General features: G+C 51.3%; 95 protein-coding genes, 1 tRNA gene and 1 other RNA gene (1 of these 97 running past the window's edge). 65 read left to right on the forward strand and 32 right to left on the reverse strand.

Translation table 11 applies throughout. The features are described from left to right. The first annotated feature begins 4 nt into the window (after positions 1-4). The 10 genes from EA58_RS08395 (at position 5) to EA58_RS08440 (ending at position 10,897) form a co-directional block, all read left to right on the forward strand. Positions 5-81 (forward strand) — tRNA-Met (locus EA58_RS08395). Between the two features lie 263 nt (positions 82-344). Next, positions 345-800 carry a ribosome maturation factor RimP gene (gene rimP, locus EA58_RS08400; protein WP_036751589.1) on the forward strand — a complete coding sequence of 152 codons (456 nt, stop codon included), beginning with the start codon at positions 345-347 and terminating at the stop codon, positions 798-800. A gap of 22 nt (positions 801-822) precedes the next feature. Next, positions 823-2,310 carry a transcription termination factor NusA gene (gene nusA, locus EA58_RS08405; RefSeq protein ID WP_036751360.1) on the forward strand — a complete coding sequence of 496 codons (1,488 nt, stop codon included), beginning with the start codon at positions 823-825 and terminating at the stop codon, positions 2,308-2,310. 24 nt (positions 2,311-2,334) lie between these two features. Continuing rightward, on the forward strand, positions 2,335-5,082 hold the full coding sequence (gene infB, locus EA58_RS08410; RefSeq protein WP_036751362.1) for a translation initiation factor IF-2: 2,748 nt from the start codon (positions 2,335-2,337) through the stop codon (positions 5,080-5,082). Positions 5,083-5,171: 89 nt separating this feature from the next. Beyond that, positions 5,172-5,573 carry a 30S ribosome-binding factor RbfA gene (gene rbfA, locus EA58_RS08415; RefSeq protein WP_036751364.1) on the forward strand — a complete coding sequence of 134 codons (402 nt, stop codon included), beginning with the start codon at positions 5,172-5,174 and terminating at the stop codon, positions 5,571-5,573. Continuing rightward, positions 5,573-6,520: a tRNA pseudouridine(55) synthase TruB gene (gene truB, locus EA58_RS08420; protein ID WP_036751366.1), complete on the forward strand. Its 948-nt coding sequence runs from the start codon at positions 5,573-5,575 to the stop codon at positions 6,518-6,520. Before rbfA ends, truB begins: the two co-directional genes overlap by 1 nt. Positions 6,521-6,665: 145 nt before the next feature. Next, positions 6,666-6,935: a 30S ribosomal protein S15 gene (gene rpsO / locus EA58_RS08425; protein WP_036751368.1), complete on the forward strand. Its 270-nt coding sequence runs from the start codon at positions 6,666-6,668 to the stop codon at positions 6,933-6,935. Between the two features lie 332 nt (positions 6,936-7,267). Then, positions 7,268-9,379 (forward strand): polyribonucleotide nucleotidyltransferase, encoded by a 2,112-nt coding sequence (gene pnp / locus EA58_RS08430; RefSeq protein WP_036751370.1) that lies wholly within the window; start codon positions 7,268-7,270, stop codon positions 9,377-9,379. A 169-nt stretch (positions 9,380-9,548) separates the two neighbouring features. Then, the gene (gene nlpI, locus EA58_RS08435) at positions 9,549-10,463 is read left to right on the forward strand and encodes a lipoprotein NlpI (protein WP_051641960.1); all 915 of its coding nucleotides are present in this window, start codon (positions 9,549-9,551) and stop codon (positions 10,461-10,463) included. A 74-nt stretch (positions 10,464-10,537) separates the two neighbouring features. Further along, positions 10,538-10,897, forward strand: coding sequence for a hypothetical protein (locus EA58_RS08440; protein WP_152547967.1), 360 nt, complete (start codon positions 10,538-10,540; stop codon positions 10,895-10,897). A 99-nt stretch (positions 10,898-10,996) separates the two neighbouring features. Here the strand turns inward: EA58_RS08440 and EA58_RS08445 are convergent, their stop codons facing one another. Further along, a complete protein-coding gene (locus tag EA58_RS08445) occupies positions 10,997-12,352 on the reverse strand; it encodes a GntP family permease (protein WP_036751374.1) in 1,356 nt (451 codons plus the stop codon). Positions 12,353-12,665: 313 nt separating this feature from the next. Here EA58_RS08445 and EA58_RS08450 point away from each other — a divergent pair, with 313 nt between their 5' ends. Then, positions 12,666-14,273 carry an acyl CoA:acetate/3-ketoacid CoA transferase gene (locus tag EA58_RS08450; protein ID WP_036751376.1) on the forward strand — a complete coding sequence of 536 codons (1,608 nt, stop codon included), beginning with the start codon at positions 12,666-12,668 and terminating at the stop codon, positions 14,271-14,273. Between the two features lie 140 nt (positions 14,274-14,413). Continuing rightward, positions 14,414-15,376 carry a LysR family transcriptional regulator gene (locus tag EA58_RS08455; RefSeq protein ID WP_036751378.1) on the forward strand — a complete coding sequence of 321 codons (963 nt, stop codon included), beginning with the start codon at positions 14,414-14,416 and terminating at the stop codon, positions 15,374-15,376. Between the two features lie 37 nt (positions 15,377-15,413). Here the strand turns inward: EA58_RS08455 and EA58_RS08460 are convergent, their stop codons facing one another. Then, positions 15,414-17,453 (reverse strand): sensor domain-containing protein, encoded by a 2,040-nt coding sequence (locus EA58_RS08460; RefSeq protein WP_036751380.1) that lies wholly within the window; start codon positions 17,451-17,453, stop codon positions 15,414-15,416. A 521-nt stretch (positions 17,454-17,974) separates the two neighbouring features. On the opposite strand from EA58_RS08460, the gene EA58_RS08470 reads away from it, so the two are divergent. From EA58_RS08470 to rimI, 3 genes are read left to right on the forward strand one after another with little or no spacing between them, the layout of a single operon-like run. After that, a complete protein-coding gene (locus EA58_RS08470; protein ID WP_036751384.1) occupies positions 17,975-18,481 on the forward strand; it encodes a GNAT family N-acetyltransferase in 507 nt (168 codons plus the stop codon). Positions 18,482-18,504: 23 nt separating this feature from the next. Then, entirely contained in the window at positions 18,505-18,906 is a 402-nt protein-coding gene (locus tag EA58_RS08475) for a DNA polymerase III subunit psi (protein ID WP_036751386.1), read from the forward strand. Next, complete coding sequence (gene rimI, locus EA58_RS08480; RefSeq protein ID WP_036751388.1) at positions 18,899-19,354, forward strand: ribosomal protein S18-alanine N-acetyltransferase; 456 nt, start codon at positions 18,899-18,901, stop codon at positions 19,352-19,354. The genes EA58_RS08475 and rimI overlap by 8 nt, the downstream gene beginning before the upstream one ends. On the opposite strand, the gene EA58_RS08485 is transcribed toward rimI, so the two are convergent. Beyond that, entirely contained in the window at positions 19,355-20,263 is a 909-nt protein-coding gene (locus EA58_RS08485; protein WP_036751390.1) for a LysR family transcriptional regulator, read from the reverse strand. A gap of 109 nt (positions 20,264-20,372) precedes the next feature. On the opposite strand from EA58_RS08485, the gene metE reads away from it, so the two are divergent. Next, positions 20,373-22,649, forward strand: coding sequence for a 5-methyltetrahydropteroyltriglutamate--homocysteine S-methyltransferase (metE, locus tag EA58_RS08490; RefSeq protein WP_036751392.1), 2,277 nt, complete (start codon positions 20,373-20,375; stop codon positions 22,647-22,649). Positions 22,650-22,772: 123 nt separating this feature from the next. On the opposite strand, the gene EA58_RS08495 is transcribed toward metE, so the two are convergent. Together EA58_RS08495 and ubiU are read right to left on the reverse strand one after the other, a co-directional pair. After that, entirely contained in the window at positions 22,773-23,654 is an 882-nt protein-coding gene (locus tag EA58_RS08495; RefSeq protein WP_036751394.1) for a U32 family peptidase, read from the reverse strand. Positions 23,655-23,671: 17 nt separating this feature from the next. After that, complete coding sequence (ubiU, locus tag EA58_RS08500) at positions 23,672-24,679, reverse strand: ubiquinone anaerobic biosynthesis protein UbiU (RefSeq protein WP_036751397.1); 1,008 nt, start codon at positions 24,677-24,679, stop codon at positions 23,672-23,674. A gap of 237 nt (positions 24,680-24,916) precedes the next feature. Here ubiU and ubiT point away from each other — a divergent pair, with 237 nt between their 5' ends. Continuing rightward, complete coding sequence (gene ubiT, locus EA58_RS08505) at positions 24,917-25,396, forward strand: ubiquinone anaerobic biosynthesis accessory factor UbiT (RefSeq protein ID WP_161781022.1); 480 nt, start codon at positions 24,917-24,919, stop codon at positions 25,394-25,396. Between the two features lie 173 nt (positions 25,397-25,569). Here the strand turns inward: ubiT and EA58_RS21545 are convergent, their stop codons facing one another. Beyond that, positions 25,570-25,779, reverse strand: coding sequence for a hypothetical protein (locus EA58_RS21545; RefSeq protein WP_152547968.1), 210 nt, complete (start codon positions 25,777-25,779; stop codon positions 25,570-25,572). 5 nt (positions 25,780-25,784) lie between these two features. On the opposite strand from EA58_RS21545, the gene prfC reads away from it, so the two are divergent. Beyond that, positions 25,785-27,365, forward strand: coding sequence for a peptide chain release factor 3 (gene prfC, locus EA58_RS08510; RefSeq protein WP_036751399.1), 1,581 nt, complete (start codon positions 25,785-25,787; stop codon positions 27,363-27,365). Positions 27,366-27,462: 97 nt separating this feature from the next. On the opposite strand, the gene EA58_RS08515 is transcribed toward prfC, so the two are convergent. Then, entirely contained in the window at positions 27,463-30,147 is a 2,685-nt protein-coding gene (locus tag EA58_RS08515; RefSeq protein ID WP_051641962.1) for an ImpA family metalloprotease, read from the reverse strand. Positions 30,148-30,366: 219 nt separating this feature from the next. Here EA58_RS08515 and EA58_RS21810 point away from each other — a divergent pair, with 219 nt between their 5' ends. From EA58_RS21810 to deoD, 8 genes are all read left to right on the forward strand, one after another. Continuing rightward, entirely contained in the window at positions 30,367-30,609 is a 243-nt protein-coding gene (locus EA58_RS21810) for a hypothetical protein (protein WP_152547969.1), read from the forward strand. Beyond that, positions 30,596-31,399, forward strand: a complete 804-nt coding sequence (locus tag EA58_RS08525) for a TatD family hydrolase (RefSeq protein WP_235199579.1) — start codon at positions 30,596-30,598, stop codon at positions 31,397-31,399. The genes EA58_RS21810 and EA58_RS08525 overlap by 14 nt, the downstream gene beginning before the upstream one ends. 211 nt (positions 31,400-31,610) lie before the next feature. Further along, positions 31,611-32,894, forward strand: a complete 1,284-nt coding sequence (locus tag EA58_RS08530; protein WP_036751403.1) for a NupC/NupG family nucleoside CNT transporter — start codon at positions 31,611-31,613, stop codon at positions 32,892-32,894. Positions 32,895-33,211: 317 nt separating this feature from the next. Further along, positions 33,212-33,382 carry a XapX domain-containing protein gene (locus EA58_RS08535; protein WP_036751405.1) on the forward strand — a complete coding sequence of 57 codons (171 nt, stop codon included), beginning with the start codon at positions 33,212-33,214 and terminating at the stop codon, positions 33,380-33,382. 418 nt (positions 33,383-33,800) lie between these two features. Next, positions 33,801-34,574 (forward strand): deoxyribose-phosphate aldolase, encoded by a 774-nt coding sequence (gene deoC / locus EA58_RS08540; protein ID WP_036751407.1) that lies wholly within the window; start codon positions 33,801-33,803, stop codon positions 34,572-34,574. 178 nt (positions 34,575-34,752) lie between these two features. After that, complete coding sequence (gene deoA, locus EA58_RS08545; protein ID WP_036751409.1) at positions 34,753-36,084, forward strand: thymidine phosphorylase; 1,332 nt, start codon at positions 34,753-34,755, stop codon at positions 36,082-36,084. 12 nt (positions 36,085-36,096) lie between these two features. Next, a complete protein-coding gene (locus tag EA58_RS08550; protein WP_036751411.1) occupies positions 36,097-37,329 on the forward strand; it encodes a phosphopentomutase in 1,233 nt (410 codons plus the stop codon). Positions 37,330-37,411: 82 nt separating this feature from the next. Continuing rightward, positions 37,412-38,134, forward strand: a complete 723-nt coding sequence (gene deoD, locus EA58_RS08555; protein ID WP_036751413.1) for a purine-nucleoside phosphorylase — start codon at positions 37,412-37,414, stop codon at positions 38,132-38,134. Between the two features lie 219 nt (positions 38,135-38,353). Here the strand turns inward: deoD and EA58_RS08560 are convergent, their stop codons facing one another. Then, a complete protein-coding gene (locus EA58_RS08560) occupies positions 38,354-38,971 on the reverse strand; it encodes a YtjB family periplasmic protein (RefSeq protein ID WP_036751415.1) in 618 nt (205 codons plus the stop codon). Between the two features lie 113 nt (positions 38,972-39,084). Between EA58_RS08560 and serB the strand changes: the two genes are divergently transcribed. Continuing rightward, the gene (gene serB, locus EA58_RS08565; RefSeq protein WP_036751417.1) at positions 39,085-40,038 is read left to right on the forward strand and encodes a phosphoserine phosphatase; all 954 of its coding nucleotides are present in this window, start codon (positions 39,085-39,087) and stop codon (positions 40,036-40,038) included. 64 nt (positions 40,039-40,102) lie between these two features. On the opposite strand, the gene EA58_RS08570 is transcribed toward serB, so the two are convergent. After that, positions 40,103-42,487 carry a PilZ domain-containing protein gene (locus EA58_RS08570; protein WP_036751419.1) on the reverse strand — a complete coding sequence of 795 codons (2,385 nt, stop codon included), beginning with the start codon at positions 42,485-42,487 and terminating at the stop codon, positions 40,103-40,105. A gap of 216 nt (positions 42,488-42,703) precedes the next feature. Between EA58_RS08570 and radA the strand changes: the two genes are divergently transcribed. After that, positions 42,704-44,092 (forward strand): DNA repair protein RadA, encoded by a 1,389-nt coding sequence (gene radA / locus EA58_RS08575; protein ID WP_036751421.1) that lies wholly within the window; start codon positions 42,704-42,706, stop codon positions 44,090-44,092. A 3-nt stretch (positions 44,093-44,095) separates the two neighbouring features. Here the strand turns inward: radA and EA58_RS08580 are convergent, their stop codons facing one another. Then, the gene (locus EA58_RS08580) at positions 44,096-44,467 is read right to left on the reverse strand and encodes a PilZ domain-containing protein (RefSeq protein ID WP_036751423.1); all 372 of its coding nucleotides are present in this window, start codon (positions 44,465-44,467) and stop codon (positions 44,096-44,098) included. 705 nt (positions 44,468-45,172) lie between these two features. After that, complete coding sequence (ettA, locus tag EA58_RS08585) at positions 45,173-46,840, reverse strand: energy-dependent translational throttle protein EttA (protein ID WP_036751425.1); 1,668 nt, start codon at positions 46,838-46,840, stop codon at positions 45,173-45,175. 283 nt (positions 46,841-47,123) lie between these two features. Between ettA and sltY the strand changes: the two genes are divergently transcribed. After that, positions 47,124-49,061 carry a murein transglycosylase gene (sltY, locus tag EA58_RS08590; RefSeq protein ID WP_036751427.1) on the forward strand — a complete coding sequence of 646 codons (1,938 nt, stop codon included), beginning with the start codon at positions 47,124-47,126 and terminating at the stop codon, positions 49,059-49,061. A gap of 103 nt (positions 49,062-49,164) precedes the next feature. Further along, the gene (trpR, locus tag EA58_RS08595; RefSeq protein WP_036751429.1) at positions 49,165-49,491 is read left to right on the forward strand and encodes a trp operon repressor; all 327 of its coding nucleotides are present in this window, start codon (positions 49,165-49,167) and stop codon (positions 49,489-49,491) included. A gap of 105 nt (positions 49,492-49,596) precedes the next feature. Here the strand turns inward: trpR and yjjX are convergent, their stop codons facing one another. Continuing rightward, complete coding sequence (gene yjjX / locus EA58_RS08600; RefSeq protein WP_051641963.1) at positions 49,597-50,151, reverse strand: inosine/xanthosine triphosphatase; 555 nt, start codon at positions 50,149-50,151, stop codon at positions 49,597-49,599. Positions 50,152-50,273: 122 nt separating this feature from the next. Next, a complete protein-coding gene (locus EA58_RS08605) occupies positions 50,274-50,915 on the reverse strand; it encodes a helix-turn-helix domain-containing protein (RefSeq protein WP_036751601.1) in 642 nt (213 codons plus the stop codon). Positions 50,916-51,694: 779 nt separating this feature from the next. On the opposite strand from EA58_RS08605, the gene EA58_RS08610 reads away from it, so the two are divergent. The 5 genes from EA58_RS08610 (at position 51,695) to EA58_RS08630 (ending at position 59,502) form a co-directional block, all read left to right on the forward strand. Further along, positions 51,695-54,124: a DUF3772 domain-containing protein gene (locus EA58_RS08610; protein ID WP_161781023.1), complete on the forward strand. Its 2,430-nt coding sequence runs from the start codon at positions 51,695-51,697 to the stop codon at positions 54,122-54,124. Positions 54,125-55,080: 956 nt separating this feature from the next. Then, positions 55,081-55,512, forward strand: coding sequence for a hypothetical protein (locus tag EA58_RS08615; protein ID WP_036751431.1), 432 nt, complete (start codon positions 55,081-55,083; stop codon positions 55,510-55,512). Beyond that, entirely contained in the window at positions 55,499-57,040 is a 1,542-nt protein-coding gene (locus EA58_RS08620; protein ID WP_036751433.1) for an OmpA family protein, read from the forward strand. The genes EA58_RS08615 and EA58_RS08620 overlap by 14 nt, the downstream gene beginning before the upstream one ends. Before the next feature lie 2 nt (positions 57,041-57,042). Next, complete coding sequence (locus EA58_RS08625) at positions 57,043-58,656, forward strand: hypothetical protein (RefSeq protein ID WP_235199580.1); 1,614 nt, start codon at positions 57,043-57,045, stop codon at positions 58,654-58,656. A gap of 9 nt (positions 58,657-58,665) precedes the next feature. Beyond that, entirely contained in the window at positions 58,666-59,502 is an 837-nt protein-coding gene (locus EA58_RS08630; protein ID WP_051641965.1) for a hypothetical protein, read from the forward strand. A gap of 214 nt (positions 59,503-59,716) precedes the next feature. On the opposite strand, the gene EA58_RS08635 is transcribed toward EA58_RS08630, so the two are convergent. The 4 genes from EA58_RS08635 to EA58_RS08650 all read right to left on the reverse strand — a co-directional run bounded on the left by EA58_RS08635 (position 59,717) and on the right by EA58_RS08650 (position 64,072). Next, a complete protein-coding gene (locus tag EA58_RS08635) occupies positions 59,717-60,577 on the reverse strand; it encodes a GIY-YIG nuclease family protein (RefSeq protein ID WP_036751435.1) in 861 nt (286 codons plus the stop codon). A gap of 122 nt (positions 60,578-60,699) precedes the next feature. Further along, complete coding sequence (locus tag EA58_RS08640) at positions 60,700-60,936, reverse strand: hypothetical protein (RefSeq protein ID WP_036751437.1); 237 nt, start codon at positions 60,934-60,936, stop codon at positions 60,700-60,702. A gap of 42 nt (positions 60,937-60,978) precedes the next feature. Continuing rightward, on the reverse strand, positions 60,979-61,680 hold the full coding sequence (locus tag EA58_RS08645; protein WP_036751439.1) for a M48 family metallopeptidase: 702 nt from the start codon (positions 61,678-61,680) through the stop codon (positions 60,979-60,981). 31 nt (positions 61,681-61,711) lie between these two features. Beyond that, the gene (locus tag EA58_RS08650) at positions 61,712-64,072 is read right to left on the reverse strand and encodes a type I restriction enzyme subunit R domain-containing protein (RefSeq protein WP_327078541.1); all 2,361 of its coding nucleotides are present in this window, start codon (positions 64,070-64,072) and stop codon (positions 61,712-61,714) included. Between the two features lie 119 nt (positions 64,073-64,191). On the opposite strand from EA58_RS08650, the gene EA58_RS08655 reads away from it, so the two are divergent. The 6 genes from EA58_RS08655 to EA58_RS08680 all read left to right on the forward strand — a co-directional run bounded on the left by EA58_RS08655 (position 64,192) and on the right by EA58_RS08680 (position 74,402). After that, positions 64,192-64,773 (forward strand): recombinase family protein, encoded by a 582-nt coding sequence (locus EA58_RS08655; RefSeq protein WP_036751441.1) that lies wholly within the window; start codon positions 64,192-64,194, stop codon positions 64,771-64,773. A gap of 97 nt (positions 64,774-64,870) precedes the next feature. Next, positions 64,871-68,281: a DEAD/DEAH box helicase family protein gene (locus tag EA58_RS08660; RefSeq protein ID WP_036751443.1), complete on the forward strand. Its 3,411-nt coding sequence runs from the start codon at positions 64,871-64,873 to the stop codon at positions 68,279-68,281. Positions 68,282-68,426: 145 nt separating this feature from the next. Continuing rightward, complete coding sequence (locus EA58_RS08665) at positions 68,427-70,067, forward strand: type I restriction-modification system subunit M (protein WP_036751445.1); 1,641 nt, start codon at positions 68,427-68,429, stop codon at positions 70,065-70,067. Further along, complete coding sequence (locus tag EA58_RS08670) at positions 70,064-71,281, forward strand: restriction endonuclease subunit S (RefSeq protein WP_051641966.1); 1,218 nt, start codon at positions 70,064-70,066, stop codon at positions 71,279-71,281. Before EA58_RS08665 ends, EA58_RS08670 begins: the two co-directional genes overlap by 4 nt. 434 nt (positions 71,282-71,715) lie before the next feature. Beyond that, entirely contained in the window at positions 71,716-73,503 is a 1,788-nt protein-coding gene (locus EA58_RS08675; RefSeq protein ID WP_051641967.1) for an AAA family ATPase, read from the forward strand. Further along, positions 73,503-74,402 (forward strand): hypothetical protein, encoded by a 900-nt coding sequence (locus EA58_RS08680; protein ID WP_036751447.1) that lies wholly within the window; start codon positions 73,503-73,505, stop codon positions 74,400-74,402. Before EA58_RS08675 ends, EA58_RS08680 begins: the two co-directional genes overlap by 1 nt. Positions 74,403-74,526: 124 nt before the next feature. Here the strand turns inward: EA58_RS08680 and EA58_RS08685 are convergent, their stop codons facing one another. The 3 genes from EA58_RS08685 to smpB form a co-directional block, all read right to left on the reverse strand. Next, positions 74,527-75,774: an integrase domain-containing protein gene (locus EA58_RS08685; RefSeq protein WP_036751448.1), complete on the reverse strand. Its 1,248-nt coding sequence runs from the start codon at positions 75,772-75,774 to the stop codon at positions 74,527-74,529. 165 nt (positions 75,775-75,939) lie between these two features. Further along, positions 75,940-76,307, reverse strand: a transfer-messenger RNA (tmRNA) gene (gene ssrA, locus EA58_RS21330). Between the two features lie 44 nt (positions 76,308-76,351). Then, on the reverse strand, positions 76,352-76,834 hold the full coding sequence (gene smpB / locus EA58_RS08690; protein ID WP_036751449.1) for an SsrA-binding protein SmpB: 483 nt from the start codon (positions 76,832-76,834) through the stop codon (positions 76,352-76,354). 141 nt (positions 76,835-76,975) lie between these two features. Between smpB and EA58_RS08695 the strand changes: the two genes are divergently transcribed. Next, a complete protein-coding gene (locus EA58_RS08695) occupies positions 76,976-77,410 on the forward strand; it encodes an SRPBCC family protein (RefSeq protein ID WP_036751450.1) in 435 nt (144 codons plus the stop codon). Next, the gene (locus tag EA58_RS08700; RefSeq protein ID WP_081819594.1) at positions 77,400-77,789 is read left to right on the forward strand and encodes an RnfH family protein; all 390 of its coding nucleotides are present in this window, start codon (positions 77,400-77,402) and stop codon (positions 77,787-77,789) included. The genes EA58_RS08695 and EA58_RS08700 overlap by 11 nt, the downstream gene beginning before the upstream one ends. A 95-nt stretch (positions 77,790-77,884) precedes the next feature. Here EA58_RS08700 and bamE read toward each other — a convergent pair whose 3' ends face one another. The 3 genes from bamE to nadK form a co-directional block, all read right to left on the reverse strand. Then, complete coding sequence (bamE, locus tag EA58_RS08705) at positions 77,885-78,241, reverse strand: outer membrane protein assembly factor BamE (RefSeq protein ID WP_036751451.1); 357 nt, start codon at positions 78,239-78,241, stop codon at positions 77,885-77,887. A gap of 172 nt (positions 78,242-78,413) precedes the next feature. Then, positions 78,414-80,081, reverse strand: a complete 1,668-nt coding sequence (gene recN / locus EA58_RS08710; protein ID WP_036751452.1) for a DNA repair protein RecN — start codon at positions 80,079-80,081, stop codon at positions 78,414-78,416. Positions 80,082-80,254: 173 nt separating this feature from the next. Next, on the reverse strand, positions 80,255-81,133 hold the full coding sequence (gene nadK / locus EA58_RS08715; protein ID WP_036751453.1) for an NAD(+) kinase: 879 nt from the start codon (positions 81,131-81,133) through the stop codon (positions 80,255-80,257). Positions 81,134-81,337: 204 nt separating this feature from the next. On the opposite strand from nadK, the gene grpE reads away from it, so the two are divergent. From grpE to dnaJ, 3 genes are all read left to right on the forward strand, one after another. Further along, positions 81,338-81,952 (forward strand): nucleotide exchange factor GrpE, encoded by a 615-nt coding sequence (grpE, locus tag EA58_RS08720; protein ID WP_036751455.1) that lies wholly within the window; start codon positions 81,338-81,340, stop codon positions 81,950-81,952. A 214-nt stretch (positions 81,953-82,166) separates the two neighbouring features. Beyond that, positions 82,167-84,086 (forward strand): molecular chaperone DnaK, encoded by a 1,920-nt coding sequence (gene dnaK / locus EA58_RS08725; protein WP_036751457.1) that lies wholly within the window; start codon positions 82,167-82,169, stop codon positions 84,084-84,086. Between the two features lie 88 nt (positions 84,087-84,174). Next, the gene (gene dnaJ, locus EA58_RS08730) at positions 84,175-85,317 is read left to right on the forward strand and encodes a molecular chaperone DnaJ (RefSeq protein ID WP_036751459.1); all 1,143 of its coding nucleotides are present in this window, start codon (positions 84,175-84,177) and stop codon (positions 85,315-85,317) included. An 82-nt stretch (positions 85,318-85,399) separates the two neighbouring features. Here dnaJ and EA58_RS21670 read toward each other — a convergent pair whose 3' ends face one another. Next, positions 85,400-85,780 carry a type IV pilin protein gene (locus EA58_RS21670; RefSeq protein ID WP_051641968.1) on the reverse strand — a complete coding sequence of 127 codons (381 nt, stop codon included), beginning with the start codon at positions 85,778-85,780 and terminating at the stop codon, positions 85,400-85,402. Between the two features lie 123 nt (positions 85,781-85,903). Between EA58_RS21670 and EA58_RS21550 the strand changes: the two genes are divergently transcribed. From EA58_RS21550 to mepA, 7 genes are all read left to right on the forward strand, one after another. Continuing rightward, positions 85,904-86,461 (forward strand): GspH/FimT family pseudopilin, encoded by a 558-nt coding sequence (locus EA58_RS21550; protein ID WP_036751461.1) that lies wholly within the window; start codon positions 85,904-85,906, stop codon positions 86,459-86,461. Next, a complete protein-coding gene (locus tag EA58_RS08745; protein WP_036751463.1) occupies positions 86,448-87,032 on the forward strand; it encodes a hypothetical protein in 585 nt (194 codons plus the stop codon). Before EA58_RS21550 ends, EA58_RS08745 begins: the two co-directional genes overlap by 14 nt. Further along, entirely contained in the window at positions 87,032-87,583 is a 552-nt protein-coding gene (locus EA58_RS08750) for a hypothetical protein (RefSeq protein ID WP_036751465.1), read from the forward strand. The genes EA58_RS08745 and EA58_RS08750 overlap by 1 nt, the downstream gene beginning before the upstream one ends. Further along, on the forward strand, positions 87,573-87,971 hold the full coding sequence (locus EA58_RS20860) for a prepilin-type N-terminal cleavage/methylation domain-containing protein (protein WP_051641969.1): 399 nt from the start codon (positions 87,573-87,575) through the stop codon (positions 87,969-87,971). The genes EA58_RS08750 and EA58_RS20860 overlap by 11 nt, the downstream gene beginning before the upstream one ends. A gap of 74 nt (positions 87,972-88,045) precedes the next feature. Next, positions 88,046-88,336, forward strand: a complete 291-nt coding sequence (locus EA58_RS08760; RefSeq protein ID WP_036751467.1) for a DUF2218 domain-containing protein — start codon at positions 88,046-88,048, stop codon at positions 88,334-88,336. 245 nt (positions 88,337-88,581) lie between these two features. Further along, positions 88,582-89,562 (forward strand): sugar-binding transcriptional regulator, encoded by a 981-nt coding sequence (locus EA58_RS08765; protein WP_036751470.1) that lies wholly within the window; start codon positions 88,582-88,584, stop codon positions 89,560-89,562. Positions 89,563-89,734: 172 nt separating this feature from the next. Beyond that, positions 89,735-90,598, forward strand: a complete 864-nt coding sequence (gene mepA, locus EA58_RS08770) for a penicillin-insensitive murein endopeptidase (protein ID WP_152547973.1) — start codon at positions 89,735-89,737, stop codon at positions 90,596-90,598. Between the two features lie 9 nt (positions 90,599-90,607). Here the strand turns inward: mepA and EA58_RS08775 are convergent, their stop codons facing one another. Continuing rightward, the gene (locus tag EA58_RS08775; RefSeq protein ID WP_036751471.1) at positions 90,608-90,862 is read right to left on the reverse strand and encodes a YfhL family 4Fe-4S dicluster ferredoxin; all 255 of its coding nucleotides are present in this window, start codon (positions 90,860-90,862) and stop codon (positions 90,608-90,610) included. 349 nt (positions 90,863-91,211) lie between these two features. Here EA58_RS08775 and EA58_RS21675 point away from each other — a divergent pair, with 349 nt between their 5' ends. Beyond that, positions 91,212-91,385, forward strand: coding sequence for a hypothetical protein (locus EA58_RS21675; protein WP_161781024.1), 174 nt, complete (start codon positions 91,212-91,214; stop codon positions 91,383-91,385). A 45-nt stretch (positions 91,386-91,430) separates the two neighbouring features. Here the strand turns inward: EA58_RS21675 and trhP are convergent, their stop codons facing one another. Beyond that, on the reverse strand, positions 91,431-92,804 hold the full coding sequence (gene trhP, locus EA58_RS08780) for a prephenate-dependent tRNA uridine(34) hydroxylase TrhP (protein ID WP_036751473.1): 1,374 nt from the start codon (positions 92,802-92,804) through the stop codon (positions 91,431-91,433). A gap of 356 nt (positions 92,805-93,160) precedes the next feature. On the opposite strand from trhP, the gene EA58_RS08785 reads away from it, so the two are divergent. After that, positions 93,161-94,126: an SPFH domain-containing protein gene (locus EA58_RS08785; RefSeq protein ID WP_235199582.1), complete on the forward strand. Its 966-nt coding sequence runs from the start codon at positions 93,161-93,163 to the stop codon at positions 94,124-94,126. Between the two features lie 5 nt (positions 94,127-94,131). Next, a complete protein-coding gene (locus tag EA58_RS08790) occupies positions 94,132-94,623 on the forward strand; it encodes an NfeD family protein (RefSeq protein ID WP_036751476.1) in 492 nt (163 codons plus the stop codon). 112 nt (positions 94,624-94,735) lie between these two features. On the opposite strand, the gene rdgC is transcribed toward EA58_RS08790, so the two are convergent. Next, entirely contained in the window at positions 94,736-95,647 is a 912-nt protein-coding gene (gene rdgC / locus EA58_RS08795) for a recombination-associated protein RdgC (RefSeq protein ID WP_200872173.1), read from the reverse strand. 225 nt (positions 95,648-95,872) lie between these two features. Here rdgC and EA58_RS08800 point away from each other — a divergent pair, with 225 nt between their 5' ends. From EA58_RS08800 to EA58_RS08820, 5 genes are all read left to right on the forward strand, one after another. Continuing rightward, on the forward strand, positions 95,873-97,108 hold the full coding sequence (locus EA58_RS08800; protein WP_036751619.1) for an exonuclease SbcCD subunit D C-terminal domain-containing protein: 1,236 nt from the start codon (positions 95,873-95,875) through the stop codon (positions 97,106-97,108). Positions 97,109-97,124: 16 nt separating this feature from the next. Beyond that, positions 97,125-100,889 (forward strand): AAA family ATPase, encoded by a 3,765-nt coding sequence (locus EA58_RS08805; RefSeq protein WP_036751480.1) that lies wholly within the window; start codon positions 97,125-97,127, stop codon positions 100,887-100,889. 202 nt (positions 100,890-101,091) lie between these two features. Further along, a complete protein-coding gene (phoB, locus tag EA58_RS08810; protein WP_036751482.1) occupies positions 101,092-101,781 on the forward strand; it encodes a phosphate regulon transcriptional regulator PhoB in 690 nt (229 codons plus the stop codon). 75 nt (positions 101,782-101,856) lie between these two features. Beyond that, positions 101,857-103,161 carry a phosphate regulon sensor histidine kinase PhoR gene (gene phoR / locus EA58_RS08815; RefSeq protein WP_036751484.1) on the forward strand — a complete coding sequence of 435 codons (1,305 nt, stop codon included), beginning with the start codon at positions 101,857-101,859 and terminating at the stop codon, positions 103,159-103,161. Positions 103,162-103,252: 91 nt separating this feature from the next. Continuing rightward, positions 103,253-104,293, forward strand: a complete 1,041-nt coding sequence (locus tag EA58_RS08820) for a PstS family phosphate ABC transporter substrate-binding protein (protein ID WP_036751486.1) — start codon at positions 103,253-103,255, stop codon at positions 104,291-104,293. A gap of 84 nt (positions 104,294-104,377) precedes the next feature. Here the strand turns inward: EA58_RS08820 and ppx are convergent, their stop codons facing one another. From ppx to EA58_RS08835, 3 genes are read right to left on the reverse strand one after another with little or no spacing between them, the layout of a single operon-like run. Then, positions 104,378-105,886 (reverse strand): exopolyphosphatase, encoded by a 1,509-nt coding sequence (gene ppx, locus EA58_RS08825; protein ID WP_036751488.1) that lies wholly within the window; start codon positions 105,884-105,886, stop codon positions 104,378-104,380. Further along, positions 105,883-108,003 (reverse strand): polyphosphate kinase 1, encoded by a 2,121-nt coding sequence (gene ppk1 / locus EA58_RS08830; protein WP_036751490.1) that lies wholly within the window; start codon positions 108,001-108,003, stop codon positions 105,883-105,885. The genes ppx and ppk1 overlap by 4 nt, the downstream gene beginning before the upstream one ends. A gap of 20 nt (positions 108,004-108,023) precedes the next feature. After that, complete coding sequence (locus EA58_RS08835) at positions 108,024-108,545, reverse strand: glycine cleavage system transcriptional repressor (RefSeq protein WP_036751492.1); 522 nt, start codon at positions 108,543-108,545, stop codon at positions 108,024-108,026. A gap of 259 nt (positions 108,546-108,804) precedes the next feature. Here EA58_RS08835 and EA58_RS08840 point away from each other — a divergent pair, with 259 nt between their 5' ends. From EA58_RS08840 to phoU, 4 genes are read left to right on the forward strand one after another with little or no spacing between them, the layout of a single operon-like run. Beyond that, positions 108,805-111,081, forward strand: a complete 2,277-nt coding sequence (locus EA58_RS08840; RefSeq protein WP_051641970.1) for an ABC transporter permease subunit — start codon at positions 108,805-108,807, stop codon at positions 111,079-111,081. Between the two features lie 31 nt (positions 111,082-111,112). Next, positions 111,113-112,723 carry a phosphate ABC transporter permease PstA gene (pstA, locus tag EA58_RS08845; RefSeq protein WP_036751494.1) on the forward strand — a complete coding sequence of 537 codons (1,611 nt, stop codon included), beginning with the start codon at positions 111,113-111,115 and terminating at the stop codon, positions 112,721-112,723. Positions 112,724-112,737: 14 nt separating this feature from the next. Then, positions 112,738-113,556 carry a phosphate ABC transporter ATP-binding protein PstB gene (pstB, locus tag EA58_RS08850; RefSeq protein ID WP_036751496.1) on the forward strand — a complete coding sequence of 273 codons (819 nt, stop codon included), beginning with the start codon at positions 112,738-112,740 and terminating at the stop codon, positions 113,554-113,556. Between the two features lie 11 nt (positions 113,557-113,567). After that, on the forward strand, positions 113,568-114,284 hold the full coding sequence (gene phoU / locus EA58_RS08855) for a phosphate signaling complex protein PhoU (protein ID WP_036751498.1): 717 nt from the start codon (positions 113,568-113,570) through the stop codon (positions 114,282-114,284). 48 nt (positions 114,285-114,332) lie between these two features. Here phoU and ppk2 read toward each other — a convergent pair whose 3' ends face one another. Next, positions 114,333-115,142, reverse strand: a complete 810-nt coding sequence (gene ppk2, locus EA58_RS08860; protein ID WP_036751623.1) for a polyphosphate kinase 2 — start codon at positions 115,140-115,142, stop codon at positions 114,333-114,335. A gap of 130 nt (positions 115,143-115,272) precedes the next feature. Beyond that, positions 115,273-115,343, reverse strand: partial view of a copper homeostasis protein CutC gene (locus tag EA58_RS08865; RefSeq protein ID WP_036751500.1) — the 3' portion only. The gene runs 682 nt beyond the window's last position; only the last 71 of its 753 coding nucleotides appear in the window; the start codon falls outside the window, past its right edge; its stop codon occupies positions 115,273-115,275.

A 115,343-nucleotide genomic window follows, 5' to 3' on the forward strand; every position in this document is an offset into this window, starting at 1 on the left:
CGGACGCGGGGTGGAGCAGCTTGGTAGCTCGTCGGGCTCATAACCCGAAGGTCGTCGGTTCAAATCCGGCCCCCGCAACCAACTTGGACGATAATTAAGTGTATACTCTTAGTTGTCAGTAGATTTACCGAGCCGATTGGCATCGGTAACGTCTCCGAGTTTTGAAAAGCGACGATTCCTGGAACAGAATCGCTTTCGTTTTTCTGCTTAAATCTTCGTTGATTTAGGCTATCAGGGTCCAGAGATAATAAACCCCGTAATTCGGGGTTTTTTATTATCTGAAACATGACCATTCAGGTATCTACTGGGCTTCAATGCCCTTTTTTTGTTTCCAGGGGGTTGTCTTGACCGCTTTAGAAATGCAACTAACTGAACTGCTTGAGTCGCCAGTGACAGCTTTGGGCTATGAATTGGTGGGTCTGGAGTTTATCCGTGCGGGTGAACATTCGACACTACGTGTGTTCATTGACCACGAAAACGGCATCACAGTCGATGATTGTGCCGATGTGAGCCGTCAGATCAGCGCAGTGATGGACGTTGAAGATCCGATCACTGTGGCTTATAACCTGGAGGTTTCATCCCCTGGTTTGGATCGTCCGCTGTTTAAAGCGGCACATTATGAACAGTTTATTGGCCACGAGGTCAGCCTGGTCCTGAAAATGGCGATGAATAATCGTCGTAAGTGGAAAGGTGACATTGTTGCCGTTGACGGTGAGCTGGTCACGTTGAACGTGAAAGGCGATGAAGAAACCTTTGCGCTGAGCAATATTGCAAAAGCCAACCTGGTTCCAAAATTCTGACCGCTAAATTGGGGCATTAGAAATGAACAAAGAAATCTTGGCTGTCGTTGAAGCGGTATCCAACGAGAAAGCTGTTCCGCGTGAGCGTATCTTCGAAGCACTGGAGATCGCCCTGGCAACAGCAACAAAGAAAAAGTACGAAGCGGAAATTGACGTACGTGTTGCGATCGATCGTAAAACGGGCGACTTCGATACTTTCCGTCGCTGGAAAGCGGTTGAAGAAGTAACCGCTCCAACGCTGGAAATCACCCTGGAAGCGGCTCAGTATGATGACGAGAGCATCGAGCTGGGTGACTTTGTTGAAGAGCAGATTGAATCTGTGACTTTCGACCGTATCACAACGCAAACTGCGAAACAGGTGATTGTCCAGAAAGTTCGTGAAGCTGAACGTGCGCAAATTGTCGAACAGTTTATCGACAATGAAGGCGAGCTGATCACCGGTGTCGTGAAGAAAGTGAACCGTGATGCGGTCATCGTGGATCTGGGCAACAATGCTGAAGCTGTGATCCTGCGTGAAGATCAGTTGCCACGTGAAAACTTCCGCCCAGGTGACCGCGTCCGTGGTCTGTTGTATGCTGTGCGCCCTGAAGCACGTGGTTTCCAACTGTTCATGACGCGTTCTAAGCCAGAAATGCTGTCTGAATTGTTCCGCATCGAAGTGCCGGAAATCGGTGAAGAGATGATCGAACTCATGGGTGCTGCCCGTGATCCGGGTTCTCGTGCCAAGATTGCCGTGAAGACAAACGACAAGCGTATCGATCCTGTCGGCGCCTGTGTTGGGATGCGTGGTGCACGTGTCCAGGCTGTCTCCGGTGAACTGGGTGGCGAGCGTATCGATATCGTGCTGTGGGACGAAAATCCTGCGCAGTACGTCATCAATGCGATGGCGCCTGCTGAAGTCAGCTCAATCATTGTGGATGAAGACAACCACACCATGGACATCGCGGTTGAGAAAGACAACCTGGCTCAGGCCATTGGCCGTAGCGGTCAGAACGTGCGTCTGGCGTCGATGCTGACTGGCTGGGAACTGAACGTGATGACGGTTGAAGACCTGCAGAACAAGCATCAGGCTGAAGCGCAGGCATCCATTGATCTGTTTGTGAAATATCTGGACATCGATGAAGATTTCGCCGTTGTTCTGGTAGAAGAAGGCTTTACCAGCCTGGAAGAAGTGGCCTATGTGCCGGTTCAGGAACTGATGTCTATCGAAGATCTCGATGAAGATACAGTGAATGAACTGCGTAATCGTGCCAAAGAAGCCCTGACCACGATTGCCCTTGCGCAGGAAGAGTCTTTTGACGGTGTTGAGCCTGCTGAAGATCTGCTGAACCTGGACGGTATGGAACGTGAGCTGGCGTTCAAACTGGCTGCGAAGGGTATTAGTACGCTGGAAGATCTGGCTGACCAGGGGACGGATGATCTACTGGATATCGAAGCCCTGGATGAGACCAGAGCGGGTGAACTGATTATGGCTGCCCGTAATATCTGCTGGTTCAGCGACGAAGCATAATTCAATTAGCAAGGGAGGAGCAGCATGTCAGAGGTTACAGTTAAGGCACTTGCCGAAGAAATCGGTACCCCGATTGATCGGTTGCTTCAACAGTTTGCCGATGCTGGTATCAGCAAGAAAGCTGAAGACAGTGTCAACCAACAGGAAAAAGAGTCTCTGTTGACCCACCTGAAGAAAGAGCACGGTGGTAACACTGACGAGGCGCCGACCCGCCTGACTCTGCAACGGAAGACTCGAAGCACTTTGAGTGTCTCGGGTTCTGGCGGCAAGAGTAAAAACATCCAAGTTGAGGTGCGCAAAAAGCGCACCTATGTAAAACGCTCTGCCCTTGAAGAAGAGCAGCGTGCTGAAGATGCACGTCAAGCTGAAGAGGCTGCGAAACGTGCTGCGGAAGAAACCGCGAAACGTGAAGCAGAAGAGCTGGCTAAGCGCGAGGCTGAAGAAAAAGCCAAGCGTGAAGCTGAAGAGAAGCGCTTGGCAGAAGAGAAGCGCTTAGCGGAAGAGAAAGCAAAGCAGTTGGAAGAACAGTCTGAACGTGGTGCAGCAGTGGATGCAAATCAACGTGAAGCTGAAGAAAAGCGTCAAGCTGAAGAAAAAGCAAAACGCGCCGCCGCTGAGCTGGAAGCTAAGAAAGAAGCTGAGGCACTGCAACGTCGCCGGGAAGAGGAAGCCAAGCGTAAAGCCGAAGAAGCAAGTCAGCGTCAGCTAGAAGAGGCACGCAAAATGGCAGAAATGAATGAGAAAAACTGGTCTGAGAAAGGCCAGGATGCAGGTGATATGGAACGAGCAGACTACCACACGACCACTTCCACCTATGCCCGAGCGGCGGAAGATGAACAAGACCGTCGCGAGGAAGCAACTCGCCGCCGTAATAAGAAGAAAAAGGCTGCGGGTCCGAAGAGCGAAGAGCGTGAACGTCCAATGGGGCGTGGCGGTCGAAATCAACGCGGCCGCAAGCAGCAGATGAGCAAGCCAACTTCCATGCGTCACGGTTTTGATAAAACAGCAACTGTTGCCAAAGCTGACGTTGTGATTGGTGAAACCATCATTGTTTCTGAACTGGCGAACAAGATGTCAGTGAAGTCTGCTGAAGTCATCAAAGTGATGATGAAAATGGGTGCGATGGCAACCATCAACCAGGTGATTGATCAGGAAACTGCGCAATTGGTTGCGGAAGAGATGGGCCATAAAGTTATCCTGCGCAAAGAAAATGAGCTGGAAGAAGCGGTACTGTCTGATCGTGATGAGAACCTGACTGCTGTTCCTCGTGCGCCGGTTGTGACCATCATGGGTCACGTTGACCACGGTAAGACCTCAACTCTGGACTACATCCGTAAAGCACACGTTGCTGCGGGCGAAGCCGGTGGTATTACCCAGCACATTGGTGCTTACCACGTTGAAACTGACAATGGCATGATCACCTTCCTGGATACACCGGGACACGCTGCGTTTACTGCAATGCGTGCACGTGGTGCTCAGGCAACAGATATCGTGATTCTGGTGGTTGCTGCGGATGATGGCGTGATGCCACAAACGATCGAAGCGATTCAGCACGCGAAAGCTGCGGGCGTTCCATTGATCATTGCAGTGAACAAGATCGATAAAGAAGATGCGAACCCAGACAATGTGAAGAACGAGCTGGCTCAGTACGACGTTATCCCTGAAGAGTGGGGTGGCGAGAACATGTTCGTTCATATCTCTGCGAAGCAGGGAACTAACATCGATGGTCTGTTGGAAGCCATTCTGCTGCAAGCTGAAGTGCTTGAGCTGAAAGCCGTTGCTGAAGGCATGGCGAAGGGTGTGGTTGTTGAGTCGCGCCTGGATAAAGGTCGCGGTCCGGTTGCAACTGTACTGGTTCAGGAAGGTACACTGCGCAAAGGTGACATCGTTCTGTGTGGCCTTGAGCATGGTCGTGTTCGTGCAATGCGTGATGAGCTGGGTCGTGAGATCGAAGAAGCGGGTCCGTCTATTCCGGTCGAAATTCTGGGTCTGTCTGGTGTACCGTCTTCTGGTGATGAAGCGACTGTGGTTCGTGACGAGCGTAAAGCTCGTGAAGTTGCGCTGTACCGTCAGGGCAAATTCCGTGACGTGAAACTGGCTCGTCAGCAGAAAGCGAAACTGGAAAACATGTTCTCGAACATGACTGCCGGTGAAGTGGCTGAACTGAACGTCGTACTGAAAGCCGACGTACAGGGTTCTGTCGAAGCGATTGCAGACTCACTGCGTAAGCTGTCTACCGACGAAGTGAAAGTGAACATTGTTGGTTCCGGTGTAGGTGGTATCACTGAAACAGATGCCGTTCTGGCTGCAGCGTCTAACGCTATCGTTCTGGGCTTCAACGTTCGTGCCGATGCTTCCGCACGGAAGACAATTGAAACTGAGAACCTGGATCTGCGTTACTACTCCATCATCTATCAGCTGATTGATGAAGTGAAAGCTGCGATGGGCGGTATGCTGTCGCCTGAGTTCAAGCAGGAAATTATTGGTCTGGCTGAAGTTCGTGACGTGTTCAAGTCACCGAAGCTGGGTGCGATTGCCGGTTGTATGGTCACCGAAGGTGTGATCAAGCGTAACAACCCAATCCGTGTCCTGCGTGATAACGTGGTTATCTACGAAGGTGAGCTGGAATCGCTGCGTCGCTTCAAAGATGACGTCCAAGAAGTGAAGAACGGCTACGAATGTGGTATCGGCGTGAAGAACTATAATGATGTTCGCGTTGGTGACCAGATCGAAGTTTACGAAATCATCGAAATCCAGCGTACACTGGATTAATCAGGTTGCTCGTGAACCTGACACAATACAGGGGAGCTTCGGCTCCCCTTTGTGTCGAGAAAGCAGCCGACGTTTAGAGAGAGAATCAAATGGCGAAAGAATTCAGCCGTACACAACGTGTTGCTCAGCAGCTGCAAAAAGAGCTGGCTGTGATTCTGCAACGCGAAATTAAAGATCCACGCCTGGGTATGGCGACCATTTCCAGCGTGGAAGTTTCCCGGGATATGGGTTATGCCAAGGTCTATGTCACTTTCCTGACTGTGGGCGAGCAGACTCCGGAAGGAAGCCTGGAAGCCTTGCGTGAAATGGCACCTTACATTCGTTCGCTACTGGGCAAGCAAATCCGTTTGCGCGTCACACCTGAGCTGAACTTTATTTTTGATCAGTCTCTGACAGAAGGCATGCGTATTTCTAACCTGGTCAGCCAGGTTGTGCGAGATGATGAAGCTCGCCGAGGTGATGAACCCGAGGACGAAGGTGAGGGCAACTGATGGCTCGTCGTCGTAAAGGGCGTCCGGTTGACGGGGTGCTGCTGCTGGACAAGCCGGGTGGCATTACCTCCAATGATGCGCTACAGAAAGTCAAACGTATTTTCTTTGCCGAAAAAGCCGGTCATACCGGTGCGCTGGACCCATTGGCAACGGGTATGTTGCCCATTTGTCTGGGTGAAGCAACGAAGTTTTCTCAGTTCCTGCTGGATTCTGATAAGCGCTACCGTGTGGTTGCCAAGCTGGGTGAGCGAACCAATACATCTGACTCGGATGGCGAAGTTGTTGAAACCCGTGACGTGAAAGTGGATCGTGGTTTGCTTGAGCGTTGCATTGCGAAGTTCCGTGGCACAACGAAGCAAATCCCATCGATGTTTTCGGCCCTGAAATATCAGGGACGTCCGCTGTACGAATATGCCCGTGAAGGGAAAGAAGTACCGCGTGAGGCGCGCGACATCACTGTGTATGAGATCAGCCTGTTGCGCTTCAGTGACAATGAAGTTGAGATGGAAGTTCATTGCTCCAAAGGGACTTACATCCGGACGATTGTGGATGATCTGGGCGAAATGCTTGGCTGTGGCGCCCATGTCACTTACCTGCGTCGCATCGGTGTGTCTAAATATCCGCTGGAGAAAATGGTGACACTTGAGCAGCTCGAAACGCTGCTGGAACAAGCTCAAGCACAGGAGATTCAGCCAAAAGAGTTACTGGATCCACTGTTGCTGCCAACGGATACCGCGGTTCAGGATTTACCTGAAGTGAACCTGCTGCCTGGTGTTGCCAGCTATGTGCTGAATGGTCAGCCGGTGCAGGCGGGTCGAGTACCGGAAACCGGTACGCTGGTTCGGCTGACTGCGGGTGAGCAACGTGACTTTATCGGTGTCGGTGAAATTGATGCAGATAACATGGTTGCGCCGAAGCGGGTTCTGGCGAACCGTCCGAAGGACTGACACGCGTGAAGCACTTTCAGACTGGCAGACGGGAAAGATTCCGCTTGCGGCCAGTCTGGCGGGTGCGTATAATTCGCGGCTCGGGCGTCGGCTGAATCAGAGATTGGCTGACGCAAATTTAACATTTTTGTATTAGGAATGAGTTATGTCTCTGAATGCAGAAACTAAAGCAGCTATCGTTGCTGAATACGCGCAAGGCGCAAACGACACTGGTTCTCCTGAAGTTCAGGTTGCACTGCTGACTGCACAAATCAATCACCTGCAAGGTCACTTTTCTGAGCACAAAGGTGATCACCACAGCCGTCGTGGTCTGCTGCGTATGGTTTCTCGCCGTCGTAAGCTGCTGGACTACCTGAAAGGTAAAGATCTGGGTCGTTACCACACCCTGATCGAGCGCCTGGGTCTGCGTCGCTAAGATTGCTTGAGAGAAAGGAGCCAAAAGGCTCCTTTCTTTTTTGGGTGCTCTGGCCACATCGGCTGGTATGTTCTTTGTAAAATCATGGTACTTCTGTTGTTCACGAGTCGTTTTCGTCGACCTTGAGGTCGCGGCTATTGACAGAGGCTGGCAATGCCGGCTTTTGCCATTAGTCGCGATGCGTGAATTGTCAGCCCGGGAATTTTATCTTTCTGCGAATGGGAAGATAAACTGGCCTGAAAGTACCCCTCTTCACATGACGCTTTTTGCTGTGTCGGATATACTTACTGGCGCAAATAGAAAAAGCAGATCAATATTTTAAGGAAATTCACGTGAATCCTATTGTTAAAACCTTCCAGTACGGTAACCACACCGTCACACTGGAAACCGGAGTCATGGCACGTCAGGCGACAGCTGCTGTGATGGCCAGCATGGATGATACTTCTGTCTTCGTTTCAGTTGTTGGTAAGAAAGAAGCTGTTGAAGGCCAGGACTTTTTCCCTCTGACTGTAAACTATCAGGAGCGTACCTACGCAGCCGGTAAAATTCCGGGTGGTTTCTTCAAGCGTGAAGGCCGTCCTTCTGAAAATGAAACCCTGACAGCGCGTCTGGTTGACCGTCCAATCCGTCCGCTATTCCCAGACGCATTCAAAAATGAAGTTCAGGTGATTGCGACCGTGGTTTCTGTAAACCCGGATGTGAACCCTGATATCGTGACCATGATCGGTACATCTGCCGCTCTGGCTATTTCAGGTATCCCGTTCAATGGCCCAATTGGTGCAGCGCGTGTCGGTTATATCAATGACCAGCTGGTTCTGAACCCAAGCAATAAAGAACTGGCAAACAGTCGTCTGGATCTGGTGGTCGCTGGTACTGAAAGTGCAGTTCTGATGGTTGAATCTGAAGCTGACCGTCTGACTGAAGAGCAGATGCTGCAGGCTGTTGTATTCGGTCACGATCAGCAACAAACGGTGATCAACGCGATCAACGAATTTGCTGCTGAAGTTGCAACCCCTGCATGGGACTGGGTTGCGCCTGAAGTGAACACTGTGCTGAAAGCTCGTGTGGCTGAAAAAGCGGAAGCTCGTTTGACTGAAGCTTACCAAATCACTGAAAAGATGGCTCGTTACGAGAACGTAGGCGCGATCAAGTCTGACGTTGTTGCGGCACTGCTGGCCGAAGATGAAACGCTGGAAGAGCGTGAAATCCGTGACATGCTGGGTTCTTTGGAGAAGAACGTCGTTCGTAGCCGTATCATTGCGGGTAACCCACGTATCGATGGTCGTGAAAAAGACATGGTTCGTGCGCTAGACGTGCGTACGGGTGTACTGCCACGGACTCACGGTTCTTCTCTGTTTACCCGTGGTGAAACTCAGGCGCTGGTTTCTGCAACGCTGGGTACTCAGCGTGACGCACAGATTCTGGACGAGCTGACCGGTGAGCGTAAAGAGCACTTCCTGCTGCACTACAACTTCCCTCCGTACTGTGTGGGCGAAACGGGTTTTGTCGGTTCGCCGAAGCGTCGTGAAATCGGCCACGGTAAACTGGCGAAGCGTGGTATTCAGGCTGTGATGCCAAGCGTTGATGAATTCCCGTACACCGTTCGTGTGGTTTCTGAAATCACTGAATCGAATGGTTCTTCTTCCATGGCTTCTGTCTGTGGTACGTCTCTGGCACTGATGGATGCCGGTGTACCAATCAAGGCATCTGTTGCGGGTATCGCAATGGGTCTGGTGAAAGAAGGCGATGATTTCGTGGTTCTGTCTGATATTCTGGGTGATGAAGACCACCTGGGCGATATGGACTTCAAAGTTGCGGGTACAAACGATGGTATCACTGCATTGCAGATGGATATCAAGATTGAAGGTATCACCAAAGAGATCATGCAGATTGCACTGAATCAGGCGAAAGGTGCGCGTATTCACATCCTGGGCGTGATGGATCAGGCGATTAGCACGGCTCGTGATGATATTTCTCAGTTTGCACCTCGTATTCATACCATGAAGATCAACCCAGAGAAGATCAAAGATGTCATCGGTAAAGGTGGTGCGGTGATTCGTCAGCTGACTGAAGAAACCGGTACAACCATCGAAATCGAAGATGATGGTACTGTGAAGATTGCTGCAACTGAGGGGACTGCTGCGAAAGAAGCAATCCGTCGTATTGAAGAAATCACCGCTGACGTTGAAGTTGGTCGCATCTATACTGGTAAAGTAGTGCGAATCGTTGATTTTGGTGCATTTGTTTCTGTCATCGGCAGCAAAGAAGGCCTGGTTCACATTTCTCAAATCGCTCAGGAGCGTGTCGAGAAAGTGTCTGACTACCTGCAAATGGGTCAGGAAGTCCAGGTGAAAGTACTGGAAATCGATCGCCAGGGCCGTATCCGTCTGAGCATGAAAGAAGCTCAGGCTGAGTCGGCACCAGCCGCGGGTGAAGACGCGTAATCCATCAGGTTTCACGTATCTTTATCTAGATGTAAGAAGGGGCTGTATAGCCCCTTTTTTATACCAATGAATAGACAGACACTGAACAGTGACCTGAATGGTTAGCTTTGCCTCATCTGATTGCGATGAGATGAGAGGAGACAAGGTTGGCACGGTTAGGTTAGGGAGAATGGCATTGTTAGCAAAGAGGTTTAAGTACGCAGCCATTGCGATGGCTATCATGCTGGGCGGGTGTTCAACGAATACTTACTCCAGCTGGGAGCAGCCGTTGATTGCGGTACCGCTGCAGCCAACCATACAGCAACAGATTCAGCTGGCACGGATTGATCAACTGTTGGGGCGCAGTGATCTGGATGACGAGACCCGTTCACAGATTTTCTATGAGCGTGGCCTGTTGCATGACGGCATTGGTTTGCGCGATTTGGCCAGACTGGATTTCAATCAGTCTTTGTCGTTGTATCCGGCCCAGCCTGACATTTTTAATATCCTCGGCGTGTATTTTACCCAGAGCGCGCATTTTGATGCGGCTTATGAGGCCTTTGATTCAGCATTGGAGCTGGATGTCAGTCATCCGTTCGCGCAACGGAACCGGGGGATCGCACTTTATTATGGTGGCCGGTTTCAACTAGCGCGGCAGGATTTACTGGCCCATTATGAGCAAGACCCTAATGATCCCTATCGTTCGATTTGGCTCTATATGGTTGAGCTGGAAACTGAGCCTGAGAAAGCGAAACAAAATTTGAAGAACCGGTTTGATCGCGCGGAGCGAGAAGACTGGGGCTGGAACATTGCCAGTGTGTTGATGGATGGTGAGACGGAACAGCAGTTGCTCGATAATATCGTGAAAAAAAGCGAAACCAATGAGCAAATGGCAGAGCGCTTAACGGAAAGCTATTTCTATATGGCGAAGCGTTATCAGCACAAAAAGCAGTATGCGGAAGCTGTTCAATTGTACAAACTCACCCTGTCAGGGAATGTGTATGAGTTTGTTGAGCACCGCTTTGCTTCTCTGGAATTGAACCGCCTGCTGGCTTCACTGCAGGGTGAAACAGAGAATATTTCTGCTGACGACGAAGAATTGTAATCTGTCGCTGAGTTAAGAACGGTAGTCCCCTTGTAGCCACTATAGTAAGAGCAGGGTGCAATTCGGGGGCGGTTGTGAAGAGAATTACCGTTTTACTTTTGGCCAGTTTATGTGCCTGGCAAGCAGCAGCCGATCAGCAATTAGATTACGTTCATGCAGTGTCAACACCCGGTGAAGGGCGGTTGGTCACGATTGATGACTATTGGTTGCTGGCATTGAGCCATACCTTTGAGATTCGATTGCCGGAACATGTGACTCAGGGGCAGAAACTGGAAATACAGATTAAAGCAGATAATGTCTGGCAGTCGGAGCAGTTCACGGTGAATGCAATCAGCATTTATCAGGATTTATGCCGGCTCCATCGACAGCATCCCAGTCAGGATGGCCGCTTTCCTTCGGATGCGATTTATGTCCAACCTTGCACCAGTGAATAGTCTCCAGTGAATCATTTCGACGAATCATAAAAATGCCCCGGCCAGTTGTCGGGGCATTTTTTTGTCTGAATCACCTTATGTCTGGTGAGGTGGGCGATATCAGACCAAGCCGGTACTGAGGTGGACCACGATGACAGTGAATGCTGACAGAAGTGGAATCGCCATCGTGACAACCGCGATATCACCATAACTTTGTCGGTGTGACAGGCGGCAAACCGCCAGGAGTGTAATGACAGCACCACAATGCGGTAATGTATCCAGACCACCCGCAGCTAACAGCACCACACGGTGCAGCACTTCAGGGTGAATGCCGGTATTGAGGAAATCATTCCCCAGCATCGCCAGCACCATACCGGTTCCGCCAGAAGACGAACCAATAATACCGGCCAGACTGGTGGAAGTGATCGCAACCTTAAACAGATCGGGAATCTCAATCGCAGCAATGCCGGCCTTAATCGCGATGAAGGCTGTTAAAGCTGTGATCACGGCACCGTAACCCACTTCAGATGCTGTATTGAAGATAGGCAGTAGTGAGCCGACGGAACCATCAAAGATGTGCTTATTCGCTTCAAACAGATAGCGACGGTATGCAACCAGCATGAAGACAATGGCAATGGCCAGCGCAATAATCACCGACCAGGTTCCGTTGACTCGGGTATCCAGTGCTTCATATTCTGCAATGACTGTCGGCGATTTGAAGTAAATGTTTGTGAGCACAAAGTTGATCGCAAACACCAGTAAAATCGGGATCAGTGCCATCAGGAAGCTGGGTGTTGGCGCATTGTCCTGCGCATCTTTCCCATTATCTTCATGTTCGCCATAACCCTCTCCGGCATTCATGGCTTTCTGGGCTCGGTATTTAATCCAGAAAATCCCCAGGACCAGCATCATGGTACCCGCCAGTAATCCGAGTAACGGCGCTGCGTAGATCGTTGTACCAAAAGGAATGGTCGGCATGGTATTGAGGTACTGAGGCGATCCCGGTAATGCCGTCATTGTAAAGGTAAAGGCACCTAAGGTAATGGCGGCAGGCAGCAGACGTTTGGGGATTCCGGCTGCCCGGAAGGTCGCAGCACCAATCGGATACATGGCAAACACCACGACAAAAAGTGAAACACCGCCATAGGTCAGTAGCGCAGTTGCAAGAACGACCGATAGAATCGCGTGCTTTGTGCCCAGATACTGAATGATAGAACGCGATAAGGTACGTGCTGCCCCCGATGCGCCCATCAGTTTACCGAAGATGGCACCAGCGATGAAGATTGGGAAGTAGAGTTTGATGTAGTTTGCCGCAGCGGGCATGAACACGTTCGATAAAGCGTACAAGAAGGGGAAGTCACTGGTCAGCAGCGCGGCTGCCATCGCCAGAACCGGGGCGAGTACCAGGACAGAGACACCTCGATAGGCAAAATACATCAGCCCTACCAGGGTGAGTAAAATCACGGCAACATCCATATTTTCTCTCCGTATTATTGATTTGTAACAGCTCGTTAACATCCTAGATGGCCCGGTCACGAAATGAAATACCGTGTTCAGGGCTGCTTGTCCGACTGCGATGAAAGTGAGAGCGCTATCATGCTATTCGGTGTAAGAATAGCGCCAACTGTCATAATTGATAAAACTAATTTTTAATAATATCAATATGTTAGCATGCTATTATTACATGTGGAGAGCAGTTTTGAAAAACACAATTTCATCTCTGGCTATTCAAGCTTCGAGGTGGGATTCATACACTTTTTAATACTTGCATGTAGAAAGGAAGTTGCAGATGGCAGTCACCCAACTTACAGCGGTACAGGCAGCAGCCTGGATCAAGGACGGGCAGTCAGTAATGCTGGGCGGGTTCATCGGCTCTGTCGTGCCGGAATCCATCATGAAAGCATTAGGTCAGCGTTTTGAACACGAAAAATCACCCAGTGACCTGACGCTGATCTTTGCCGCAGGGCAGGGCGATGGACAGGGGCGGGCCGCAGATCACCTGGCGATTCCCGGGATGGTGAAGCGAGTGATTGGCGGGCATTGGGGGTTAGTCCCGGGGTTACAAAAGCTGGCCCTGCAAAATGAAATTGAAGCTTACAACTTACCTCAGGGGGTCATTTCTCACCTGTTGCGGGATACTGCTGCTGGTAAGCCCGGAACGCTGACGACGACCGGATTGGGAACTTACATCGATCCGCGTTTAGAAGGCGGAAAAATCAATGCGATCACTCATGAGGATCTGGTGTCTGTCGTCGCGCTGGAGGGAGAAGAATACCTGCTCTATAAGCGTTTACCGGTTGATGTTGCGATTTTGCGTGGAACGACAGCAGATACCCACGGCAACATCACTATGGAAGACGAATGCCTGATTGCAGAGAATCTGGCGACCGCTCAGGCAGCTAAAAATCAGGGCGGACAGGTGATTGTTCAGGTCAAACGCATCGTACCGGCCGGGACGTTAGATCCGCACGCGATCAAAATTCCGGGTATTTTTGTGGATGCGGTTGTGCTGTGCGAAGACGAATCAGAGCATATGCAGACATTTGCGACCCAGTTTGATCCCGCTTTTGTGGGGCGGGCAACCGCGCGCGAACAACAGGAAACAGTATCTTACCCCGCTCAATCCGAACCGGACGCTAAGACTTTGATTGCCCGCCGGGCAGCCATGGTACTCGCGCCGGGCTCCGTACTGAATCTGGGGATTGGCGTGCCGGAGTATATCGCGGTTGTCGCCGGGGAGCAGGGAATGCTGGATCGCCTGACCCTGACGGTTGAACCGGGTGCGATAGGGGGTCTGCCAGCCAGTGGACTGGACTTTGGGGCTTGCCGAAATCCACAGGCGATCATTACGCAGGATCAGATGTTTGATTTTTATGATGGTGGCGGTATCGATCAGGCGTTTCTGGGGCTGGCGCAATGCTCTGCGATGGGCGACATCAATGTCTCTCGCTTTGGCGACCGGCTTCCGGGTTGCGGCGGGTTTGTGAATATCAGTCAGCATGCGAAGTCTGTTTATTTCTGCGGAACATTTACGGCGGATGGGCTGGCGGTTGAAGTTCATGACGGGCAGCTTCACATTAAACAGGAAGGTCGTCAGATCAAATTTGTTGAGCAAGTTGAGCAGATCACTTTCTCTGCGCGCAGGGCAATACAAATGCGACAACCGGTTCGTTACATGACGGAGCGTGCTGTTTTCCGGCTTGAGCCCGAGGGACTGGTACTGGAGGAAATTGCTCCCGGGATCGACCTTGAGCGGGATATCCTGGCGAAGATGGCGTTTATGCCGATCATTGATCCCAATTTGAGTCTGATGCCAGCGGATATTTTTTCATCAGCATTCAGTCTGCCTATATTGCAGAATCGTCGTCTCGTGAATGAAGACTGTGAAGCAAGCTGAAAGTTAAAATAATCGGGTTGATGCATAGAGAAGACAGAGGGCATGATTGACAGCCATCTTTAGAGTTCACAGACTCAAGGCTGTGCTGAATGTCTGGGTTGGATATCCAGACAAATCTATCAACCCAAAAGGAATGTGCTATGACTCAGCAACTGGTCGGGATCAATCCTCGCCAGCAACAGTTAGATAAAATCGTGTTTTTCTGCTCGGTGATCCAGCATGGCTCGTTTCGGGAGGCCGCTGAAGCCTGGGGGATCTCGGCTGCCGCTGCGAGTCGGTGGATCAAAGAGTTGGAAGGGCTGATGGCTGTGGAATTGATCAAACGGAGTACACGGCAACTGGTTCCGACGGATGCTGGGGAAATGTTGTACCGCCGCTTTTCTTCGCTTTTACCTGAAATCGATACGATTTGTTCTGAAGTGGGCAGCATGGCGGACGAGCAGCGGGGCGTGATTAGTATTTCGTCAACGCCGCTGTACGCAGCTTACTATCTGCGGGAAATCATTGCTGAGTATATGGAAATGCATCCGCAAGTGAATTTCCGGTTATTTATTGAAGCCGGTGAGACCGATCCGCTTCACGTTGATTTTATTATTCGGGCAAAAGCAACGAACCGGGAAACCGAAGAAAAAGATTCTTTGCTGATTCGCCGGTTATTACTGAGTGAGCCATTGTATGCCTGTGCTTCCCCCCAATACCTGGCTCGTTGCGGTGTGCCAGAGGAGCCAGAAGCTTTGCGTGAGCACCGCTGCCTGTACGCCAGCTCACTGGTTGGAGGGAACCGCTGGTACTTCCGTTTGAATGGGATCAATCGGGCGGTGACGATTAGTGATGCGCTGGAGTGCGATAACAGTGAAATATTGCGTGATATGGCCATACGTGGCGCTGGGATTGCCTATCTGCCCCATTCAGTGATTAAAGCAGGGTTGGATTCGGGTGAACTTCAGGTGTTGCTGACCGACTTTGTCGCCAGTCAGTTTGATATCAATCTTTACTTTCGTCCCCGGCACCCGATGCCTGCTCGTTGCCAGGCATTCAAAGAATATATGCTGCGCCGGACAGAAGAGATTATCTCACAGCAGGAAATCCACCATGGACGGTAGGTAAAGAGAGGCTGTCGGTGAAGTACCTGAGTGATTGTTAATACCGGGTTCGAAAGTTTTTGAGCAAAATGGTTTCCAAGTCATTTTTCGGCAATGGGCGGAAAAAATGGAAGCCCTGAATGTAATCGCAGTTGAGATTCGACAGCAGCGCAGCCTGCTGGCGGGTTTCGACGCCTTCTGCGACGACGCACATATTGAGCGATTTCCCCAGATTAATGATGTTTTCGATCAGGGTTAGCTGTTTCGGGATGGTTTCCAGATCCTTGATAAAAGCCCGGTCAATTTTCAGTTCATCCAATGGAAAACGGGCCAGGTAAGACAGGGATGAATAGCCGGTGCCGAAATCATCGATCGACAACGCAAACCCAAGTTTCTTGATGGCGTTCAGCATCTGAATTGTGTGTTCGTTTTCTCCCATCATGGCGCTTTCAGTCAGCTCGAAGGTGATATCGTCCGGGTTCACCTCAGTGGTGCGTTGTAAATCAGACACATATTGGATCAGGTTTGGATTGCCAAACTGCTGTGGGGACAGGTTGATCGCCACCCGGCCTGGCAGTAGTCCTTGTTTTTTCCATCGCTTGACCGTTGTAAACACTTCCCGCATTACAACTTTACCCAACTGCTCGATCAGCCCGGAGCGTTCTGCAACAGGAATAAACTGAGCCGGACTGATATAGCCTTCAATCGGATGCTTCCAGCGAACCAGTGCTTCCGCACCATGAATGGAGAAATCGCGCGCACTGACTTTCGGTTGATACCAAACTTCCAGCCCTTTATTCTGCAGCGCTTTCTGTAGTTCGATTTCAAGCCATAAACGCATTCTGGCTTCTTTATTCATCGTTTCATCAAAGGTAACCAGACGGTTCCGGCCCCGGTTTTTGGCTTCATACATAGCTGTATCTGCATGCTGAAGCAGCAACCGGGCATCACTGCCATTGCCCGGATAATTCACCATCCCAATGGAGCAGGCGAGATGCTTGCTGAAATGCATCAAGTCAAAGGGCTGGTTGACCAGCGCAATAATTTTCTTTGAAACTTGCTCTCCCATATCCGTCTGAACAGGCTCTGGCAGCAGAATGCCGAACTCATCTCCCCCAAGGTGGCCAATCACAGCATTCTCTGGCAGTAATTGGCGGAGGCGGTGAGAGATCTCCTGAAGGACGCGATCGCCGATGTGGTGGCCCAGTGAATCATTAATGTTCTTAAAGTTATCAATATCCAGATACAGCATCACCAGCGGGATCTGGCGGCTGATCATTTGTTCCAGACGTCGGCTGAAACCATGGCGGTTATAGAGTCCGGTCAGTGGATCGGTATGAATCAGCTGTTCGACCTGATCGGGATGTACCTGCTGTTTCTGCGGTTGTTTCAGGACCACAAGACTGGCAGGGGAGCCGACGAGCTGAATGTCGCCCTGTGTCAGGGTTAAGGCATGTTCCGTCTGGCATTGTGGGCTGGTCAGGCAGTGGTAGGTTTTGCCACGACTCAATTCTGCCAACTGCTCACCAAAAGGACGGTTATTCCGGCTGTCGATCAGCAGTTGCCCGAGATCTTCACCAATGATGGCCTCTGTGGACGAAAACCCCAGAAGTTGTGCTGCGACAGCATTTGCTGACAGGATCTGATTTTTCTCAATGAGCAGGCAGCCGTCGGCCATGAGCTGACAAAGCTGGTTGAATTGATCTTCCCGCTCAGCAACGGCATTGGCTAACTGAAGGCGCTCTGAAGTGTCAATGGCATGTAATACGACATGGGTGATCTCTGCGGTTTCATTTCTCAGCGGTGACAGGCTGAAATGCAGACTGGTGTGATGGCGGTGCTCGTCCAGAATAATATCGCCTTCAACACACTCGCCTTTAAAAGCACGTTCGTAATAAGGCTTCAGTGATTCATAAAAACCCTGACCCAGAATGTCAGCGTCGGTGCAGCCCACTAATTCTTCACAGTTGAGGCCGCTCAGTTGGCTATAGTGCTGGTTCACAGCGGTGTAGCAATGATGCTTATCCAGAATAGCGAACAGGAATGGGCTGTTGCCTGTCAGTTGAAAAAACCAATTGTTGATGAATTCAGTCGGCATGGCGATATGATCTGTTTCAGTTGACACCCTTTGGATGCCCTTGTCTGGCTAAGTCGTACCCGTAATATAACGTCAGAAAATAGCGAATTGTCAAAATTTCATGCATTCGTGAGAAAACTTTGAATTATGGGGCAAAAAATATGGATTTATTGACATTGGTTACAAAAATATGACAACGCTGTTTTCAGTATTCATCGCTAACACTGTGTTTTGAATAAGGAATGTGTTGGCCGATGATAGCGATACGCCTCAGGCATGAAACCTTCCAAGTCAACTTTTCCGGTCATTTTTACAAGAATTCTCCTGAATTTTGGTTTCAGAAACGGAAAAACAAAATTTTGCTTGTTCAAATATTGAGCGATCAGTCCTGCTGTTTCCAGGGGCGGGATGAAAGCCATTCATGACAGTGATGAACAGGACAGGGATACTGGCCCGCGTAAAGAAAGAGGTTGTTATCGTTCTGGCCAGCCCGCACAATATGGACTGTAAACAGTCTGGTGACTGTTTTTCTGAGGATGATTATGCTGATACGAACTGAAGTGCCATCGGACATTCTGTCCATTGATGCCTTACTGAAAGAGGTATTTGATACCCCGGCTGAAGCAGAGCTGGTGATGGCTTTGCGCGAACAAGGCCAGCGGACGTTGTCGCTGGTGGCCAGCTCGGATGAAGGTGACGTGATCGGGCATATTTTCTTCAGTCCGGTGACTGTAGATGGTCAGGACAATGGCTGGCAGGGTTTGGCGCCCTTGTGTGTGAAGCAAGACTATCGTGGTCAGGGGATTGGTCAGACCCTGATGCAGGAAGCGACAGAGATCCTGGCAGAGCTGGGTTATCCGGTGGTCGTCGTGCTGGGTGACAGTCAGTATTATCACAAGGCCGGATTTGTGACAGCGGCGGAACATGGGCTGCATTGCAGCTGGCCGGTGCCGGAAGAGTCCTTTATGGTGCAGGAGTTATTGCCTGACTCGCTGAACGGGCATCAGGGGCTGGTGGCGTATAGCGCACCATTTTCAGCGCTCTCATAATACGCTCTAAAAAGAAAAGAACGATGCAACAAAGAGATATCCAGATTCTTCAGGAAATGGGGCTGACCAGCTGGCAGATTCGGAAACCGGATTGCTTTCCGGCGCTGTCTCAGCCTGTGATTGATTTACCGGAAAGTTGCCAGTTGCTGTTTGTGACGACAGATATTCTGAATGAACATGATGCCTGGCTGTTTGGCAACATTCTGCGCAGTATGAAACTGACCCCGGCACAGGCACTGACCTTGCCACCGCATGCGCTGGCTGATTTAGGTGAGCATCATCTGACCTGGTGCTGGTTTGCAGGTTGTGAGGGGGTTGCGCCGAGCGACTGTCATGTTTTGCATTCGGCGGCACTGAGTCAGATGCATCATCGCCCTGCAGATAAAAAAGCTCTGTGGCAACAGATCTGTGCATTCAATGGTTGAATTCATTCCTATGTTACCGGCCCATCTGGATGATGTGTGGGCGATTGAGCAGCGCGCACATCCCTTCCCCTGGACGGAAAGTCAGATCCGGGAAACGCCGGGCCGGTTTGCCCTGAATCTGACTCTGTTGATTGATGGCGAAGTGGCGGGCTATTGTTTCGGTCAATCGGTGGCCGGCGAGGCGAGTTTGCTCAATATTGCGGTTGATCCGCAGCGACAGGGGCAGGGGCTGGGCCGTCAATTACTGGCGGCTTTTGTGGCTGCTGCACAAGCCGAACATGCGGAAGAGATCTGGCTGGAAGTTCGCGCCAGTAATGTCCGCGCCAGCCAGTTGTATTTGGCGAATGGTTTTACCCTGATCAGCCGCCGGGAAAATTACTACCGGGCCGATAGCACCATCAGTGCGACCGGCCGCGAAGATGCGCTGATGATGAAGGCTGAACTCTGATTATTCCGCGCCTGTCTTACTGTGTTCAGACAGCGAGTCTGCCAGCGTAATAAAGGCGCTCAGATAATCAATATTCAGATCGGTTTCTCTGACGCCGAGATGAATATTTTTGTGAATGCCGGTTATTCCCAGTCGGACAGAAACGATCGGCAATTTTTCTTCATATTCCTTGGCCAGCCATTTGGGGAGCGCCGCGACGCCACGGTCTGCTGCCACCATCTGCAACATAATATCTGTGGTTTCAATCCGTTTATGCTTCCGTGGGCTACACTTGGCCGGTGTGAGAAAACTGGTGTAGATATCCAGCCGGCTTTGCTCAACGGGATAAGTGATGAGTGTTTTATCCATCAACATTTCCGGCGCGATGTATTCAGCCGCCGCCAGCGGACTCTGTTCATTCACCACCAGCACCTGTTCATAGTCAAAGACCGGGATATACCGGATGCCCGGCCGCAGCAGCGGATCAGGCGTCACCAACACATCAATTTCATAACCGAATAGTGCGCCCAGCCCGCCAAACTGAAACTTCTGTTTCACGTCCACATCCACATCCGGCCAGGTTTTGAGGTAAGGATTCACAACTTTCAGCAGCCATTGATAGCAAGGATGGCATTCCATTCCGATACGCAGGGTGCCGCGCTGGCCACTGGCAAACTGCTGCATCTGTGCTTCGGCATGCTCAAATTGTGGCAAGACTCTTTCGGCCAGGCGCAAGAGGTAGTTCCCGGCCTGTGTAAAGTGCAGGTTTCGGCCGGACTTGCTCCAGACCGGTGTGCCGAGCTGCTGCTCCAGCTTCTTCATGCTGTGGCTGAGTGCTGACTGGCTGAGATAGAGGGCATCGGCGGCGGCGGTCAGCGAACCCCGCCGGTGAACTTCCCGCAGAATCGCCAGATGGCTGCGTTCAATCATGGTTTTTCCTTAATTCATGATTAGTATTCATAGGTTGATGAAATAATGCCATTTTAATTCATCATTAGATAGCCATAAGATGTCTTCAACAACTTTGGAGGACGTACAGATGGCTAAAATTCATAACCTGGGTTTCCCGCGTATCGGCGCAAACCGCGAACTGAAATTTGCACTGGAAAAGTACTGGAAAGGCGAAAGCACACAAGGTGAACTGACCGAATTGGCTGCAGGTCTGCGTCAGAAACACTGGCAACACCAGTCTGCACTGGATCTGACCCCGGTTGGCGATTTCTCTTTTTATGATCAGGTGCTGGACACCAGCTTCACACTGGGGAATATTCCGGCCCGTGTTGAAGGGCTGGCGGGCGATGAGCTGGACAATTACTTCCGGGTTGCCCGGGGCCGCTCTGCCCATGACAGTGGCTGCAGCTGTGTTCACGCTGGTGAGATGACGAAGTGGTTCGATACCAACTATCACTACATTGTGCCTGAATTTACGGCAGACACCCGTTTCGAACTCAATCCTCAGCGTCTGCTGGCACAACTGGAAGAAGCGCAAGCACAGGGCGTTGCAGCGAAGCCTATCCTGGTTGGCCCAGTGACTTACCTGTGGCTGGGTAAGGAAAAAGATAGCTCGAATAAGCTGGATTTATTGGAACAACTGTTACCGGTTTATGCGCAATTGCTCAGTTTGCTGGCTGAGAAAGGCGTTGAGTGGGTACAGATTGACGAGCCGATTCTGGTGACTGAACTGTCTGCGGAATGGCAGCAGGCATTAGAGAAAGCCTATCAAACCCTGAATCAGGGCAAGGTGAAGCTGCTGCTGGCGACTTATTTCGGCGAACTGAAAGAAAACCTGTCGCTGGCGGTGAACCTGCAGGTCCAGGGGTTGCATGTGGATGCGGTTCGTGGTCGCAAGGAAGTGGATGCTGTGATTGCGGCGTTGCCGGCGGACAAAACCCTGTCGCTTGGGGTAATCAACGGCCGGAATATCTGGAAAACGGATCTGAATGCTGTGCTGAACTGGCTGGAGCCGATTGCCCGTGATTTGGGGGAACGTTTGTGGATCGCGCCTTCCTGTTCCCTGCTGCACGTGCCGGTTGATCTGAACAGTGAACAGAAGCTGGATGCGGAAATTAAATCCTGGCTGGCCTTTGCCTTGCAAAAACTGGACGAACTGTCCGTGCTGTCCCGTGCATTAAATGAAGGCCGTGAATCGGTGGCGCAGGTGCTGGCAGACAATCAGGCAGCGATCGACAGCCGTCGTCAGTCAACGCGTGTGAATAACCCGGATGTTCAGGCCGCCGTGGCTGCGATTACCCCGGCGCTGGGTCAGCGTCAGCATCCCTATGCCGAAAGGATTGCCAGGCAGACAGCCCACCTGAATTTGCCTGCGTTCCCAACGACCACTATTGGCTCATTCCCGCAGACGGCTGAAATCCGTCAGGCGCGTCTGAAATTCAAGAAAGGGGAGCTGGATCAGGATACCTATATCCGCCAGATGCAAGCGGAGATCGCCCACGCGGTGCGTGAGCAGGAAGCGCTGGAGCTTGATGTGTTAGTGCACGGAGAAGCAGAACGTAACGACATGGTTGAATATTTCGGTGAGCAACTGGACGGCTATGCCTTCAGTCAGTTCGGCTGGGTGCAGTCTTACGGTTCCCGTTGTGTGAAGCCGCCAATTCTGTTCGGTGACATCAGTCGTCCGAACGCAATGACGGTGGCCTGGACTCAGTATGCTCAGTCGCTGACCGACAAACCCATGAAAGGCATGCTGACCGGCCCTGTGACGATTCTGAACTGGTCTTTTGTCCGTGATGATCAGCCACGCGCCGTATCCTGTTACCAGTTGGCACTGGCGATCCGCGAAGAAGTCTTGGATCTGGAAAAAGCCGGCGTGAAAGTCATTCAGATCGATGAAGCTGCGCTGCGTGAAGGGTTGCCGCTGCGTCAGTCCGAGTGGCAGGAATACCTGAACTGGGCCGTTGAATCTTTCCGGATCACGGCCAACGGTGTGGCGGATGAAACGCAGATTCATACCCACATGTGTTACTCCGAATTCAATGACATCATCGCCTCGATTGCAGACATGGATGCTGATGTAATCACCATTGAGACCTCGCGTTCAGACATGGAACTGCTGGATGCATTCGATCACTTCAGGTATCCGAATGAAATTGGTCCGGGTGTGTACGATATTCACTCGCCGAACATTCCGACCGAAGCACAGATGGTGAAACTGATACAACTGGCTGCGCAGCGTATTCCTGCTGAGCGCCTGTGGGTGAACCCGGACTGTGGTCTGAAAACCCGTCAGTGGGCTGAAGTGTTGCCGGCACTGAAGAACATGGTTGCCGCGGCGAAAACATTGCGTGCGAACGCGTAATTGCTTCTGAGTTCTGCGCGTCAGCGAAGGCTGCACCTGAATCAGGGCAGCCTTTTTTGATGCTGAGGGCTTGTTTCTGAATCGTGAGACTGCCAGATGTGTCAGGCCGTCCAGAATGGCTGCTCAGACCGTCTGCATCTCCAGACCAGACAGCCGGTGCCAGTAGCCGTTACACTGAATCGGGTCTGCTATCGGGTGCCGCTCAGAGGCCAGTTCAGCGGTTTTGAACGCCGCCAGAGTTTTCAGTGTGTCGATACCGAGCGGGCTGATTCGAACCACATCAACCAACCCCTGCATTCCGGGTAAATCATTGATCAAGTTATAGCAGTAACCAGACTGGGTCTGGATACCGTTGAGGGTAAACAGGCGCTGTCCTTCCTGGCTGTTTGCGGCGAGTCCTTCTGGATAATGAATACAGCAGGTCTCACATTCATCCTTGCCTCGGCCTTCAGCCCGGGCGGTAAAGCAGCGTGCGGAGTAGGCGAGCGGCAGGTAGCCATAACTGAAGACTTCGGTCTCGAACTGATCCCGAATGCCTTGTGCGTCACAGTCTTGCAGCACATGTACCAGCCATTCCCGTGACAGTTCCACCGGCATACACCAGCGGGTCATCCCTTGTTTCAGAAACAGTGCTATGGTCTGAGCGTTGTAGCAATTGACCGCCGGTCCGACGACAAAAGGTACCTTGTGTTGCCGTGCAAGATGAATGGCCGAGACATCATTGGCTTCAATGCTGAATTCACCGTTATCGATGTATTTTTTCAGGACATTCACTTCGCTTGGCGCTTCAAGCAATGCCTGTGTGGATAGCACAACTTCCTTGCCCGCAGCCGCCAGCATTTGAGCTAGCTCCAGCCAGTCCCGGACTTTCATCTCCCGCCGTTTGGCACAGACGGTTTCGCCCAGATAAACCGTGTCTGCCTCGCTGCGACAAGCGGCTTCATAGAATTGCGCGACATCGGTTTTCGGCCAGAAATATAACAGTGGCCCCAGTGAATATTTCATCGTTGTTCTCCTGTTATTTATTGCCACTGTCGCTGATAGGCACCCAGTGTGGTTTGTGACCCTTCTGATAAGTCGCTTAGTGCTTGCTCCCAGTCTGGCCGGACTTGATAAGCATCCGGACTGGCCCGGTAGCTGTCGATAGCCTGTCGCCAGGTACGCGTAACTTCCGCGACATAGGCCTGACTGCGCTGACGACCTTCAATTTTGACCGAGGCAATCCCGGCCGCAAATAGCTCAGGCAACAGGCTCAGGGTATTGAGACTGGTCGGAGACTCCAGCACGTGGGAGCGCTGGGACTGACCCTTGACGCAGGTTTCGAAACGCCCTTTACACAGGGTCGGGTACCCCGCTTTTTCATGATCCTGATAGCGGTCGATCAGAATGCCGTTGAGCCGTGACTCCAGCCCCTGCGGCGTTTCCTGCCAGCGGACAAATTTGGCCGGTGAGCAGGCACCGACGGTGTTCGGCGATTCCCCTGTGAGATAAGACGACAGATAACAGCGCCCTTCGGCCATGATACAAAGGCTGCCGAAGGCGAAGACCTCCAGTTCAACATCGGTATTGCGTGCCAGCTGTCTGACCTGATGAATCGACAGCACCCGGGGCAACACCACACGCTTCACATTGAAGTTCTCGCGGTAAAAGGCAATGGCTTCAGTATTGGTAGCTGACGCCTGAACCGACAAGTGCAGTTCGAGATCCGGATAGCGGCGCGATGCGTAATCCAGCACGGCAATGTCAGCGACGATCAGCGCATCGACGCCCAGTGCGGCGGCTTTGTCGACTGCCTGCTGCCAGCGGTGAAAGCCGTCGGGGTGGGCGAAGGTATTCAGGGCAATATGCAGCTTACGGTCGTGTTTGCGGACATAGTCCACCGCTTGCGCCAGACGTTTGCCTTCAAAGTTCAGACCGGCAAAATGCCGGGCGTTGGTGTCGTCTTTAAAACCGATGTAGACCGCATCGGCACCATGGTCGATGGCGGTTTTGAGTGCGGGCAGGTTGCCTGCCGGGCAGAGCAGCTCCATGTGAATGATCCTGATGGTTCACAAAATACTGCCCGACATCTTATTGTGCTGGCTGACGGCCGTGTTGATATGACTCAGGTTTTGCGGTGTTTTCGCGTCTCTGGCCAGTGATCAGGCGTGTGTACGGACGTGTGCTCTCACGCAGCAGACAGGTAAAAACATTGATTTACCGCAGGAAGCAGCGTCTGGTGTTGGCCTAGGATGGCGGCATCACATCGAATTGAAGAGGACAGCAAGGTGTATTCACCTAAATTTTCCCTGATCCATGAGCTTGCCCCGAGGCTGCTTCGCCTGCATTGTCGACTGACTCCTTTTTTTGTCCATCAGACGCTGATTGAGCAGGGACTCGACAAAGTGTTCAGTGAGGCGATTGCAGAGGGCGAGCTGGATTTTCTGGCCGGACGAACCGTGGCCATTGCCGTGGAAGATATCGACTGGCAATTCACTGTGACTCTGGTACAGGAGCGGCTGGCCGTGCAGCCCGCGGTGGCAGAACCTGACGCGGTGATGCGAGCCGCAAGCCGGGATCTGCTGCGCATCGCAGCCCGGCAGGTGGATCCGGATACCCTGTTTTTTCAGCGCCGGCTGAAGATGGAAGGCGATACCGAGCTGGGACTGGCCGTGAAAAACCTGCTCGATAGTCTCGATATGGACAGCCTGCCAAAACCCGTCGTGAAAGTGCTGGATAAGGCTGCAACCGTGCTGGCTGCTGAGTGACGGCTCCGGTCTTTTCAAGCTTGGATCGTGGCAGAACAGCCCGTCCGAGTACCGGATTGAATGCCCGCAGCCATTGATTGCTCGGGCTTTGGCTTTGCACATCACAAGAAGCTCGCAGCTTTGGCTGCGAGTGACTGTTTCTTTGCCCCGACTTTGCGTATAATTCCGCCATCTTAATCCCCCAGCCATCTCACGATGGCCTGGTACAGCGTCATTCCCATCGCCGAAACGGCACAGAAGAGCGAACAGAGGCCAGGATGTAACCACAGGTTAATCAAGCCAATGCCCGGATTGAACCGGGTCAAACTCAACTGGAATACCGGGCGTCTGGGCCAGAAAGCTGGCCAGCCTGGGCTGACTTTATTCGATAATTGGATCTTCACTGAATATGTCTTTTTTAACTGAAGTGGGTAAACGCCGTACGTTTGCCATCATTTCTCACCCGGATGCGGGTAAAACCACGATTACAGAAAAAGTCCTGCTGTTCGGAAACGCTTTGCAGCGTGCCGGTACGGTCAAAGGCCGCGGTTCAAATCAGCATGCCAAGTCTGACTGGATGGAAATGGAAAAAGAGCGGGGCATCTCGGTCACCACTTCCGTGATGCAGTTCCCGTATAACGATTGTCTGGTCAACCTGCTCGACACCCCGGGACACGAAGATTTCTCGGAAGATACCTACCGTACACTGACGGCAGTAGACTCCTGTCTGATGGTGATTGATGCGGCGAAAGGTGTTGAGGATCGGACCCGTAAGCTGATGGAAGTGACCCGTCTGCGGGATACGCCAATCGTTACATTCATGAACAAACTTGACCGCGACATCCGTGATCCGATGGAACTGCTGGATGAAGTGGAAAGTGAGCTGAACATTGCCTGTGCACCAGTGAGCTGGCCGATTGGTTGCGGGAAAGAGTTCAAGGGGGTGTATCACATCCACCGTGACGAAACAATTCTGTACGCGACCGGTCAGGGTCATACGATTCAGGACGTACGAATTGTCAAAGGTCTGGATAACCCGGAGCTGGATGCAGCCGTGGGTGAAGACCTGGCAGGGCAGCTTCGCGACGAGCTGGAACTGGTTCTGGGGGCATCGCACGAGTTCGATCGTGAGTTATTCCTGAACGGTGAATTGACGCCAGTTTTCTTCGGTACGGCACTGGGTAACTTCGGTGTTGACCACATGCTGGATGGTCTGACTGAATGGGCACCTGCACCGTTGCCGCGTCAGGCGAATGAGCGTCCGGTGGAAGCGCAGGAAGAGAAATTCTCGGGTTTCGTGTTTAAGATCCAGGCAAACATGGATCCGAAACACCGTGACCGGATTGCCTTCATGCGGATTGTTTCCGGTACTTATACGCAGGGCATGAAGATGAACCATGTCCGGACCGGCAAAAATGTCAGTATTTCGGATGCTGTGACCTTTATGGCCGGTGATCGTGCCCGTGCTGAAAATGCCTATGCCGGTGACATCATCGGTCTGCACAACCACGGAACGATCCAGATTGGTGATACGTTCACACAGGGTGAAAGCCTGAAGTTCTCCGGAATCCCGAACTTTGCCCCAGAACTGTTCCGTCGTATCCGCCTGAAAGATCCACTGAAGCAGAAGCAACTGCTGAAAGGTCTGGTGCAGTTGTCGGAAGAGGGTGCGGTTCAGGTGTTCCGTCCGTTGCAGAACAATGATCTGATCGTCGGTGCTGTCGGTGTGCTTCAGTTTGACGTGGTGGTCGCCCGTCTGAAATCTGAGTACAACGTTGAAGCGATTTACGAAGGGGTGAACGTCGCGACCGCGCGTTGGGTAGAATGTGATGACGCGAAGAAACTCGACGAATTCCGCCGCAAGAATGAAGTAAACCTGGCACTGGACGGTGGAGACAATCTCACGTACATCGCGCCAACCATGGTGAACCTCAATCTGGCGAAAGAGCGCTTCCCGGAAGTCGATTTCCGCGCAACCCGTGAGCACTAATCCGCTGAACTGAGCGCATGCGCTGAACGAAAATAGTGCGCTGCACTGAAACAAAAAGCCCCTGAAATCAGGGGCTTTTTTGTCGGTAATTTCCGCCTCAGAAGTAGGTCTTTGGCTGGTTCAGACTGGTGCAGTAATCGCTGTTTGAGGCGGGCTTGAAAAACGCCTTGTCAACGGCTGGATTGCCGAATGCGGCAACCTGACTGCTGGCTTTGCTGCTGTAGCTCAGGCCCAGCAAATCCAGATACGGCCGGTAGTCGAGGCCCGTCGTATAACTGGCAGCGATGAGCAGCCAGTCGTTATTGTCCAGCGTCCCCGCTTCAGCGCGGGTATAGTTGGAGAAGCCCAGCGCAGCCTTTCTGGCATCCCAGCTGGCATCATCGTTATCGGCATCAGAAAACGCTTTGTCCAGCAGATGTAGTCGCGGGATCAGGTGCCAGCCATTGCTCAGGGCGCTTTTGTCCTGCGCATGCATCATCATTTCGACGATCAATGCCGCGCCCTGACTCCAGCTGCTGTACCCCCGTCCCGCCATATAGGCAGCCGGATCGGCTTCCAGCTGACTTTGCTGGATATCGGCCAGAATGGTGTCGAAAGGCAGGGACTGGCACTGGTGCTCGTAGCCCGGCTCATTCACAGTTGCCAGAGACTTCGCATAATAGGAATAGAAGTTGGTGGTGGCATGGCCTTCAAAACCGTTGAATTTAAAGCGTCCGCTTTCAACGTTATGTCCGACTTCATGCAGATCACCATGCCCCAGCACACTAAAAGCCCAGCCGGCATCGTAAGGATTCCCAGAGCAGCCGTAGCCGCAGGTCGGCTGGTCGGCATTCATATGCTGGACCCGATCCCATTCAGGAATCGTCAGTGAATGCGCAGCGGCAAAGGAATCGACTTCGCTGATCGGTGCGATGTGCTCACCCTGATAGCCCGCCAGTGCCCGGAGTGCGCTGTGGTGGTAAGTCTGGATAAAGGTTGCCATTTCACCCGGCGTATCCCAGCGGCTGTTTTCAGACAGTGTGGTCTGCATCCGGCTGTTTCTTGAATGGACCTCAAAATGCTCGGTCGTCACTTCTGCCCAGTCGTAGGCGTTGTGATTCACGGCTGCAATGAAAGCGGCGTCATCACCGCCGGGTTTCCAGTACGGATGCAGGCCAATGTTGCGGAAGGCAAAGCTCATTGCAGTGCCTTTATCCGAAAAGCCAATCTGGACTGGGCCGCCATAAGGCGAGGTGAGGTGGCGGGTCTCTCCGGCCCGGATTGTCACCGGATGCGATTGCAGGAACTTCGGCCGGTTATAGCCATGATTGGGCGCCATAGGTTTGGTCGAGGTTGCGCGTTGGGTATTGATAAAAATGCTGGCGGCCACGTTGCTGTTGTCCGTCCGGGTGACGGTCAGCGTCTGACCCGGTAGTGCATAGACCCCGGCGGCACGCCACGGTGTTCGGCTGGTCAGTGTGACAGTTTTACGGGCCGGGGTGACGTGGCTGAAATCAGTCCGGCTGAAATTTCCCAGATCAGGCTGAACCGGATTGATTTGACGTGTGTGATACACCAGATGGTCGGCAAAGTAACTCCTTAAGAAGGCCAGTGTCGGCGTGGTGTTTTTCGACATCGGGAAACGGACGCTTTTCCGGTATTGATCCGCAAGCAGGATCAGGTGTTTTTCCAGCGTGTAGTCATCCGGCAGCGTGAAGATATCAGTGGCGGATTCATCAAGATTGCGGACAATGGCACGCAGCGATTCTGCCGGCGTCAGAAACTCGGTGCTGAAAGCCGGGATATTGTCACAGCTGTTGTTATCATCTTCACAGTCAGCAATATGGAAGCTGAAATTGTTGTCCCGGAGACGGGTGAGCAGTGTCTCGATACCGGACAGAGAGCCGGTCTTGGCCCGCATGTCGGCTGCTGAAGACCAGGTGGCTTTGTCCTGCGCAAAGTAGTTGCCCGCACCACCGACAGCTTGTGTCTGAACACCAAAGTAGCTCAGAACCGGGTTGGTCAGCGGTGTTGAGTTCCAGCTGTTGGTATGTACATAGAGCATAGCGCGCTTTCGGGCTGCGACGGCATCCAGCGCAGTCGTGACAGTCTGTTCGCTGAACGATCCGCTGGTACCTGTGATGACGAGATCGGCCTGTGACAGACAGTCAGATAACTGTGTTTCATCTTCACACAGGGTAAACGTCAGGTTCGGATAGCGGCTTTGCAGCCAGTTTTTCGATTGATTGAAGTGGCTGCTGCTGATCAGCGTAAACGACACCTTGAGGCTGGAACGGCCAGTGCTGAGCGCAGGGACCAGCAGCCAGTCGATGATGTTTTGCATGTTTGATGCAAAATCGCCGTGTGAGCCGGCATCCAGTTCACGCAGAATGTTGGTACCAAAGGCCACGCTGCGTCGTGCCTTTGCATCACTCAGGGTCACCAGGGGGTAGCCCTGATTTCCCGTGATCAGCTCTCTCGCACTGGTCAGGTGCTTCAGGCTGAAATATCGGGAGTTTCTGCCGGGATCGTATTGGATCGCATTCTGGCCAAAAATCTGGCTCTGCACTGAGGCCAGGCTGGCATGCTCTGCGCTGATGATTGATGCAATTCGTTGTTCCAGTGCGGTGCTGTCGTTGGGCAAGAGGCGGGGGTCACCCAGTTTCACGGCCGCATGAATCGGATCCAGGGGTAAGCTCGCCCCGTTTTGTCCGCCTGCATGCTGGCCGTCATTTTTTGTATCACTGCCACCGCCGCAGGCTGCCAGCGAAAGACAGAAAAGTAAGGAGCTGAGCTTTTTCATTCTAAAGTCGTTTTTATGAGTTTTATGATGCTTAGTATCATAAACGGCAGCTATTGATGTGAAATGCCGGAAAACTTGGGGTGAATCGCGAAAAATTTTGGTGACGCAGTGATTCACAGCGCTCTGGTTTCTGTGTTTCAGTACGGAATGCATCAAAAGATCATGATTGAACCCACATGCCTGACATCATCAGGATCAGGCTATTTTGAGGAAATACAGATGCGAAACACCATTCGAGCTTGGCTTGCAAGGTACGACGCCTGGTGCGAGCGCATGGGATTGATCCCGGAAAACCGACGTTGTTGTGCGCCGATTCGCTATGATGAAGATGATGCCCGTCATCCTGCGCAACGGGCAGCACGATTGAAAGCCTGTCAGACCCAGAACGAGACCGCGTCTCAGGCTCAAACCCAAAGCCAAACCCACACCGAGGGCACAGGTGATTTTCATGCGACTGATTGACAGCCACTGCCATTTTGATTTCCCGCCCTTTGCGGACAATTCCGGCGACTATCTCGACTTGGCCCGGCAGGCCGGTGTCAGCCATATCGTGATCCCGTCGGTCGGGGAGCGAAACTGGCAGCAGGTGAAACGCTTGTGTGAGGCGGCCCGGCAGCCCGGTCAGCCTGCGCTTTTCTACGCGCTGGGGATGCATCCGTACTTTGCAGAGGAGCACGGCCCAGAGACGCTGGCCCGGCTGGAACAGGCGCTGGAACAGGCCCGGGATGACCCGTGCTGTGTTGCTGTGGGCGAATGCGGGCTTGATTTCGCTATTCCGGATGCGGACCGCCAGCAGCAAATGGACTGGCTGGTGGCGCAACTTTCTCTGGCCAACCAGTACAATTTGCCTGTGATTCTTCACTGCCGGAAGGCTTTCCCCGAATTGCTGCAATGTCTGAAATGCTGCCCACCCATTCGGGGAGGTGTTTATCATGCTTTCAGTGGCAGTTTGCAGCAAGCGATTCAACTTCTTGATCTAGGTATCAAAATTGGTGTTGGTGGTACGATCACCTATCGCCGGGCGAATAAAACTCGCACTACAATAGCTCAGTTGCCCCTTGATGCATTGTTGTTAGAAACCGATGCGCCGGATATGCCACCGGCGGGTTTTCAGGGAGAGCCGAATCGTCCGGACAGAGTGGTGCAGGTGTTGAATGCTTTGGCCGAATTGAGATCAGAATCTGTGTCTCAGTTAGCACAGGCCACTCACAAAAATGCAGAAGTCTTGTTTGCATTACCTTCTCATATTTGAAGATTCTGACGTTTTTTTGGCTTTTCGTTGTGCATCAGGTGGAATTTGAGTGTGACTGTTATCACACTTGATGTTCAACTTTCACTCGGTTGCCAACTAAAGTGTGACGTGTGCATTACATGCTGATTGTTGCCATGCGTATAATGCGCCCGACTCCTTGAGAGCCGAATTGTCGAGACGCCAAAATTTAACTATAGGGATGCCATAAACTATGAGCTTGTTTATGAGCCTGGTTGGGATGGTTGTGCTGCTGCTGGTAGCCGTGCTGCTGTCTGATAACCGCAAAGCGATTAACTTACGTACTGTTGGGGGCGCGTTTGCCATCCAATTCTTCTTTGGTGCATTCGTTCTGTATGTACCGGTAGGCCGTGATGTGCTGTATGGTGCATCTCAAGCTGTTGCCAATGTCATTAGCTACGGTGACCAGGGAATTTCCTTCCTGTTCGGCGGCTTGGTATCAGGCAAGATGTTTGAAGTCTTCGGTGGCGGCGGTTTCGTCTTCGCACTGAAAGTACTGCCTGTTATCGTCTTCTTCTCTGCGCTGATCAGCGTGCTGTACTACCTGGGTGTGATGCAGTTTGTGATCAACATTCTGGGTGGTGCGCTGCAAAAAGCACTGGGTACTTCTCGTGCCGAATCCATGTCTGCAACAGCAAACATTTTCGTCGGTCAGACTGAAGCACCTCTGGTTGTGCGTCCGTTTGTACCGAAGATGACTCAGTCTGAGCTGTTTGCGGTCATGTGTGGTGGTCTGGCGTCTGTTGCTGGTGGTGTACTGGCAGGTTATGCGTCGATGGGTGTTCCTCTGGAATACCTGATCGCGGCATCTTTCATGGCGGCTCCGGGTGGTCTGCTGTTTGCAAAAATCATCAAGCCGGAAACGGATAAGCCTGTTGAGCAAATGGGCGGCGATGATGACAGCCACGACGACAAGCCTGCAAACGTGATCGATGCAGCGGCAGCGGGTGCCTCTTCTGGTATGCAACTGGCCCTGAACGTGGGTGCGATGCTGCTGGCGTTCATCGGTCTGATTGCGCTGATCAACGGTATGCTGGGTGGTATCGGCGGTTGGTTCGGTATGCCTGAGCTGACTCTGGAACTGATCCTGGGTTATGTCTTCAAGCCACTGGCCTTCCTGATTGGTGTGCCATGGAACGAAGCTGAAGTTGCCGGTTCATTCATCGGTCAGAAACTGGTTGTGAACGAGTTCGTTGCTTACCTGAACTTCACACCTTACCTGAAAGATGTGGCTGATGGCGGCATGGTGATTGCTCAAACAGGCGTTGCAATGTCTGAGAAGACCAAAGCGATCATCTCTTTCGCACTGTGTGGTTTTGCAAACCTGTCTTCGATTGCAATCCTGCTGGGTGGTCTGGGCGGTCTGGCGCCAAGCCGTCGTCACGAAATCGCTCGCTTCGGTATGAAAGCCGTGGCTGCAGGTACGCTGTCTAACCTGATGTCTGCAACCATTGCAGGTCTGTTCCTGTCACTGTAAGACGAACAGAACACATCTAAGGTGAAAAACGCCACAGCATTTTGCTGTGGCGTTTTTATGTGTCTGCCAGACAGGCAGGACAGATTTCAGCCTTTCCAACAAATTCAGTAACTATCTGAATCTTTTCCAGTAAAAAATGGCAAAAAGCGGTTCTGTGACCTTTTTTCCGTTTGCCCTGACGCGCATGCTATACCCCAGCGAAGCACTTCTCCTGAGGTTGCTTGGGAAGAAGGACACTTTGGTACCTGCGGTCTACACTCTGTGAGTGTTTTCTGGCTGTCGTTGTGTCAACGGCCGCCGCCAGACAGGAGCAGGCCATGAATGAAGTTGTCTTCGCTTTACTCGCTGGTGTCATCGTTGGTTTGTTATTTTCAGCACTGAAACTGCCGATTCCGGCACCGCCAGTATTATCGGGCGTCATGGGCATTGTGGGTGTCTATGTGGGCGGTCAGCTGTATCAGTGGATCATTGAACGGTTCTTTTCCTGAGCGTGCGCAGGCTTTCAGTCTGTGGGAATGCCCTTTGTCATCGGGTAAATGGGTCAACACATTATCCACGCTGGGAAACGTCTGAATGATGGTTCGCCTGAATTTGGCTTGGTAATATGACAGCGTAAGGTTGCAGAATCATGGATTCTGCATGAAAGCAGCCTGATGATTTTTGTGTCAATCAGGGTGTGAACTGAATGGCTGGTAAGGGGTTACGGCTCAGGATCTGTGCAGGAACTGTTCGGGAACTGTCCAGAAACCTACTTACGCGGTGAAAAGGATGTCAATCAGGAAAACCTGAGTCTTCACGGAATCAAGTCCGCTTCTGTTTCTCTGTGGCTACAATGACCGGTAAAGATGACAGGTCTGCGACAGGGGAGCAGAACACTTGGTAGAGCAATTTCGACTGGAGAAAGTCATGAGCGATTTAAAAACAGCGGCACTGCGTGCGTTAAAACTGATGGATCTGACCACACTGAACGATGACGATACGGATGCGAAAGTGATCGAGTTGTGTAAGAACGCAAAGACGCCGGTAGGCAATACTGCGGCGATCTGCATTTATCCTCGTTTTATTCCGGTTGCGAAAAAGCAACTGCGAGCGCAGGGCACCCCGGAAGTCCGCATTGCGACTGTCACCAACTTCCCGCACGGCAACGATGACATCGAGATTGCGGTTGCAGAAACCAAAGCTGCGGTCGCTTACGGCGCCGATGAAGTTGATGTCGTTTTCCCATATCGCGCTCTGATTGCCGGTAACGAAGACATTGGCTTTGAGCTGGTAAAACAGTGTAAAGCAGCCTGTGGTGACATTCTGCTGAAAGTCATCATTGAAACGGGTGAACTGAAAGATCCAGCGCTGATCCGCCTGGCTTCTGAAATCTCTATCAAGGCGGGTGCTGATTTCATCAAAACCTCAACAGGTAAAGTGCCTGTGAATGCCACCCCGGAAGCGGCTGAGATTATGCTGACCGTGATCAAAGACATGGGTGTGCAGGACAAAGTAGGCTTTAAGCCTGCGGGTGGCGTGCGAACTGCTGAAGATGCGGCGCAGTTCCTGGCCATGGCCGATCGTATTCTGGGTGCAGACTGGGCCGATAGCGCGCACTACCGTTTTGGTGCGTCCAGCTTGCTGGCAAACCTGCTGCACACACTGGGTGAAGGTGAAAAAGCCGCTGAAGGCGGTTACTGAGTCTGACGACTTCACCCCATAGGGAATACTGGTCTGTGGCGGCTGGTTGAATCACCGGTTGCCACAGGAACAGCCAAAAATATAAGGATAGGCAGCGCCGTGATGGCTGAACTGCTGACGGGTTATTAGTTCCCTTTTGCAGCGTTTTTGCCTTTCCTTAGCCACGTCGAGGCATCTTATGTACTTACCTCAGGAAATCATCCGCAAAAAACGCGATAATATCGCGCTGACCCGAGACGAAATTAATTTCTTTATTCAGGGCATCGCCAAAGACACGGTGTCCGAAGGCCAAATCGCAGCGTTTGCGATGGCGGTGTACTTCAATGACATGACCATGGACGAGCGTGTGGCACTGACCTGTGCGATGCGTGATTCTGGCATGGTGCTGAACTGGGACCACATGAATTTTGGTGGCCCGATTGTCGATAAACATTCCACCGGTGGCGTAGGTGACGTGACCTCACTGATGCTTGGCCCAATGGTGGCTGCCTGTGGCGGTTTCGTGCCGATGATTTCCGGTCGTGGTCTGGGCCATACCGGCGGCACGCTGGATAAGCTGGAATCTATTCCCGGCTACAACATTATGCCGTCGAACGACGTATTCGGTCAGGTGACCAAAGATGCGGGTGTGGCGATTATCGGTCAGACCGGCGATCTGGCACCCGCAGACAAGCGTGTCTACGCGACCCGGGATATCACGGCGACTGTCGACAACATTTCGCTGATCACGGCCTCGATTCTGTCGAAGAAACTGGCTGCCGGTCTGGAATCGCTGGTCATGGACGTCAAAGTCGGCTCCGGTGCATTCATGCCGACCTATGAAGCGTCTGAAGAACTGGCGAAGTCGATTGTTGCCGTCGCGAACGGTGCCGGCACCAAGACGACGGCCCTTTTGACTGACATGAATCAGGTGCTGGCTTCCAGTGCCGGAAACGCAGTGGAAGTGCGTGAAGCGGTGCAGTTCCTGACCGGCGAATACCGGAATCCGCGTTTGTATGAAGTGACGATGGCACTGTGTGCCGACATGCTATTGAACGCCGGTCTGGCCAAAGATGACCGTGAAGCCCGCGCGAAGCTGCAGGCGGTACTGGATAACGGTGCTGCGGCAGAGCGCTTTGGGAAGATGGTTCACGGTCTGGGCGGCCCGGCCGACTTTATTGAAAACTACAACAACTACCTGGCGACTGCAGACATCGTCAAGCCGGTGTTTGCTGAGCAAAGCGGTTTTGCCGGTGCGATGGATACCCGTGCACTGGGCATGGCCGTGGTCAGCATGGGCGGTGGCCGGAAAGTGGCAACCGACAGCATTGACTATGCTGTGGGCCTGACAGACATGATCCGTCTGGGCCAGCGTGCAGACAGTCAGACCCCGCTGGCCGTGATTCACGCACGCAGTGAAGCGCAGTGGCAGGAAGCCGCGAATGCAGTCCGTCAGGCAATCACAATTACAGAACAGGCACCCGCGGCGACCCCTGAGGTCTACCGTCGTATCCGTGCTGAAGATGTCTAAATTGGAGCAATGATGAAAAGAGCAATTATCCTGGTACTCGATTCGTTTGGTCTGGGCGCAACCGAAGATGCGCACAAATTTGGTGATGTCGGCTCAAACACTATGGGTCATATCGCCAAAGCCTGTGCGGAAGGCCGTGCCGACAATGCTGATCGCAGTGGTCCGCTGAATCTGCCGAACCTGACGCGTCTGGGTCTGGGGAAGGCGGCGGAAGAGTCGTGCGGTGAATTCCCGGCGGGTCTGGACCCGCTGGCGGAAATCACGGGTGCGTACGGTCATGCGGCTGAGATCTCCTCAGGAAAAGACACGCCGTCCGGCCACTGGGAAATCGCCGGTGTGCCTGTCCTGTTCGACTGGGGTTACTTTACCGACACCAGCAACAGCTTCCCGCAGGAACTGCTGGACCGCATCGTTGCGCGTGCCCAGCTACCGGGTTACCTGGGTAATTGCCATGCATCCGGAACGCAAGTGCTGGATGATCTGGGTGAAGAACATATGAAATCCGGCAAGCCGATTTTCTACACTTCAGCAGACTCGGTGTTCCAGATCGCCTGTCATGAAGAGACTTATGGTCTGGATAACCTGCTGGAACTGTGTCAGATCGTGCGCGAAGAGCTGGAAGACTACAACATTGGCCGCGTCATCGCTCGTCCGTTTATTGGTGCGGGCAAAGGTCAGTTTGAGCGGACCGGTAACCGTCGAGATCTGTCCATTGAGCCACCAGCGGCGACTGTGTTGCAAAAGCTGGTTGAGGAGAAGCAGGGCGAAGTGGTGTCTGTGGGTAAAATTGCTGACATCTATGCACACTGCGGTATCACTCAGAAAGTGAAGGCAACCGGCCTGGAAGCACTGTTTGATGCCACGCTGGCACAAGTGGAAAACGCTGTCGATAACACCATTGTCTTCACCAACTTCGTTGATTTCGACTCTGCCTACGGCCACCGTCGCGACGTCGCCGGTTATGCCGCAGCGCTGGAATACTTCGACCGTCGTCTGCCTGAGCTGTTGTCTCAGCTGAAAGAAGACGATGTGCTGGTCATTACCGCCGACCATGGCTGCGATCCAACCTGGCCAGGCACCGATCACACGCGTGAGCACATTCCTGTGCTGGTGAGTGGTCCGAAGATCCCAGCCGGTTCTCTGGGTCGCCGCGAGACGTTTGCCGATATCGGCCAGAGTCTGGCGAGCTACTTTGGTATTTCGGCGATGGACTATGGTCAGTCTTTTCTGTCACCGCGCAACTGATCGGTGACACCTGACGCTGAATGCGCAACTGGCCTCGCCCCGCATGGGGTGAGGCACTTAACATAGAAAAAGGAGCGAACAGATGGCTACTCCACATATTAATGCCGAAATGGGTGATTTTGCAGACGTCGTTCTGATGCCGGGTGACCCGCTGCGTGCGAAATTCATTGCTGACACTTTCCTGGAAGATGTCAAAGAAGTTTGTAATGTCCGGAATATGTACGGTTTTACCGGGACTTACAAAGGCCGCAAAATCTCCGTGATGGGGCATGGTATGGGCATTCCGTCCTGTTCTATCTACGCCACGGAACTGGTGAAAGACTATGGCGTAAAGAAAATTATCCGTGTCGGCAGCTGTGGTGCGGTTCGTGATGATGTTCATCTGCGTGATGTCGTGATCGGTATGGGTGCATCAACTGATTCCAAAGTGAACCGGATTCGTTTCGGTGGCCACGATTTCGCGGCGATCGCAGATTACGGTATGGTTCAGAATGCGGTTGAAGCAGCGAAAGCCAAAGGGATCGAAGTGAAAGTCGGCAACCTGTTCTCTGCGGATCTGTTCTATAACCCGAATTTCGACTTCTTCAAGACGATGGATAAGTACGGCATTCTGGGTGTGGAAATGGAAGCGGCCGGAATTTACGGTGTAGCTGCTGAGTTCGGTGCGAAAGCCCTGACGATCTGTACTGTTTCTGATCATATTCTGCGTGGTGAAGCGACCACCTCAGAGGAACGCCAGACGACTTTCCTTGAGATGATGGAAATCGCACTGGAATCTGTGCTGCTGGGTGACAAAGAGGCTTAAGACTAGCCGCTTCCTGTGATTTCTGCCCGGTAAGGGCGGACGCGCACGGGGCTTGTGTCCCAATCCAGTCAAATCAGCGAAAAAAAGACGACCAACCGGTCGTCTTTTTTTTCGCTGCTTTAACAGGTTCCCGCGGGAACCACGATCGATTTCGTTGTTTTATGGGTCAATGATATCGTTTCAACTGCGTTGCTTTCGCAACTGCGTTGCTTTCGCAACTCAGTCCTTCGCATTGGCCGTCAACAGGAACGGGAAGTGCCAGACGTCTTTGCGGCGGCCGAAGGTATAAGCCAGCACAAAACCGATAAAGAGTGCGGCGATCACCAGTCCCCGGACAATATTGGTCATACTTTCAATCTGATCGGCAGCATGTTGGACCAGTTTGCCGTGTTCCAGTGTCAGGCGCAGATAGCCGACGATCTGACCGTCATCTGTCAGCACGGGCTGAACGAGTTGCTGGCGGCCAATACTGGCGGTTGAGAGTGGCGTCGTCAGACCGGAGATTTGCTCCAGTGGCATAGCGTCTTCAGTTTGCGCCAGCGGCAAGCCTTCCAGATCGTAGATGCTGGCATCCAGAATCAGAGGCTCATCGGAAATTCGGTTGACCAGCGCCTGCAGCCGATCCTGATCTTTGTCGAGAATATCCTCGGAAGCCGTGCTGGCCGCCTGACGGGCAATCATGCGGGACAGGGCGTGTGTTTGCTCGCTCAGCATGTCGAAGTTGTTCTGATTCAGCCGGGCGCCATACTCCAGCATGAGGATCAGGCCAACGAAGCTGAAGGCCAGGACCAGAAACTGCCAGATACGCTGCATGCGTACAGTTTTGAACTTAAACATAGTGGAGACTTCTTTCATGAAACAAACTGAACAATATTGGGACTTGCCCTGACAAATTGCAATAGGGTACTTTGAAGGGAGATGAAATCGTTTTTACATGGATGTGAGATACCGTGCTGACCATTAAGAAACACACTTCGCTGCATACCCGCTTTCCCGAAAGTGTTGCCAGGAGCAACCTGGATGTGAAAAACGTCTCGACTGTCATCTACAGTCGTCAATCTCTGACCCCGGAACGACTTGGCCGTATTGCCTCCCAAAGCGGTGAATCGCTGTCTGTGATAGCGGCCTGGAAAGTCGGCCACTACGAGGTATTACTGCTGGAAAACCGTTTGAGTGAACGGCTGATCGCTGCACTGGAAGCACAGGAGGTCGACTACGCACCGTATCAGTCACTGCCGGATTTGTCCCAACCGGGGCTGGCTGTGTTTGATATGGACTCAACAGCGATTGAGATTGAATGTATTGACGAGATCGCCAAACTGGCCGGGGTCGGCGAGCAGGTTGCCGAAGTAACTGAGCGTGCCATGCAGGGAGAGCTGGATTTTGAACAGAGTTTGCGCCAGCGGGTCGCAGCACTGCAAGGTGCCGATGCAAAGATTCTTGAACAGGTTTGCCAGCAGCTCCCTTTAATGCCGGAAATGCGTGAGCTGGTGGAAGCGCTGCATCATTATGGCTGGAAGACGGCCATTGCTTCAGGTGGTTTTACGTATTTTTCGGATCACCTGCAAGATACGCTGGCGCTGAGTTATACCCAGTCGAATCACTTGGAAATTGTGGATGGCAAGCTCACGGGTAAGGTGTTGGGTAAAGTTGTCGATGCACAGACAAAAGCCGATATCTTGCTTGAGCTGGCGGAAGAATACGGGATTGCGGCACACAATACGGTGGCGGTTGGCGATGGCGCTAATGATTTGGTGATGATGGCTGCAGCCGGATTGGGCGTTGCTTATCATGCGAAGCCGAAAGTTCTGGCTACGGCACCGGCTGCCGTTCGCTATGCCGATTTAGGCGGTGTGTTCTGTTTGCTCTCCGCTTCTCTGTGGCCTCAGAAAATCGGCTGGTGAGTCAATCTCGCTTGATATATCCGTGATATCGTCCTTCCTGTGTTCTCGGGAAGGACGTTCGTGGTCACAGACCCAGCCGCAGTAAGACCTCATCTGTAATGTCGTAAAACTCTCCGAAACCTGTCAGTGAGGTAAACTCGATTTCCAGACCTCTGGCCCGATGCATCGCAACCCGGGACAGTTCGGCCAGTTCCTGGCTGATCAGCGCTGTGGTCGGGTCCATGACTGGAACTGCGGCGATTCGTATTGCCATGAAGTGTCCTTGCTCGCGGGCCTGTTGGGCAAAGCGGCGGCGGCTTTCTCCGGTTGGGAAATCATCGAAGAGTTTGCTGATCACTTTGGGCTGGGCACCGGACTGAGGCAAGATCGCCAGATACAGCTCACGCACATAAGGCTGGCTGACGGCGATCGGACGCATGGGTTCGCTCAGCAGTTGTTTGACCCGATTCTGGAAGATTGGCGCGAGTGAGAGCCGTTTCCCATCGCCGAACTGAAGTAACAGCTTGCCCAGTGTCGGCAGTGGTTTGTTCGCACCCATCGCGCGGACTTTGACCTGATTGTCGATTTTCTCACAGAAAAACGGCAGGCAGTTCAGCCGGGTTAACAACATCTGGTGCATCGCCAGCAACAGCGGACCGGCGGGCATAATCTCTTCGCTGACCGGCAGACGCGCCTCATTGTGTTTGATCAGGCGGCGCAGGAAGTGTTCACTGCGCGTCGCATCATCCCCATTTCCGGCTTCGAACTGAGCATTGCGCCGATCCGGGCTGAGACGCACAACCTGATAAGGGATACGTCGCAGCGGTGCTTCTTTAGCCATTTTCAGCAACTCATCGAAGGTCACTTTGATTTGGTCGCCGCGTTTGGCTTCTAAGGGTTCGGCAAGGCGCAGGTTCAGCCCTCGCGTGGAAATATCCAGGGTGTGACCACTGAGTGCGATGCTTTCCTGGCCGTCTTCAGCCTGTAGCTGAAGGGTGACCGGCGTTTTGAACAGAAAGCGGGATTCGCTGCGCTGTGGTTTCGGGTCGAAATAAATCGCCCGGCTACTGGAAACCGGATTACGCGGGTGACGAAACGTCTGCAGGTGTTTGCTTGGCAAAGCCGGCTTTTCGGTCAGGCGGTAATCATGTCGTCCGGCAAGGTTGGTCAGATCCTGTAAAACCCCGATGTGGGTCAGGGTCGACAGTGTTTCCAGCAGCTCAGGAGCCATCTCCTGTAGCTGGTTCCGGTCGTCCTGACTGATTGGGTACAGGGTCAGCCGAATCACCCGCCAGCTTTCCCGCGCTGCGCCAATATGCCAGAACAGTTGCCGCTCCTGAACGTCCATCTCCGGCAGGGCTGCCGAATAAAAATAGGTTTTCTCTTCATGCTGATGGGTAAAGCTGTAGATCAGAGTGCTGCACTGGCTGAGCCCCTCTCGGCCCAGTGTGCTGATCCGCTCTTCAGACAGCAGATGATTGATCACCGACTGATTGCGTTCGTCATGCCAGTGTTCCCAGACATGGCGGTTATGCTCGGTCAGCAGGCAGTATTTCAGTTCATTGCCGGCGAAGAACATCGGGATGCTGCTGGTATGTTTCAGAAAACAGTGCTCATAGCCCCGGGTTCGGGTCTGAATGATTTTATCTTCATAATTGCGACGTGAGCGGTTTGAGGCCATTTTCAGACGGGCTTCGATGGCGGCCTTGATGGCCTCGCTTGGCTCAACCAGCACCAGACGCAGCCAGGTGAAGCTGTCATTGTCTGCATGGGGGGTGACGCCCAGTACCCGGTAAGTGATCCCCTGCATCAGGCGATCGTCTTTCAACTGCTTGGCCAGGTCGGGGAAGTAGGCCGTGACCATTTGTCCTTCAAAGTAACGGAAAGCCGAGGAAACCCGAAAACGCGCGCCCGACGGGGAGATATCAGCTGTGGTGCCGTTGACTTCCTGTGAATAAGGCAGCATCAGAACAACCGGGGTGGTGAGCTGGACCCGTTGTTCACTGCGGCTGAGGTGGTAGCCAAAACGCAGCAGTTCTGCTGAAAATGGCGAGGTTTCTTCTGCGACGGGCGCTTCCTTCTCTGCCGGCTGGGGATCCTGTTGCTTCTGTTGTTGCTGTTGCTGCATGACCCGGAAGTTATTGCGGGTGTTCATCAACGACTCATACAGGCCGATCCGGTACTGCTCGCCATAGGCTTTGATGCGTCGGCGGTACAGATTCATCGCCACATCATCCAGCCAGTGGGTCATCCCGTGCAGTTCATACGGACGGCATTCACCGTTCACTTTGCCACGCAGATCAACGGCCTGACGGCAAGGGGCCATAACCCGGTTCAGTTCCATTTTGACCTGCAGGCGGGCCGGGCCACTGAGATCTGCGGTCAGGTGCAGAAACAAGTCGTTGAAATCCTCGCTGTCATAAGCGGGCAGCAATTGTTCAATCAGTCCTTTGTATTCATCCAGCAACATAGTGGTTTTAGCAATCGGTCTCTATCGGGTATGATTTCCAATTGTGCAGTAAAAATGAAAATTGTCATAAGCTTGTGGACGGAAAGTCTGGCCTGGCGCATATCCTGGCTGTTTATTCGTCATTTTGTTACACCTGCTCTGATTGCAAGGCTGGCTGAGACGAGGCCAGGCAAATCCGGCAGGCAGATCACGGGCTTAGGCCACTGAAGGGTTACCATGGCGAAAACCAAAAGAGCTTACGTCTGCAGTGAATGCGGCGCTGATTTTCCACGCTGGCAGGGGCAGTGCAATGCCTGTGCTGCCTGGAACACCATTACTGAATTTACGATTCCCAAGACGAAATCTGCGCTGGGCAGTGTCGGGGGCGGCGCAGCCAGCAGTTATGCCGGTGCGTCGACCAAAGTACAAAAGCTATCTGAGGTGGAAAGCAAGGATCTGCCGCGTTTCAGCTCCGGGATCTCCGAATTAGACCGCGTGCTGGGCGGCGGGATTGTGCCCGGCTCTGTATTGCTGCTGTGTGGTGATCCGGGCGCAGGGAAGTCCACTTTGCTGCTGCAAAGTATTGGTGCTGTGGCTGGGGCGCGTGAAGCGCTGTACGTGTCCGGTGAGGAATCCATCCATCAGATTTCCCAGCGGGCCAAGCGGCTGAGTACTCCCAATATCGACAAGATTCAGGTGGTCGCTGAGACCTCGGTCGAGCAGATCCTGCACCATATTCAGGAGCAGAAAGCTGAATTCGTGATTATCGACTCGATTCAGACCATGACGGTGGCCCATAACGAATCCGCTGCGGGTAGTCCGAGTCAGGTGAAAGAGTCTGCGGCGGCACTGACCCGATTTGCCAAGACGGAAGGCGTGACCTTCATGATTGTTGGCCATATCAACAAAGACTCGAACGTTGCCGGTCCAATGCAGTTGATCCATATTGTGGACGGTCTGTTTGCGCTGTCATCGACTTCGGATGAAAAATTCCGGGTGTTGCGAACGTCGAAAAACCGCTTCGGGGCAGATTCAGAATCCTGTTTCTTTGCCATGACGGAAACCGGGATGAAGCAGGTGAAGAACCCGTCGGCCATCTTCCTCAGCCGTTCGAATAAAAACCACGCTGGTTCTGTGTGTACCACGCTGTGGGAAGGGACCCGGCCGCTGCTGGTGGAGATCCAGGCGCTGTGTAACCAGTCGCTGACGGAAGTGCCGCGACGGCTGAGTGTCGGCTATGACTCCAACCGACTGGCGATGTCCATTGCGGTGCTGGCTCGTCACGGCGGGGTGATGCTGTCGGACATGGATATTTTCGTCAACTGTGTCGGTGGGATCCGGATTGAAGAAACCTCGGCGGATTTGTCGGTGCTGCTGGCGATTTTTTCCAGCTTCAAGAATGCGCCGATTCCGCAGGATGTGCTGGTCTTCGGGGAAATTGGCCTGAACGGGGATATCCGACCGTCGGCCAATGGCGTGGAGCGGATCCGTGAAGCCGCGAAGCAGGGCTTTACCCGGGCGATTATCCCGAAAGCCAATGCCAGCCGTTCGCTGCCGGGCATCGAAATTATTCCCGTCGAGGATTTGCAGGAAGCCCTTGGTGCATTTGAACGGGTCGCCGGTTAGCGGCTACTCATCTTCGGCCAGATCGGCGAGGTGTTCCAGCTCGCGGTGGAGCAGGGCATCATCGCCGATATTGAGTTCAATCAGGCGGCGCAGGTGCGAAATGCTGTCGATGTCGATATTGACGATCTTCATGCGCAGACTTTGAGGATCATAGGCCACCAGCTCGGCGGTCATTGTCAGGTGAACATCAGTTTCCGGCAGGACAATATCGACCTGGAACTCCGGGTCATCGCCGGGTTGCCAGCCGTCGGGACAGGAAAGCAGGATGCCATGAAGAGAAATATCTTTCAGGGTTGCCGACCATTGCGCACCAGACTGGCTTAACTGAGCCGGTGCCTGATAGACGATGCGGATAAAATGCCGTCTTTCTTTCATTTTCTGCGCGCTCCCTCAGGAATTCATACCTTCGAGTGTAGGGCCATCTGGCCCGCTTGCCCAAATGATATAACTGTTTGTTGATTGCGACTTCAATGCGCAAGGGAAATCATACGGGGAATAAACGAGCATCTTCGTTTTCCTTTATCCTCCGCGAAGGCTTATTTTTCCTGTTCAGATTCTTTGTGTGTATTAAGTTTTGTGTTTTTAAATCAACATGTTACTGTCATTCTCGCGCAGGCGGGAATCCACTGGGCACGAGATGAAAGTAATCTGCCAGAATCATTTTGCCCCTTATTTTCCGTGTCGTTCTTTCTCAAAAGTCACTGGTTCCCCGCCTTCGCCTGTCTTTTCTACATAAATCCTTCGATAAAAACTGATGTATTTTTGTTAAAAATCAATCAACTAGCGTCATTCCCGCGCAGGCGGGAATCCACTGGGCACGAGATGAAAGTAATCTGCCAGAATCATTTTGCCCCTTATTTTCCGTGTCGTTCTTCCTCAAAAGTCACTGGTTCCCCGCCTTCGCGGGGATGACGGGAGGGAGCGGGGATGACGGGAGGGAGTGGAGATGACGGGAAAAAATGAAAAAGTGGGAGGTCGTGTACGCCGGGATGAAAGTCTCGTGTTGTATGGTGATCGGTCATCAAAAAGGCCGCCCGGAGGCAGCCTTGTTTTTCTCAGAGCGGCTTTACAGAGGGAGCATTACTTCGCAATGCGCTTGTACTTGATGCGGTGTGGCTCAGCAGCCTGTGCACCCAGCGTTTTCTTCAGCCAGTCGGTATACTCGGTGTAGTTCCCTTCGAAGAAGTTCACCTGACCTTCATCACGGTAGTCCAGGATGTGGGTCGCGATCCGGTCCAGGAACCAGCGGTCGTGCGAGATCACCATGGCACAACCCGGGAATTCCAGCAGAGCCTCTTCCAGTGCACGCAGGGTTTCGACGTCCAGGTCGTTGGTTGGTTCGTCGAGCAGCAGTACGTTGCCGCCGGCTTTCAGCAGTTTCGCCAGGTGGACACGGTTCCGCTCACCACCGGACAGCTCGCCGATGCGTTTTTGCTGATCGCTGCCTTTGAAGTTGAAACGGGACACGTAAGCACGGGACTGAATCTCGAAGTTGTTGATGCGAATCACATCGTTGCCTTCAGAGATTTCCTGATACACGGTATTGGTATCGTTCATGCTGTCGCGGAACTGTTCCACGGAGGCCAGCGTCACGGTATCACCCAGCTCGATGCTGCCTGAATCCGGCTGTTCGGTGCCGCTCAGCATTTTGAACAGCGTCGATTTACCGGCACCGTTGGCACCGATAATGCCCACGATTGCGCCTTTGGGCACATTGAACGACAGGTTGTCGATCAGGACGCGGTCGCCGAAGGACTTGGTCAGACCGTTGACTTCGATGACCTTGTCACCCAGACGATCACCCGGCGGGATGAACAGCTCGTTGGTCTCGTTTCGCTTCTGATGATCTGTGGTGTTCAGCTCTTCAAAGCGGGCCATACGGGCTTTGGATTTTGCCTGACGACCTTTTGGATTCTGACGAACCCACTCCAGCTCTTTCTCGATGGTTTTCTGACGCGCTTTTTCCTGAGAGGCTTCCTGCTTCAGACGTGCATCTTTCTGCTCCAGCCAGGACGTATAGTTGCCCTGCCAGGGAATACCTTCACCACGGTCCAGTTCCAGAATCCAGCCTGCGGCGTTATCCAGGAAGTAACGGTCGTGGGTAATCGCAACCACGGTGCCGGTGTAATCGACGAGGAAACGCTCTAGCCAGCCCACAGATTCTGCATCCAGGTGGTTGGTTGGTTCGTCGAGCAGCAGCATGTCTGGTTTTTCCAGCAGCAGGCGGCAGATCGCGACACGGCGGCGTTCACCACCGGACAGGTGCTTGATTTGGGCATCCCACTCTGGCAGACGCAGGGCATCAGCAGCACGCTCCAGCGTGTTGTCCAGATTATGACCATCTTTAGTCTGGATCAGCGCTTCCAGCTCGCCCTGCTCTTTGGCCAGGGCATCGAAATCAGCATCAGCTTCGGCGTAAGCGGCATACACCGCATCCAGACGTGTCAGGGCGTTCTTGACGTCAGACACCGCTTCTTCAACCACTTCGCGGACGGTTTTTTCCTCGTCCAGCACAGGTTCCTGTGGCAGGTAGCCGACATTCAGGCCCGGTTGTGGACGGGCTTCCCCTTCGATGTCCGTATCAATCCCGGCCATGATTCGTAGCAGGGTGGATTTACCGGCACCGTTCAGGCCCAGTACGCCGATTTTCGCGCCAGGGAAGAAGCTCAGTGAAATATCTTTCAGGATCTGTCGCTTCGGTGGCACAACTTTGCTCACCCGCGACATGGTATAGACGTATTCAGCCATTTCCGTAAGTCATCTCTAATCAATGGAGAAAGGGGTATTTTAACCATTCTGGCCCTAAGTTTAACAGCAATGTCTCACAATGATGGTTAAGATGAATAGATGACCGTTCTATCAAGTGGACGCCTTGGGCGGTGGATTGAACGTGTGCAAATTGGAGCGCAGATCAGAAAATTGAAGGTTGTTTTCGCTTTCTGACCTGAGCCTGACGCCGGGCTGACGTTGGGTGTGGCAGGGAAAGCTAACATATTGAGCGCAGACAATAATTTAGCTTGAAAGGAGACGTATGCAGTCTGAAGCAGTTGTGCACCGTCGTGGTCGCTGGATGTTGGGTCTTGGGCTATGGGTGCTGCTGGGTGGAGGCGTTGCGCAGGCCGCTTCGCTGGAGCAGCAAAGATCGTGGTATGAGGCTGCCAAAGCGGCACTGGAAAAGAATGATCAGACTACTTACAAGTCGTACCGTTCGAAACTTGATGGATATCCACTGACTCCCTATCTGGATTACCGGCAGTTTCAGGACGGACTGGCCCGTCGGAAACCGGCGGACGTCCGGGCTTTCATCAAAAAATATCAGGATCTTCCTTTTACCATCAAGCTGGGCTACGCCTATCTGGACGAGCTGGTTGATGCCAAACGCTGGCAGGACGTGGTTGATTTTCAGCAGGAACCGCCATACCGGGAAAGTTATCAGTGCCAGTATTACTACGCGCTCAGTAAAACCGGTCATGCAGCGGAGGCCTGGGAAGGTGCGAAGTCTTTATGGCTGACGGGACAGTCGCTGGATGATGATTGTGATCCGCTGCTGGACGTGTGGCAAAAAGCGGGGATGCGGAGCAATCAGCTGATTCTGGATCGGATGCTGCTGGTGTTTGATGCCGGCAATTTCGGTTTGCTGAAGTTTCTGGATAAGCAGTTGACCGGTAAAGCCAGCCAAACAGGCGATATCCTACTCGGACTGTACAAAAATCCGGAAGGGGTGGCAGATTTTGCCAAACGCAGCAAGGTGACTGCGTTTAACCGTCAGCTCAGTATGCTGGCGTATCAGCGACTGGTGTTTTCAGACGCCAGTGCCGCACTGAAACAGTTCGGGCAGGTGGTTGATGGGCAGAAGCTCAGCGCTGAACAGACACAGGCGCTGTCGGATTTCACGGCTTCCCGGCTGATGGATACCGAGGATCAAGAGCGAATCCGCTGGCGGGATGAGGCGCTGCGAAACAGTCGTGATGACGGTCTGATCGAGCGGCGGATCCGACTTGCCCTTCGGGAAGCCAAATGGGCGGAGGCGCAGACGTGGATTTCACAATTGTCTGAAGAAGAACGGAACACCCTGCGCTGGCAGTTCTGGCAGGCGCATTTGCTGGCGAAAAACGATCCTGCGGCTGCGAAACCCAAGTATCAGGCGCTGCTCGGAGAGCGGAATTTCTACAGTGCCGCAGCGGCAACGGTATTAGGAGAGAAAATCGACTTTCCCGTCCATACCCTGACCGAAGCAGAGCGGGATGTGACTCCCTACTTACCGGCGCTGAAACGGATTGAAGAAATGCTGGTCCAGGAGAAGGTCTATGACGCGAATCTGGAATGGTGGTATCTGCTCAAAGATCTCGACCCGAAAGCGATCTGGCCGCTGGCAGGATATGCTGATCAGCATCACTGGCACCACCTGACGGTACAGGCCACGATTTATGGTCAGATGTGGGAGCATTTGTCGCTGCGTTTCCCGCTGGCATTCAAGGATCAGTTTCAGTCCTTCGGGCAAAAGCGTGACCTGCCGATGACAACCATGATGGCGCTGGCCCGGCAGGAAAGTGCACTTAACCCTCAGGCGATGTCGCCGGTGGGTGCACGGGGCTTGATGCAGCTGATGCCGGCAACGGCTAAGCACACGGCCCGGAAGCTGGGGTACAAGTACAAAGGGACGAATAGTCTGTTCGAACCTGAGGTTAATATCCGTCTTGGCAGTGGTTATCTCAAGATGATGCTGGCACGTTACGATAAGAACCGTATTTTTGCCTTTGCGGCCTATAACGCTGGGCCAGGGCGGGTGACGCGCTGGCGTGAGATCAGTGATGGCAAGCTGGACGTTTTTACCTTTATGGAAACCATTCCGTTTGGTGAAACACGTGGCTATGTTCAGAATGTACTGATGTTTGAGGTGTATTACGACAAACTGACCGGACAGCCAACGGAGTTACTGACTCCCAAGGAACTGAACACGCAGTATTGAGACGGAAAGTCGATATCGGCTCCGGTTCAGGGTAGAATCCGGTCAGCGATAACCAGCCTGTGCAGCACTCCCTGTTTTGCACAGGCGAAGACTGAGGAAAACCATGTCATCTCAAGCCGATACGCCGGACTTTACTGACTGGCAGCAAATTGTGTCTCTGTTCCGTCAGGCTTCAGCCGAGGGAAAAGATGAACTGTTGTTGCGCCTGTTGCTGACGCCGGATGAGCGTGAATCGCTCATTGCCCGGGTGAACATTTTTCATGAGCTGCTGAATGGTGATCGCAGCCAGCGTAAAATCAGCGAATTGCTGGGGGTCGGCGTGGCGACCATCACCCGCGGCTCGAATGAGCTGAAGCATCATGATGCTGAGATCCGCACCTGGCTGTCGGATATCCTGAAACAACAGCAGGAAGAGCAGGCAGGGCAGTAAAGACAGGCTCGTAAAGATAAGGTCGTACAGACAGGAAGGCTGTGTGTCTGACTGACAGCACAAGACGAGATGCACCGGTTCCGAGAGGGCCGGTGCTTTTTTTGCTTACTCTGATGGGTAAAGGGCCGGATTCATAAATGGGATCAGCGCCAGGATCAGTGCCTGCTGATAGACGCTGCTGCGGCTGAGCCGGTGGCCGGTCAGCATGGCAATCGCCCCACCTTGTTGCTTCACATTCTGTTGCTGGAACATGTCATCCATCACATCGCCCAGCTCTTCTCCGTCATGGAGACGTGCCAGTGCCTGAGGCGGCAGAGGCAGGGACGCTGAGCGTGACTCTCCTCGCCGCTGTCCATTATCGATCACCATCCACGCAAAGGTAGCGCCTTCGTCAAGGCCAGCTTCCAGGCTGACGTAGAAATGGGCATCTGGCTGCTGTGACTTGGCATGTTCAACCCGGTTGCGTGCCCCGGCGAGGGTTTCATTCGCGCACATTGGCTGAGCGCGGACACCGCTCTCGACCGCCAGTCCCTGGATGTGCAGCGACTGAGCGGGAAAGACTTCGCAGAACGCTGCTTCAACGGCACGGATTTTCGCTGGGTTGGTGGAGGCAACGATGATACGGATGTCAGTGGTGGGGGCGGGTGTCGCAAAATGCATGGCATACTCCTTCATTTTCACGCCGCTATTGTACGACTTGAAGGGGCGCTGTCACCCCTGACTGACGAAACTGGATGAATTTGTGAGTCAGGGGAGGAGCGACAGGATCACCAAATTCGGGATCAGATGCGGTCGAATGACCAGTCGGACTGAATGATATAACCGTGAATTTTAAACTCGTCGTGATTGACGAACAGGTTTGGAAAATCTGGTTGTGAGGTGGAGAAGACGACACCGTCTGCCAGCTGCGTCATATGGTAAAAATCGGGTTCACTGCCGCGAACAGAGGCAAACACCGGTTGCTTCGGGCGGTAGGGCGCTTTTCGAGTTGCCAGTGCATAGCTGCCCAGTGGGGCGCATTGAGCAATGTTTTCGTTATCGACCAGCAGGCCCAGGCAATCTTCGCGATCCAGATGTTGTGGAATCGCGCGCTTGCTCAGCACCTCGACATTCCCGCCGTCGCGATAAGACAAATAGTCTTTACGATGGATGATTGGAATGTAAGTTGACGTCGAATGATGTCCCTTTTCGTGGCTGATCGCCGTTGTTGCCTGTGTTCCGGAGTCAATCTGACCCGTTAGGAGGTAACTGATTGATGTATTGAGGGTTTCTGCGATTTTTTCCAGCTCGCGTACCTCAATACCGTATTTACCGGATAGTTTCCGGCTCATTGTCCCTTGTTGAAGACCCAGTGTTTCACCGAGTTGTTTTTGGCTGATCCCTTGGATCTTTGCCAGGCGCTTAATTCGCTCTAAATATTCCATATGAATGGCTTCCCGCTCGCAGTGAGAATGAATGCGAAAGGCATTCGCAAAAGTCATAAATTATTTTACTGATATCCTTGTCTAAAGGCTTTACTCAAGCTGAAAAGTGCGATGGATTTCGTTAAAGGAATATGGTTTTGCACTTGGTTGGGTAAAAAAGGGTACAATATTTTCTCAGTAAAATAAGCCAGGAAGGAAAGTTGACCTGCCAGCTGTGCATAAAAATATCACATCAATCTTCCCCAAGAAATAAGCTTATTGCATGAAAAATGAGGTTTTGTGCATATTTTATGATATGCAACCCAAGGTTTTCTGATATTTTCTCTCAAAGGTGTGAATCCGGTCCCAAGCAGTTAATTGCTTTTCTTTTTGTAAACGATTTCATATCGCTTCTATTTCTGTGTGAATTATCTATAGATAATTCTTATATTATTCCTCTTGCGTATGATTCCAGGTGTGCTTTGACTCATTTGGGAGGCGAAGGTCGTGAAATGGGTAAAGGATGCCCGAATGATTTGTTTCTCTTCTTGGGGGGCGGATGATGCTTGTCTGTCCTCTCATTCGGTGTCCTCTCATTCGGTGCCCTTTCATTCGAGGGGGCTTTGTTTCCAGACCGTCCAATCCAGCCTGATTTCTTAGCCTTATGACGTCTGGTGCGATTGCCTTCGCTTAAGCTCATGTTGTGTTCCTGTGTCTGGATGCGATGCATGCAAGCTTTGATGGGGTGGCAAAGTGCTGACCAAAAGCGCTGGCAAACACTTTGCCGGAGGTGTTGGCGGGTGTGGCTTTTTCTTTATCTTATGCTGGGATGGCTGAATGCCGGGCTTGTTGTTGCGGAAGAAACCGAACTGAAAGCCTTGCATCAGAAAGAACCTTATGTCAGTTGGGATCAGACAGCCTCACAGGCCAGGAATTTACTGAAATTCCCGTCTGTGGATACCGCGAAACTGGAACAAATCCGGGCGACATTGGCTGAGCAGCGGGCTGAGGCATATCAGTTGTCGCAGGATAAATCTGTAGATGTGCGATGGCTGGAAGCACAGATCAAATCGCTCGGCCCGGAACCCCAGGACGGGGAAAGTGAGCCGGAGGTCATCGCCAGCCGCCGGGCGGAACTGGAAAATGAACTGGCGACTGCCAGCGCCCCCATTTTTCTGGCAGATGCCGCTTATGAACGGGCTAATCTGTTGGTCGGGGAGGTGGATAAATTGATTCGTCGGCAGCTCACCGAGAAGTTGCTGGATAAAAGCCCGACGCCTCTGTGGCCTGGACACTGGGGCGATGCGCTGAGAGAGCTGGGTCAGTATGGACATCAGGTCAGGGCTGAGTTTCAAACCATCAGGCAAGACGCAGATAAAGTGCAGGCCATGACAGCTTCCATCCTGCCTTTTGCGGTCCTGACGGTTGTGGCGGTGCTGCTCATGATGCTGGTTCAGCCTTGGGTGATTAACCGGCTGGATCGCTATAGTCACAGCCTGCGCCGTAAGAGCCACATTCTGGCCTGTGATGTGTTTTCAACCTTGCTGAGACTGGTCTTTCCGTTGCTTTCGGCGTTGTTATTGCTGGCCGCGATCGGGCAACTGAAGCTGCCGCTGCCCTCGGCGCAACTGACGATTCAGTCGCTGGCGGGCGCGGCACTTTATCTGGTGGTCAGTCACTGGCTGGGTTTTTTGATCTTTCGGCCTCAGGTGCCGGAGCAGCGGATCATCCATCTGGATGATGCTTCAGCCAGAGAGGGAATTCATATCTGCCAGTGGCTCGGCGTCTTTCTCGGGTTGATTATTTTACTCACCGCCTGGAAAGGCGACTATGCCTTTTCTGCTGCCAGCTCGGCCTTCTTCACCCTGCCGGTGATTCTGTTCGGTAGCTGGCTGATGTGGCGGCTGGCGCAGCTGTTGCGAAAGGCGGCACACCGGGCTGATGAAACTGAACCGGAAAGTGAGCAGGCCAGCCATGTCAGCCGTGGGGTGCTGAATGCGCTGGTCTGGCTGATGAAAGCTTCCAGTGTGCTCAGTGTGGTGTTTGTCTGTCTGGGGTATGACAGTCTCGCGCGGCAGGCCATTATTCCGATGGTGATGTCGATCGCGTTGCTCGCCTTTGCCATGGTGATTTACTACGGTCTGCTGAATTTTATCTCCCGGATATTCGGCAATACAGACAGTCCGGCTGCGGCTGATGACGCCGGCGTCAGTGAGAGCCTGCTGCCCATTGTGCTGATTGTGATTATCTTTCTGTTGTTTGCCCCGGCGCTGGCACTGACCTGGGGGGCGCGAGTGACCGACATTGCAGAAGTCTGGCGCTTGTTGTCTGACGGTATTGAACTGGGGGATGTTCGACTGTCGCTGGATGTCATCATCACCTTTCTGGTGGTGCTCTTTGCCGGCGTGCTGCTCACCCGCTGGATTCAGTACGTTCTGCGAAATTCCGTCCTGCCCAAAACCAAAACTGACCCCGGCGCTCGCATCGCGATTGTCACTGGGCTGGGTTATGTCGGTTATACGCTGGCAATGATCATTGCCGTTTCAGCCGCCGGACTGAATCTGTCCAGCCTTGCCGTGGTGGCTGGGGCGCTGTCGGTCGGCATCGGTTTTGGCTTGCAGACGATTGTTTCGAACTTCGTCTCTGGCATCATTTTGCTGATTGAACGGCCCGTCAAAGAAGGGGACTGGATTGAAGTCTCCGGCCACTCCGGCTTTGTGCGCAAGATCGCCGTGCGCTCTACCCGAATCGAAACGTTCGACTTACAGGACGTTGTGGTGCCGAATTCTGATCTCATCGCCGGGATCGTGAAGAACATGACCCTGCGCTCGAACCACGGTCGTCTGGTTGTCCCGATTGGTGTCGCCTACGGCAGCGACCTCAATATCGTCAGGCAAGTCCTGATGGATGCGGCGCAAAAGCACGCCATGATCCTCAGTTACCCCGCACCCAGCGTTGTATTCACGAATATGGGCGATAGTGCCCTGCAATTCGAATTGCGTTGCTTCGTCCGAGATATTAAAGAGTTCATGATTGTGAAATCTGATCTGCTGTTCGACATCTACCAAACCCTGACGGAGCAAGGCGTGAGTATCCCATTCCCACAACGGGATGTGAGCATTAAGGGGCTGGAGAGCTTGGTGAAGGCTTGGGGAGAGCCGAACGGACGATTTGGAGCCGAAAGCGGAAAAGAAGGAGGAAAAGATGGCGAAAAAGAAGATGGGGAATAACACTGGTGTGCCGATCGCAGCATGAGCAGCAGCACGAGTTGCATGGTTTCAGCCCATCATCAGGTTCAGCACTGGTGGCGCTAATGATGGGCTGAGCAGGGAAATCTCAACAAATCCAACATAAATCATAGCAACTGATTGCATCTGAGGGTATATTATCGATATCTATATTAATAAAGCGGATTCAACCCGAGCGATTGACCTAAAATTCAACGTTTTGATTCATTTCAGATCATTACATCTTAAAAGTTTGAAGTGAGTGAATTGACTCAGATGAAGAATATGCATGATGAAGTCACATCTGATGAAATGCTTCGTGCTGCTAAAATTTGAGCGGCCGAAATTGGCGTCGTCTTTATTTAAGTCGGCAGTATTCGGTGAGACTATATTTGAAGCGTTGAGATTCGGATGCTTATATTTTGATAAACTGAAAAATAAATCGACGATGCGCATTTGTTAGAATTTTTGTCTTTTATTCACGAAGCCAACCCGTGTTCTTAGCACAAATGCTGTGCGTCATCGGTACAGGTTGCAGCGTTCATGGATCGTAGTCATCCAGGGAATACCAATCCCTGAGAGCGACGGGGGAAGGTGATGAAAATATTATCAATGATGCTGTCAATAAATATCAGCACAGTGTTGTTGGCGCTTATTTTTCAGCCAGCGGATCGTTGAATGAGAACAATCGTTGCGCAGGACGCTTTTGTGGTTATTTGAGGCGTTTGTTATTTGATGCGTTTGTTATCTATGGGCAAGATTGACAAAGTGTTTTTTTGTGTTAAAAATTGCACGCTTACCAGCACATTTTTGTGATATAAATCAAACCTCTATATAAAGCTTGTTTTGTTTTTGTTTGAAATTGAACTTTGGTTATGGACAGACTCTCTTCGAATGCTTTTATTATCTTTTTTTAATCCTTTATTTCATTTTGTCAGGGAGCGCTAAGGACAGCGATCATGCGCTTTACAAAAATTTTTCTGATCACGATGACTATCATCATCGCGTTGTTGATCCTGTCATTTCGTGCCAATGAATGGATGTCACCTGTTACCGTGGATTGCCCTATTCTTCAAGGCAAACTACAAATGGGAGAGGAAGTGACGACATTTCACTACGACTTTGGCTCTCAGTCCATCACCTTAACAACAAGCTTTAATCAGTCATTACAAAAACTGGGAATGCCACCTTCGGTCAAATATAAATTCACTATTTTGTCATTAAAAAAACGGGATGAATCCTGGCATTTTCATTTGCGTGAACAACAAAGCAATTTAGAGCAGACATTGGTGCTGAGTATGCGTGGCGAGCACTACGGTATTCAATGGGCAAATGATCATTCCAAGCAAATTAATTATCAATGCATGGTAGGAAAGAATGCAGAACATTAAAAAAGTGGCATTGGTTGTCAGCGCCTCACTCGCGCTCACAAGCTGTTCCAGCACAGGGGACTACGGTGGTATCAGTACCGCAACATGGATTGGATGTGCGGGCGGCATGATTGTTGGCGGTCTTGCAGGGAAGGCGATCGGCGATAATCAAGGTGCTTTGATTGGTGCCGGGATCGGGGCATTAGTCGGTTGTTCCGTTGGCTTTTTTTGGGCACAGCGTGAAGCGAGTTTGGCTGAAGCGGCGGAAAAACAAAATGTGGATGTTGAGTTCGAGCGCATTGGTGCAACGGAAGACGAGACCGTTGAAAGCATGGTGATGGTTCAATCCAAGGCCATTATTCAAGCGGAAGAAGCGGGTGATACGAAGCAGATTGAGCAGGTTGTTGACGGTTCAGATGTTGTCGGACTCTCCGCAACCGTGAAGGGAGACATCTTCCGCACAGGTCAAACAAGCATTTCAAGCCGGAAGCATAAGCAGTTTTTCAGAGAGTATTCTGAAACGATGAAATCGAGTGGCAGTGCCGTATTGATTGTGGGTCATACGGACAGCACTGGATCGGCGAAAGTGAATGCGAACGTTTCTTTAAAACGCGCCTCGAGTGTTGCTGCTGAACTGATTCGAAATGGTTTTCCACCAGAGAACATCTATGTTTATGGTGCGGGTGAGTCTCAACCGATAGCGACAAACAACACCGCAACAGGCCGCGCAGATAATCGACGGATTGAGATTGTCACGCTGGATAACAAGCCTGAGTATGTGTCCAGCTACATCAAATATAAAGCGACGGAGCCAGCTTACGCCAAGCTGCGGACGACAGATAATATCGCCAAGCGAAGCAAAACGGTCACCCAGCAGGTTGCTCAAGGAAAGGCCAACTCAGACGCGAGCTCGAAAGCGATGCAAGAAGTCTTTGGGAAAGAGCATCAGCGCAGTGCGAAGAGTCGTTCCTACATTGATTTTGGTGGTGAAGTCTACCGAGGGCATGAGGAGAATCTGTTTACCTATATTGGTGCCAGAAATCTGAATCGCTTCTCTATTATTGGTCAGGCCGTTGCAAGTACGATCGAAGAAACCTCTTGTGTTTACGATGAGCCGACAGTCACCACACCATTAATGAAATATAGCGAACACCGGGTTCGTACCACAGATTACCTGCCGGGAATGAACCGCACCGCATGGGGCGGTAAAGTGAATGAACATCTGGTGGCGTTAGCGCCGCTGGCCGTCGATAAGTCAACGCTTGAAGCGACAGAAACGCCAATGGTGTTTGTATACGAGCAGTATTCTTCAAACCCGAAAGCGAAGGCCATTAAAACGAAAAAGAATGTTGACGTTAATATTTATAACGGCACAGAAGGGGTCATTTATCGAGCCTTTATTCAAGACGAGAAATACCCAATTAAATGTATCGATATTGCAGTGAATAAGAAGCATCAAAACGGGAAGTTTAGTGCTTTTGCGGGAAAAATTTATTATCAAGGGCCAAATGGCTTGATGATGGCAGATTATAAACCAGGGAAAATTTAATCATGAGTGAATTAATGAGTTGGCTATTGCTGAACCGTGCATTGTTTGCCGGCGTTGTTTCAGGGTTTGTTTTATTAGCCACATATATCTACAAACGGGACGTGATCAATCTTTATCTGAAGGCGTTATATTATCGTCTGCCTTTTATTGGCAAGAACGCACGTTTATCAAAAAGACTCGGCATTGACGATCAACACTGGTTTAATTCAGAAAAAGAAGTTTGTAATAGCTTTGTACCTTTTTACGATCAGTACTCCACTGATGCGTATTATTACGAAGAATCGAGCCGTTACCTGAATAAAGTGGGAGATACGGGCATTTCTCCGATGCAGTGGTATACGTGGCTGGGTTTGTCCATCATGGTGCTGATTGAAGCGGCGGGTTTTGCCTATGTTTTGGCTGGCTTTACGATTCAGGATGGAAGTGAATCCATTCAGATCCAGGCGGCGATTGGTATTGCACTGTTGATCAGTGTTCTGCTTGTCGGTTTTACGCATGCGATGGGCGGGGAATTATACCGCAACCAGCAAATCGGTAAGGTGCGCCTGCAATGGAATCATGATCCGAAGAAGCCGGGTGTGATTTCACCAGATTTAAATGTTGGTCTGAAGTCGAAGACAAACTCGCTTGATGATGCAGAACCAAGCTGGAAGCAAATTGCAAACCGCTTAGCCAAAACCAATGCCGGTTTTACGAAGTCATGGATGATGAGCATCATCACGATTGCTTTCATTTCGATTGTCGCTGTTGGTGCAACTTATGTGCGTGGCCAGGTGCTGGAAAAGCTGGCGATTGAAGAAATTAGCGGACATGAGCAGGAAGGGATGGGAAGTGTCTTTGCGATTGAAGACCCATTTGCAGAAAGTGCGCCTGCCGAGCTGACGAGCTATAACAAAGAAGCAGAAAATAAAGCGTTTAAAGACGCGATTGATGCCCACAAACGGGGCGGCTGGATGACGTTTATTATGCTTGCCGTCATTTTCGCAGCCATGCAGGCCTACAGTATCTACCTCGGCTTTAAAACGACCTTCTCTGGTAAAGAGTCGGCAGCGGCATATAAGGCGACCTATAAGTTCCCGAATGTGAACAGCTATAAAGAATACTACGCCGCGAAGCAGGCCAATGTAGAGCAGGTTGCGCAAAGTGTACTGGCACATCTTCAGAGTAAGTTGGCCATTCGTGCGCACAAGCATTCAGGGGAGCAGCATGTGATTCATGCGGCAAATCACCCTTCAAGCCGTAACTTTACGAATTACTACAAGCTGCGATTGCTCAAAAATTCTGAAGCGCCAGTGGTGATCCCATCACAGCAGCATGGTTTTCAGCCTGTGACTCAACCAGCAGCGCCACAAGTTCAACAAGCACCACAGGTGCAACAAGTACAGCAAGCACAACCGGTGATCCAGCCTGGAGTGCAACCTGAACCGAAAGAAGTGCTGGTTTCAGATGCGTTTCTCAGTGACGTGGACATCATCCAAAAAGTGAAAAACAATGAGCTTGATGGTCTGACCGATGAGCAAATTGTGAAGGCGCTGAAAGCAATCAACAATGAAGCGAAGCCAGAAACTGCGGAAGAGCGTTTAGCTCGCTTGCAACAACAAGCCATGTCTTCTTAAGTGATTCCCATGAAAAAAATTAAATTATCTTTTCTGACGATGGTGGCTCTGATGAGCCACTTTGCAAGTGCTTCGACGCTTCGCAATGACGTACCAAGCTGTACTGAAACGGTGCCATCAGAGTATTACCAATTATCGAATGAACGTGAATTTGTCATTTTAGTTGATAAAACAATGGCGCATTCCTTAGATAAAGAGATTAAATCTGAGTTGTATCAAGGGATAAAGCGTTTCATACAACCCGGTGATAAAGTGCAATTGGTCGAGTTCTCTTCATTTGTGCAAGACAGTTACATTAAAGTGGCATTTAATGGTCAACTTGACACGCCAATTCATGATGACCACAAAAAGTACGTGAAGAAATCAGTCCTCAAGCAGCTAGATAAATGTTTGGATAAACAGCATCAGTTCATGTTAAGCAAGCTGGGACAAGGACTGAAATCTGCATTTGAGGCACAAGCGAAACCAACGAATACGGAATTAATTGGCGCGCTGAGTGATATTAGTAATCAGATCTTAGTGAACTCGACTGCGCAGCGTAAAGTGGTGCTGTTAATTAGTGATATGTTAGAGAACTCTGATATTTCATCGTTTTATAAAAACAATAAAACGCAATTGATTCATCCGGCACAAGAGCTTGAGAAATTCCGGGCCTCAGAAGTGTTTGCGAACTTCAATCAGGCCGATGTATATGTGATTGGCACCGGTGTGATTCCTGGCAATCAACAGTACATTTCGTCACAGAAAATGAACCGACTGGAAAGGTTCTGGAAAGGATATTTTGAACAAAGCAACGCAAAATTGCTGGGCTTTGGCAAACCGATGCTCTTAACCGACATCCAGTAAGGCTGAATCAGGCAAGAGAGGGCACTCTGGCACCCTGATGGTCAAGGTGGCAGGGTGTCCTTTCAATAATCGCAGTACCTAGTCTGGCGCTGAATGTGTTCAAAGCAGCTCGCAGACGACTCCCCACTTTCCTTCCTGAGATCGCTTCAGGGTGCCGGATGGGCACCTTTGGGTTGAGATGTTTGACATGTGCAGTTGAGCGTGAAACGGATGACTAAATTGCCATCTCGATTTCTTTCAGCGATCGGCCTTGTGCGTCGCGCCAGTATTCCGGCCCGCTGCACGGATACCCAAGCAAAACTGCTGAGGCCTGCGAAGCGCTGGTAAATAAAATATCATCGGTGGCAATCAGCTTGTCATCGTTCTCGACTAATAAACCTTTTTCTATCAGGTTGGCTCTCAGATTGGTATAGCCAATCGAAAGACTCTTTTGTATTTCTGGTAATGCTTGAGAGTTTTTGAGGACGACGATGCCTTCATCGGTTAACTTGGCAGTCGCGTCGATTTTTTTAACTTTCAGTTTTAACAGGCTTTTCTGCGGCGCTTCGGTTTCCTGAGGATCAAAGATGACTTTCGGCTCAAGTAATTTATGGCCCAGAGAGCCAATCACAACGCGGATGCTGTCGATAAATGTTTCCATCGCATCTCTGTCTCCACGTGGCAAAGAGGCCGTTGGTGGGCGTTTGTCATTATCCAGCGCGTAGCGGTTCGATGACATGACAATCTCGATGAGCCGGGCTTCTAAGTATTTCACATGAGCTTTGGTCAGGTTTTCATCTTTGTTGGTAAAGCAGATTGCTTCATTCCAGAAATCTTTTGCCGCGATGTGTTGCTGTAATCGCCTCTGGATATGCTCTGCTTCACCAATGTAGACAAGGTTTTTGCCCGTATCGGAATCAAACCCAAACAGAAAATAGACACCAGGTCTTTGTGTTTCTTCCCAGTCCGTCAGATCTTTGACATGAATGCGGGGGACAGCAATGGCTTGTCCGGTCCAATTGACAATCTCTGCATGGCGAATGCCGGTTACCGTTCCGTTTGCGAGATAAATTTTGAGCTGTGTGCCACGCGCCATTTGAAAAGCCTTTGAATTTGTAGAGTTTAATCCCAGGCATGCTAATACGAATGTATTGTCATTTCCATCGATTACTCTGGAAGGTTGAGCGTAGTCTCTGGTGAGTGGGCACGTTGTGCTTGTTAGCAGCGGCCTTTCGATTGATGCTTAATGAGTGTTTTGTTCAGGAAAATCATTGATTGCGTACATTGCCCATCACTACACATAGACCTAACTTGCTCTAGATATTTGTCACTATAACCATTTTGCCAAATGCCTTTCTCAATAAAGTTATCCAGTTGCTCATCCTCGCCGTAAGTTGCACCTACGAACCAAGCAGTATCTATGATTTCTTTTACAGTGTTTTCTATTTGACTCATGGACTTAAATCCTTATCTATTTCTTGTGAGAGAACGCTAGGGTTAAATCCCCATACCAGAACGCTCTACCTCTTCATGCAGCTCTTTCCAGTCAGGACAATACTTGGCGACTAGTTTCCAAAAGTTTTTGTTGTGGCTTTTTTCTACGGTATGGCATAGCTCATGAAGGATTATGTAATCCATCACCTTATTGGAAAACTCCATGCAACGAGGGTGAAACTCCAGAACATTGTTCTCGGTACAGTTAGCCCAACGTGCATCAAACTTTTTTATGTGGAAAGTTGTGGCTTGCATACCCGTTTCCTGCTGCCAATAGCGTAAGCGAGAAGCAACTTTCTCTAGGGCTTTCTGTTTGTAGAAACGCTCCAACGCTGGTTTGAATCGCTCACGGCTGACGAAGTGGCCTTCGGGAGAAAGAACTTTAAAACGGCTTTGGTTAAACTTCACTTCTACCGTCGATAGCTCTGGCGCAGGGAGCACCTCACAATAGAAAGAACGACCACGATAAGGCGCTCGGCTACCTGTGACTATTTCCTCTTTTAACGGTTGATTGACTTCCGCTAAGCGCTTTTTAATCCATCTTGCTCTGTAACGAATCAGCTCACGTTGCTCATCCTCAGAGGCTCTTGGGCCTCTGAGAAGAACGGTCTTCCCTCTTTCTACAGTAACGTAGTGGTGACTGAGTTTTGAGTCGAGCTTAAATTCCCACTCGATTTCAGTTGTACCGTATTGAAAAATTGGCATGTGTTTCTTTCGTCTTTGGTGAAGCAAAGGATCAGTTGTTCAGCATAATAGTGAAAATTTCAGCAGAGTGCTGACGTGCTACTGTCATATCCCAGCCGCCAAGACCACGTAAAATAGTCCTGATTGTTTTTTTGATCTCATTATGAATATCAGCCTGCTTTTTCCATATCGGTGACAACATGACTTCAGCGATATCAGGGTGGCTAAAGATGCCTTTAGTCCATGCCAGAGCTTCAGCTTCCTCAACCTGCTTTTCCAAGTAGTTGAACACGGCTCGCTCTGTTGCTGTTCCCAAGCCCATTTCAGATGGCTTGGCATCTTTTTCACGAACACGTTGAGCAAAAAGCTCTAGCTGTTCTAGGAATAGAGCTTGTTCAATACGTCCTTCACGTTCATCTTGGATAAGCTTCTCTAGCTCTTCTTCCAAGTCGCCAAAGAAGGCAGGGTCTTTACCTTTACCCGTCTTAATGGTGTGCTTGAGTTTGTTCTTCATGACCAACGCTGCACTCCCCGCACTTTTTTGTTTGCGGAGTAGATCCATATCCGCAGCATCCAGAATTGAAACTTCACGGCCTAGCAAGCTCTTAACTTCACTTGCTTCTATATGCTCGTCGAGCATATTTTTAAGCAGCTCAGATTCAGATGCGGTGATGCGAACCGTATCGGCACTCTCAGGCATTTTGTTGCGCATTTGGAGTTTTATCTCATTCAGCACTTTGAAGTAAGGCTGATATTTAGATGCGCGTTCGTCGGGTAACACGATATCTAAGCGGCTATTGAATCCAGCGAGAGCAACGAGGAAGTCTTCAACAATATCTAGACGAGTATCTGGGTCTAGGTAGAGATCGGCATCCTCTTTGTAAGGTTCAGGTTGTTTCACTGGGTTGTGCTTTTTCGGAAGAATGTCTAACACTTTCGTCAAAGCTGATTGAAGACGTGGTAACTCCGCTTCGACGTCCGTCCACACTTGGTCGGGTTGTACGTCACCCCCATAAACTTTCAGTGCTTCATCTAGGTACTCAACCACACCGAAATAATCGACAATATAACCCGCTTTCTTACCTTTTCGAGTTCGGTTTACACGAGCAATAGCTTGAAGCAAAGTATGTTCTTTTAGCGGTTTATCCAAATATAAAGTGCTAACAATAGGGGCATCCCAGCCAGTTAACAGCATGTCAGAAACGATGATTAACCCAATGTTGTTAAACTTGGTTTCTTCTTTGGTATTAGCGGATTCATCACCATACGGCAGCTTAAATTCATCATTCACCAAGCTTGGGATCTTTTCAGACGGTACGGCTATCGGTGTTTGGCCTTGTTTGAGTTCCCGCTTGATACGCTCTTCGATAGTTTCAAGTTTTGATGTTGAGCCTGATGCATAGTGAGCTTGTTGTTCACTAATACCTGTGCGCTTATCTGTCATACTACCGAGAGAGATAACCACTCGGCTTTCAAAGGTCGGCAGACCTTTGTTTTGAAGCTCCTGCATGATTTGGTTCAGCACGTCTTTATAGCGAACAGCCATATCTCGCCCGTCACATACCAGCATGGCTTTAAATCCGCGAGGCTTCACGCTTGATAGAAAATGTTCGACGAGATGGCGAGCATTCTCCTCAATACGCCCGATAGCACCACGACGTTTTTTGAGTAACTCTTGCTTTAGCTTTTTCTTACGAGCTAAAGGCTCATTACCAAATTCATCCTCAAAAGCTTGCTTTAGCTTTCCGTCACTACTCCATTCCGCCATACCTTCAAGATATTTAATAGGTAGTGTCGCACCATCTGCAACCGCCTCGTCGAGGCGGTAAGTATCGATGTACTCATTACCGCCGAATGTACCCAAGGTTTCTTTATCGTCTTTAAAAAGCGGGGTGCCAGTAAAAGCTATGAACTTCGCATTAGGTAAAGAAGCACGCATGAATGCAGCAAGGAATCCATACTGACTGCGGTGGGCTTCATCAACCATCACGAAGAAGTTTGGCTTGGTACTCAGAACACGAAAATCAACTTTCTCTTCGCTAACGAGTTCCCATTTAGCTTTTTTAGGGTTGCCATTAGCATCAGTTTGACCGTGAAGAACATTGTTCTCCTTTAAAATCCAGCATTGTTCTTGCCCAGAATCATCCTTCCTCAAAACGCGTCTGACACGACTTTTAGAGTCCGCAATGGAATCCTCATCTTCAGACTCTTTTGCGGCCTGTATCTGCTTACCATCGCTCTCTTGAAACTTTTGCACGGTCGAAGTGAAAATGGTGCCGTAGTCATTGCTGAGCATGGCTTCTAGCCCAGCGACGGAATCTGCTTTAATCGATTCAAGGCCGACATTGGTAAAGGTATTGTGGATCTGACGGTCAAGGTCAGTGCGGTCGGTAAGAATCAAAATACTTCGTATATTGACACCAGATTTCTTCTCAGACGTCTTGTATCACAAAGTTGTGGTTTTGATTTTGTGATACTGAAATCATGTGATACCACTATATTTGATACCTTTTTCACAGTGAGTGACTACAAATGCGCATTTTTGCATACTGCCGGGTTTCTACCACGGAGCAGTCTACTGAAAACCAAATTATTGCAATCCGTCAAAAGGGATATGAGGTGAGTGACTCTCGCGTTATCAGCGAAACGGTTTCTGGTTCTGTTGAGGCGATGAAGCGTGAGAAGTTTAAGACATTGATTGACCATCAGATGGAAGCTGGAGATATGCTGGTGGTCTTAAAGCTCGACCGCCTAGGCCGAGATAACATCGACGTACAAAACACCATCAATCTACTCACTGACAAAGGCATGAAGGTGGTTTGCTTAGATTTACCCGTAGCCGATCTATCTAGTGCCGAGGGCAAGCTGATGCTACAAATGTTTTCAGCCTTTGCAGAGTTTGAACGGAATCGGATCAGAGAACGCACCAAGGAAGGGATTGAACGAGCTAAGGCTCAAGGTAAGAAGCTAGGTAGGCCTGAGGCTCGAGGTACGACACAAGCTGTGCAAGCCAAGAAAGCAGATGGCTTATCTCAATCAAAAACGGCAGAGGCATTAGGTTTAGGTATCGCTACTGTGAAAAGACATTGGAATAAACCGAAAGAAAATAACTAGATGCCTCGTATTTTGTTCCCAGTACGCAAGAATAAAATTGTGAACTCATGTGCAATAGTTTTAGAATACAACCTACATAGTGCAAACATTAAGCAGCATGACGACGACTACATCTCTTAACTTTGAAATGCTTCGACACAAATGGCCAGAGGTTGCGGATCTTGGCGCACTGGCGGAGCGTTATGTTTACAATGATCCTGAGACCTCGCTGGTTAAACAACGTAATATGATCGAGCTGATTGTACGTTGGTTGTATCGGGAGGAGCGCTTACCTCAAGGTTATCGCCCAAATTTATTTGATCTGATTAAAGGGGACGCCTTTACCAGCGTGATTCCCGCTGCTGTGGTCGAAAAGCTCGATATTTTACGCCAGTACGGCAACAAGGCAGCTCATGGCGAGAAGTGTCATAGAAAACAATCGGTGTGGTTGCTGCAAGAGTGTTGGCTGATTTCTAGTTGGCTTTATGTACGTTACGACAACGGTAATCAATCAGAGTGTGGCGTGTTTCAGACCCCACCAGTAGAGGCTGTAGACACCTCAGCTGATGCACTTAAAAAAAAGCAGCAAGAGCTTGATAAAGCTCTTCATGAGTTGAAGGTTGCAGAAGAAAAGCAAATCTCGATTCTACGTGAATTACAATTCGAGAAAGAAAAGGCTGACGAGTTTAAAGCGCGCTTAGAGCAAGCCCGTCAGAAGAACGAGCAGGCAGTCAACCTGCTTGATATGAACGAAGCAGAAACCCGCAGCCGGTTGATTGATGCCAGATTGCGTGATGCCAACTGGGATGTGTCTGAAGACGGTTCAAACACTGCTGAAGTGTCGCAGGAAGAGGCGACGCTGGAGCAGCCGACCAAAACCGGCAATGGCCGTGCAGACTATGTATTGTGGGATGACTGCCATAAACCGCTTGCCGTGATTGAAGCTAAAAGCACCCAGGTAGATGCGGAAATGGGCCGCTATCAAGCCAAGCTTTATGCGGACTGGCTGGAAAAAGAGTACGGCCAGCGTCCGGTGATTTTCTACACCAACGGTTATGACATCTACATCTGGGATGATCACCCAGCACATGGTTATCCGCCGCGCCGTCTGTTTGGCTTCTATTCCAAAGAAAGCCTGCAGCACCTTATTCAGCAACGCGCCACCAAAAAGGATTTGCTCGCCACCCCGATTGATACTGCGATTGCAGGCGGTGGTACGCGATTGTATCAGCTGGAATCTATCCGCCGTGTAGCCGAAACCTTCAGTAACAAAAAGCGCGGTGCATTGATTGTGCAGGCGACGGGAACGGGGAAAACCCGTGTGTCTATCGCCATGACAAAAATGCTGCTTGATGCCCGTTGGGTGAAGCGCGTGCTGTTCTTGTGTGATCGCAAAGAATTGCGTAAGCAGGCGCGAAATGCGTTCAATGAATTTATCAACGACCCGATTTGCGTGGTCGGCTCGTCGGATAAAGAAACACAGAAAACTGCTCGTGTGTTTATCGCCACTTATCCCGGCATGATGAACATCATGGAGAAGTTTGATGTCGGTTACTTTGACCTTATCGTGGCAGACGAATCGCACCGTTCGATTTATAACATCTATGGTGACTTATTTAAGTATTACGATAGCCTTCAGGTCGGTTTAACAGCGACGCCGGTTGAAATGGTTAGCCGTTCAACCTGTCAGCTGTTTAAGTGCGAATACAAAATGCCGACGGCGGAATACTCGCTGGAGAAGGCTATTGAAGATGATCATTTGGTGCCTTATGAAGTGGTGGCGCACACCACCAAATTTCTGCGCGAGGGTATTCATAAAGAAAACCTCACCGATGAGCAAATCGCCCAACTGGAAGATGATGGCATAGACCCGAACACGCTGGATTTTGACGCCAAAGCCATCAATAAGCAGATCTACAATAAGCCGACTAATGCCGCCATCATTCGAAACCTGATGGAAAACGGCATCAAAGATAAAGATGGTCAGCTACCAGGTAAATCCATTGTGTTTGCCCGCAATCACAAACACGCCATGCTGTTGCAGGAAGTGTTTAACGAACAGTATCCGCAATTTGCAGGCAAGTTCTGTCAGGTCATTGATAACTACGACCCGCGCGCCGAACAGTTGATTGATGATTTCAAAGGCGAGGGTACCAATCACGAGCTGACCATCGCCATTTCGGTAGACATGCTGGACACTGGCATTGATGTGCCGGAAGTGGTGAATCTGGTTTTTGCCAAACCGCTTAAATCGAAAGTGAAGTTCTGGCAGATGATTGGCCGTGGCACGCGCTTGTGCAAAGACCTGTTCGGGTCGGGCAAAGACAAAGAAAAATTCCGCATTTTCGACCATTGGGGTGTGTTTGAATACTTTGAACAAGAGCCTCCGGAATTTGAGCCTAACGTCGTAAAATCACTGGCGCAAAAACGCTTTGAATGCTGGATAGAGCTGGGCAAATTCGCGCAAAAGCGCTTTGCCAAAGACGCACTGGAAAAAGTGACGCTATTGCTACGAAGCCAGATGGATGCGCTGAATGAGCGTTCGATTTCCGTGCAGGAAAAGTGGAAGGAAAAAGCACGCTTGAGTGATGCCAAACTGCTGCGCCAGTTCTCGCCGAAAACCCAGCAGGATTTGGAAGATGCGATGGCTCCGCTGATGCAATGGGTGGATGTACGCGGGCAAGGTGACGCCATGCGTTTTGATATGGACATCATTGAAGCGCAAAAAGCCTTGTACGACAACCCTGAAAATCTGCTCAAAGCTTACCATGTGGTGTCTGACAAGGTGGGTAAGTTACCCCCGTATTTAGGGCAGGTTCAGCAACATGGTGAATTGATTAACCAGCTGCGTGATCAAAGCTGGTGGCTGGATGTGACCTTTGAACAGCTTGAGCATGCACGCATCACACTACGCGATATCATGCACCTGATGGGCAAAGAGCTCGCTGAGCCGCCAAGGCCTCCCGTCTACACCAACATTGCCGAAGATGAAGCAGAATACCGGACAGAGATACGTTCCACTAATCTCAAATCGGTCGATTTCAAACTCTACCGTAAGCAGGTACAGGGCGCATTAGAGCCGCTGTTTGAAACCAATCCGGTATTGGTGAAAATCCGCAAGGGTGAACCTGTTACGGATGTCGAAATCGATGAACTACGCAAATTGGTGATTGTGCAAAATCCTAATATCGACATAAAAGTGCTTAAAGACTTCTATCCACAAGCCACAGCAGGACTGGATAAGATTCTGAGGACTTTGGTTGGGATGGATAGCCAAGCGGTAGCTGAACGTTTCACTGACTTTGCTGCCGAGCACCACCTCAACAGTACCCAGATGCGTTTTCTCGACTTGCTGAAAAACCATATTCGGGATTTCGGCACGGTTGAAATGAAACAACTGTTTGAGCAGCCGTTTACCGCAATCAACAGTGATGGCGTCACCGGCGTGTTCCCGAACATGGAACAAGTCGTGGCATTAAAAAATATTGTTGATTCCCTCACCGTGCAAACCGGGAAATCTGCACTGTAGGCGTCAATACTGTCACCATTTGGGGTACAATCCCCCGTAGCATTTGCCCGCCATCCATAAATCCCGAAGTGGGTTGAGTCGAGGCGGGTTTTTTTTCTTTGCAGAGACGTGATGCTTTGCAAACCAAAAGCGAGAACACCAAGCCATGATCACCGGAGAATTGAAAAGCAATATCGATAAACTGTGGGAAGAATTCTGGGTAGGTGGCATTACCAACCCGCTGACCGTTATCGAACAAATCACCTTTCTGATGTACTCGCGCATGCTCGACATGCAAGAAACCAAAGACGAGCACAAAGAAATGCTGGCTGGCGTTGCCTTCAAACGCCGCTTTGCCCCGGAGCAAGAAGAACTACGTTTTTCCCGCTTCAGCAACCTGGGTGCTGATGAAATGCTGGAGGTAGTACGTGATGGCGTGTTTCAGCACTTCCGCACTCTAAACCATGACGATTCTATCCTAAGCCACTTTATGAAAGATGCGCGCCTGGAAATCGTGAAAGCGACTTTGTTGGTCAAAGCAGTAGAGATGATCAAAAAGCTGCCTATCGACAAAGGTGACACCAAAGGTGACCTCTACGAATACCTGCTGAGCAAGCTGACCACCGCAGGCATTAACGGCCAGTTCCGGACCCCGCGCCATATTATCCGCGCCATGGTGGAAATGATGGAGCCAAACCCAGCTCGCGGTGAACGCATCTGTGACCCTGCCTGCGGTACAGCGGGTTTTCTCTCCAACAGCTACGAATACATTGTGGAACGTTATACCTCATCGGATAACGTACACACCGAAGTTGTCACCAACGAAAAAAACGAGCTGGAAGAGCAGAAAGTCTTTACCGGTGATTTGCTGAGTGAATACCGTAAGCACGTCGATAAAGACATGTTCCACGGCTACGATTTTGATTCCACCATGCTGCGCATTGCGGCCATGAACCTGATTATGCACGGTGTCGAACAGCCAGATATCCATTATCAGGACACTATGAGCCAAAGCTTCAGCGACCGCTTCCCGAACGCCAGCAACGAAGGCTTTCATCTGATCTTGGCGAACCCGCCGTTTACCGGTACGCTGGATGAAGAAGACATCGACCCGAAAATTCTCGCCAAGGTGAAGACCAAGAAAACCGAACTGCTGTTTATGGCGCGTATTCTGCAAATGCTCAAAGTGGGCGGGCGTAGTGCGACGGTTGTGCCGCAGGGCGTGCTGTTTGGTTCTTCCAAAGCTCATGTCGCCTTGCGTGAACTCTTGGTAGAGAAAAATCAGTTGGAAGCGGTTATCAACCTGCCTTCCGGCGTGTTTAAGCCGTATGCGGGTGTCGCCACGGCGATTTTGATCTTCACCAAAGGCGGCGAAACCAATAACGTTTGGTTCTATGATCTCGAAAACGATGGCTACAGCCTGGATGACAAACGCAACAAGATCGACAAGAACGATATTCCGCACTTGGTTTCAAGCTGGCAGCACTATCGCAAGCAAAACAATATGCCGACGGGTAACTTCCTTGGCGACAAGCTGCAAACCCAACTGAACAAACAGTTTCCGAACGGTGAGCACCTGAAAGATGCCAAAGGTAAGGATCGCGACTACAGCGACCGTACCCAAAAAGCATTTACCGTGCCGAAAGCGGACATCAAAGCCAACAAGTATGACCTTTCCATCAACCGCTACAAAGAAGTGGTGTATCAGGAAGAGAGTTATGAAGAGCCCAAGGTGATTCTGGGTAAGCTAAAAGCCTTAGAGCAGGAGATTTTGGACGATCTGAAGGCGCTGGAGGCGATGCTGTGAGTTGGCCTTTGGAGAAGTTAGGTAATGTAATTGACTTTATCAGAGGGATTACATTCAAACCTACCGATGTTGTTGATATAGATACTGAAGATTCTGTAGTGGTAATGCGCACAAAGAATGTTCAAGTTGCAGGCTTGGATTGTGATGACTTGATTGCCGTTCCTCGATCTTTCATGAAAAGAGATGAACAGCGGCTAAGAAATGGAGATATGTTAATTTCCAGTGCCAACAGCTGGGAACTAGTTGGAAAAACAAGCTATGTGCATGAGCTGGAGTATGAGGCTACTGCTGGCGGGTTTATTTCAATTATTCGTGCTCGACAAGGGAAAATAGACTCTAAGTATCTTTATTACTGGTTAACGTCACCCTCAATTCAACATAAAATTCGATACTGTGGCAGACAGACAACCAATATCTCGAATTTAGATGTTGAGCGATTTAAAGAACTAGAAATCCCACTCCCCCCACTCGACGAGCAAGAGCGCATAGCGGCGATTCTGGATAAAGCCGATGCCATCCGCCTGAAACGCAAACAGGCCATCATCCTCGCCGATGATTTTCTGCGCAGTGTGTTTTTGGATATGTTTGGCGATATAGAGGGTAATGGCTGGAGCCTGACAACTGTTGAGAAATTGGCTCAAGATAAAAAAGGCAGTATGCGAACAGGGCCGTTTGGAAGCCAGTTACTTCATAGTGAGTTTACAAAGTCAGGTATCGCTGTTCTAGGTATCGATAACGCGGTAAGCAATAAATTTGAATGGTCTAAAAGTCGTTTTATCTCTGAGGATAAATATAAAAAACTTCATAGATACACGGTTTACCCTGGTGACGTAATTATTACGATTATGGGGACCTGCGGTCGTTGCGCTGTTGTTCCTGACGACATCCCCACGGCCATAAACACTAAACATTTGTGCTGTATAACGCTTGATCAGGAAAAATGTTTACCAAGTTTCTTGCATGCCTATTTCTTGTATCACCCCGAAGCAAAGCGTTATCTACGCCAGAATACAAAAGGTGCGATAATGGCAGGCTTGAATATGGGAATAATCAAGGGTATGCCAGTCCCTGAGGTAGCAATTGAATTGCAAGAGAAGTACGATGAGTTTTTGCGCCAATACGATAAAACAAGTGCTCATTTAGGGAAAGGGCTTGTGAAAACGGAAGAAAATTTCCATTCGCTTTCTCAAAAAGCTTTCTCCGGCCAACTCTAATCTTTTAGCCAGCGGCCCTGAACATTCAGGGCCAATTACCCATACAGGCGTCATACACCATAGCTAAACTTTTCCAAACTCAGAAAACTGTTCAGTTCCTGAAACAGCATGCGAATTAACGTTCCACCGCCTGTGATATCTTCCTTTCTTAATTGAAGTCGCAGCTGTCAACATCAATTAGCTCTTGGTATTGCTGCAATTCTAGTCTAACAATCTCAGAGGGGGAGGTTGCAAGTATGGATTGGGGTAGCTCTGACAGAGGTGATTTCTTGGTTCCTTTATGTGAATAAAAGATACGAGATGACCTATGTATGTTTTTGTGATGCGCGTCACTTTTTCTTCGTAAAAGCGGTGTGTCATAGTAATGCGTGCGTTGGTGTCTTAATTACTAGCCAGTTATCATTGACACATTAGGGATTTTTTATGGAGTTAAGATGAAAATCACCAAACTAACCTTAACTAACTTTCGCTCCTTCCAAAGATCGCAAACGATTGAGTTTGCTCCTGTTACCCTTCTGTTCGGCCCTAACTCTGTAGGTAAAAGCTCTGTATTAATGGGGCTTTTTTATTTACATCATTTGCTAAAAACGGGTGAATGTAGCCCTGTGCGGATAGAAGGTTTAAACAACAAATATATTGGCGGTTTCAAGAACCTGATCCACGGGCGAGATTTAACCGAGGCGATGGTTATCCGGTTAGATTTTGATAAGCACGACACGATCGGAAGTAACTATAGTGAGCTTGCTGAACTATTTGAGGATTTTGATTTAATTCTAGAGAGTCCTAGTACAGTGTCACGACAGGTGGGTGTTGAATTCGAAATTCGTTGGTCAGAAAGTAGAGAAACAGCTTATGTTGCCAAGTACAGAGTTTTGCTCGAAGGGGCATTGATCGCAGAGTTAACAAGTGATGCAGGCTTGAAGCAACCGACAATCTCTTACATCAACTACGTTCACCCGCTTTTATTGCCAGATAATCATAATGAGTGGGTACTTGATGCTTTTGAGAATGAACTGCCGTTACACCCAGAAAATAAGTCAATATTATTAGAACTCCTCGAAGTAAGCTCTACTGATACTCGAGCGATAAATCACGGCGCAGAACCTCTAGATGAGATTAACGGAAAGCCATTGATGTTTTCTGAAGATGCTTTTGTATCTGAGTTTCATCAACAGCTAAATGAATCTCGTGGGCAGCTAGTTCGTTATTTGGATAGTGGTATCGATGATCCAGATGAATCTATACTTTCGCTGCATCATATACCTATCTCATTCAGTGGCATATCTGGAGCTTTACCAAAACTCGGACGTAAATTGGTTTTATCTCTCGATCTAAACATTGATGATGACGTGATTGATACCAGCGATGAGATTAGTGCGAGTAAAAAGCTTACACTATTTGAAGCAAGAGCGACTGAGATACTAAGCGATATAATCGTCGCGCCATTAGATGATTTGTTAAAACTACTTGAGCAGAGTTTGTGCATTGGCCCTTTAAGGGTCGTACCTGATGAGCAGTTTCATTTGGATTCAAACTATAAGCAAGGCCAATGGTACAACGGTGAGGCTGCTTGGCACTCTCTCTTGAATGCTGACAAACGTCTTTTAGATGAGATAAATAGCTGGCTTTTCCAAAAAAATAGGCTCAATTTGGATTATGGGCTGGCTTTAAGAAAAACCAAAGCGATAACCGAAGTTAGCATACTCAGTGCTCAGGCAAATAGCTCTCCAGAGGCAAAATACCAATTGCCAAGGGGTTATAACGAGTATTTTCGTGTCGCCCTTTGGGATGAAATCAATCAACTTGATGTTGCGCCTAATGAAGTTGGCGCAGGAATATCACAATTAATGCCGTTAGTTGTCGCAGCATTGAGTCGAAAACGCGGTTTGATTGCGTGTGAGCAACCAGAGCTACACATTCACCCTAGAGTCCAAGTTGCGGTAGCCGATTTACTAACTCAAGCAACTGATGCTCCCCAATTCTTGATAGAAACTCACAGTGAGCATTTAATCTTGCGACTTTTGAAGCGTGTTCGTCAGACTACGGATGAGGAGCTACCTGATGAGTTAAAGCCCGTCATTGCTTCTAATATTTCTATTGTATGTCTTGAGCCATCAGAAAACGGTGCTGTCGTTCGACAAGTCCGTGTGAATGAAGATGGTGAATTTACATCAAGATGGCCAAGAGGTTTCTTCTCGGAAAGAAGAGAGGAGCTAATGTAATGATACATGAGTATGCAATTGCTCCGTCCGTCCTGGCTTCATGGGCAAACAACACAAGAGACTATCGTGAGTTTTTAAGGGAGTATGGGCTGGGAAGTCCGAGAATTATTAGTTCTTTTCCCAAAGCAAAGGCTTCAAAATTACGTGGGTACTTGTTGGGCTTTGGTCCTCAAGATCAAGAATCGATTCAAGGCAAACGTTACCTAGAGATGGTTAGTTTTCTCGTAGAAACATTAGTTGAACGCGTTGCTCCAGAAAATAGCAGTGATAGTTGGGAGCAGATGGTTACGAGCGAACACGAAAATAGGCCATTCAATGTCATTATCGCAGACCCTAAACTAGAGCTCTCTGAGTGTATATCCCCTTCCGGCATGTACGATCAAGGCAGTTGCTGGTCTCATCAACGTCAAGCTAGTATTCAAAGGCAAGTTACCCCTGCAGCTTGCCTGCTGAAAAACTTTTTACGCTTTTCAACAAAGCAAATTGTGTTCATCGACCCCTATGGATGGACATCATCTGCTTGCAGTACCTTCAGTGCTCTTCTAAAAGAGGTTGCTCAAGATCGCGTTTGTTCTAAGGTTCCACAAGTGACTTTGTATTACAAAGAGAGTAACTCTAGCGCTACCCCTGCATCGGTCAAACAGCAAATTCTTGAAGGTATTGATATCGAAGGCTTGAAACTGCAGGTTCTTGAGTTAAAAGAAACCTCTGATGATGATGTTTTTCATAATCGCTGTGTGCTTACTGAACATGGTGGCGCATTCAGCGGTCATGGCTTTGGGTTATCAGGTGAACCAACACATACAGATGACTGGTTTTTACTTGGGCGCGAGATATATGAGAAGAAGTGGGAGCAATTTGTGGATGATTGTCGTTTCGAAATAGGTACACAGTCGTAATCGAGTAAGTGGTCTAAAAAGCACCCTAAAAATTCTAGCTATCTAAAGCATAGGTGAGTGAGGTAAAGAGGCTGGGTTAGCTATAGGTTAGAGAGCTAATCCAGCCTCTTTCTTTAGATGCAATTTATTGAGCGCTCACCACTTGCAACTGTGTGCTTCCTGTCACAGAGAGGCTGCCTTTGGCTGCTTCTTCTATATATCCGCTCCACCAGCACATCATTGGTCTGCGGCGTTCTAGATAATCAGTACGGTTGTAGGCACTTCGAACCTGATTGTCGTCCACATGCGCCAGAGCGGCTTCAATTAAATCTTTGTCAAAACCTTGTTCGTTGAGTGTTGTACTAGCCAGCGAGCGTAGACCGTGGCTGACCAAACGTCCTGCAAACCCCATACGTTTAAGAGCCATATTTGCCGTTTGGCTGTTGCATGGTTTTTTTGAATCTCGATCAGAGGGGAAGATAAACTCACGGTGACCACTAATCGGCTTGATGACCTCAAGTAATTCAAGCATCTGCTCGGTCAGTGGAATACGGTGCTCTCTTCTTTTTTTCATTCGTTCAGCTGGTATGGTCCATACCTTCTCACCCCAATCAATTTCTTCCCACTTAGCACCAGAAGCTTCACTTGGCCGTGTCATAGTATGAAGCTGCCACTCGATTAAGCATCGCGTCGTACGCTTTATGCTGGCGTTGGCTATGGCACCCATAAGCTCTGGGAGCTCAGCGGGTTTGAGCGCTGCCATGTTCTCTTTTTTGGGTTTCTTGAAGGCGGCTTTTATACCAGTCAGTGGGTTAGCCTGAACCAAGCCACAGTTAGTCGCAAAGTTCATTACCTCGTTGAGACGTTGTGCTAGGCGTTTTACGGTCTCTAGGCTGCCTTTGGCCTCGATAGGCTTTAATAGCTCTATAACCTGAGGGGCAGTGATCTTTGAGACAGGAATATCAGATATGTAGGGAAAAATATGAAGCTCAAGAGAACGCAAGATATCAACGGCGTAATCAGGAGTGACATCGTCCTTTTTTATCTCAAACCACTCTTTAGCCACATTGATGAGCGTGTGCTGGTGGATAGCTTTGTGCTCTTGCTGCTGGCGTTTCCTGTCTTCTTGAGGATCTATCCCTTGAGCGAGTAGTTCTTTTGCTTCCTGTGAGGCCTTGCGGGCGTTAGCAAGGGAGAGGTCTGGGTATTTACCAAGACTTAGGTTAGTACGTTTTCTTTTGATGGGGTGTGTATAGTTTAGCAGCCAGAGTTTTGAGCCATTTGGTTTCACCCGTAGACGTAAACCATCGCCATCAGAAAGAATGTACTCTTTCTCTTTGGATTTAGCTGATTTGATCTCTTTATCACTTAATCTCGTCGTTACTTTAGCCATGATTGGTCCATCAAAATAGGTACACCAGAGCAGTGTACCTTTCGATGTACCCAAAAATCAAAGAAGCTGTAGGACGTTAAGAGATGTCAAAAGACGCTAAGTCATTGATTTTATGTTGATGTAGATACAAAAAAAGACGCCCTAGGACGTCTTTAAATGTAGAATTGGTGGAGCTGGCGGGAGTTGAACCCGCGTCCAAAATCACTCTAACCAATGGCGCTACATGCTTAGTTTGTCTTTATTCTCGTCAGAACGCTGCGAACAAACACGCCACGTTAAGACATACCTGAATTAGGTTTAACGCTTCAGCTCCCAGGTCAAAGCATCCACGCGATCTCGTTTGGGTTTGACTACCCTTGGTCCCCGTCCTACGAGCTAAGGCTAGGGAGGATAGGCTCTAAGCAGGTTATTAAGCTGCTAGTGCGTAGTTTTCGTCGTTTGCGACTATTTTTTTGCGGCTTTTTAAAGAGGCCAACCGCACCTCTGCATGCTCCACAGGCCTTCATGATCCTGTCGAATCCTGAATCAGCCCCAAAGAGGTTTTCCATACTAGCAGAAAATTCTGCTAGGTCAATGACTACCGCGAACTATGCTTCATAATTCGTGCCTTATCGCGCTGCCAGTCGCGGTCTTTGGCGTCGGCACGCTTGTCATGAAGCTTTTTACCTTTCGCGGTCCCTAATTTCAGTTTAACCCATGAACCCTTCCAGTACAGGGAAAGTGCGACGATGGTTTCGCCTTCACGGTTCACGGCACCGGTAATTTTATCCAGTTCACGGCGGTTTAACAGCAACTTACGCACGCGGCCCGGGTCGGCAACCACGTGGGTCGAGGCGGCATTGAGCGGCGTGATAGTCATGCCGGAGACAAACGCCTCGCCGTTTCGTAAAAAGACGTAACTTTCTGAAATGTTTGCTTTACCTGCGCGCAGGGACTTCACTTCCCAACCCTGGAGCGAAATGCCGGCTTCATATTCTTCATGAATCGAGAATTCATGGCGGGCAGACTTATTTAGCGCAATGGTATTGCTGCCCGGCTTGTTTGGTTTTTTCTTTGCCATAGCTCGTTATTATACGTATTCAAGGTGTTAGGGGAACGATTTTCCCAATGACTCTGCCAGAGTGCTCACACGGCGACGGAATCTTTGGCAGATCGCGGACTAATGGTATCATTAGCGGCGATATAGGGTTAAGGAGAAACTATGCCTCAAATCAGTCGCTCTGCACTGGTCCCGTTCAGTGCCAAGCAAATGTTTGACCTGGTGAACGATGTTGAGTCTTATCCTGCATTTTTGCCAGGATGTTGTGGCACCAAAATTCTGGAAAGCTCTACTCAACATATGATGGCGTCGGTGGACGTTTCCAAGGCCGGGATTAAAAAAACCTTTGTGACTCGTAACACACTGGAAGGTATGCATAAAATCAGCATGCAGTTGGTCGAAGGTCCGTTCCGCCGGTTAGTGGGTGGCTGGCACTTCACCGAGCTGGATGTCGATGCCTGTAAAGTGGAGCTGAAGCTGGATTTTGAATTCACCAATGCACTGGTGGAAGCAGTCTTTGGTAAGGTTTTCCATGAGCTGACCCATAACATGGTCAATGCCTTTACCCAACGCGCCCGGGAAGTTTATGAGCTCTGAGCAGAATAACAATCTGATCCACGTCGAAGTGGTGTATGCGCTGCCGTATACCCAGCGGGTGATCAAGCTGGCGATTACTGCTGATACCCCGGTGCAGGACATCATTGAGCGTTCCGGTGTGCTGGAAATGTATCCGGATATCGATCTGAAAAAAAATAAAGTCGGGGTGTTCAGCCGTCCGGTGAAACTGGACGCGACCGTGCACGATGGCGATCGCATCGAAATTTATCGCCCGCTGCTGGCTGATCCGAAAGACATTCGCCGCAAGCGTGCTGAGCAGGCCAAACAAGAAGCTTTGGCTGCGAAGAAAGAATCTTCAACAGATGCAGACGAAGATGGCGATGTTGCGGAAACAAAGCATGATGACACTACATCTTGATCAACTAATTGATTCGTGAACATTGCAGTATTCAAAAAGCTCGCCTTGGCGAGCTTTTTTGTTTTCAGTCTCAGACGCTTGCGGCGGACTCAGGTTTAATTCAACGGCTTGTTGAAATTTGCCCCAGTTGGATAGTCGCCACTCATGCTGATCAGCTGTCGGTTCGCATCGAATTTCAGGATCAGATTTTTTTGTTCCGGTTCGTGATGACCCGGCTTGTGGTAGAACACGTAGTACCAGGTGTTCGGATATTCCGGCTCAACCAGCATCGGGGAGCCCAATACATAGCGGACCTGTTCCTGGTTCATGCCGTATCTCAGGTTGTCGATATCCTTTTCATCCAGGTAGTTGCCCTGATTGATGTCGATACGGTAGACCAAGCGTTCAATCAAAGAGCAGCCGCCCAGCAGGCTGACACTCAACGCCAGCGCGGCAAAAGTTTTCCAGTTCATAGCATCCCGGCAAAATAATCAGTTCTGTTTGTGATGATAAGCAAGTTACAGACAAAGTGAAAGCACCATAAAAAAACTCACCTAATCCGAGGGAATAGGTGAGGGATGAGACGCACAAAATGTCTGAAAGTTGCATCTGAAAAGCAATGAAATCGTATTTTCGGAACCTGGGTTAGGCGGCGACCAGCAGTTCTTTGGCGTTTGCCAGTGTTCGCTCCGTAATTTCGCTGCCGCCTAACAGTCGGGCCAGCTCGCTGATCCGGGAGTTTTCATCCAACGGTTTCATGTTGGTTTCGGTCTGGCCTTTACTGGTCTTCTTGGCGACAAACATCTGCTGGTGGCCGCAACCGGCGACCTGCGGCAGGTGGGTCACACAGATCACCTGTGTTGAATCGCCCAGGGTGCGCAGCATTCGACCGACAATCGCAGCCGTCGGGCCGCTGATCCCCACATCAACTTCGTCGAAAATCAGGCTTGGTGTTTCCACTTTCTGAGCGGTAATGACCTGAATCGCCAGTGAAATTCGTGACAGCTCACCACCGGAGGCCACTTTACCCAGTGGCTGCAATGGCTGGCCCGGGTTGGTGGAAACCATAAAGGTAATGGTGTCGAAGCCCAGTGGCGTCAGCATGCGCTCCGGATCGCTGTGAATGTCGATCTGGAAGATGGCTTTTTCCATGCTTAGCTCATGCATGCTGTGCGAAATCTTTTTGTTCAGTTCCTTGGCATAACGCTGACGGCTCTTGCTCAGCTTCTCGGCGCTGTCCAGAAATGCCAGTCGTCTTTCTTCGACAGCGTCTGCCAGTGCATCCAGTTTTTCGTCGCTGCCGTCAAGGTTATCCAGTTCAATCAACAGATCCTGATGCTTCTGCCACAGCTCCGCCGGCATGACATAATGTTTGCGCGCCAGCGACATAATTTTTGCCAGCCGTTCTTCCAGATACACCAGACGCTGCGGGTCCATATCCAGATTATCCAGATAGCCGCGCAGTTCCTGACTGGCTTCCTGCACCTGAATGATGGCTTCTTCCAGCATAGGAGCAAGGGTGCTTAACTGGCTGTCCATCTCGCCCAGATCAATCACCTGTTGGCTGGCCTGTTGCAGGATCTGCAGGGCATTCACTTCTTCCCCTTCGTAGAGCAGGGTCAGGGCATGCTGACTGGTGAGCGCCAGATCGCCGGAATTCGACAGTCGTTTATGTTCTTCTTCGATCTCGGCAAATTCTTCTTCACCCAGCGCCAGGTCGTTCAGTTCTTTCACCTGATACTGGATCAGCTGTTTTTGTGCTTCGTTATCTGCACGGCTCTGGCTCAGGCGGTTCAGTTCGTTCTTGGCTTGCCGCCAAGCCTGATAGTCACTGTGGACTTGCTTCATCAGGGGCTGGTGACCGGCATAGTTGTCCAGCATCTCCTGCTGGTGTTCAGGACGCATCAGCATCTGGTGTGCATGCTGGCCATGAATGTTGATCAGCAACTGACCCAGCGCTTTTTGCTGAGAAGCCGGTACCGGGCTGCCATTAATAAAGCCACGGGAACGGCCTTCTTTGGTGATCACCCGGCGCAGAATGCATTCGTCACCTTCCATCAGCTCATTGTCTTCCAGCCAACGACGGGCTGCCTGATTGTTGCGCAGGGAAAATGTGGCGTGAATTTCAGCTTTTGTTTCACCGGGGCGGACCATGCTGGCTTCGGCGCGGTCGCCGAGACATAAGCCCAGCGCGTCAATGGCAATTGACTTACCTGCACCGGTTTCACCTGTAATGGTCGTCATCCCAGGTTTCATCTCGAATTCGAGATCTTTGACAATAGCAAAATTAGAGATCGTCATATGAGCCAGCATGTGTGTTCACCTGTTTAAATCAACACCTGTTTATTTGCACAGTATATACTGTATCTACATACAGTAAAGTGCTGGATCAAAAATTTCCGGTTGAATTTGTGATGCTGGCTAAGTTTCTGCCAGATAATAAAAAAGCCAGCATCGGCTGGCTTTCGGGAGAGAAGGAGAGCGACTCAGAACAGCTTGCTCGACCAGCCCAACTTGCCGCGCAGGATGTTGTAGTAGCTGTAGCTTGTCGGGTGGATCAGCTGGAGCTGGTCCGGGCTCTGATAGATATGAATTTCATCGCCGGGATTCACGGGCAGCGAGACCTGACCATCGCAGCTGACTTCCAGTGTGCGGCCATCGTCCGGCACAATGAGTTTGATTCGGCGATTCCCATCGACTACCAGTGGGCGGCACGACAGCGTGTGCGGGAACATGGGCACCAGCGTAATCGCATTCAGGCTCGGTGACAGGATCGGGCCGCCACCGGACAACGAGTAAGCAGTTGAGCCGGTTGGGGTGGCAATGATCAGGCCGTCTGAACGCTGCGAGAAGGCAAACCGCTCGTCGATATAGACCTCAAACTCAATCATATGGGCGATTTTGTCTGGGTGCAGCACGGCTTCATTCAGGGCTGCATTGCGGCTTTTAATCTGGCCGTGGCGGTGGATCTCAGCTTCCAGCAGGAAGCGGTGTTCGATGACGAACTCACCGTCGAGCACCTTTTCCAGTTCCTGTTCGAAATTGTCCGGATCCAGATCCGTCAGAAAGCCCAGATTGCCGCGGTTGACACCAATCACGGAGATATCAAAACGCGAGAGTACCCGTGCGGCGCCTAACATGTTACCGTCACCCCCGACGACAATGGCCAGGTTGGCGCGGTCGCCGATGGTGAGCAGATCGCACAAGGCGTCGGCCGGGACATCTAAATCATGGGCTAGTCGGTGATCAACCAGTACCTGGTAGCCTTTGGCAGTCAGCCAGTGGTACAGGCTGGTGTGTGTGTGAAGCGCATCAGGGTTTCTTGGTTTGCCAATCAGGGCAATGATTTCAAACGGGCGCGTCATGTCCTTGATCCAACGGGTAAGAATGGGGCCAGTATAGCCTTAGCGATGATGAATTGTCGCCCTTTGTCGTCGATATCGGGTTGAATCGTTGAACTTCATCCCCATAATATGCCCATCACGTTTTAAGAGTGGTCGATCGGTCGCGTTTGTTCGGTGCATCGGCCATGCATTCACCCTTTTTGAGCTTAGCGGAGTAGCGAAAGCATGAGCAAGAAAGACGAAGTGTTACAGGAAGAAGAACTGCAGCAAGAGCAAATGGCATCAGCAGAGGCTGAGCAGGTTGCAGAAGAACTGTCTCCGGAAGCGCTGGCACTGTCCCGTATCGAAGAACTGGAAGCGGCTCTGGCAGCTAGTGAAGCCAAAGTGAAAGACCAGCAGGACGCTGTGCTGCGTGCCCGTGCAGATATTGAAAATATGCGCCGTCGCAGCGAGCAGGAAATTGACAAGGCACGTAAGTTTGCGCTGGAGAAATTTGCCGGTGAATTGCTGCCCGTGATCGACAACATGGAACGCGCCCTGGAAGTGGCAGACAAAAACGACGAAACCATCAAGCCAATGGTTGAGGGCGTTGAGCTGACTCTGAAAACCATGACAGACACGGTTGAGAAATTCGGCCTGAAAGCAATTAACCCGCTGGGTGAAACCTTTAATCCTGAATTCCACCAGGCGATGTCTATGCAGGAAAGCGCTGAACATGCGCCGAACACGGTGATGATGGTGCTGCAGAAAGGCTATGAGCTGAACGGCCGTGTGGTTCGTCCGGCGATGGTCATGGTTGCCAAAGCTGCACCGGGCAGCAATGTGGATACGCAGGCCTAATTGAGCCAAGAAGGGCGGAATGGAAAGAAAGCCCACTTCGGTGGGTTTTATTTTTTTAATTTTTTTTCGATCTGCCCCTTGAAAAGGTATCGGTCGGCCTTATTTAGTAGTCATACGATACCGTAATAACAGAATCGCGGGCCAAGCGCCCCAAGCTCGTCACTGTGATGAACAGGACGAAGCCAGTAAACCAACGAATTTCGGAGAGAGCCTGATGGGTAGAATCATTGGTATTGACTTGGGTACAACCAACTCATGTGTAGCTGTACTGGATGGTGATAAGCCACGCGTTATTGAAAACGCAGAGGGCGATCGTACAACGCCTTCAATCATCGCCTATACACAAGATGGCGAGACACTGGTCGGTCAGCCTGCGAAACGTCAGGCGGTGACAAACCCAGAAAACACCCTGTTTGCAATCAAGCGTCTGATCGGTCGCCGCTTCGAAGATGAAGAAGTACAGCGCGACATCGAAATCATGCCTTTCAAAATTGTGAAAGCAGATAACGGCGACGCTTGGGTTGAAGCGAAAGGCCAGAAAATGGCAGCACCTCAGGTTTCCGCTGAAGTTCTGAAGAAAATGAAGAAAACAGCAGAAGACTACCTGGGCGAAACTGTAACGGGTGCAGTGATTACTGTTCCTGCGTACTTCAACGATGCGCAACGTCAGGCAACCAAAGATGCCGGCCGTATCGCGGGTCTGGAAGTGAAGCGTATTATCAACGAACCAACAGCAGCTGCCCTGGCTTACGGCCTGGACAAGAAAGGCGGTGACCGCACGATCGCAGTTTATGACCTGGGTGGTGGTACGTTCGATATCTCTATCATCGAAATCGATGAAGTTGAAGGCGAGAAAACCTTTGAAGTTCTGGCAACCAATGGTGATACCCACCTGGGTGGTGAAGACTTCGATAACCGTCTGATCAACTACCTCGTTGACGAGTTCAAGAAAGAACAAGCAATTGACCTGCGTAAAGATCCACTGGCGATGCAGCGTCTGAAAGAAGCGGCTGAGAAAGCGAAGATCGAGCTGTCTTCTGCACAGCAGACTGACGTGAACCTGCCGTACATCACTGCAGATGCGACTGGTCCAAAACACATGAACATCAAAGTGACCCGTGCGAAACTGGAGTCACTGGTTGAAGATCTGGTACAGCGTTCTCTGGAGCCAATGAAAGTTGCTCTGGCAGATGCCGACCTGTCTGTCAGCGAAATCACTGACGTGATTCTGGTGGGTGGTCAAACCCGTATGCCAATGGTTCAGGCGAAAGTTGCTGAGTTCTTCGGTAAAGAAGCACGTAAAGACGTGAACCCAGACGAAGCGGTTGCGGTTGGTGCTGCAGTTCAGGGCGGTGTTCTGGCGGGTGACGTGAAAGACGTCCTGCTGCTGGACGTTACGCCTCTGTCTCTGGGTATCGAAACCATGGGCGGTGTGATGACCAAGCTGATCGAGAAGAACACCACAATCCCAACGAAAGCGGAGCAAGTGTTCTCGACGGCTGAAGACAACCAGAGTGCAGTAACAATTCACGTGCTGCAGGGTGAGCGTAAGCAAGCGAACTTCAACAAGTCTCTGGGTCAGTTTAACCTGGAAGGCATTCAGCCAGCACCACGCGGTATGCCTCAGATCGAAGTGATCTTTGACCTGGATGCCGACGGTATCCTGCACGTGTCTGCGAAAGACAAGAGCACTGGTAAAGAGCAGAAGATCACCATTCAGGCATCTGGCGGTCTGAGCGACGACGAAATCGAGAAAATGGTTCAGGAAGCAGAAGCGAACAAAGAAGCGGACAAAAAGTTCGAAGAGTTAGTTTCTGCCCGTAACCAGGCTGACCAGTTGGTCCACGGCACTCGTAAGCAAATCGAAGAAGCGGGCGATGCACTGCCAGCGGACGAGAAAGAGAAGATCGAAGCTGCGGTTTCTGAACTGGAAGAAGCACGCAAAGGCGAAGATAAAGAAGCAATTGATGCCAAAGTTCAGGCACTGATTGCAGCGTCTCAAAAGCTGATGGAAATCGCTCAGCAGCAAGCTCAGGCACAGGCACAACAAGCCGACGCTGGTGAGCAGGCTCAGTCGAAAGACGACGATGTTGTTGATGCTGAGTTCGAAGAAGTTAAAGACGATAAAAAATAAGAGTGTGATTTCATAATCTTATTTGGGCGCGGGCGTTTAGGGGGAACTCTTACGCCCGCAGCTGTATCAAGGCAGGTGACAGTTTAATATGTCAAAACGTGATTTTTACGAAGTGTTAGGCGTAGGCCGTGACGCCAGTGAGCGTGACATCAAAAAGGCCTATAAGCGTCTGGCAATGAAATTCCACCCAGACCGTAATCCGGGTGATGAGAGCGCGGCAGACAAATTCAAAGAAGTGAAAACTGCTTATGAAATTCTGACCGATCCGCAGAAAAAAGCAGCCTACGATCAGTACGGCCATGCTGCCTTTGAGCAAGGTGGTATGGGTGGTGGCGGCGGCTTTGGTGGCGGCGCAGATTTCAGCGACATTTTCGGTGATGTCTTTGGCGATATCTTCGGTGGCGGTGGCCGTCGGGGTGGCCAGCCGCGTGCACAGCGTGGGGCGGATCTCCGCTACAACATGGAGCTGACCCTGGAAGAAGCCGTTCGTGGCTGTTCCAAGGAAATTCGCGTGCCAACGCTGGTGAACTGTGACACTTGTGACGGTTCCGGTGCGAAGAAAGGCTCTTCACCAACCACCTGTGGCACCTGTCATGGTTCCGGTCAGGTGCAGATGCGTCAGGGTTTCTTTGCCGTTCAGCAGACCTGTCCGCACTGTCATGGTCGCGGCCAGATCATCACCGATCCATGTGGTAAGTGTCACGGTCAGGGCCGGGTTCAGGAAACCAAGACGCTGTCTGTGAAGATCCCTGCCGGTGTGGACACGGGTGACCGTATCCGCCTGACGGGTGAGGGTGAAGCCGGAGAATTCGGTGCGCCAGCCGGTGATCTGTATGTTCAGGTTCATGTGCAGAAACACGCGATTTTTGATCGTGATGGCAACAACCTGTACTGCGAAGTTCCGGTCAGCTTTACCATGGCTGCCCTGGGAGGCGAAGTGGAAGTGCCGACACTGGATGGTCGTGTCAGCCTGAAAGTACCGTCTGAAACTCAGACCGGACGTATGTTCCGGATGCGCGGCAAAGGCGTGAAGTCTGTGCGTGGCGGTGCTGTGGGCGACCTGATCTGTAAGCTGGTGGTTGAGACCCCGGTGAACCTGAGCACTCGTCAGAAAGAACTGCTGCAGGAGTTTGAAAAGACCCTGACCGGCTCTGATGCAAAGAAGCATAAACCACGCTCCGAAGGTTTCTTCGATGGTGTGAAAAAGTTCTTTGATGATCTGACTGGCTAAATAGCCTCTCTCATTGAAAACGCGAAGGCCGACCTTGATGTCGGCCTTTTTCTTTTTGACGGATTCGTGAACCTCAGCATCGTTACCAGCATTCCGGCGGGAACGTGCGGCCATTGGGTTGAATGCCCAGACTCTGACAATGGGCAATCTCTCGTTTTTGCTCAGCCAGTAGGGTGTATTGACGCGCATTGTGAACGATCCGGTATTGATAGTACGGATTGTCAAACTGGCAGGCCGGGCAAAGGCGTTCATCCAGGGCTGCCGGGGTATGATTGCTCTCAGTTCTCTTCTGTTCAATCGCCAGTTGCAACATGATTAAATCGGTCTGTGCCTGACGGAGATACGCCTGATGCTGTTGTGACACATAGGTCGGGTGGGCAAACACGGCCAGAATCCCGATAAGCACAACGACAATCAGTAGTTCGACCAGGGTCACTCCCTGTTGTTTGACGGTTTTCATCATCCTGATTTCCTTTCGATTGACTTCACTGTGTGAGCCTTTGGGCGCTGTTTTATCCTGACGCTTTGTCATCATGACGACCAGCGAAAAGAGGGACTGGCGTTGAGGGAAGTGGGAAGTTGGGAGATGTGCCGGAAAGGCAAAGATAACCAGCCAGAGCGATTGCACTGTGCTGCGAGTGAGTTCGGTATGACACTGCTGGAAATCGTGGTGGTCTTGCTTTTTATTGTATTCGTTGTCTCTGCTGCGGTACCGTCGTTTTCGGAAATCATGGCCAAACAGCGGCTTCATCGCTTGGTCAGCGAGCTGGAATGGCTGCTGGTTCAGGCGAAATCGGAAGCGGTTACTCAGGGGGAGGTGGTTCAGGTTCTGTTTCGGCATGTGCCGCGCTTTTCCGAGACACACGCCTTCAGTCCACAAGACTGGCAGATAGCGGCGGTGCTCGCTGAGGGGACGCCAGTGACCAAGGTTCTCTTGGGTCATGAGTCTGTGCCCTTTCAGCTCAGCCGCAGTTTTTCCAGTGAAGCGGTGTCTTTCGATCCACTGACCGGACGGCCTCATTCGGCCGGCAGCTTGTATGTTTCCCGCGATCAGGCGGTTTTGGCTCGCATCACATTCAGTAATGTCACGGGCCGTATTTATGTCTGCAGTCCGCAAGGTGAGTATGGCTATGCAGCCTGCTAAGCATTCGATGTCTGGATTCAGTCTGCTGGAAGTGGTGGTGGCCAGTGCGCTCAGTTTGATGGTGCTTTCTCTGTTGGTGCACTTATTGATGGCGGGTCAACGGGCCGCCGTCGGTCGGGCAACACAACTGATGCTGGCGCAGGATGTACAGGACGCCTGGCGGATGCTGACGACGGATTTACGCCGGGCGGGTTATCAGGTACAGGTCGATGAACCGTTACGTCTCAATGGTGCCTTGCACACCGTGCATGTTACCGCAGCACAGTGTGTCGTGATGCAATATGAACTCAGTGATGGGGCTGTCGTGAAAGCCTATTATCTGGAAGATGGAGAGTTCAGGGTTCGCTCATCCAGTACCGCGTTTTCTTCACCAGAGCAGGCCTGCCACGGGGGACAGGCGTTGCTGGATTCCCGGTGGATGACAATCACAGACTGGCAGGTTGCCACAAAATCATGGTCTCAGGAGCGCCATACAGGTCAGTTGCTGCAATTTTCGCTGACAGTACAGGCGTTGGATGGTTCGGTCAGTCATCAGGAATCTATGTCGCTGAGCCTCAGGAATCCGTCCTGATGATTGTTCGTTCACGTCCTGATATGCAGGGAATGGCGACCCTATTGATCACCAGTATGATGCTGTCGGTCGCTATGGTTTTTGTGCTGAGCAGTGCGGGTACCACGCTGTATCAGGTGAAACGGGCGCAAAATAGTGTGCTTTCTCGTCAGGCACACTGGCTGGCGGAAGGTGGACTCATTTGTGCTTTTCATCAGTTTCAGGCACAGCTCAAGACGCAATCCACACCCCTGTTTGAAATCACGGCTGAAACCATGCCTGATATCATGCCTGAAACGAAGCTTGAGGCTGGGTTGGCCACTTGCAATCAGTCAGACGATACGCGGCAACTGACCGTGCAAGTGGCGCAAGTCCACGACGGGCGTTACCAGTTCAGCGCGGCGTCTCTGGTGGCCGGAAAAGCGCGAGTCCGTCTTGCTCAGCAAGCTGAAATTCTGGTGTGCAGGTCAGAAGAGCCATCGGATTGCCGGGTGTGGTCAGATGCTGAAAAAGCGCAGGCCGGAGAGCAAGTTGTGCTGCGATGGGTACGCGGGTCATGGCATGATTTTTAAGCGTGCTCGGTACACCCAAGTCAGGCAGAAGGGCTTCAGTGTTTTTGAAGTTCTGGTGGCGCTCTTGCTGGTGAGTGTCGGACTGGCTGGCATGATGAAGCTGCAGGCTTATCTGAATATTCAGGCTGAAAATGCACTGGTGACGCTTTCGGCCGTGAGCCAGGCCGAATCTGTGCTGGAAGTGTTTCGAAGCCAGCCAGAACAGCTGCCCGTGGTACAGCAAGAGGCGTTGCACCTGCATCAGACACCGGTGTTCCTCGAACTCAGGTTCTATCCGGATGTGCCCGTCACTGGAGTGAGGCGTGTTGTCGTCAGTGTTCGCTGGCAGGACCGATGGCTGAACGCCCATCTTGTTGAAATGGAAACAAATATAGACAGTCCTCAATAAAATCACGCTTGATAATCATTCTCATTCCTGTGTTATATTGACGGTTTATTGCGAACTAAACAGGAAAAACAGACATGAATCATCACGTGACCACACAGATTCAAACCCCGGACGGCAGTAAATACCTTCGCCATTTGTGCAAGCATTTCAATCATAAAGTGCAAGCAGAGTGGGATGATCAGCAGGGCCGGGTTTTCTTTGATATGGGGACATGCGCGTTTCATGCGACAGAATCCATGCTGACGATTGAATGCCAGGCGGCATCTGATGAGGCGCTGGAAGTGGTCAAAGACATTGTGAAATCTCACTTTGACCGTTTTGCCCGTCGCGAAGCCGTAGAACTGACTTGGGGAACCACCGGCTAGTGGGTTCATGTTGCAGGTGATCAGCTTTTTGAGCTTTTGGGTTATGGAGGTCAAAAAGCTGTACAAGCTGATCGCCATATATAAATCAATTGGTTAGGTTGGTTTGGTCTGCGGTGTTCTTTTTGCTCAGAAAGCTGTACAGCACGAACCTGTCAGATGTTGGTAAAGCTGTACAGGTCCATGCCTCGCACGGTGTGGCGGGACAGGGTAAGATAGCCGGGTCTGGATAAGCTAAGGACTTGACGATGAATCTTAACACCACGGATGCGGCACAGGTCGACAGTGATCAACTGACCGAAATTGCCATTGCGTATTATCAGGATGGTGCCACACAGGAAGAAATCTCGCAGCGTTTCGGGATGTCGCGGGCCAAAGTGGGTCGGCTGCTGCGTCGTGCGCGTGACGAGGGCGTGGTGGAAATTACCGTCAAGTATCACCCAGTTTTCAGTGAAAAGCTGGAACAGCAGTTGATCGATCGCTTTCAACTGAAACGTGCCCTGATCGCCCTGGATCAGCCGGATGAGGAAGCCCAGCGTCAGCAGGTCGCCAGTCTGGTTTCCAGTTATCTCGCTGCGACCTTGACCGACGACATGGTGGTGGCTGTCGGACAGGGGCGTAACATTGCCGCGATTGCCAGTCATGTCGGGGTGGTGCCACACCGTCACTGCCGGTTTGTTTGCGGGATTGGCGGGACACACCGTTCGGGCAATGCCATCAATGCCGACCATATCTGCCGACAGCTGGCGAAGAAATATGACGGGATCAGTGAAACCCTGTATGCCCCGGCATATGTTGCGGATATCCGCGTTAAAGACGCTTTTATGCAAAACAGTACGGTGAAGGAAACGCTGGACCGAGCCCGCCGTGCCGATCTGGCACTGGTTGGTGTCGGGGATATGAATGAAAACAGCCACATGGTCAAAATGGGCTGGTTTACCCCGCAGGAAATTGTTGAAGCCCGTATTCGTAAAGGTGTGGTCGGGGATATCGCCGGGTATGACTTTTTTGACAGTCAGGGCAAGCGCTCCGACACCATGATGAGCGATCGGGTGATTGGCCTGAGTATGGAGGAATTGCGTCATATTCCGACGGTCGTGGTGACCGCGGCGGAGAACAGCAAAGCGCTGGCCTTGTTGGGCGCGCTGCGTTCCGGTGTCGTAGATGTGCTGGCGACTAGCGTGAGCAATGCGCTGACCATTCTCAACCTTGATCAGCAAATAAAGTAGTCCGGATGGTATAAGCTTATGTGATTAATGTCGCAAATTAATCATAAGGTGAACCCCGGTGCTTCCCATCTATTTCCTGACAGACTGCCTGGCGATGATGAATGTGGAGCGCTCTGCTCTTCAGCGGGCGTCTGTATCGTTTTTATTGTGGGGCAGTGTGGCGTGCGGCGTGATGAGTTTGCCTGCGTGGTCGACCCCCTGGGAACATTTTGAGACCCCGACCACGGGTCAGCCGCAGGCGATTGGCAGTTACAGTAATGGCTGCCTGGCGGGTGCGATCCCGCTTCCGGCTGAGGGCGATGGCTATCAGCGGGTGCGTTCAGAACGGGGCCGCTATTATGGTCATCAAAGTATGATTGCTTTTCTTGAGCAGTTGTCGGCCAAAGCGAGCAAACTTCGGTTGGGTCACTTGCTGGTCAGTGATATTGCCATGCCTCGGGGCGGACGTTTTCGTTCCGGACATGCCAGCCATCAGACCGGTCTGGATGCTGATATCTGGCTGACCACACTGGAACAGCCTGCCTCTGAACAGGAGCTGGAAACACTCCAGCCTTTACCCATGGTCGATTTGAAGGCATACCAGATTATTCAGGAAAACTGGACGGAGAATCAGGCGAATCTGATTCAGATGGCCGCGTCAGACGAGAAGGTTGCCCGGATCTTTGTTCATCCGGTGATTAAAGAACAGCTCTGCGCTGCAAAATGGACGGATCGCCGCTGGCTACGCAAAGTCAGGCCCTGGTGGGGGCATTATTATCATTTTCATGTCCGGCTGCATTGTCCGCAGGGAGAGGGGCAGTGTAAGGCACAGCTTCCGCCACCGCCGGGAGATGGCTGTGGCGCAGAACTGGCTTCCTGGAAGCCGAAGCCTGTCACTGAGCGTCAAACGGCTAAAGCGAAACCCGCCAAGAAACGTCCAGTCCTCAAACCCTTACCCCCGGCAGGCTGTATGGCGATGCTGAATGGCGCAGATCCGGTGCCGGATAATGATCAATATGCGGTTGATTTGAAGAAAGCGAAGAAGGTCGCGCAATAGACCGCAGGATCAGGCCAGACCCTGCAATTGTACGAATTTTTCCAACAGAACGTCCTCGGTCTCGATATGTGCGGGATCGGGGATGATGCAGTTGTTGATCGGACAGACCGACTGACAGGTCGGCTTCTCATAATGACCTTTGCATTCGGTACAGCGTGCCGGATCGATCTCGTAAATGGCATCCCCCATGCTGATCGCGTCATTCGGACACTCAGGATCGCACATGTCACAGTTGATACATTTGTCGGTAATGAGTAAGGCCATAAGATTACATCCGCAGAAATTCAATGCGTTAGCTGAAAGATGCGTTCGATCTTTCGCGGGGTGTGATATGTCCCCAAAAAATGAAAGGAAATCAAACGCCGCAAAGTTTAGCACAGAAGTCGGAAAGGCCAAATAAAACGGGTGCATGGTGATATTTTCGTCAGATTTTGACGGATTGGGGTCGATTTAACGTTATTTGCGACTTAGCCGCACATCATAGGTGTTCGTGACAATGTTAGTTTCGGGCGATCAGCAGCAATTCGTCCGGCTGGCATTGAGGTTGAAGTGAAGTGCCTGAAATGGTTGCAGGTTACTTTCGTGGTTCCTGATATTTGCGGGGGAGCAGTAAATGAAGGTGAGATTAGACCCCATAGCGTTGATTGTCGTCTCTATTATTCTTGGGTGGGGCTGGACGGAAATGACGACAGAGCCGATCTGTCAGCAGGAAATGATGCAGCAGGGGGTCAGGTACACGATACCTATCAAATGCTCTGATATTCCGAATGTGACCGTCAATCGTTAATCGGCCACCGTATTGCCGGATGACAGCAATACGGTGGATAGCAGATTAGGCTGCGGTTGGGTTCCGGGTGGTTGCGTTGCCAGTCAGATTCCGCATCAGCAGGGCATACGACAGATCCAGATCTTCCGGTACCGGAATGAAGACGAAGTGACCGCTGCCTTTGGCATCGGTAATTGATTCAGACTTACGGTTCTCCATAGCTTCCAGCGTGAAAGTGATGTTACCGTTCGGGGTCATCAGCTCCAGACTGTCACCCACCATGAATTTATTCCGCACTTCAACTTCAGCCAGTTCGCCACGTCGCTGACCTGTAAACTCCCCGACAAACTGCTGACTGTCGGAAATAGAGTAACCGTAGTCATAGTTCTGGTACGTATCGTGGGTATGACGGCGCAGGAAGCCTTCGGTGTAACCCCGGTGTGCCAGACTTTCCAGCGTGCTCATGAGAGTCTCATCAAAAGGCTTGCCTTCGGCTGCATCATCAATGGCTTTCCGGTAAACCTGAGCAGTTCGGGCACAGTAGTAGAATGACTTGGTCCGGCCCTCAATCTTGAGAGAATGAACACCCATCTGGCTCAGTCGCTCGACGTGCTGAACCGCCCGCAGGTCTTTGGAGTTCATGATATAGGTGCCATGCTCATCTTCGAATGCCGCCATTTTTTCTTCCGGACGGTGGCTTTCACTGAGCAGAATGACCTGATCTGTGGTTTGCCCTTCTCCCAGCGTTGGTGCAACGTCCTGGATCTGAACAGCCGCACTGGCATCCTGAACTTCAACGATCTGACCGGCGTCGTCTTCTTTTGCTGCCTCAGCTTTGTATTCCCAGCGGCAGGCATTGGTACAGGTGCCCTGATTCGGATCACGCTTGTTCATATATCCAGACAGCAGGCATCGGCCAGAATAAGCCATGCACAGCGCACCATGTACAAAGATTTCCAGTTCAGTGTCCGGGCATTTCTCGCGGATTTCTTCGATTTCTTCCAGAGACAGTTCACGCGACAGGATGACACGCTCAACGCCTTGTGACGCCCAGAATTTTACGGTCGCCCAGTTGACGGCATTCGCCTGCACTGACAGATGGATTGGCATGTCCGGGAAACTTTCACGCACCATCATGATCAGGCCCGGATCAGACATGATCAGGGCATCCGGACCCATGTCGATAATCGGGGTCAGGTCGCGGATGAAGGTCTTCAGTTTTGAGTTATGAGGCTGAATGTTACAGACCACATAGAACTTTTTGCCCTGAGCATGGGCTTCGTCGATCCCAATTTTCAGGTTCTCATGGTTGAACTCGTTGTTGCGGACACGCAGGCTGTAACGTGGCTGGCCGGCGTAAACGGCATCGGCGCCATAGGCGAAGGCGTAGCGCATGTTTTTCAGGCTGCCGGCAGGCGATAACAATTCAGGTTTAAACATAACTCGGGATTCCCCTTTGTGGGTCAAAGTCTGATGTCAGATCAGGTCGAACTCCTGTTCATCCGGAGATAAACATACGGGAGACGAAAAAACAGAGGGCGGATTTTACTGTGAAGGGTGCGCGCTGGCAAATAGCCTGAAACTTTTTATGGGTATTATTTGCGACAGCTATGTGTGTGTTTTCGCCTTCGTCCGTGATATCGGCTAAGTTCCATACGCATTTGGTCGTTTATAAAGAGAGAGCCGGCTCGCTTCCTGAGCCTCGGGTGTATTTAGGGCTGTTCGTTTTACTCTAATAATTTCATAATGCTTAACTCATTGCATTTAGTTGGAAACCAATGATGGAAATCTTCAATATGATGTCATCTTTACTCAGTATCTGGGTTGTTCTGGCGATTCTGATCATCGTCATTCTTCGGGGGGCGATTAAGTTTGTGCCGCAAAATACGGCCGTTGTGGTGGAGCGATTCGGTAAATACCACAAGACCATGGAAGCTGGTCTGAACTTTCTGGTGCCATTCATTGATCGCGTGGCCTACAGTCAGACTCTGAAAGAGCAGGCGTACGATGTACCGAGCCAGTCGGCGATTACCAAAGATAACATTTCGCTGGTGGTTGACGGTGTGCTGTATATCAAGGTCATTGACCCTTACAAATCCAGCTACGGTGTCGATGACTACATTTTCTCGGTGACCCAGCTGGCGCAAACGACGATGCGGAGTGAAGTCGGTAAGATGGATCTCGACAAAACATTTGAAGAGCGTGAAAACCTGAACACCGCGATTGTTTCAGCGATTAATGATGCTGCGATGCCTTGGGGCGTTCAGGTGCTGCGCTATGAAATCAAAGATATTGAACCGCCGCGCTCCGTATTGGATGCGATGGAGCGTCAGATGAAAGCGGAGCGGGAAAAGCGCGCTGTGATCCTGGAATCTGAAGGGAAACGCCAGAGTGAAATCAATATCGCGGAAGGGATGAAACAAGCCCGCGTTCTGGCTGCGGAAGCTGAAAAAGCGGAGCAGGTTCTGAAGGCGGAAGGTGAAGCACAGGCGATTCTGGCGGTCTCAAGAGCAGAAGCCGATGCGCTGACGATTATCGGTCAGGTTGCCGCAACAGACGAAGGCCAGAAAGCGATTCAGTTGGATCTGGCTGGCAAGGCGATTCAGGCGAAAGAAGCCATTGCGAAAGAATCTTCTGTGGTGCTTCTGCCAGACAGCAACGCTTCTGCCAGCAATGTTGTTGCTGAGGCAATGACCATCATTCACCAGCTGAACCGCCAGCAGGGTGGGAAAGCACCATTGCAGGGTTTAACTGAGGAGTAATCCACATGACTGAGCTGTTCGGATTAAGCCCGGCCCAGTTAACCATCGTCATTGGCCTGCTGCTGCTTGCCATTGAGGTCTGGATGCTGGGTTTGTCGACCATCGTGCTATTGGCGCTGGGGGTCTCTGCGATACTGACGGGCACGCTGTCGTTGGTTGGTGTGGTGCCAGAGACTTTCACGGCCTTGGTCGGGGTGAGTGGGATTGGTGCCGGAATGCTGACGCTGTTGCTGTGGAAGCCGATGAAAAATTCCCAGCGATCGCAAAAACCGGTTAACAACACCAGCAGCGACTTCATCGGTCTGAAATTCCGGTTGGATGCACCGCTTAGTCATGAGCAACCAGGAAAGGTCAAATATTCCGGGATTAGCTGGGTCCTGGTGTTGAGCCATGATTATCATGGCAACACGCTGGAAAAAGGGCAGGAAGTTGAGGTGGTGGCTGTTGATGTCGGTCGTTTCACCGTGAAGCCTTTGGTCCGCGAAGACGCCAGCTAGCCGGTTTTCTCGCAGTAAAAAAAGCCCCCGCGTCTGATGAAGCTGCGGGGGTTTTCTTTTGATTGGAGTGTGACGGGTGTGACTTGAGATGAACGGATACGAAAACGTCTGATCAGACGCGATCTTCTAAGCCACCCATGACATCGAACAGGTTCGGCAAAATGGCGGAGAGTTCGCCACACATCAGCGACAGATCAGCATCCAGACGTTGTGCCATGTCTTCACGGTCAATATCATCGTTCTGCTCTTTCAGCTCATCCGAAAACTTCAGGCGTTTCAAAGACAGATCGTCGGCCAGAACGAAGTCAATCCGATCCTGCCAGTTCATGGCCAATTTAGTGACAACTTTATCTGCTTCGATGTGAGCCAGAATTTCATCACTGCCCAGATCTTGTTGTTTACAGCGGATCACGCCGCCATCTTCCAAAATTGCTTTCAGCTCGGCTTCTTCGCCAATGGTAAAGCCGTTTGGTGATTCACCGGAACGGACCCACTCCGTTAAGGTTTGTGCGGCCGGTTTGGTCAGTGTGACTGGTACAACGGGCAGGCTGCCAATGGATTTACGCAGCAGGCCCAGCAGGTCTTCTGCTTTTTTGAAACTGCCAGCATCAACCAGTAGTAAACCCAGCGATGGCATGATCAGCGCATAGGTGTGGCTCCGGCGGCTGAAGGCGCGCGGCAGCAAATCCATCACGATTTCATCTTTCAGGGTGTCTTTTTCGTTTTTCTTCAGCTTGCGGCCCTGTTCTTTTTCCTGCGCTTCTACTTTGGCATTCAGTGATTCTTTAATCACAGAAGCAGGCAGCATTTTTTCTTCTTTACGGACACAGAGCAGAATGTTGTCACCGGCCACGTGCGTATACATATCCCCGTGTTTACCCAGCGCAGAGACCCAGCCGAATTTCTGGATATCCTGGCTGCCGCAAGGGGTGAACCGGAACTCTTCCAGCTGCTTTTCCAGCTCATTCGGGTTGATGTTGATGTCGCGGCTGAAGCGATAAGTCAGCAGGTTTTTAAACCACAGCATAGTTGGGACAAATCCTAGGTTGTGCATTGGGTGGACAATCTTATACCCAAGTTGCTATCCGATGCTAGGCTGGGACGCCTTGTTTGGCAGATGAAGTCCGACAGATGAAATCTGCCTTACTCGGTCGCAATTTTTTCCGGCCGGCTCACCTTCCTTTGATATAGCTGAGGTACAATCCGTCCCCATATTCTGATTATTCCGATGCGTGATGACTCTAACAGCATGAAAATACTCCACACCTCAGACTGGCATCTTGGCCATCAGCTACATGGCTACCCACGTGAATACGAACACCAGCAGTTTCTCGACTGGCTGGCAGAAACACTGGAGACCGAGCAGGCTGATGCCCTGCTGGTGGCGGGGGATATTTTCGATTCCGCCAATCCGCCTGCCAGTGCCTGGCGGATGCTGTACCGTTTTCTGGCCCGGCTGGCGAAAACGCTGCCGGACCTCAACGTGGTTATCACGGGTGGGAACCACGATTCCCCGAGTAAGCTTGATGCTCCCCATGAACTGCTGAAGGCGTTTGATCTGCATCTGGTGGGTGGGATCAGTCGTGATGCACACGGCCAGTTAGAGATGGATCGCTTGCTGGTGCCTCTCACCAATCAAAGCGGCCAAACCGCCGCCTGGGTGCTGGCGGTGCCCTTTTTGCGCAGCAGTGATCTGCGAACTGAAGATCTGGATAAGAACGACGACCGTCTGATCAAAGGGGTCGAGCTTCTGTATCAGCAGGTCACCGATGCCGCGATGCAACAGCGAGCGCCAGGACAGGCGTTGATCGGCATGGGGCATGTTTACATGGCATCCGGGCAGCTTTCTGAAATGTCGGAGCGTCGGGTGCTGGGCGGGAACCAGCATGCATTGCCCGCTTCGATTTTTCCTGAGTCGCTGTGCTATGCCGCGTTAGGTCATTTGCATCTGGCCCAGCGGGTTGCGCAGACCGAGCATATTCGTTACAGCGGCTCGCCGTTGCCTTTATCAATGTCAGAGCGGCACTACAAGCATCAGGTGGTGCTGGTGACACTGGACGGGGAAAACGTCACAGAGATTCAGCCGATCCCGGTGCCCAGAGTGGTCGAGATGCTGAAAGTGCCGGCCGAGCCTCAGCCGCTTAAAGCCGTGCTGACTGCACTGAAGGCACTGGACAGCGACGACAGGCCACGGGAAAACCAGCCGTTCCTCGAAGTGCCGGTGCTGCTGGATAAACCGCAGGCCATGCTGCGTGAGAAGGTGTTACAGGCGCTGGAAGGCAAGTCTGTCCGGCTGGCTAAAATCACACCGCATTACCGGCAGCAGGAAGAGACCTCGTCGCTGGCTCATCAGCGTTTATCGGATGTCAGCCCGCAGCAGGTGTTTGATCTGAGCTGGCAGAAGAAATATGACGGTCAGCCCTCAGAGGCGATGCGTGATGCGTTTGAGCAATTGCTGACACAGATTGAAGACGAACAAGAATAAAAGGCAGACGGATACCATGAAAATTCTGGCGCTGAGAGGCGAGAATCTCGCCAGCCTGCAAACACAGTTTGAGATTGATTTTGCCAATGGTCGGCTGGGGGATGCTGGCCTGTTTGCGATTACCGGAAAAACCGGGGCAGGGAAATCGACCTTGCTGGATGCCATCTGTCTGGCGCTGTATGACCGGATGCCGCGGTTGCAGTCGAATAAAAAAAATGATGCTGAAATTGGTCGTGGCGAAGACAACAACCGGATCAGAGCCAATGATGTGCGTAGCATTTTGTCGCGCGGTAAAGCAGAAGCCTTTGCCGAGGTCGATTTTCAGGCCAATGATGGCACGCACTGGCGCGCCCGCTGGCAGGTGCGCCGGGCCAGAGGCAATGCCGAAGGTCGTGTGCAGGCGGCGGAACAGTGGCTGGAAAATCTGGCAAGCGGTCAGCGCTTTGCCGGGAAAAAGCAGGAAGTGCAGGCTGAAATTGAACGACTGATTGGCCTGACTTTTGATCAGTTCCGCCGTGCGGTCATGCTGCCACAGGGCGAGTTTGCCGCTTTCCTCAAAGCTGGTGCTGATGAGCGGGCGACGCTGCTGGAGAAAATGACCGGTGGTGAAATTTATGCGCGGTTGTCTGTGGCTGCGTTTGAAAAAGCTCGGGAAGAAAAGCAAAAACTGGCCCAGTTACAGGAAAAACTGGGTGATATTGCACTGCTCAGTGAGGAAGAAAAGCAGCAACTGAGTGAGGAAATCACTGTCCTGAAGTCTCAGTTGACGGCCTGCGACAGCCGGCTTGCAGAATTCAGACAGCATCAGCAGGCCATTTCGACTGAAACAGCGTTGCAGGAACGCATGACCCAGAGTGTGCAGGCGCTGGCGGAGGCAAAAATACAGTGCGAACAGGCCGCGCCTCGGAGTGCGTATCTGGAGCAACTCGACAAGGCGCAGCCTGCTCGTGCGGATTTTACGTGGCTGAATCAGTCCGGACAGCAGATTGAGCGTCTGAAACAGTCGCTCACCACCGCGCAGCAGACACTGGTAAATCACCAGCAGCAGCAACACCAGGCTGATGCGGCTGTGCAGCAGTCGCAACAGTCTTTGAATCAGGTGCAACAAGCGTGGCAGCAGCTGGAACCCAAGCTCAAGCAGGCACAAGTTCTGGATCAAAAAAAGGACGGTCTGGAACAACAGCATCAGTCTCTGACTCAGGAAGCTCAGTCATTGCAGCAGCAATGGGCACAGGAAGACCGCGAGTACCAGAAAAAGCTGGCTGAGCAGCAAGGGCTTCAGGCGCGTTGTCAGCAGTTGTCCGTCAGCCTCGAACAGAACCAGGCGCTGGCCGTGATTGCTGAGCAGTTTCCGTCTGTTCAGGACAACCTGAAACAATATCTGAGTGCCCACCGTACACTGAGCCGGTTTGGAAAAGAGCGTCAGCAAGCGCTGCAGGATCAGCAGGCATTTCAGCTGCAGGAGCACAAATTCAAGCAGGAAAGTGAGCGCTCGCTGAAACAGAAACACCAGTTGGAGCAGCAACTGGCTGAACTGGATCTGACTGCGCTGGAAGCGGCGCAGGACCAAAATCAGCGGGATCATCGTCTCAGTCAGCAGCGTTTAGATGGGCTGCGGCAACTGATAGGACAGGCGCAGGAATGGAGTGGCCTGCTGGAGCGTGAAGGGCGGCTTGTACAGGAACAGCAGGAACTGAATCAGGCTCGCCAGACTGCCGAACAGCGATTGCAGGCACTCGCTCCGGAAATGAAACTGCTCTCTGCGCGCATTGAAGAATCAGAGTATCAGTTCCAGCAAAATCAGGCCGTACTGCAACTGACGGATTATCGCAGTTTACTCAAACCGGACGAGCCATGCCCGCTCTGTGGTGGTGCAGATCATCCTTATGCGGCGCAACATCCGGCGGTTGAAAGTCTGCTGGAGCAGCAGCATCAACGCCGTCAGGCGCTGACAAAACAGTATCAGGAGCTGGACGGTGAACGTCATCACCTTGAGCAACTGTTGCCGCAGTATACGCAGCGTCTGGCTGTGATGAACGATGAATTAGCCAGCATTCAGGCCGTGTCTGAGAAAACGTCTGCGCAGGCATGTGCTCAGGCGCAATCGCTGGAGATTTCGCTTTCCGCTGACATCACGGTCGCTGCATTAAGGGAGCAACAGCACACATGGCAGCATGAGACTGAGCAATTGCATCTGACGCTGCAGCATCTTCAGCAGCAGTATGAAGCGGGCCAGAATCGACTGAAGCAGGGACGCGCGATTGAGCTGCAACTTCAGCAACTGGCTCAGGCGGAATCCCGTTTATCTCATGAACTGCATCAGCTCGCTCAGGCGGAAGCCGGCCGACAGGCAAGGCTGGCTTCGCTGGAAGAACAGCAGCAAGAATGGCATGCGGTGCTCGGCCAAAGGGCAGAGGCTCTGAATCAGCAGTTCGGCAGCGACGCGTGGCTGGCGGGGCTGCGAGAACTTGGGGAAGAACAATATAGGTTGCAGTTGAATCAGCAGGTTGAAGCGTACCGGCAATGGCAGCAGGAACTGCACAGTACGGAGAAGCAACTGCATGAATTGGTTCCAGAGCTGACACAAGGGCAAACCCGGCTTCAGAACCTGCAAAAGCAGCAGCGTGAGATTGAAGAGAAACAGGCGGGATTGTTTCATCAAATCCAACACTTGTGGCAGGAGCGACAAGCATTGGTGGGTGAGCAGCCACTGGCTCCCCTGGAAATGCAGCAGAAGAACTTGATTGAAAACGCCCGGCAGGCGGTGAGTACCAGTGAACAGCAGCAGCGACAAGCAGGAGAGGCGTACGCCGCATCTCAGTCGGCGTTGAAAAGTGTTCAGCAACAACTGAGCGATGCAGAAACTGAATATGATGTCATCGGTCAGAAATGGCAAAGTTGGCACCAGAAATTAGGAATGACAGAAAGTGAGCTGGTGGCCTTGCTCAGCCGGGATGAAGACTGGGTCGCACAGGAAAAAACAGCCCTGAAAGCCATTGAACAGGCACTGGCGGCTGCGCAGACACGTCTGTCTGAGCGGGAGCAGGCATTGAAAGAACACCAGCCGGTGGCTGATGTGGCCCGACATTGGTTCGGCGAACATAAGATTGCACTCACGCCTGATCAGCAGGCGACGCATCTGACACAGTGGCAGAGTGAAAAACAGCAGCTCGAAGAGCAGCACTTCAGCCAGCGCCAGCGTCTGGCTCAGGCCGAGCTGGCTGAGCAACAGGCCGGTGCGCTGACCCGTCAGTTGCAGCAACAGCAACAACACACTGAATTGTGGCTGGAGATGAGTGAGCTGATTGGTTCCTCAAGCGGGAGTAAGTTCCGCACGCTGGCGCAGGGATTAACCCTTCAGCAGCTGGTCCTGCTGGCGAACGAGCATCTGAGCGATCTGGCACCGCGCTATGCGCTGCAACCGGTGCCGGGCAGTCCGCTGGCCTTACAGGTGATTGACCATGATATGGGGGATGAAGTGCGCAGTGTTGAGTCACTGTCCGGCGGCGAGAGTTTTCTGGTCTCACTGTCACTGGCGCTGGCGCTTGCGTCACTGGCTGCAGATACCCGACAACTGGGATCACTCTTTATTGACGAGGGCTTCGGTACGCTGGATCCGGACTGTCTGGAAATGGCGCTGGCCTGTCTGGACGCACTGCAGGCCGATGGCCGCCAGATTGGGGTGATTTCTCATGTGAGCACACTGGTGGAGCGGATTGGCGTGCAGGTCGCTGTGGAAGCGATGGGAGGCGGGCGCAGCCGGATCTGTGTTCAGGGCTGATCGCGTCACGCTGGGCTGTTGATCTGTTGTTCAGGCAAGCAGATGGGTACAGGACAGGCCAATCGCCTGAGTCGGATAAGGTGACGATTGAACAGCAACCGCATTAAGCTTTTGCGGATAACTGCTCCTCTGGTCACAAAAGTGTCATACTTAATCCGGATAATGGCGCCCGACAGAGAGCTATGACTTAGGTATTGAAACTATGGTTAGACGGATTCTTGTGGTAGAGGATGAAGCACCAATCCGCGAAATGCTGTGCTTTGTACTGGAACAAAAAGGCTACCAGGCGATTGAAGCTGAAGATTACGATTCCGCACTGGAAAAAATCTGTGAGCCTTTTCCTGAGCTGATCCTGCTCGATTGGATGCTGCCGGGTGGTTCAGGGATCAATTTGATCAAACACCTGAAGCGCGATGAAGTGACCCGGAACATTCCTGTGGTGATGCTGACAGCACGTGGCGAAGAGGAAGACAAAGTCCGTGGTCTGGAAGTCGGCGCGGATGATTACATCACCAAGCCATTCTCCCCGAAAGAACTGATGGCACGTTTGAAAGCCGTCATGCGCCGTGTGTCGCCAACCTCTCTGGATGAGGTGATTGATGTGCAGGGGCTGAAACTGGACCCTGTGTCCCACCGTGTGACCTCAAATGAAGCACCGCTGGAAATGGGACCGACAGAATTCAAGATGCTGCATTTCTTTATGACCCATCAGGAACGTGTCTATAGCCGTGAGCAGTTACTGAATAATGTCTGGGGCACCAATGTGTACGTGGAAGACCGGACTGTAGACGTACATATCCGTCGCTTACGAAAAGCGCTGGAATCCGGCGGACACGATAAAATGGTTCAGACGGTCCGGGGTGCCGGTTATCGTTTTTCTACCCGGGTTTAACAGCAACAGACGATTGAAATGCCAGGCGTTGGTTGTCCGGTCATCAATGACCGCAACGGCTGGCGGGAGACATGAATGGTAGAACGCTTGTCCTGGAAAAAGCTGGTCAGAGAACTGGCTTTTTTTTATTTGCCCTGGGTGATTCTGGGTCTGATCTTCGGTTACATGCCTTGGTTTCTGCTGGCCGCCAGCTGGATTTTACTGGGCTGGCATTGTCATCATCAGCTGAAAATGTCCCACTGGCTGTGGACTGACCGCAGCCTGACGCCACCTTCCGGATCGGGGAGCTGGGAACCGCTCTTTAACGGGATCTATCGTTTGCAGCAGCGCAACCGCCGTCGCCGCCGCGAACTGGCCACACTGATCCGCCGTTTCCGCAATGGTGCAGAATCCCTGCCGGATGCCGTGGTGGTGTTTCGCAGTGAAGGCAATATTGTCTGGTGCACGAAACTGGCGCAGCAACTGCTTGGCTTGCGCTGGCCGGAAGATGCGGGTCAGCCGGTCAGTAATCTGTTGCGCAGCCCGGATTTTGTCCGTTATCTGGCCCGTCAGGATTTTGAAGATCCGCTTGAGATCACTTCACCGCTGAACTACGACCGGACACTTGAACTGCGGATCATGCGCTACACCGAGGGAGAATACCTGATGGTGGTGCGTGATATTTCTCAGCTCAAACAACTGGAAGGTATGCGCCGTAACTTTTTTGCCAATGTGTCTCATGAACTGCGGACGCCGATGACGGTCTTGCAGGGTTATCTGGAAATGTCGCGCGACCCGGACATGCTGATTGGCCCGATGTGGGAAAAAGCCCATGGCGTGATGACAGAACAGCTGACCCGGATGAATTCTCTGGTCGAACAGTTACTGACGCTGTCTAAAATTGAGGCCGCGCCGCATCTGGATCTGGAAGATAAGGTCAATGTCCCGGCCATGCTGGATGTGCTGGAGAAAGAAGCGATTTCGCTCAGCGGCGATAAAGATCAGGTCTTTGAATTTGAAGTGGACGAGGGGCTTCAGGTGCTGGGTGATGCAGACCAGTTGCGCAGTGCTATTTCAAATCTGGTTTACAATGCAGTCAAACATACCCCACCGAAGTGTAAAGTCACGGTGCGCTGGTTCCTGTCGTCAAAAGGGCCTCGGCTGGAAGTCACAGATACCGGCAGCGGGATTGAGCCGCAGCATATTCACCGCCTGACCGAACGTTTTTACCGGGTCGACAAAGCCCGTTCCCGGGAAACCGGGGGCAGTGGTCTGGGGCTGGCGATTGTCAAGCATGCACTCAGTCATCATGATTCCTTCCTGGAAATTGAAAGTGTGGTTGGTGAGGGGAGTACTTTCTCCTTTACTCTGCCGCAACGGCTGACGGCCAAAGCAGCCTGAGGAAGTGATTCCGGCGCGGGGATGCGCCCGGTTTTAAAATGAGTCAACAAGCGTGGTAACCCCTTTGAGGGTGGAGGCAGTAGAGTCGTACATGAAACACAGAGGTTGGGGATTGAAAGGCAGACTGAGCATACTGGGGGTATTGAGTGTCCTGATGGCTGCTCCGGGATTGGCTGACAGCCAGACACTGTCATCTGAACCGAAGACAGAATCCGGCTCAGAACTGATCTCAGAACTGAGCCCAGAACTGACCCCATATCAGAGCGTCCAGGGTGTAACCGGAACATTGAACTCAGTCGGCTCGGATACCTTTGCCAACCTGATGACCTACTGGTCTGAAGCGTTTATGCATCTTTATCCAACCGTGCATGTGCAGGTACAGGCGGCGGGTTCGTCAACGGCACCAACGGCATTGACAGAAGCTACGGCGCAGCTTGGCCCGATGAGTCGTCCGATGAAGGCGCGTGAAATCGCCGCTTTTGAGCATCATTATGGTTATTCGCCGACCGCAGTTCGGGTTGCGATTGATGCACTGGCCGTTTTTGTTCATGAAGATAATCCGTTGCCCGGTCTTCGGTTCCAGCAACTGGATGCAGTGTTTTCCCGGACGTTGCGCTGTGGGGCGAACCAGCCAGTCACACACTGGGGCCAACTGGGGCTGACGGGCCGTTGGGCACAGCGGGATATTCAGCGATTCGGGCGGAATTCGGTGTCGGGTACTTATGGTTATTTTAAGCAAAAAGCTTTGTGCAACGGTGATTTTCGTCAGGACGTGAATGAACAGCCGGGCTCCGCTTCTGTGGTGCAGTCGGTCTCCACATCGCTCAATGCCATTGGCTATTCGGGGATTGGCTACCGGACCACCGGGATCCGCGCCATTCCGATAGCTCAGGGAAGTGGCCCTTTCATTGCTGCGACGAAAGAGAATGTGGTGAACGGCAGTTATCCGCTGGCCCGATATCTTTACATTTATATTAATAAAGTCCCGGGGAAGCCTTTGCCGAAGCCGGAGGCGGAATTTCTGCGCTTTGTGCTGTCTCAGCAAGGGCAGCAGATGGTCGATAAAGACGGCTATGTGTCATTACCTCCGGTGGTGGTGGCCAGAGAGCTGGCAGCATTAGGACTGGATTAATTCAATAGAAAAAAACGCGGCTCGACAGCCGCGTTTTTTGTGCGTGTTAGATTTGTGTGCGTTAGACACGTTGTGTCAGAGGGGTTATTCCATGTCCTCAAGCGGCTGGATGACAAGCTCCCAACCTGCTTTTCGCCAGTAGTCCTGCTCTTTGGTCAGGTCTGCGGCCAGTAACCGGTTGTTGGTCTGCCAGCCATCAGGCAGGCTGAGCAACCACTTTTCTTTATCCGCTGTCAGAACCATGGAAGGTAACGCTTCGTCAGTCCGTTGGCCATGCAGGGCGACGGCCAGCCGCAATGCCCGGATCATCGGGTAAAGGTGTTTGCGTTTATAGATACTCAGCTCGGGCATTTCGTCGAGTTTGAGTGATTTGCGCTGAAAGCGGACCAGGGTCGCCAGGACGGTTTGTTCTTCCAGGTTGAAGCCCGGCATGGTGCAGTGTCGCAACAGATAGGCGGAATGACGATGAAAACCCGGATAACTGATGCTGAGGCCGACTTCGTGGAGCTGGGCCCCCCAGCGCAGCAAGGCCGCCAGTTCAGTGGTTGTACCGTTGGAGGATGCCTGACGGTAGATTTGCTCGGCGGTATCCCGGACTCGGGTGGCCTGTTCAATATCGACATTGTACTGGGTGGCCATGGCGATGGCTGTCCGGCTACGGATATCACTGTGACGGAATCGCTCTTCCATTTCGTAGAGTAGCCCTTCACGCAGTGCACCATCCGAAAAGGCCATACTGTCGATTTTCAGTGCTGTGAAGATCGCACTCAGAATCGCGACACCGGCAGCAAACACGGGTTTTCGGTCATCGGTGAGACCCGGCAGCGCCAGTTCATCACTCTGTTTGCAGGCAGTGACCAGTTTGACGACTTCATCCAGTCGCTCTTTGGTGATGATGCCATCGGCATGCCCCTGCGCGATGATCACTTCACGAATGGCTTTGATGGTGCCGGAAGCCCCGATGGCTGCTTCCCAGCCCAGTTTTTTGTACTTGCTGGCGATGCTTTCCATTTTTTGCAGCGCGGCCATTTGCGCTTTTGCCATGGCTTTGGCGGAAATTTTTCCCTCGGGGAAGTAGTGCTGGTTGTAGCTGACACAGCCCATATGTTTGCTGTATTGCAGCTTGGGCTCAAATCCCTCACCGATAATCAGCTCAGTGCTGCCGCCGCCGATATCAACAACCAGTTTCTGGCCCGGCTCATGCTGGGTATGGGCAACCCCCAGAAAAATCAGCCTGGCTTCTTCGGTGCCCGGAATGATTTCAATCGGGTAAGGCAGCACACTTTCTGCCCGCATCAGAAATACATGGGCATTGCTGGCCTGACGCAGGGTGTATGTGGCGGCAATGCGGACATTTTCCGGGTCGAAACCCTGTATCCGTTCGGCAAACATCGCCAGACAACTCAGGCCACGCTGAATGGCAGCCTGATCCAGTTCCATGTTGTCATTCAGGCCGTCAGCCAGATGCACACGCTGTTTGTGGCGGCTGACGATCTGCAGGCTGTGGCCGACCACCCGGGCAACAACCATATGGAAGCTGTTGGAGCCCATATCGATGGCTGCAATTTCTCGGGGACGATCAATTTCTATCATGCGGCGTTTTCGTTGTTCTCAGTGATGATTTCTTCAGCCTTCAGGCTGGCCTGTTTTTGTCGCTTTTTCTCAGACTGTTTCAGGTAATCGTAGATTTCAATCTGAGATCGGATCTTCCGTTTATTCCCGCGCGGTACGTACTCGTTGCTCATTGATTTATCCAGAATCCGGGCCTTGACGGTATCAGAAAACTGGATGTTCAGAATATCAATGATCTGTTGTTTCAGGTCGGGATGACGAATCGGGCAGCCGACTTCAATCCGGTTGTCGATGTTTCGGGTCATCCAATCGGCAGATGAAATATAAACCTCGGGATCGCCATTGTTCTCAAACACCATGACTCGTGGGTGCTCCAAGAAGCGATCGACGATGCTGATGATTTTGATGTTATCGCTGACCCCCGGGATCCCCGGAATCAGAGAACACATCCCACGGATGATCATATTGATCTTCACACCCACACTGCTGGCTTGATACAAGCGATTAATCAGCCCTTTATCCACCAGATTGTTTACCTTCAGTGTAATGCCCGATGGCAGTTTTTGCTTGGCATTGGCAATTTCATTGTCAATCAGTTCATACATCCGGCTACGGGAGTTCCGGGGAGACACAATTAACTGATTGAATTTCACCGGGCGATAAGGGTTCTGAATAAAACTGAAGACCTGGCGGACTTCGTTGGTCAGTTCAGGGTCGGCGGTAAAGAGTGAAAAGTCGGTGTAAATACGGGCGGTTTTCTCGTGGAAGTTCCCGGTTCCGACATGGGCATAGCGGACGATTGCATCGTCTTCCTGACGTGTCACCAGACACAATTTTGAGTGGATTTTCAGTCCGGGAACGCCGAAGACAACACGCACATCTGATTCGGTCAGGCGTCTGGCCCACTCAATATTCGCTTCTTCGTCAAACCGGGCCTGCAGTTCTACGACGACCGTGACCTGTTTTCCGTTGTTGGCCGCATCAATCATGGAATCAATGATGCGTGAATTTTTTGCGACCCGGTAAATGTTGATGTGGATACTGCGAACCTTTGGGTCAAATGCGGCCTGACGGACAAATTCCGTCATGTGATTAAAGGAGTGGTAAGGGTAATACAGCAGGATATCCTGTGCCTTAATGGCCTCGAATGCATTGCGTGCGCTGACAAAGTGATAGCTGTCGAGGGACGGCAACGGTTTATTTTCCAGATATTTCCGGCCGATATTCGGGAAGCTGATGAAGTCTTTGAAGTTATGGTAGCGTCCCCCCGGAATGATGCTGTCGTAACTGGACACCTTGAGCAGGTTACTCAGTTTCTCAATCATTTCGCCCGGCATATCCCGCTGATACACAAAACGAACCGGCATGGCCGTCAGACGCTGATTCAGGCCTTCAGACATTTGCTCCAGCAGGCTGTGATCGACCTCCTGGCTGAGATCGTATTCCGCGTCCCGGGTCATCTTCATGGAGTAAGCGGACAGGCTGTCGTAATCAAAAAAGCCGTTGAAGATATCATCTAAGCAGAGCCGGATAATGTTATCTAAAAGGATCAGGGTTTTCCGGTTTTTCCCTTTGGCTTCGGGGACTTTAATGAAGCGCGGGAGTTGATCGGTTGGGATCTCAATCAGGGCATACTGGCTGGATTCTCCCTGCTTCATATCTATCGCAAGATAGGAGTATTCATCTTTCAGAAACTGCAGCAGATCAATGTCGTCTGTCAGCAAAATCGGGGTGACATGGGGCAGAATCGAGCTGCGAAAATAGCGTTTCAGCCAATCGGCCTGGTTGTCGTCAATTTGCTGTTCATTGACCAGAAAAATGTTGCGCCGGGCCATTTCCAGCAGGATTTCGTTATACAGGGTATCGAAGTCCTGATTCATTTTGAGAACCCGGCTTTGGATCTTGCTCAGCAGGTGCTTGGCATTTTCATCGCCACCGCGCTCCTGGCTGATGAGAATACGCCGTTTTACATCGGCGAAGCGAACTTTATAAAATTCATCCGTATTGCTGGAAAAAATGCCCAGAAAACGAACGCGTTCAATCAGGGGGACGGACTTATCCGCGGCTTCCTGCAGGACACGTTCGTTAAATGACAGCCAGCTAAGTTCTTTGTCAATATATAGCGGTTCAGTACTCATAGTTTTCCTAACAAGAGCAATTAATGGACTTCAATCCCCTCGGGTTCTTCAAAATCAATGGTCAGGTCATCAGCCAGGCTTTCCAGTTGTTGCTGGACTGTCGCGACCGAAAGCGACGCAGGGATTTCGAGCTCGAACCATGCGGTGAAAATGGGGTAACCCCAGTTGGGCGCACTATGGGTATCGGTTTTGAGTTTATAAATATTGATACCAAGCTCACTGAGGCGGGTGGTCACTTCTTTCACAATGCCGGGACGGTCATTGCCGGTGACCGTGAGTGTTTGCAGCTGTTTGGGTGCAGGTGAGGTGTGGCTGTCTTCAGCGATATGAATGTTCAGTCCGTCCAGTTTCGACATCGCCTGACGCAGCGATTTGACAGACCCCTCGGGGACATCCACCTGGAGGATTCCGGCGAACTGTCCGGCCAGCTTGCTCATGCTACTGCCCAGCCAGTTTCCCTGATGTTGATAGACAGTGTCTGATAAAGCCCCGACTAACCCCGGGCGATCCTGGCCGATGACAGTGATAACAAGATGTTTCATGTCGCGTCTCCTTCTGGTAGCGGTTCAATTCATTATCTGACCACCCTCAGATTATGTCCAGACAGGATATGCATTGAGTTACCAGAATACGGCTGCCGTCATAAAGCCTTCAGATTATTCATGTTTTATGACACTTTGATGTCAACGTTTAATCTACTGCGCAGTTTTATCCGACAAATGAGAAACTTACTGAAGGTGTAATATAATTGTCATCTTACAGGCATATACTTTGTCAGTTTGTAATTTTCATGGGGTGAGAATGGCAGATGCCGGTGCATTTTTGACGAACGATAGTCGTCGCCGTCAATTGAAAGACAGGGTGGCGCGTTTTAGTGTGATTGCCGGTGGAATATCTGTCCTTTTAACGCTTGTTCTGATCTTTTTCTATCTGCTCTATGTGATCGTGCCTGTTTTTTCGCCCGCCCGGATCACGTCACTGCAGTCGTTTACTGCACCGCTGTCCGGGACGCAGGCTGTTCGCTTGAATGAGCAGAATACCTACGCCTTTCACTTTGCATCGGACGGACAGGTCAGTCTGGTACCGCTCGCGCATGCGGCACATCCGGATACCCGTAAACATTTATCCGCCATGGCGCATCCGACCAGCTTTGCTGCGGCACTGCCTCATGAGAATGCTTATGCCTATGGTGACGAAATTGGGGGGATCCGTGTGATCAGACCTTTGATTCGTCAGGGGGGGCTGAGTGTTTCGTATCCCCTGGGTCAATCCTATATCCAGTTAGATCCGGAGCGGCAGCCTTTAGCGCGGCTGGCGATCTCTGTTCGGGATGACGTGGCGACGCTCATCGGGCTGACCCGGGATCAGCGTTTCGTTGCATTGACCTATTCCCGCAGCCATGCTCTGAATACTGATACGGATGTCTGGCAGGAACAGCGGGTGACGATGCCGGATATCCCGGGTGATATCAAGGCGATGATCGCCACGCCGGATGGCCGTACCCTCTATGTGCTGACAGGCCAGCAAGTGCAGGCGATTGATGTACAGACGCCTCAGGCTCAGATTCGTTTGCGTCAGGATGTGGGTTCTGAAAACGCCACACCGGTTGCGATGACGGCGCTGTCTGGCGCGAATTCGCTGTTGATCACCGGCTCGGACGGTCGGGTGACTCAATGGTTTGAAGTGGTGAAAGACAGTCAGCGTCAGCTGATTGCTGCCCGAACATTTGTGGCTGAGGGCACTGCTGCAAATGACAGTACGGCGAAGGACAGTGTGGCCAAGGACAATGTGACCAAGGACGGCACTGCGGTGGATGGCGCTTTCCGTCATCTGGTACCTGAATATTATCGAAAAGGCTTTTTTGCTTTGCAGGATGACGGCCAGCTGAAGGTCTTTTTCACTTCGGATAACGCCGCGCCGGTACTGAGCCAGTCGCTGTTCAGCCAGATACCGGACCATCTGGTGGTCTCCTCCCGTGCGAATCGCCTGCTTGCGATCACGGGGGAACAATGGCAACTGTTCCGTGTAGAGAATCCTTATCCTGAAGTCAGTTTCAGTAGTCTGTGGCAGAAGGTCTGGTATGAAGGGTATCCCGAACCGGACTATGTCTGGCAGTCAACGTCTGCATCTGATGAGGCGGAGCCAAAGCTGAGCCTGATGCCGATTGTGTTCGGGACCTTGAAAGCGGCCTTTTATGCGCTGTGTTTTGCCATTCCGCTGGCGCTGGCCGGGGCGGTTTATACGGCGTATTTTATGTCCACGAAAATGCGCCGGGTGGTGAAACCGACAGTTGAAATTATGGAAGCCTTGCCGACGGTGATTCTGGGCTTTTTAGCCGGGATCTGGCTGGCCCCCATTGTTGAAAATCATTTGATTGGGATTGTCCTGTGTGTGGTGATCTTACCGCTGGCAATGATGGGGGTTGGTCTGGGCTGGGCTGCACTTCCCGGCGGCTGGCATCGCCGGGTGCCAACCGGGCTGCATATTTTGTTACTGATGCCGGTGTCGGTGGCGGCTGTCTGGCTTTGTTTTTCACTCAGTCCGTGGATTGAGCAGGCATTTTTTGCCGGGGATATTCGCAGTTATCTGACGAATGTCTGGGGCATCGGATACGATCAGCGCAATGCGCTGGTGGTGGGGATTGCGATGGGATTTGCGGTGATCCCGACGATTTTTACGATTGCTGAAGATGCGATTTATTCCGTGCCGTCTCATCTGAGTCATGGCTCGCTGGCGCTGGGGGCAACTTCCTGGCAAACCCTGACTCGCGTTGTCCTGCTCACCGCAAGTCCCGGCATTTTCTCTGCGGTGATGATGGGGCTGGGCCGTGCGGTCGGAGAGACGATGATCGTGCTGATGGCGACGGGAAATACGCCGATGATGGACTGGAATGTGCTGGAAGGCTTGCGGACGTTGTCGGCGACTATTGCGATTGAAATGCCGGAGTCGGAAGTGGGCAGTGCCCATTACCGGGTGCTTTTTCTGGCGGCCTTTGTCTTGTTTGTCTTTACTTTTTTCTTCAATACCCTGGCAGAGATTGTCCGTCAGCGACTGCGTGAGAAATACAAGTCGCTGTGAGTGCCGGGGCTTAGGCTGAGTTGCAGAATTAATGTTGAAATGGATGCGTTTCGGATCGCCCTGGATCTGGCTGACCGCAGGCTCGGTCAGTCTCAGTCTGCTGGCGGTGCTGGGATTATTGCTGATGATTGGCTGGCAGGGGTTAAGCTACTTCTGGCCAGCGCCTGTATACCAGTTCTCGGTGGCGATGGCCGACCGGCAACAGGTTGTGCTGGGCGAAATTTATGAAACCAAAGCCGTGCCGCGCCAGCAATTGCTGGAGGCGGGCTACACGCTGAAGGGCAATGATAGTCCAACCATTGATCGCTACCTGATTAAAACCGGTAACCGGGAACTGGCTGATCTGGATTTCGTGACTGTGCTGGCGACTCAGATTCAGTCACAAACCGTTGCCCGCGGGGTGGCTGTGATGGACAGAGTGCGGAACGGTAAGTTCTACGGCTATCCACAGGCTGTGGTGGATGGTCATACCCGCCATGAAGTGTCATCGCTGACGATGCTGGAAACCTGGCTGACAGAAGCGGAGGTGATGCGTGAAGCCATCCGGGAACTGAATGACAGCCAGTATATTCCGTTGTACCGGCAGCTGGCGGGAATGAAAAGTCAGCATGGCAACACGGCTTCAGAAACAACGCAGCAGACCATACAGGCGAAGTTAGACACGGTGACGCAACAGCTGGCGCAGATGAGGCAAACACTGGATGGACAGGCGCTGCTGGTGAAAGATGCGCAGGGGCAGACAGTTCGAATCCCGCTGGCCGAGATTTTGTATCTCTGGTATCCCAACGATATGTCACTGCCTGAAAAAGTGGCGCACTGGGGCCGTCAGATCGGGCACTTTGTGACCGATGCACCCCGCGAAGCCAATACGGAAGGGGGGGTGTTCCCGGCCATTTTCGGAACGGTGCTGATGGTGTTACTGATGAGTGTCATTGTCACGCCACTCGGGGTACTGGCAGCAATATACTTACATGAATATGCGGAGCAGAATCGGTTTACTCGTCTGATTCGGGTGGCGGTGATTAATCTGGCCGGTGTCCCTTCGATTGTGTATGGGGTGTTTGGTCTGGGCTTTTTTGTGTATATGGTTGGCGGCACCATTGATGAGATTTTCTTTTCTGATCAGCTGCCGGCTCCGACCTTCGGAACGCCGGGCATTCTATGGTCGGCACTGACCCTGGCCATTTTGACTTTACCGGTTGTGATTGTGTCAACCGAAGAGGGGCTGGCACGGATACCCCCTTCGATTCGCCATGGTTCGCTGGCCTTAGGGGCGACACAGGCGGAAACGTTGTGGCGGATTGTGATTCCAATGGCCAGTCCGGCCATTATGACCGGACTGATTCTCGCAGTTGCAAGGGCTGCCGGTGAAGTTGCACCGCTGATGCTGGTCGGGGTCGTGAAAATGGCCCCTTCACTGCCCGTTGATGCGCAGTTTCCGTATCTGCATTTAGATCGGAAGTTCATGCATCTTGGCTACCATATTTATGATGTGGGCTTTCAAAGTCCGAATGTTGAGGCAGCCCGGCCGCTGGTCTATGCGACGTCACTGTTGCTGGTGACTGTGATTGTGGGGTTGAACCTGACCGCAATCGGGATTCGTAATCACCTGCGGGAGAAATTCCGCGATCTGGAACAATAACGAGAAGGATGTAGATGTTTTCATTCAACGCCAGTATGGACTTGCTCAAGCCAGTCGATCTGACCGCATTATCCGAGGAGAAAACGGCCCTGACCATTGACGGGTTGGATTTGTTCTATGGTCAGAAACAGGCGCTGTATCATATCGACATGAAGATTGCCAAAGGGCAGGTCACGGCGTTTATCGGTCCGTCCGGCTGTGGGAAATCAACACTTCTTCGTTGTATGAACCGGATGAACGAGCTGGTGGAAGGGTGTCGGGTGGAAGGTCAAATCCTGCTGCATGGCCGAAACATCTATGATCAGGATGTGGATGTGGCCGCTTTACGCCGTCGGGTTGGTATGGTGTTTCAACGACCGAACCCGTTTCCCAAGTCGATTTATGAAAACGTGGTGTACGGCCTGCGCCTGCAAGGGGTGAAAAACACCCGGGTATTAGATGATGCCGTGGAAAACTCTCTGCGTGGTGCGGCGTTGTGGGACGAGGTGAAAGACCGTTTACATGAGAATGCCTTTGGTTTGTCTGGTGGTCAGCAGCAGCGTCTGGTGATTGCCCGTGCGATTGCTATTGAACCTGAAGTGATCCTGCTGGATGAGCCAACGTCGGCGCTGGACCCGATTTCGACCCTGACCATTGAAGAGTTGATTAACGATCTCAAGAGAAAGTATACGGTGATTATCGTCACGCATAACATGCAGCAGGCGGCCCGGGTTTCGGACAATACAGCTTTTATGCATATGGGTGAGCTGGTGGAATATGCGTCGACCAATGATATTTTCACCACCCCGAAAGAGAAACGCACTGAAGATTATATTACTGGCCGGTATGGCTGAGGAGTGACAGATTGGATAATTTAAGCCTTAGCCGCCATATCTCCGGTCAGTTTAATGCGGAACTGGAAAGCATCCGTACCCATGTGCTGGCGATGGGTGGGCTGGTTGAGCAGCAACTGACGGATGCTCTGAAAGCCATGCACAAGCAGGATGTGGATTTGGCCCGACGGGTGATCAAAGATGATCACAAGGTGAATGCCATGGAGGTCGCCATTGATGAGGCCTGTACCCGGATCATTGCCAAGCGACAGCCGACGGCCAGTGATTTACGTCTGGTGATTGCGATTATCAAAACTATCACGGATCTGGAGCGGATCGGCGATGTGGCAGAAAGCATTGCTAAAGTTGCGCTGGAAAACTTCACCAATAAGCAATACAACCTGCTGGTGTCGCTGGAAGCGCTGGGTCAACATGCCGCCCGGATGCTGCATGAAGTGCTGGATGCTTTTGCACGGATGGATGTGAAAGCGGCGATTCGTGTGTATCAGGAAGATGATCGGATTGATAGGGAATATGAAGCGATTATCCGTCAGTTGATGACTTATATGATGGAAGATCCGCGCTCAATTCCGAACGTGCTGCAGGTGATGTGGTCAGCTCGGTCGATCGAGCGGGTTGGGGATCGCTGCCAGAACATCTGTGAATACATTATCTATTTCGTGAAAGGGAAGGATATTCGCCATACCAGCCCGCAGGAAATGGAAAATCTTCTCGACAGTCATCGTTGAACGACAGGGAGCCGGATGGTTCCCTGTCTGTCTGATAAGCCCTGGAGACTAGTCGCCATTTTTATCAAAACGATCAGGCACAAAGGTCTGTTCATCCATCGGTGGACGAGAATATCCTTCCTGGTTGATCTCCGGTAGCACGATTTCAGGGTATTCGATGTCTTCGTAAGGGATCTGGCTTAACAGGTGGGATATGCAGTTGATACGGGCTTTTTTCTTGTCGTCGCTGTCAATGACCCACCAGGGGCTCTGTTTGGTATCGGTATGGGCAAACATCTTGTCTTTGGCAGCTGAATAATCTGCCCAGCGGGAACGGGACTCCAGATCCATTGGGCTGAACTTCCAGCGTTTAATTGGGGTGTTGATTCGCTCCAGGAAGCGTTTTTCCTGCTCTTCGTCGGAAACGGAAAACCAGTACTTGATTAAGATGATGCCAGCGCGTTGCAGCATACGTTCGAATTCAGGGCAGGCCAGCAGAAACTCTTCGTACTCCTCACCGGTACAAAAGCCCATCACCTTTTCGACCCCGGCCCGGTTGTACCAACTCCGGTCGAACAGGACGATTTCACCCGCCGCCGGAAGTTGCTCGACATACCGCTGGAAATACCATTGGGAGCGTTCTTTTTCGGTGGGTTTAGGTAAGGCGACCACTCGACATACACGCGGGTTGAGCTTTTCAGTGATCCGCTTGATGGTGCCGCCTTTGCCTGCTGCATCCCGGCCTTCAAAAATCACGACAACGCGTAAGCCTTCCTGTTTCACCCATTCCTGGCATTTCACCAGCTCGATTTGGAGTCGTTCCAGCTCGCTTTCATAGTCTTTTTTCTTGAGTTTGCTTTCAAATTGTTGATTAGACATATAACGCATCACATTCCTGTTCGCTGACTTCAAGCTTAATCATAGCGTGTTTGATGCAACAGTTATGTGATCGATTGACTATGGTGGTTGTTTTGATGACTCCGCTCCCGGTAGAGAGCGGAGAGGATGTTTAAGAACGGAGTGCACGCAGCACGGCTGCAATTTTCTCGCTGCTGGTCACCGGAATCGCAAAGTCATCCA

The organism is Photobacterium galatheae (assembly GCF_000695255.1).
In the GTDB taxonomy this organism is placed as follows: domain Bacteria; phylum Pseudomonadota; class Gammaproteobacteria; order Enterobacterales; family Vibrionaceae; genus Photobacterium; species Photobacterium galatheae.

What these genes read in the sequence shown, in the direction of transcription:
- nusA (WP_036751360.1), top strand. Translation starts at nt 823, where the DNA reads ATGAACAAAGAAATCTTGGCTGTCGTTGAAGCGGTATCCAACGAGAAA.
- infB (WP_036751362.1), top strand. Translation starts at nt 2,335, where the DNA reads ATGTCAGAGGTTACAGTTAAGGCACTTGCCGAAGAAATCGGTACCCCG.
- rbfA (WP_036751364.1), top strand. Translation starts at nt 5,172, where the DNA reads ATGGCGAAAGAATTCAGCCGTACACAACGTGTTGCTCAGCAGCTGCAA.
- truB (WP_036751366.1), top strand. Translation starts at nt 5,573, where the DNA reads ATGGCTCGTCGTCGTAAAGGGCGTCCGGTTGACGGGGTGCTGCTGCTG.
- rpsO (WP_036751368.1), top strand. Translation starts at nt 6,666, where the DNA reads ATGTCTCTGAATGCAGAAACTAAAGCAGCTATCGTTGCTGAATACGCG.
- nlpI (WP_051641960.1), top strand. Translation starts at nt 9,549, where the DNA reads ATGGCATTGTTAGCAAAGAGGTTTAAGTACGCAGCCATTGCGATGGCT.
- EA58_RS08445 (WP_036751374.1), bottom strand. Translation starts at nt 12,352, where the DNA reads ATGGATGTTGCCGTGATTTTACTCACCCTGGTAGGGCTGATGTATTTT.
- EA58_RS08450 (WP_036751376.1), top strand. Translation starts at nt 12,666, where the DNA reads ATGGCAGTCACCCAACTTACAGCGGTACAGGCAGCAGCCTGGATCAAG.
- EA58_RS08455 (WP_036751378.1), top strand. Translation starts at nt 14,414, where the DNA reads ATGACTCAGCAACTGGTCGGGATCAATCCTCGCCAGCAACAGTTAGAT.
- EA58_RS08460 (WP_036751380.1), bottom strand. Translation starts at nt 17,453, where the DNA reads ATGCCGACTGAATTCATCAACAATTGGTTTTTTCAACTGACAGGCAAC.
- EA58_RS08470 (WP_036751384.1), top strand. Translation starts at nt 17,975, where the DNA reads ATGCTGATACGAACTGAAGTGCCATCGGACATTCTGTCCATTGATGCC.
- EA58_RS08475 (WP_036751386.1), top strand. Translation starts at nt 18,505, where the DNA reads ATGCAACAAAGAGATATCCAGATTCTTCAGGAAATGGGGCTGACCAGC.
- rimI (WP_036751388.1), top strand. Translation starts at nt 18,899, where the DNA reads ATGGTTGAATTCATTCCTATGTTACCGGCCCATCTGGATGATGTGTGG.
- EA58_RS08485 (WP_036751390.1), bottom strand. Translation starts at nt 20,263, where the DNA reads ATGATTGAACGCAGCCATCTGGCGATTCTGCGGGAAGTTCACCGGCGG.
- metE (WP_036751392.1), top strand. Translation starts at nt 20,373, where the DNA reads ATGGCTAAAATTCATAACCTGGGTTTCCCGCGTATCGGCGCAAACCGC.
- EA58_RS08495 (WP_036751394.1), bottom strand. Translation starts at nt 23,654, where the DNA reads ATGAAATATTCACTGGGGCCACTGTTATATTTCTGGCCGAAAACCGAT.
- ubiU (WP_036751397.1), bottom strand. Translation starts at nt 24,679, where the DNA reads ATGGAGCTGCTCTGCCCGGCAGGCAACCTGCCCGCACTCAAAACCGCC.
- prfC (WP_036751399.1), top strand. Translation starts at nt 25,785, where the DNA reads ATGTCTTTTTTAACTGAAGTGGGTAAACGCCGTACGTTTGCCATCATT.
- EA58_RS08515 (WP_051641962.1), bottom strand. Translation starts at nt 30,147, where the DNA reads ATGAAAAAGCTCAGCTCCTTACTTTTCTGTCTTTCGCTGGCAGCCTGC.
- EA58_RS21810 (WP_152547969.1), top strand. Translation starts at nt 30,367, where the DNA reads ATGCGAAACACCATTCGAGCTTGGCTTGCAAGGTACGACGCCTGGTGC.
- EA58_RS08525 (WP_235199579.1), top strand. Translation starts at nt 30,596, where the DNA reads ATGCGACTGATTGACAGCCACTGCCATTTTGATTTCCCGCCCTTTGCG.
- EA58_RS08530 (WP_036751403.1), top strand. Translation starts at nt 31,611, where the DNA reads ATGAGCTTGTTTATGAGCCTGGTTGGGATGGTTGTGCTGCTGCTGGTA.
- EA58_RS08535 (WP_036751405.1), top strand. Translation starts at nt 33,212, where the DNA reads ATGAATGAAGTTGTCTTCGCTTTACTCGCTGGTGTCATCGTTGGTTTG.
- deoC (WP_036751407.1), top strand. Translation starts at nt 33,801, where the DNA reads ATGAGCGATTTAAAAACAGCGGCACTGCGTGCGTTAAAACTGATGGAT.
- deoA (WP_036751409.1), top strand. Translation starts at nt 34,753, where the DNA reads ATGTACTTACCTCAGGAAATCATCCGCAAAAAACGCGATAATATCGCG.
- EA58_RS08550 (WP_036751411.1), top strand. Translation starts at nt 36,097, where the DNA reads ATGAAAAGAGCAATTATCCTGGTACTCGATTCGTTTGGTCTGGGCGCA.
- deoD (WP_036751413.1), top strand. Translation starts at nt 37,412, where the DNA reads ATGGCTACTCCACATATTAATGCCGAAATGGGTGATTTTGCAGACGTC.
- EA58_RS08560 (WP_036751415.1), bottom strand. Translation starts at nt 38,971, where the DNA reads ATGTTTAAGTTCAAAACTGTACGCATGCAGCGTATCTGGCAGTTTCTG.
- EA58_RS08570 (WP_036751419.1), bottom strand. Translation starts at nt 42,487, where the DNA reads ATGTTGCTGGATGAATACAAAGGACTGATTGAACAATTGCTGCCCGCT.
- radA (WP_036751421.1), top strand. Translation starts at nt 42,704, where the DNA reads ATGGCGAAAACCAAAAGAGCTTACGTCTGCAGTGAATGCGGCGCTGAT.
- EA58_RS08580 (WP_036751423.1), bottom strand. Translation starts at nt 44,467, where the DNA reads ATGAAAGAAAGACGGCATTTTATCCGCATCGTCTATCAGGCACCGGCT.
- ettA (WP_036751425.1), bottom strand. Translation starts at nt 46,840, where the DNA reads ATGGCTGAATACGTCTATACCATGTCGCGGGTGAGCAAAGTTGTGCCA.
- sltY (WP_036751427.1), top strand. Translation starts at nt 47,124, where the DNA reads ATGCAGTCTGAAGCAGTTGTGCACCGTCGTGGTCGCTGGATGTTGGGT.
- trpR (WP_036751429.1), top strand. Translation starts at nt 49,165, where the DNA reads ATGTCATCTCAAGCCGATACGCCGGACTTTACTGACTGGCAGCAAATT.
- yjjX (WP_051641963.1), bottom strand. Translation starts at nt 50,151, where the DNA reads ATGCATTTTGCGACACCCGCCCCCACCACTGACATCCGTATCATCGTT.
- EA58_RS08605 (WP_036751601.1), bottom strand. Translation starts at nt 50,915, where the DNA reads ATGGAATATTTAGAGCGAATTAAGCGCCTGGCAAAGATCCAAGGGATC.
- EA58_RS08615 (WP_036751431.1), top strand. Translation starts at nt 55,081, where the DNA reads ATGCGCTTTACAAAAATTTTTCTGATCACGATGACTATCATCATCGCG.
- EA58_RS08620 (WP_036751433.1), top strand. Translation starts at nt 55,499, where the DNA reads ATGCAGAACATTAAAAAAGTGGCATTGGTTGTCAGCGCCTCACTCGCG.
- EA58_RS08625 (WP_235199580.1), top strand. Translation starts at nt 57,043, where the DNA reads ATGAGTGAATTAATGAGTTGGCTATTGCTGAACCGTGCATTGTTTGCC.
- EA58_RS08630 (WP_051641965.1), top strand. Translation starts at nt 58,666, where the DNA reads ATGAAAAAAATTAAATTATCTTTTCTGACGATGGTGGCTCTGATGAGC.
- EA58_RS08635 (WP_036751435.1), bottom strand. Translation starts at nt 60,577, where the DNA reads ATGGCGCGTGGCACACAGCTCAAAATTTATCTCGCAAACGGAACGGTA.
- EA58_RS08640 (WP_036751437.1), bottom strand. Translation starts at nt 60,936, where the DNA reads ATGAGTCAAATAGAAAACACTGTAAAAGAAATCATAGATACTGCTTGG.
- EA58_RS08645 (WP_036751439.1), bottom strand. Translation starts at nt 61,680, where the DNA reads ATGCCAATTTTTCAATACGGTACAACTGAAATCGAGTGGGAATTTAAG.
- EA58_RS08655 (WP_036751441.1), top strand. Translation starts at nt 64,192, where the DNA reads ATGCGCATTTTTGCATACTGCCGGGTTTCTACCACGGAGCAGTCTACT.
- EA58_RS08660 (WP_036751443.1), top strand. Translation starts at nt 64,871, where the DNA reads ATGACGACGACTACATCTCTTAACTTTGAAATGCTTCGACACAAATGG.
- EA58_RS08665 (WP_036751445.1), top strand. Translation starts at nt 68,427, where the DNA reads ATGATCACCGGAGAATTGAAAAGCAATATCGATAAACTGTGGGAAGAA.
- EA58_RS08675 (WP_051641967.1), top strand. Translation starts at nt 71,716, where the DNA reads ATGAAAATCACCAAACTAACCTTAACTAACTTTCGCTCCTTCCAAAGA.
- EA58_RS08680 (WP_036751447.1), top strand. Translation starts at nt 73,503, where the DNA reads ATGATACATGAGTATGCAATTGCTCCGTCCGTCCTGGCTTCATGGGCA.
- EA58_RS08685 (WP_036751448.1), bottom strand. Translation starts at nt 75,774, where the DNA reads ATGGCTAAAGTAACGACGAGATTAAGTGATAAAGAGATCAAATCAGCT.
- smpB (WP_036751449.1), bottom strand. Translation starts at nt 76,834, where the DNA reads ATGGCAAAGAAAAAACCAAACAAGCCGGGCAGCAATACCATTGCGCTA.
- EA58_RS08695 (WP_036751450.1), top strand. Translation starts at nt 76,976, where the DNA reads ATGCCTCAAATCAGTCGCTCTGCACTGGTCCCGTTCAGTGCCAAGCAA.
- EA58_RS08700 (WP_081819594.1), top strand. Translation starts at nt 77,400, where the DNA reads ATGAGCTCTGAGCAGAATAACAATCTGATCCACGTCGAAGTGGTGTAT.
- bamE (WP_036751451.1), bottom strand. Translation starts at nt 78,241, where the DNA reads ATGAACTGGAAAACTTTTGCCGCGCTGGCGTTGAGTGTCAGCCTGCTG.
- recN (WP_036751452.1), bottom strand. Translation starts at nt 80,081, where the DNA reads ATGCTGGCTCATATGACGATCTCTAATTTTGCTATTGTCAAAGATCTC.
- nadK (WP_036751453.1), bottom strand. Translation starts at nt 81,133, where the DNA reads ATGACGCGCCCGTTTGAAATCATTGCCCTGATTGGCAAACCAAGAAAC.
- grpE (WP_036751455.1), top strand. Translation starts at nt 81,338, where the DNA reads ATGAGCAAGAAAGACGAAGTGTTACAGGAAGAAGAACTGCAGCAAGAG.
- dnaK (WP_036751457.1), top strand. Translation starts at nt 82,167, where the DNA reads ATGGGTAGAATCATTGGTATTGACTTGGGTACAACCAACTCATGTGTA.
- dnaJ (WP_036751459.1), top strand. Translation starts at nt 84,175, where the DNA reads ATGTCAAAACGTGATTTTTACGAAGTGTTAGGCGTAGGCCGTGACGCC.
- EA58_RS21670 (WP_051641968.1), bottom strand. Translation starts at nt 85,780, where the DNA reads ATGATGAAAACCGTCAAACAACAGGGAGTGACCCTGGTCGAACTACTG.
- EA58_RS21550 (WP_036751461.1), top strand. Translation starts at nt 85,904, where the DNA reads ATGTGCCGGAAAGGCAAAGATAACCAGCCAGAGCGATTGCACTGTGCT.
- EA58_RS08745 (WP_036751463.1), top strand. Translation starts at nt 86,448, where the DNA reads ATGCAGCCTGCTAAGCATTCGATGTCTGGATTCAGTCTGCTGGAAGTG.
- EA58_RS08750 (WP_036751465.1), top strand. Translation starts at nt 87,032, where the DNA reads ATGATTGTTCGTTCACGTCCTGATATGCAGGGAATGGCGACCCTATTG.
- EA58_RS20860 (WP_051641969.1), top strand. Translation starts at nt 87,573, where the DNA reads ATGATTTTTAAGCGTGCTCGGTACACCCAAGTCAGGCAGAAGGGCTTC.
- EA58_RS08760 (WP_036751467.1), top strand. Translation starts at nt 88,046, where the DNA reads ATGAATCATCACGTGACCACACAGATTCAAACCCCGGACGGCAGTAAA.
- EA58_RS08765 (WP_036751470.1), top strand. Translation starts at nt 88,582, where the DNA reads ATGAATCTTAACACCACGGATGCGGCACAGGTCGACAGTGATCAACTG.
- mepA (WP_152547973.1), top strand. Translation starts at nt 89,735, where the DNA reads ATGAGTTTGCCTGCGTGGTCGACCCCCTGGGAACATTTTGAGACCCCG.
- EA58_RS08775 (WP_036751471.1), bottom strand. Translation starts at nt 90,862, where the DNA reads ATGGCCTTACTCATTACCGACAAATGTATCAACTGTGACATGTGCGAT.
- EA58_RS21675 (WP_161781024.1), top strand. Translation starts at nt 91,212, where the DNA reads ATGAAGGTGAGATTAGACCCCATAGCGTTGATTGTCGTCTCTATTATT.
- trhP (WP_036751473.1), bottom strand. Translation starts at nt 92,804, where the DNA reads ATGTTTAAACCTGAATTGTTATCGCCTGCCGGCAGCCTGAAAAACATG.
- EA58_RS08785 (WP_235199582.1), top strand. Translation starts at nt 93,161, where the DNA reads ATGATGTCATCTTTACTCAGTATCTGGGTTGTTCTGGCGATTCTGATC.
- EA58_RS08790 (WP_036751476.1), top strand. Translation starts at nt 94,132, where the DNA reads ATGACTGAGCTGTTCGGATTAAGCCCGGCCCAGTTAACCATCGTCATT.
- EA58_RS08800 (WP_036751619.1), top strand. Translation starts at nt 95,873, where the DNA reads ATGAAAATACTCCACACCTCAGACTGGCATCTTGGCCATCAGCTACAT.
- EA58_RS08805 (WP_036751480.1), top strand. Translation starts at nt 97,125, where the DNA reads ATGAAAATTCTGGCGCTGAGAGGCGAGAATCTCGCCAGCCTGCAAACA.
- phoB (WP_036751482.1), top strand. Translation starts at nt 101,092, where the DNA reads ATGGTTAGACGGATTCTTGTGGTAGAGGATGAAGCACCAATCCGCGAA.
- phoR (WP_036751484.1), top strand. Translation starts at nt 101,857, where the DNA reads ATGGTAGAACGCTTGTCCTGGAAAAAGCTGGTCAGAGAACTGGCTTTT.
- EA58_RS08820 (WP_036751486.1), top strand. Translation starts at nt 103,253, where the DNA reads ATGAAACACAGAGGTTGGGGATTGAAAGGCAGACTGAGCATACTGGGG.
- ppx (WP_036751488.1), bottom strand. Translation starts at nt 105,886, where the DNA reads ATGATAGAAATTGATCGTCCCCGAGAAATTGCAGCCATCGATATGGGC.
- ppk1 (WP_036751490.1), bottom strand. Translation starts at nt 108,003, where the DNA reads ATGAGTACTGAACCGCTATATATTGACAAAGAACTTAGCTGGCTGTCA.
- EA58_RS08835 (WP_036751492.1), bottom strand. Translation starts at nt 108,545, where the DNA reads ATGAAACATCTTGTTATCACTGTCATCGGCCAGGATCGCCCGGGGTTA.
- EA58_RS08840 (WP_051641970.1), top strand. Translation starts at nt 108,805, where the DNA reads ATGGCAGATGCCGGTGCATTTTTGACGAACGATAGTCGTCGCCGTCAA.
- pstA (WP_036751494.1), top strand. Translation starts at nt 111,113, where the DNA reads ATGTTGAAATGGATGCGTTTCGGATCGCCCTGGATCTGGCTGACCGCA.
- pstB (WP_036751496.1), top strand. Translation starts at nt 112,738, where the DNA reads ATGTTTTCATTCAACGCCAGTATGGACTTGCTCAAGCCAGTCGATCTG.
- ppk2 (WP_036751623.1), bottom strand. Translation starts at nt 115,142, where the DNA reads ATGTCTAATCAACAATTTGAAAGCAAACTCAAGAAAAAAGACTATGAA.